Annotated in this window: 87 protein-coding genes and 5 pseudogenes; 68 read left to right on the top strand and 24 right to left on the bottom strand. The window is 38.2% G+C overall.

Annotation, left to right across the window (positions count from 1 at the left end; all coding sequences use genetic code 11):
* Positions 1-180, bottom strand: a pseudogene (locus G580_RS0104015) (IS256 family transposase); the annotation flags it as partial.
* Between the two features lie 208 nt (positions 181-388).
* Between G580_RS0104015 and G580_RS11760 the strand changes: the two are divergent.
* The 5 genes and pseudogenes from G580_RS11760 to G580_RS0103990 form a co-directional block, all read left to right on the top strand.
* Positions 389-640 (top strand): annotated as a pseudogene (locus tag G580_RS11760) (dTDP-4-dehydrorhamnose 3,5-epimerase family protein); the annotation flags it as partial.
* A 57-nt stretch (positions 641-697) separates the two neighbouring features.
* Positions 698-3,184 carry a DNA methyltransferase gene (locus tag G580_RS0104005; protein WP_038041503.1) on the top strand — a complete coding sequence of 829 codons (2,487 nt, stop codon included), beginning with the start codon at positions 698-700 and terminating at the stop codon, positions 3,182-3,184.
* 120 nt (positions 3,185-3,304) lie between these two features.
* The gene (locus G580_RS11680; protein ID WP_211211356.1) at positions 3,305-5,242 is read left to right on the top strand and encodes a DEAD/DEAH box helicase family protein; all 1,938 of its coding nucleotides are present in this window, start codon (positions 3,305-3,307) and stop codon (positions 5,240-5,242) included.
* A gap of 14 nt (positions 5,243-5,256) precedes the next feature.
* Positions 5,257-6,324 (top strand): hypothetical protein, encoded by a 1,068-nt coding sequence (locus G580_RS11675; protein ID WP_211211355.1) that lies wholly within the window; start codon positions 5,257-5,259, stop codon positions 6,322-6,324.
* A 70-nt stretch (positions 6,325-6,394) separates the two neighbouring features.
* On the top strand, positions 6,395-7,210 hold the full coding sequence (locus G580_RS0103990; RefSeq protein ID WP_028841136.1) for a DUF169 domain-containing protein: 816 nt from the start codon (positions 6,395-6,397) through the stop codon (positions 7,208-7,210).
* 251 nt (positions 7,211-7,461) lie between these two features.
* Here the strand turns inward: G580_RS0103990 and G580_RS09900 are convergent, their stop codons facing one another.
* Positions 7,462-7,881, bottom strand: a complete 420-nt coding sequence (locus tag G580_RS09900) for a helix-turn-helix domain-containing protein (protein WP_051173069.1) — start codon at positions 7,879-7,881, stop codon at positions 7,462-7,464.
* A 229-nt stretch (positions 7,882-8,110) separates the two neighbouring features.
* Here G580_RS09900 and G580_RS11960 point away from each other — a divergent pair, with 229 nt between their 5' ends.
* The 6 genes from G580_RS11960 (at position 8,111) to G580_RS0103945 (ending at position 10,665) form a co-directional block, all read left to right on the top strand.
* The gene (locus tag G580_RS11960; protein WP_425425814.1) at positions 8,111-8,377 is read left to right on the top strand and encodes a sugar phosphate nucleotidyltransferase; all 267 of its coding nucleotides are present in this window, start codon (positions 8,111-8,113) and stop codon (positions 8,375-8,377) included.
* 167 nt (positions 8,378-8,544) lie between these two features.
* A complete protein-coding gene (locus G580_RS11610; protein WP_028841135.1) occupies positions 8,545-8,790 on the top strand; it encodes a Wzz/FepE/Etk N-terminal domain-containing protein in 246 nt (81 codons plus the stop codon).
* Positions 8,791-8,869: 79 nt separating this feature from the next.
* A complete protein-coding gene (locus G580_RS11670; RefSeq protein WP_211211352.1) occupies positions 8,870-9,019 on the top strand; it encodes a hypothetical protein in 150 nt (49 codons plus the stop codon).
* The gene (locus G580_RS11605; RefSeq protein WP_028841134.1) at positions 8,995-9,288 is read left to right on the top strand and encodes a hypothetical protein; all 294 of its coding nucleotides are present in this window, start codon (positions 8,995-8,997) and stop codon (positions 9,286-9,288) included. Before G580_RS11670 ends, G580_RS11605 begins: the two co-directional genes overlap by 25 nt.
* A 59-nt stretch (positions 9,289-9,347) precedes the next feature.
* Entirely contained in the window at positions 9,348-9,548 is a 201-nt protein-coding gene (locus G580_RS11665; protein WP_028841133.1) for a hypothetical protein, read from the top strand.
* A gap of 46 nt (positions 9,549-9,594) precedes the next feature.
* The gene (locus G580_RS0103945; protein WP_028841132.1) at positions 9,595-10,665 is read left to right on the top strand and encodes an MraY family glycosyltransferase; all 1,071 of its coding nucleotides are present in this window, start codon (positions 9,595-9,597) and stop codon (positions 10,663-10,665) included.
* A gap of 35 nt (positions 10,666-10,700) precedes the next feature.
* Here the strand turns inward: G580_RS0103945 and waaF are convergent, their stop codons facing one another.
* Positions 10,701-11,666, bottom strand: coding sequence for a lipopolysaccharide heptosyltransferase II (waaF, locus tag G580_RS09890; RefSeq protein ID WP_051173068.1), 966 nt, complete (start codon positions 11,664-11,666; stop codon positions 10,701-10,703).
* Positions 11,647-12,819: a tRNA pseudouridine(13) synthase TruD gene (truD, locus tag G580_RS0103935; RefSeq protein ID WP_245542837.1), complete on the bottom strand. Its 1,173-nt coding sequence runs from the start codon at positions 12,817-12,819 to the stop codon at positions 11,647-11,649. Before truD ends, waaF begins: the two co-directional genes overlap by 20 nt.
* Before the next feature lie 141 nt (positions 12,820-12,960).
* Between truD and secA the strand changes: the two genes are divergently transcribed.
* Positions 12,961-15,717 (top strand): preprotein translocase subunit SecA, encoded by a 2,757-nt coding sequence (gene secA / locus G580_RS09885; RefSeq protein WP_038041502.1) that lies wholly within the window; start codon positions 12,961-12,963, stop codon positions 15,715-15,717.
* Complete coding sequence (locus tag G580_RS0103925) at positions 15,704-15,946, top strand: hypothetical protein (protein WP_028841130.1); 243 nt, start codon at positions 15,704-15,706, stop codon at positions 15,944-15,946. The genes secA and G580_RS0103925 overlap by 14 nt, the downstream gene beginning before the upstream one ends.
* 65 nt (positions 15,947-16,011) lie before the next feature.
* On the opposite strand, the gene G580_RS10975 is transcribed toward G580_RS0103925, so the two are convergent.
* From G580_RS10975 to G580_RS0103895, 6 genes are all read right to left on the bottom strand, one after another.
* A complete protein-coding gene (locus G580_RS10975; protein ID WP_051173065.1) occupies positions 16,012-16,794 on the bottom strand; it encodes an outer membrane protein assembly factor BamD in 783 nt (260 codons plus the stop codon).
* 5 nt (positions 16,795-16,799) lie between these two features.
* Positions 16,800-17,123, bottom strand: a complete 324-nt coding sequence (gene trxA, locus G580_RS0103915) for a thioredoxin (RefSeq protein WP_028841129.1) — start codon at positions 17,121-17,123, stop codon at positions 16,800-16,802.
* A gap of 67 nt (positions 17,124-17,190) precedes the next feature.
* On the bottom strand, positions 17,191-17,880 hold the full coding sequence (locus G580_RS09875; RefSeq protein ID WP_051173063.1) for a MotA/TolQ/ExbB proton channel family protein: 690 nt from the start codon (positions 17,878-17,880) through the stop codon (positions 17,191-17,193).
* Positions 17,881-18,708 carry a 1,4-dihydroxy-6-naphtoate synthase gene (locus G580_RS09870; protein WP_051173061.1) on the bottom strand — a complete coding sequence of 276 codons (828 nt, stop codon included), beginning with the start codon at positions 18,706-18,708 and terminating at the stop codon, positions 17,881-17,883.
* The gene (locus G580_RS0103900; RefSeq protein WP_028841128.1) at positions 18,690-19,310 is read right to left on the bottom strand and encodes a phosphorylase family protein; all 621 of its coding nucleotides are present in this window, start codon (positions 19,308-19,310) and stop codon (positions 18,690-18,692) included. The genes G580_RS09870 and G580_RS0103900 overlap by 19 nt, the downstream gene beginning before the upstream one ends.
* On the bottom strand, positions 19,310-19,597 hold the full coding sequence (locus G580_RS0103895; RefSeq protein WP_022855414.1) for a hypothetical protein: 288 nt from the start codon (positions 19,595-19,597) through the stop codon (positions 19,310-19,312). The genes G580_RS0103900 and G580_RS0103895 overlap by 1 nt, the downstream gene beginning before the upstream one ends.
* A gap of 104 nt (positions 19,598-19,701) precedes the next feature.
* Here G580_RS0103895 and G580_RS0103890 point away from each other — a divergent pair, with 104 nt between their 5' ends.
* Positions 19,702-20,427, top strand: coding sequence for a DUF72 domain-containing protein (locus tag G580_RS0103890; protein WP_038041500.1), 726 nt, complete (start codon positions 19,702-19,704; stop codon positions 20,425-20,427).
* Here G580_RS0103890 and G580_RS09865 read toward each other — a convergent pair.
* From G580_RS09865 to smpB, 4 genes are read right to left on the bottom strand one after another with little or no spacing between them, the layout of a single operon-like run.
* Positions 20,424-21,587 carry an HD domain-containing phosphohydrolase gene (locus G580_RS09865; RefSeq protein WP_051173056.1) on the bottom strand — a complete coding sequence of 388 codons (1,164 nt, stop codon included), beginning with the start codon at positions 21,585-21,587 and terminating at the stop codon, positions 20,424-20,426. The genes G580_RS0103890 and G580_RS09865 overlap by 4 nt on opposite strands.
* A complete protein-coding gene (gene mobA, locus G580_RS0103880) occupies positions 21,569-22,201 on the bottom strand; it encodes a molybdenum cofactor guanylyltransferase (RefSeq protein WP_028841126.1) in 633 nt (210 codons plus the stop codon). The genes G580_RS09865 and mobA overlap by 19 nt, the downstream gene beginning before the upstream one ends.
* A 4-nt stretch (positions 22,202-22,205) precedes the next feature.
* Positions 22,206-25,211: an AAA family ATPase gene (locus G580_RS0103875; protein ID WP_028841125.1), complete on the bottom strand. Its 3,006-nt coding sequence runs from the start codon at positions 25,209-25,211 to the stop codon at positions 22,206-22,208.
* 2 nt (positions 25,212-25,213) lie between these two features.
* A complete protein-coding gene (gene smpB, locus G580_RS0103870) occupies positions 25,214-25,663 on the bottom strand; it encodes an SsrA-binding protein SmpB (RefSeq protein WP_038041498.1) in 450 nt (149 codons plus the stop codon).
* 117 nt (positions 25,664-25,780) lie between these two features.
* Between smpB and ppsA the strand changes: the two genes are divergently transcribed.
* The 25 genes from ppsA (at position 25,781) to rbr (ending at position 50,570) form a co-directional block, all read left to right on the top strand.
* Positions 25,781-28,243, top strand: coding sequence for a phosphoenolpyruvate synthase (ppsA, locus tag G580_RS0103865; protein ID WP_028841123.1), 2,463 nt, complete (start codon positions 25,781-25,783; stop codon positions 28,241-28,243).
* Positions 28,240-29,079, top strand: a complete 840-nt coding sequence (locus G580_RS0103860; protein WP_028841122.1) for a hypothetical protein — start codon at positions 28,240-28,242, stop codon at positions 29,077-29,079. The genes ppsA and G580_RS0103860 overlap by 4 nt, the downstream gene beginning before the upstream one ends.
* A 2-nt stretch (positions 29,080-29,081) precedes the next feature.
* Positions 29,082-29,411 (top strand): FtsB family cell division protein, encoded by a 330-nt coding sequence (locus tag G580_RS0103855; protein WP_028841121.1) that lies wholly within the window; start codon positions 29,082-29,084, stop codon positions 29,409-29,411.
* 14 nt (positions 29,412-29,425) lie between these two features.
* Positions 29,426-29,902 (top strand): 6,7-dimethyl-8-ribityllumazine synthase, encoded by a 477-nt coding sequence (ribH, locus tag G580_RS0103850; RefSeq protein WP_028841120.1) that lies wholly within the window; start codon positions 29,426-29,428, stop codon positions 29,900-29,902.
* Positions 29,903-29,913: 11 nt separating this feature from the next.
* Positions 29,914-31,083, top strand: coding sequence for a phosphoglycerate kinase (locus tag G580_RS11755; protein ID WP_028841119.1), 1,170 nt, complete (start codon positions 29,914-29,916; stop codon positions 31,081-31,083).
* Positions 31,084-31,107: 24 nt separating this feature from the next.
* Complete coding sequence (gene tpiA / locus G580_RS11750) at positions 31,108-31,869, top strand: triose-phosphate isomerase (protein WP_028841118.1); 762 nt, start codon at positions 31,108-31,110, stop codon at positions 31,867-31,869.
* A 30-nt stretch (positions 31,870-31,899) separates the two neighbouring features.
* On the top strand, positions 31,900-32,349 hold the full coding sequence (locus G580_RS0103835; RefSeq protein WP_051173054.1) for a CoA-binding protein: 450 nt from the start codon (positions 31,900-31,902) through the stop codon (positions 32,347-32,349).
* Positions 32,350-33,051, top strand: coding sequence for a hypothetical protein (locus G580_RS0103830; RefSeq protein ID WP_028841116.1), 702 nt, complete (start codon positions 32,350-32,352; stop codon positions 33,049-33,051).
* A gap of 118 nt (positions 33,052-33,169) precedes the next feature.
* On the top strand, positions 33,170-33,598 hold the full coding sequence (locus G580_RS0103825) for a 4Fe-4S dicluster domain-containing protein (protein WP_028841115.1): 429 nt from the start codon (positions 33,170-33,172) through the stop codon (positions 33,596-33,598).
* A gap of 1 nt (position 33,599) precedes the next feature.
* Positions 33,600-33,953: an NADH-quinone oxidoreductase subunit A gene (locus tag G580_RS0103820; protein ID WP_028841114.1), complete on the top strand. Its 354-nt coding sequence runs from the start codon at positions 33,600-33,602 to the stop codon at positions 33,951-33,953.
* Entirely contained in the window at positions 33,944-34,459 is a 516-nt protein-coding gene (locus G580_RS0103815; protein ID WP_028841113.1) for an NADH-quinone oxidoreductase subunit B, read from the top strand. The genes G580_RS0103820 and G580_RS0103815 overlap by 10 nt, the downstream gene beginning before the upstream one ends.
* 3 nt (positions 34,460-34,462) lie before the next feature.
* Positions 34,463-34,975 (top strand): NADH-quinone oxidoreductase subunit C, encoded by a 513-nt coding sequence (locus G580_RS09860; protein ID WP_038041495.1) that lies wholly within the window; start codon positions 34,463-34,465, stop codon positions 34,973-34,975.
* Positions 34,976-34,978: 3 nt separating this feature from the next.
* Entirely contained in the window at positions 34,979-36,208 is a 1,230-nt protein-coding gene (locus tag G580_RS0103805; RefSeq protein WP_028841112.1) for an NADH-quinone oxidoreductase subunit D, read from the top strand.
* Positions 36,209-36,217: 9 nt separating this feature from the next.
* Positions 36,218-37,198, top strand: coding sequence for an NADH-quinone oxidoreductase subunit NuoH (gene nuoH / locus G580_RS0103800; RefSeq protein ID WP_051173052.1), 981 nt, complete (start codon positions 36,218-36,220; stop codon positions 37,196-37,198).
* 13 nt (positions 37,199-37,211) lie between these two features.
* Positions 37,212-37,763 carry a NuoI/complex I 23 kDa subunit family protein gene (locus G580_RS09855; protein WP_156874780.1) on the top strand — a complete coding sequence of 184 codons (552 nt, stop codon included), beginning with the start codon at positions 37,212-37,214 and terminating at the stop codon, positions 37,761-37,763.
* Positions 37,764-37,765: 2 nt separating this feature from the next.
* Complete coding sequence (locus G580_RS09850; protein WP_051173048.1) at positions 37,766-38,308, top strand: NADH-quinone oxidoreductase subunit J family protein; 543 nt, start codon at positions 37,766-37,768, stop codon at positions 38,306-38,308.
* Positions 38,309-38,315: 7 nt separating this feature from the next.
* Positions 38,316-38,618, top strand: coding sequence for an NADH-quinone oxidoreductase subunit NuoK (gene nuoK, locus G580_RS0103785; protein ID WP_028841110.1), 303 nt, complete (start codon positions 38,316-38,318; stop codon positions 38,616-38,618).
* Between the two features lie 5 nt (positions 38,619-38,623).
* The gene (gene nuoL / locus G580_RS0103780) at positions 38,624-40,576 is read left to right on the top strand and encodes an NADH-quinone oxidoreductase subunit L (protein ID WP_051173045.1); all 1,953 of its coding nucleotides are present in this window, start codon (positions 38,624-38,626) and stop codon (positions 40,574-40,576) included.
* A gap of 16 nt (positions 40,577-40,592) precedes the next feature.
* Complete coding sequence (locus G580_RS0103775) at positions 40,593-42,062, top strand: NADH-quinone oxidoreductase subunit M (protein ID WP_028841108.1); 1,470 nt, start codon at positions 40,593-40,595, stop codon at positions 42,060-42,062.
* Positions 42,063-42,075: 13 nt separating this feature from the next.
* Positions 42,076-43,524 (top strand): NADH-quinone oxidoreductase subunit N, encoded by a 1,449-nt coding sequence (locus G580_RS0103770; protein ID WP_028841107.1) that lies wholly within the window; start codon positions 42,076-42,078, stop codon positions 43,522-43,524.
* A gap of 198 nt (positions 43,525-43,722) precedes the next feature.
* Positions 43,723-45,363 (top strand): flagellar hook-length control protein FliK, encoded by a 1,641-nt coding sequence (locus G580_RS0103760; RefSeq protein WP_028841106.1) that lies wholly within the window; start codon positions 43,723-43,725, stop codon positions 45,361-45,363.
* Positions 45,364-45,378: 15 nt separating this feature from the next.
* Entirely contained in the window at positions 45,379-46,059 is a 681-nt protein-coding gene (locus tag G580_RS0103755) for a flagellar hook assembly protein FlgD (protein WP_028841105.1), read from the top strand.
* Positions 46,060-46,062: 3 nt separating this feature from the next.
* A complete protein-coding gene (locus G580_RS0103750; RefSeq protein WP_028841104.1) occupies positions 46,063-47,466 on the top strand; it encodes a flagellar hook protein FlgE in 1,404 nt (467 codons plus the stop codon).
* Between the two features lie 33 nt (positions 47,467-47,499).
* Positions 47,500-49,776, top strand: coding sequence for a flagellar hook-basal body complex protein (locus G580_RS10970; protein ID WP_028841103.1), 2,277 nt, complete (start codon positions 47,500-47,502; stop codon positions 49,774-49,776).
* A gap of 218 nt (positions 49,777-49,994) precedes the next feature.
* A complete protein-coding gene (gene rbr / locus G580_RS0103740) occupies positions 49,995-50,570 on the top strand; it encodes a rubrerythrin (protein WP_028841102.1) in 576 nt (191 codons plus the stop codon).
* Between the two features lie 50 nt (positions 50,571-50,620).
* Here rbr and G580_RS0103735 read toward each other — a convergent pair whose 3' ends face one another.
* The 3 genes from G580_RS0103735 to G580_RS0103725 all read right to left on the bottom strand — a co-directional run bounded on the left by G580_RS0103735 (position 50,621) and on the right by G580_RS0103725 (position 53,590).
* Entirely contained in the window at positions 50,621-52,390 is a 1,770-nt protein-coding gene (locus G580_RS0103735) for a TonB-dependent receptor (protein WP_028841101.1), read from the bottom strand.
* Positions 52,391-52,662: 272 nt separating this feature from the next.
* Complete coding sequence (locus G580_RS09840; RefSeq protein ID WP_038041493.1) at positions 52,663-52,896, bottom strand: helix-turn-helix domain-containing protein; 234 nt, start codon at positions 52,894-52,896, stop codon at positions 52,663-52,665.
* Between the two features lie 10 nt (positions 52,897-52,906).
* Positions 52,907-53,590 carry a peroxiredoxin gene (locus tag G580_RS0103725; RefSeq protein ID WP_028841100.1) on the bottom strand — a complete coding sequence of 228 codons (684 nt, stop codon included), beginning with the start codon at positions 53,588-53,590 and terminating at the stop codon, positions 52,907-52,909.
* Positions 53,591-53,795: 205 nt separating this feature from the next.
* On the opposite strand from G580_RS0103725, the gene G580_RS0103720 reads away from it, so the two are divergent.
* From G580_RS0103720 to xth, 10 genes are all read left to right on the top strand, one after another.
* Complete coding sequence (locus tag G580_RS0103720; RefSeq protein WP_028841099.1) at positions 53,796-54,074, top strand: DUF2325 domain-containing protein; 279 nt, start codon at positions 53,796-53,798, stop codon at positions 54,072-54,074.
* A gap of 58 nt (positions 54,075-54,132) precedes the next feature.
* Positions 54,133-54,465, top strand: coding sequence for a FeoA family protein (locus tag G580_RS09835; protein WP_038041492.1), 333 nt, complete (start codon positions 54,133-54,135; stop codon positions 54,463-54,465).
* A 20-nt stretch (positions 54,466-54,485) separates the two neighbouring features.
* A complete protein-coding gene (locus G580_RS09830; RefSeq protein WP_051173044.1) occupies positions 54,486-55,244 on the top strand; it encodes a GGDEF domain-containing protein in 759 nt (252 codons plus the stop codon).
* 5 nt (positions 55,245-55,249) lie between these two features.
* A complete protein-coding gene (locus tag G580_RS09825) occupies positions 55,250-55,924 on the top strand; it encodes an HD-GYP domain-containing protein (protein ID WP_038041490.1) in 675 nt (224 codons plus the stop codon).
* Between the two features lie 16 nt (positions 55,925-55,940).
* A complete protein-coding gene (locus tag G580_RS0103700; protein ID WP_028841098.1) occupies positions 55,941-56,171 on the top strand; it encodes a FeoA family protein in 231 nt (76 codons plus the stop codon).
* Positions 56,168-56,275, top strand: coding sequence for a FeoB small GTPase domain-containing protein (locus G580_RS11250; protein ID WP_083960793.1), 108 nt, complete (start codon positions 56,168-56,170; stop codon positions 56,273-56,275). The genes G580_RS0103700 and G580_RS11250 overlap by 4 nt, the downstream gene beginning before the upstream one ends.
* 10 nt (positions 56,276-56,285) lie before the next feature.
* Positions 56,286-57,929 carry a ferrous iron transport protein B gene (gene feoB, locus G580_RS09820; protein ID WP_051173042.1) on the top strand — a complete coding sequence of 548 codons (1,644 nt, stop codon included), beginning with the start codon at positions 56,286-56,288 and terminating at the stop codon, positions 57,927-57,929.
* Positions 57,930-58,029: 100 nt separating this feature from the next.
* Complete coding sequence (locus G580_RS09815; protein ID WP_038041488.1) at positions 58,030-59,181, top strand: carbohydrate porin; 1,152 nt, start codon at positions 58,030-58,032, stop codon at positions 59,179-59,181.
* A 244-nt stretch (positions 59,182-59,425) separates the two neighbouring features.
* Positions 59,426-59,596 (top strand): RCKP-type rubredoxin-like domain-containing protein, encoded by a 171-nt coding sequence (locus tag G580_RS11595; RefSeq protein ID WP_169357069.1) that lies wholly within the window; start codon positions 59,426-59,428, stop codon positions 59,594-59,596.
* Positions 59,556-60,410 (top strand): exodeoxyribonuclease III, encoded by an 855-nt coding sequence (gene xth, locus G580_RS0103680; RefSeq protein WP_169357067.1) that lies wholly within the window; start codon positions 59,556-59,558, stop codon positions 60,408-60,410. The genes G580_RS11595 and xth overlap by 41 nt, the downstream gene beginning before the upstream one ends.
* Here the strand turns inward: xth and G580_RS0103675 are convergent.
* Both G580_RS0103675 and G580_RS0103665 read right to left on the bottom strand, forming a co-directional pair.
* On the bottom strand, positions 60,407-60,607 hold the full coding sequence (locus tag G580_RS0103675; protein WP_028841096.1) for a hypothetical protein: 201 nt from the start codon (positions 60,605-60,607) through the stop codon (positions 60,407-60,409). The two genes, xth and G580_RS0103675, sit on opposite strands and share 4 nt — an antisense overlap.
* A 32-nt stretch (positions 60,608-60,639) precedes the next feature.
* A pseudogene (locus tag G580_RS0103665) lies at positions 60,640-62,910 on the bottom strand (ribonucleoside triphosphate reductase).
* A 313-nt stretch (positions 62,911-63,223) separates the two neighbouring features.
* On the opposite strand from G580_RS0103665, the gene ruvB reads away from it, so the two are divergent.
* The 12 genes from ruvB to tmk all read left to right on the top strand — a co-directional run bounded on the left by ruvB (position 63,224) and on the right by tmk (position 73,751).
* A complete protein-coding gene (gene ruvB / locus G580_RS0103655) occupies positions 63,224-64,222 on the top strand; it encodes a Holliday junction branch migration DNA helicase RuvB (RefSeq protein ID WP_051173041.1) in 999 nt (332 codons plus the stop codon).
* Positions 64,204-65,043 carry a 3-methyl-2-oxobutanoate hydroxymethyltransferase gene (panB, locus tag G580_RS0103650; protein WP_028841093.1) on the top strand — a complete coding sequence of 280 codons (840 nt, stop codon included), beginning with the start codon at positions 64,204-64,206 and terminating at the stop codon, positions 65,041-65,043. The genes ruvB and panB overlap by 19 nt, the downstream gene beginning before the upstream one ends.
* Positions 65,044-65,114: 71 nt before the next feature.
* Complete coding sequence (rpmI, locus tag G580_RS0103645; protein ID WP_028841092.1) at positions 65,115-65,321, top strand: 50S ribosomal protein L35; 207 nt, start codon at positions 65,115-65,117, stop codon at positions 65,319-65,321.
* A gap of 34 nt (positions 65,322-65,355) precedes the next feature.
* Entirely contained in the window at positions 65,356-65,712 is a 357-nt protein-coding gene (rplT, locus tag G580_RS0103640) for a 50S ribosomal protein L20 (RefSeq protein ID WP_028841091.1), read from the top strand.
* The gene (gene pheS / locus G580_RS0103635) at positions 65,712-66,725 is read left to right on the top strand and encodes a phenylalanine--tRNA ligase subunit alpha (RefSeq protein WP_028841090.1); all 1,014 of its coding nucleotides are present in this window, start codon (positions 65,712-65,714) and stop codon (positions 66,723-66,725) included. Before rplT ends, pheS begins: the two co-directional genes overlap by 1 nt.
* A 38-nt stretch (positions 66,726-66,763) precedes the next feature.
* Positions 66,764-69,166 (top strand): phenylalanine--tRNA ligase subunit beta, encoded by a 2,403-nt coding sequence (gene pheT, locus G580_RS0103630; RefSeq protein ID WP_028841089.1) that lies wholly within the window; start codon positions 66,764-66,766, stop codon positions 69,164-69,166.
* Entirely contained in the window at positions 69,163-69,456 is a 294-nt protein-coding gene (locus G580_RS0103625) for an HU family DNA-binding protein (RefSeq protein WP_022855461.1), read from the top strand. Before pheT ends, G580_RS0103625 begins: the two co-directional genes overlap by 4 nt.
* Positions 69,446-69,802 carry a MerR family transcriptional regulator gene (locus tag G580_RS10965; RefSeq protein WP_051173040.1) on the top strand — a complete coding sequence of 119 codons (357 nt, stop codon included), beginning with the start codon at positions 69,446-69,448 and terminating at the stop codon, positions 69,800-69,802. The genes G580_RS0103625 and G580_RS10965 overlap by 11 nt, the downstream gene beginning before the upstream one ends.
* 321 nt (positions 69,803-70,123) lie before the next feature.
* Complete coding sequence (locus G580_RS0103610) at positions 70,124-71,554, top strand: RtcB family protein (protein ID WP_028841087.1); 1,431 nt, start codon at positions 70,124-70,126, stop codon at positions 71,552-71,554.
* A gap of 36 nt (positions 71,555-71,590) precedes the next feature.
* Positions 71,591-71,938, top strand: a complete 348-nt coding sequence (locus G580_RS09800) for an alanine-zipper protein (RefSeq protein WP_038041483.1) — start codon at positions 71,591-71,593, stop codon at positions 71,936-71,938.
* 4 nt (positions 71,939-71,942) lie between these two features.
* Positions 71,943-72,566 (top strand): Smr/MutS family protein, encoded by a 624-nt coding sequence (locus tag G580_RS10960; protein WP_051173039.1) that lies wholly within the window; start codon positions 71,943-71,945, stop codon positions 72,564-72,566.
* 6 nt (positions 72,567-72,572) lie between these two features.
* The gene (gene tmk / locus G580_RS10955) at positions 72,573-73,751 is read left to right on the top strand and encodes a dTMP kinase (RefSeq protein ID WP_051173037.1); all 1,179 of its coding nucleotides are present in this window, start codon (positions 72,573-72,575) and stop codon (positions 73,749-73,751) included.
* On the opposite strand, the gene G580_RS0103590 is transcribed toward tmk, so the two are convergent.
* From G580_RS0103590 to G580_RS09790, 3 genes are read right to left on the bottom strand one after another with little or no spacing between them, the layout of a single operon-like run.
* Complete coding sequence (locus tag G580_RS0103590) at positions 73,719-74,705, bottom strand: KpsF/GutQ family sugar-phosphate isomerase (protein WP_028841085.1); 987 nt, start codon at positions 74,703-74,705, stop codon at positions 73,719-73,721. The two genes, tmk and G580_RS0103590, sit on opposite strands and share 33 nt — an antisense overlap.
* A 22-nt stretch (positions 74,706-74,727) precedes the next feature.
* Positions 74,728-75,105 (bottom strand): hypothetical protein, encoded by a 378-nt coding sequence (locus tag G580_RS0103585; protein WP_028841084.1) that lies wholly within the window; start codon positions 75,103-75,105, stop codon positions 74,728-74,730.
* A gap of 41 nt (positions 75,106-75,146) precedes the next feature.
* Complete coding sequence (locus tag G580_RS09790) at positions 75,147-76,760, bottom strand: C40 family peptidase (RefSeq protein WP_156874779.1); 1,614 nt, start codon at positions 76,758-76,760, stop codon at positions 75,147-75,149.
* A 186-nt stretch (positions 76,761-76,946) separates the two neighbouring features.
* On the opposite strand from G580_RS09790, the gene G580_RS0103570 reads away from it, so the two are divergent.
* The 6 genes from G580_RS0103570 to G580_RS0103545 are packed head-to-tail and all read left to right on the top strand — an operon-like array spanning position 76,947 to position 81,565.
* Positions 76,947-77,756, top strand: a complete 810-nt coding sequence (locus G580_RS0103570) for a YkgJ family cysteine cluster protein (protein WP_028841083.1) — start codon at positions 76,947-76,949, stop codon at positions 77,754-77,756.
* A 1-nt stretch (position 77,757) separates the two neighbouring features.
* Positions 77,758-78,534 (top strand): dihydroorotate dehydrogenase electron transfer subunit, encoded by a 777-nt coding sequence (locus G580_RS0103565; RefSeq protein WP_028841082.1) that lies wholly within the window; start codon positions 77,758-77,760, stop codon positions 78,532-78,534.
* Positions 78,521-79,393, top strand: coding sequence for a dihydroorotate dehydrogenase (locus G580_RS0103560; RefSeq protein ID WP_028841081.1), 873 nt, complete (start codon positions 78,521-78,523; stop codon positions 79,391-79,393). Before G580_RS0103565 ends, G580_RS0103560 begins: the two co-directional genes overlap by 14 nt.
* Positions 79,377-80,249 (top strand): Hsp33 family molecular chaperone HslO, encoded by an 873-nt coding sequence (gene hslO, locus G580_RS0103555; protein WP_038041478.1) that lies wholly within the window; start codon positions 79,377-79,379, stop codon positions 80,247-80,249. Before G580_RS0103560 ends, hslO begins: the two co-directional genes overlap by 17 nt.
* Entirely contained in the window at positions 80,239-80,511 is a 273-nt protein-coding gene (locus tag G580_RS09785; protein WP_038041476.1) for a lipopolysaccharide assembly protein LapA domain-containing protein, read from the top strand. The genes hslO and G580_RS09785 overlap by 11 nt, the downstream gene beginning before the upstream one ends.
* Complete coding sequence (locus G580_RS0103545) at positions 80,486-81,565, top strand: serine hydrolase domain-containing protein (RefSeq protein ID WP_028841079.1); 1,080 nt, start codon at positions 80,486-80,488, stop codon at positions 81,563-81,565. The genes G580_RS09785 and G580_RS0103545 overlap by 26 nt, the downstream gene beginning before the upstream one ends.
* Here the strand turns inward: G580_RS0103545 and proC are convergent.
* The gene (gene proC / locus G580_RS0103540) at positions 81,558-82,373 is read right to left on the bottom strand and encodes a pyrroline-5-carboxylate reductase (RefSeq protein WP_028841078.1); all 816 of its coding nucleotides are present in this window, start codon (positions 82,371-82,373) and stop codon (positions 81,558-81,560) included. The two genes, G580_RS0103545 and proC, sit on opposite strands and share 8 nt — an antisense overlap.
* Before the next feature lie 288 nt (positions 82,374-82,661).
* On the opposite strand from proC, the pseudogene G580_RS11745 reads away from it, so the two are divergent.
* Positions 82,662-83,504 (top strand): annotated as a pseudogene (locus tag G580_RS11745) (FAD-dependent oxidoreductase); the annotation flags it as partial.
* Here G580_RS11745 and G580_RS11955 read toward each other — a convergent pair.
* Positions 83,472-83,834 (bottom strand): annotated as a pseudogene (locus G580_RS11955) (transposase); the annotation flags it as partial. The pseudogenes G580_RS11745 and G580_RS11955 overlap by 33 nt on opposite strands.

Below are 83,834 nucleotides of genomic sequence, written 5' to 3'. Positions count from 1 at the left end.
AAGTTGTCTTTCATAGTAACCATTAGCTTTATTATCAATACTATCTCTAAGGAATATTTCTCTTTCTTTTTTCATGAGAGCGTTTAAGAGGAGTGCAGCAGCCATTTTGATACCCTCTTTTGATTCAATTTTTGAGATTTCACTTAAAACTTTTTCTAAATCTAAGTCTAAGTTTTCCATTTTACAGACCTCCTGGTTAGTTTAGTCTTTTAGGTTTTATGTTATCATTAATTTAAAAAATATTAAAAATTTTTATTATGCCTCTAAAATATTTTATTAAAAGACACAATTTATATTCTACTCCCTTCACAGCTTCAAATCCTTTTACAAGATTTGTTGTGCAAGAGTATATAATAAATAATAGAGCAGATGGCAGGAGAAGTTGAAGATGGGGAAATTCAGAAAACTGACAATTTCACTTGAAGGGGTTTATATCTTTGAGCCCACTGTATTTGAGGATCACAGAGGCTTTTTTATGGAAACTTACAACAAGAAAGATTTTGAAGAAATAGGATTTTTCTTTGATTTTGTCTAAGATAATCACTTCTTTAGTATACAAGCTGGCGTACTGCGAGGGCTTCATTTCCAATTAAATCTTAAGGCACAAACTAAAGTTGTGAGATGTTTAAAGGGAGCTATAATATAGTAAGAAAAGTAAGAAATTAGAGATCAAAAATCAAAACTCAGAGGCATGATTATGACAAAGGAACAAAAGTTTTACAATGCTTTGAAAGAGATATTTGTGGGAGCGAAGGTAGAGGGTGAGTCTGGCTATATCAATTTAATGCGAATTAAATCAAGATACTATGAAAAGGGAGTATTCCCTAAATTGCAAGAGGATATTAAAAAGGCAGTAGAGCCTTTTCCTGAGTTTAAAGAGGAATTATTTGATAAACTATATACTTTCTTTCAACGGTATTTTTCGGAAAGTGGCTCAATTTACTTTAGATATACACCCATTCATCAGAATGTTTATGAAAAGGTTTATACCGATGATAAAGATGTAATTTTATTCTGGAAAACACACATGCTTTATTATGTTAAGACTGACAGGTTGTTTAAGAATCTTGAGGTTGAAGTAGGTGGATATAAGTTTTTCTTTGATGTTTCTACACTTGAGCATAAAAAAGCAAATGAAAAAAGGGATGTAATTTTTGATTTTAAAGAGAGAAGAAAAGACGGGGTCCTGGTGTTTAATGTTTATTATTCTGAAAGGGGCAGGACTACAAAGATAGAGGATATTTTAAAGGCTTTGAGAAAGGAAGGAGTTAAGATAGCTGAAGATATTCTTGAGAAAGCTTTTAGGGTATTTGAAAAACAAAGTGAAGTAGATTACTTTATAAACAAGAATGCCAAGGAATTTTTGAGAGAGCAATTCAATCTCTGGCTTTATCAGTATGTATTTTCAGGCGAAAGTGAATGGACTGAAAAGCGGATAAAGCAACTTCAGGTTTTAAAAGATATTGCGTTTAAGATTATTGATTTCATTTCACAGTTTGAAGATGAACTTGTGAAGATATGGAACAAGCCAAAGTTTGTTTTGAATTCTAACTATGTGATAACCCTTGACAGAATTGCTGAAAAGGACAAGGAGTTAAAACTTATCGAAAAGATATTGAAGCATAAAAATTTCAATGAACAAGTAAAGGAGTGGAAAGAGTTAGGGATTGTAGATGAAAGTTTTAAGGAAAATGAAATAATTGAAAAGGATTTAATGGGAAAGCGTTTGAAGGAAAAGCTTGACAAATTAAAAAATGATGGTATATTTATAAGTGATTTAATGGGAAAGCGTTTGAAGGAAAAGTACAAACATTTGCCAGTTGATACAAAATATTTTAAAGATTTAGAATTTGAGATTTTAGGTTTATTTGATGATTTAGACAATTCATTAGACGGCTGGTTAATAAAGAGTGAGAATTATCAGGCATTGAATAGTATTTTACCGAAGTTTAAAGAAAAGGTGCAGACGATTTATATTGATCCACCGTTTAATAAGGAACAGGATGCAGATTATTTTTATTCTGTTAAGTATAAAGATTCTTCCTGGGCAACGATGCTTGAGAATAGGTTAAGATTAGCAAGGGATTTATTGAATGAAAAAGGAAGTATTTTTGTCAGATGTGATTACAATGGAAATTGGATTGTTAGACCTTTGATGAATGAGATTTTTGGAGAAGAGAATTTTAGGAATGAGATAATTTTGAGAAAAACAGCGTATTTAGCAAAAAGAGAAGTGTCTAACCTCGAGCAGGAAACCGAGAGCTTAATGAATTTCTGCAAAAACCACGAAATGGTATTTTTCAACAGAATATGGATACAAAGAGAACCGCAATGGGTATTAATGCAACAAAAACCAAACCGTGGGCAGACAGGCAAACCTATTATAATTGGGAATCAAGTTTTTCATCCTAATGAAGGATACTGTTGGGCAAGAGGGAATGAAGTAGCAAACAGAATGTATAGAGAGGGACGCTTGCAAATTAGGGGAAACAAACTTTATATCTTATTAGACAAAAAGGCACCAGGAACGAATTGGACAGATATAATAGGTTATAGTATGAATTGGCAATTTCAAACCGAAAACTCCGAGATTCTTTTAAAACGGGTCATAGAATCCACATCCAACGAAGGAGATCTTGTTATGGACTTTTTCCTTGGCTCTGGCACAACCACAGCAGTGGCACATAAACTCAAAAGAAAGTGGATCGGTGTAGAGATGGGAGAGCATTTTTACACAGTTGTTTTACCAAGGATGAAAAAAGTTTTATTTTATGATAAGTCAGGTATATCAAAAGAAAAGGATGTTAAAAAAAAATACAATGAAAACAAAGCAGGTGGCTTTTTCAAATACTACGAACTTGAGCAATACGAAGATACATTAAGAAGAGTAAAATACGAAGATTCAGACCTGTTTGATAATCCCTATCAGGACCCTTACAACCAGTATGTATTTATGAAAGACCTGAAAATGCTTGAGGCACTGGAGATTGATTACGAAAACAACAAGGTTAAAGTGGACCTATCAAAACTTTATCCAAACATAGATGTTGCTGAAACCTTATCGAATTTGCTTGGCAAGTGGATAAAGAGAATAACTTCAGATTTTGTTGAATTTGAAGGTGGCGAGAAGATAGACTTGAAAAATCTTGATTATAAACTGATTAAGCCGTTGATATGGTGGTAGGATGAAAAGCTTAGAAGAAAGTATTACAGTATTAAGAAGTTGCAAGAATGAACTCGAGGCGAGATTTAAAGTGAAAAGCCTCAGTGTTTTTGATTCTTATACTAAGGGAGAACAAATTCAATGGCTAAATTTCTCTTACAAAATATTTTAGACAATATAAGTCTATCTACTCTTCCTTATAGCTGGAATTCTTTTGATTTAAAAAGTTTTTCCAGAGATAAGCAATTATGGGACTTTCAGCAAAAGGCCATTGAGAATGCTTTGAAGGTCTTGTGGAAGTACTATGAAGATTTTGTGGATTTTCAAGATGGAGAAAAGCTTGAGGTCAATCAGGAAAGAAAAAAAAGATTGTTTGATTGGTATAAAGACAATGGATTAGAAGAAGATTTGGATATAAAGTTAGATAAACGCAGCAGAAAGATCTTTAATTTGCTTTCTGAATATTACATTTTTCAAGATGGGAAAGTTCCTTACTGGAATTATATAAATAGAATGTGTTTTTGGATGGCAACAGGCAGTGGTAAGACACTGGTTATCATTAAACTTATACAGATACTGAAACAGCTTATGGAGAGGGGTGAAATCCCTGAACACGATATTTTATTCTTAACTCACAGAGACGATTTGATTGAGCAGTTTAAAAGGATGGTAAACGAGGTAAATTATGCGAGTGCAGAAAATATTGAACTGCGGGAATTAAAAGAATATCCTGAAGTGAAAAGACAGAAGCCTTTATTTGGAACAACGGTATTTTTTTACAGGTCTGATAACATTGGAGATGAACAAAAGGAAAAGATAGTTGACTTTAGAAATTACGATAACGGTGGAAGGTGGTATATATTTCTGGATGAGGCACATAAAGGGGATAAAGAAGACTCTAAAAGACAGCATATATATTCAATTCTTTCAAGGAATGGTTTTTTATTTAACTTTTCTGCTACCTTTACTGATCCGAGGGATGTTATCACCACTGTATTTGAGTTTAACCTTTCTTCATTCATTGAGGCTGGTTATGGGAAACATATCAGCATATTGAAGCAGGAAATAAGGGCATTTAAAGAAGATGAAGATTACAGTGGAGATGAAAAACAAAAGATAGTTTTAAAATCTTTGATTCTTCTCACTTATGTAAAAAGGTTTTATGAGGCGATAAGTCAAATAGACCCAAGACTTTACCACAAGCCACTACTTTTAACACTCGTCAACTCTGTTAATAAGGAAGATGCAGATTTGAAACTCTTCTTCAGAGAGCTTGAGAGAATCGGGAAGGCAAAATTAGATGATAAAGTTTTTACAGATGCCATAGAGGAACTGTGTGATGAATTGAGACAGGAGCCTGAATTTGTTTTTGAGGATGGGAAAAAGTTAAAGATAGACGAAGAAATATTTAAAAGTATTACCCTTAAAGATGTTTTGAGATATGTTTACAATACTGATAGTCCAGGTGAGATTGAAATCTCCTTCAGACCGTCAGATAAAAAGCAGGTAGCTTTTAAGCTTACCACATCTGATAAACATTTTGCTTTAAGCAAAACAGGGGACATCCCAAACTGGCTAAAAGAGGAGTTAGATAGGTTTAATGTTAACCATCAATTTGAGGAAGAGGGATTTTTTGAGAGGATAAACCGAGATGACTCACCCATTAATATTTTAATGGGCTCCCGTGCATTTTATGAAGGATGGGATTCTAACAGACCAAATATTATAAATTTTGTCAATATCGGCACAGGAACAGATGCCAGAAAATTTATTCTGCAATCCATTGGAAGGGGTATAAGGATTGAGCCGATTGTCAATAAAAGACGAAGATTAATAGAACTATATAACAGCAAAGAAATAGATAATAATCTCTTTCAGAAATTAAAAGATTTTTGCCTTCCTTTAGAGACATTGTTTATTTTCGGCACAAATAGAAACGCCTTGCTTACAGTTATCAGCGAACTCAAGCAGGAAAAAAAAGAAAAAGGTAAGCAGATTTCCCTTTTTGTAAACAAATCTGTCCTAAAACAGCCCCTTTTAATACCTGTTTATAAACTGGCAGATTATCAAGTCTCTTGACAATTTTAAAAAGTATGTTATATTTACTTTTAATACCTGTTTATAAACTGGCAGATTATCCCATTATGAAGAGACGAGAGTCAGCTAAATTTGAGATTTCAAAAATGGAATTTGAAATTCTTAAGAGGTATTGTGAATATATAAGCGATGATAGGATTTTTCTTATGAATTATGAGGCTACTCCAGAGAAGATTCAACTATTAAGAGAAACTTTATATACTCCTGAACAGCACTATAAATATGAAGAGAAGAGTTTTAAAAATATTCACATACTGGTCCAGAGACTTTTTGATTACTTCAGTGTAGTTCCGAAAGAATTGAAAGAATTTAAGGAGTTAGGGGAAGAGATTAGGCATTTTAAAAACATAAGGGTTTATCTTAAAAATATTGATGAAATAATAAAAGATATTGAAACTGTTAAAGACTATCCTCTAAAGGTAAAAGAACTGCAAGAACAATATGGGAAAATCCCGGCAGAGGAATACGATAGAAAGAGAGAGGAAATGAAAAGTGAAATAGTTTTTGAAAGCAATCATAAAAAAATCAAGATTAAATATGTTGCCAATCATTATTACCTACCTCTTATTTTGTCTGGTGAAGAAAAGATAGATTACATACAACATATAATTAAAACTCCGAGTGAAGTAAAATTTATAAACGATTTAGATCAGTACTTAAAAGACCCAGGAAATAAGTTTAATAAATTTGATTGGTGGCTTTTTAGTAAACTAGATGAATCCCTTGATGAAGTGTACATTCCTTACTATAATCCAGATACAAATAGAATCAGCGAGTTTAAGCCTGATTTTATTTTTTGGTTAAAAAAGGATGATAGTTACTTTATTGTCTTCATTGACCCAAAAGGGACAAAACATACAGATTATATGCACAAGGTGGATGGATATAGAATGATTTTTGAAAATGGTGATGGCAGTAAAAAGGTTTTTAAGAGTGGAGATTTAAAAGTGATTGTCTATTTATTTTTGCGAACCGATGATATAAATAGACTTCCCAAAAATGGGTACAGAAATTATTGGTTTGATAATATTGACAAAGTTTTGCAAGCCATCAGTTGTTTTTGATTAGACAGTAACCTGACTTTGACAGTTTAGCAGTTTGATATAATTAAAAATAATTCAATGGAAGACAAAAATGGAGAGTAAAATAGCTAAAGCTTTAAAAATGCAACTAAATCCCATTGCTATAATATGGTCAGATAAAAAACCGGAAGGTGCTTTGCAGTTTAAAGAAGGCAAATGGGGATGTGTGATGTGGCTATTTGCAAATGCAGCAAAAGGAAAAACTGCGGTTTTTGATAGAAAAACCTATGGATGCTGGGGTGGAGGAGTTGGTTTAGGCTTTGGAAACAGATATCTTGATTTTCCAGGTGGTGAGGATTGTTTTTTCTATTTTCTCTCATCAGGTAATAAAAACTGGCAAACAGGTGTTGCTGTTTCAGAAAATATAAAACCCTTTGTTACAAATGATTTTCTTGAAGATTTTCTTGAAGGTGAAAGATATCTAAAAAATCCAGAAAATGTGAAAAAATTTGTAGAACAATTACCTATGATGGAAGTTCCAACAGAATATGTGGTTTTTAAACCTTTAAATGATGTAAACGATGAAGAAAAACCAGTTGTGGTTGTTTTTCCCGTTAATCCCCATCAGCTTTCAGCTCTGGTTATTCTTGCAAATTATAAAAGAAAAAGCTTTGAAAATGTAATTATTCCTTGGGCAGCAGGATGTCAGACAATTGGTATTTACGCTTACAGGGAAAGACAATCAATGCCTCAGAAAGCAGTAGTTGGATTGACTGATATTTCTGCAAGAAAACATGTTAGAAATCAGCTTGGAGACAACATATTTACATTTGCTATTCCATATGAGATGTTTTTAGAAATGGAGTGTAATGTTGAGGGCAGCTTCCTTCAAAGACCTGTATGGCAGAGTCTTTCTGAATTCATATAAAACTAAATAAGTTGCATTTAGAACAGCATCTATCCTGCTATTGATGTTTTCTTTTTTATCTCTGTTAAATCCAGTTAAAAACTTTACAAATAGAAAAGTAATATATGTTTGTAAAGTGTTGATAATACTATGTTTGGGTTAGTAAACTGGATTCTGGAATTTTTTTTAAATCTGTTAAAAATTTATAAAATTCCAGAAAAATGGTTTACAATTTTACAAAAGAGAAGTTTTGTTTATAAATGTTTAAAAGGTTATTTTTGATTTGCGATAGATTTTTTGGTGGATTCTTGCTCTTTTTCTAAAAGCCATTCCCTGAATTCAGGAAAGCATTTTTCAAATTGGATTTCAAGCCAAACTTTTTCTGAAGCTTTAGACCAAAAATCTTTTAAAAATTGAATAATATTGAGCAGTGAAGTGTCTTTGATATCTACGATTTCTCCTTTTTTCAAAAACATTTCACCCTCGCCCGTGAGAAGCCAGTTGAGGTTTATATCAAATTTGATTACAATTTTTTGTAAATTTTCTGTCCCTGGTTCACTTCTCCCACTTAAATAATGTTGTAAGGTAGGATAAGGAATACCTGTTTTCCTTGAGAATTCTCTTAAATTTAAGCCTAAATATTCAATCAAGAATTTTAATCGCTCCGAAAAATTTAAAAATTTTTTGTTCATTTTTGAAAAAAATTGTTTATTGTATAGAAGATAAACCGTTAGGAACAGGTGGCGCTATAAAAAAGCTTAAGTTATACCAGTTCAGAAGATATTTTAATAATGAAGGGAGACACATTTTTCCCTATTAACTTAAAAAATTTTTATAAATTTCATAAATCTAAAAGTGCTACATTAACTATAGCCTTAAAAGAAATTAACAACCCGAGTTGATATGGTTGTGTTGAAATAGATAATAATTATAAAAATAATAGGTTTTATTGAAAAAAGAATAAATAAAGACAAATCTCTAATTAACGGAGGTATTTATCTTTTAAAGAAAGGTTTGTTTTTTAATCTTAATTTCCCAAAAGAGTTCTCATTTGAAAAAGATTTTGTAGAAAAGTATTTTAATAGCTATCCATTTTATGGTTTTAAATCTGATGCGTATTTCATTGATATAGGTATACCAGAAGACTATGAGAAGGCTAAAAATGAGCTTAAAACATTATCGTTTTGATAAAAGCTGGGCTTTATTTTTAGACAGAGCTGGTTTATTAACAAAAATAGAAGGCAATTATGTAAAAAGTGTAAAGAATTGAAATTAGCTCAAGATTTTAAATTTTTCGAGTTTGTTGAATTTTCGAAAGAATTTATTATAAAAATTTTTCGTAGGAGGTTTAAAGAATGAATGAAAAAGCTGTCAAAAACTCATACGATGACGAGATTAATCTATATGAGCTGTTATTTGTTTTAAAGAAAAGAGTAAAACTTATCGCAGGCATTGTTTTTGTCGGTGTTTTGCTTGCAACTATTGGAGTATTTTTAAAGCCAAATATATATCAAGCAAGGGCTACGGTGTGGGTTGATTTGTTTTTTACACCTGCATTAAATACAGAATTTGCAGACAATTTATTCAAAGGAGTCCAATAAGGTATCTTTTATTTTACCAGTCCAAACAAATCGTATAGAGATAAACAACTTAGCAATTTCTATTTTAAACAGCTTCGAGATGAAAAGTAGAATTTTAGAGAGTATAAAAAATAACAAAGGAAAAGAAGAAAGTATAAATCTTGAGGCTAAGATCGATCCAAAAACTCAATCTATTACAATCACAGCTGAGCATAAAGATAAAAAATGGCAGAGGCTATTGTTAAAATAGCGGTTGAGGAGCTTGAGAGTGAGTTGAAAAAAGTATCAAAAAACTATAAAAGGATGTTAACAAAAGATTCAAACAATCTTAAGGATATAAACTTTTTTGTTTTAAATGTTATAGAAAAGCCTTTTGTGCTTGACAGCCCTGTAAAACCAAGAAGAGAGTTGATTATAGCTGTGTCTTTTGTGAGTGCACTTTTTGTTGGGATGTTTTTAGCTTTCATTCTTGAATGGTGGGATAACGCAAAGAGAACGAGAGCTAAGGGAAATAATTAATTATTAAAGATTCAAGGAAGGTGAAATATAAACTCAGTTATTCTTGCTGAAGGTCTTGGATGAGGCTTTATCCGGTGACTCAGGTTATCAATAAACATCTTCTTCCTATCTATTATAAGCTTAATAAGCTTAGCCAAAGGGTACAAACTCAGGAATACCTCAGGATTGTCTGTCCTGCCAAAATACCACGGTTTTTTGAGATGAGTAATGGTAAACTATGTAAAACCCCTGAGATAGAAATAACGCACTGGAAAGATTAGATGAAACAAAGATTGATTTATTTTGATTTTTAGCTAAAATTTACCCATGCCTTATCTTATTCTTTCTTTTTTTGTAAGTTTTTTGCTTAGTCTTATTTTTATAAGGGTTTGTGTCGGGGTTGACCCTACCTGTGGTGTTCAGAAGTTTCATTGTCGGCCTGTGTCAAGGGTTGGTGGGGTTGCCATTTATTTGAGCCTTGTCTCTTTAGGCTTTGCCTTTTTTTATAGTAACAAAGACTTTGCCTTAGACTACTTAAAAGTCCTGATATGTGCCTTTCCTGTTTTTATCGCAGGTTTACTTGAAGACTTGACTAAAAAGGTCTCTCCTAAAGTTAGACTTTTTGCCGGTTTTATTTCTGGGGCCTTGGTTATCGTCTTGTTATCTACCTCTGTTCCAAGGGTTGACCTTCCTTTTTTTGACGAGCTTTTAAAAATAGCTTTTGTAAGCTATGTTTTTACCGTTTTTGCTGTAGCAGGGGTTGCCCATAGTTTTAACATCATAGATGGGTTTAACGGGCTTGCCTCAGGGGTTGCCTTGATGAATTTTTTGGCTTATGCTTATGTTTCTTTTCTACACAACGATTTTTTTCTCCTCTATCTTAGCTTAGGCTTTTTTGCAGCCACCTTAGGGTTTTTTCTCTGGAACTATCCTTTTGGGTTGATTTTTCTTGGGGATTGCGGGGCTTATCTTCTTGGGTTTGCTAATGCCTTGCTTGCTGTTCTTATGGTTGATCGATATCTTGAGGTTTCCCCCTGGTTCCCTTTCCTTCTCTGTGCTTACCCTGTCTGGGAAACCCTTTTTTCTGCGTATAGAAAAAAATTTTTAAGAGGGTCTTCTCCTTTTCAGCCAGATCCTCTTCATTTTCATATGTTGATTTATAAAAGGGTAACCCAAATCTTTTTAGGAGATGAATCCGAAAGATTACTTAAAAACGCCCAAACAGCCACTCTTATCTGGATTATCCATTTTATTTGCTATCTACCAGCCATCTTTTTCTGGAAACATACCCTGGTTCTCATTTTGTTTTTTCTGTTTTTTGTTTTTCTATACCTTTGGGTTTACTTTAAAATCGTCAAGTTTAAGTTTCAACCTTTGTTTAAAAATCGCTCTAAGTAAACCAAAAACCGCGTAATCAAAACTTGTATTCAAAACTAAATTTTTATGCCAAAAACTTTATCTGAGGCTTTAAGCACCTCATCTACTGAGATAGATCTTAAACACTCATAGTGGTTATACGGGCAGGTTCTTTTAAAACAGGGACTGCAAGGCATTTTATGGTGTAATACGATAGCCTTTGGGTTTAGAGGCCCTGTTTTTTGGGGATCTGTTGAGCCAAAGATGGCAACTTGAGGTATCCTTAAGGCTGCAGCAAGGTGCATAAGCCCTGAGTCGTTAGAAACCACCGCTTTAGCTAACACAAACATGCCTGCAACTGCTATTAAGTCAGTTTTGCCACAAAGGTTGTATACTCCTTGCAAATCTTTCTTGATAAACTCACCTACCTCTTTTTCTTTTTCTCCACCTGCAATTACCACAACAAACCCTTGTTTAACCAGCCTTGAGGCAAGACTCTTATAATATTCCTTAGGCCACATCTTGGCTTGCCCATAGGCTGCACCAGGTGCAAGGATCACAAAGGGATTTTCTCCTGTAGGTTTTAAGAGGGTTTTTGCTTTTTCGATAGCCTCTTCTCCCAGAGGTAAGACAAGGTCTTTATACTCACAAGGAAGACCCAAGGTTTTTAAAAGGTATAGATAGTAGTCCCTTTGATGGAGCTTTTGTTTAGGTGGTTTTATGGCCTTAGTTAGTAAAAAACTTCTTAAGTCCTTGGCATAACCCCATCTTTCTTTAAGCCCTGCCCTAAAAAACAACCAGGCTGAGGAAAAAGAGTTGGTTAAAAGAAGCCCTGTTTCGTTTTTAAAGGGTTTTAGAGTTTCAAGGTTTTGCGAGGTGTTACCTTTTTCATAAGGTAGAAGGCTTACGTTTGGGAAGAACTTAAAAAGGTTTACAAGAGGTTGTGGACCAAAAAGATAGATTTTGGTCTTTTGACTGAGGTTGTAGTAAACAGGGGTTGCCATCAGGGCATCCCCTAACCAGTTAGGAATGCGTACAACCATAAAAAAGCCTCTTCACCACCAGGGTTGCATAAGAACCTTTTTCTAAAAAGAAGATAAACTTAACCTCCTGATCACTTATCTTTTCCCAGACTAAGTTCTCTGGAAAGAGAACCGCCGGACGGGGATAGGTTTTAAAAACCATACCTTTGATAAAACTTCTCAGTTGAGTTAGATCTGTAAATTCCTCCTCTTGACAGACCTTGTCATAAAATCTTGTGAGATCAAGAGGGGAGTGGTTTAACTCAAGGCGCAGTTTAGGAGAGGGAAGGGGAAGTTTTAAGTTTTTGAGAGTTTTCCATTGCTCCTCATTAACCTCGCGGTAAAAGAAAAACTCCCCTAACAGATAGGAGGCTTTAAAGTGGTTTAGGCCTAACTCTTGCAATATCTCTTTTAATATCTCGTTCCAGAGATAGCTCTGGTAGGCATTACCTAAGAAAAACAGGTATTCCCGGTCTACCAGGTTTAAAGCCCTTTTAAAGGTTCGTTTAGAGGGTTTATGCTCTGACAAAAATTTAAGCAAGTTTTTTTCCCAGGATAGATGGGCAAACTCTATACACCTTTTAAAATCTCTCCAGTGTTTTTTTAGGCAGTCTCTAAGTTTTCTAGTTTTTTCTATCTCTGAGGGGCTTGCCTCAGCAAGCATAAGATAAAGTGCCCTTTCGTAGTTTCCTTTGATGATCTCTTTTGCAGCAAACTCCTTAGAGGATTTGACTGAACCAAATCTCTGGTCGTCAAAATAGTTGGCTATCCCATAGGTCTGGATAAGTTTAACTTCTTGGTCTAATCTCTTAGGGTCAATCGGGAAGTTTTTTACCCTTATCTCAAAGCGATTCCCTAAGAGAAGGTCTTTGGACATGGGTTTGTTGGTTTGGCCTAAATAAGTCAGTTCAAATTCCCTGGTTTTTATGTCTTTTTTGGGACCGTTTTTGATGGTTATAAACTGCTGGGCTATGGCTTTTTTATCCTTTAGCCCTCCAAACCCTATAGAATCCATCGGAATTCTGATGAGCTTGGCTATTTTTCCTAAGGCATCCCAGGTAGAAACGTTGTATTTTTTTAGCAAGTATAAAGAATATTCCCCTTTCCCCTCTGGGAAGATTTCTGCAACCTCTGATACGATAAAATCTTCGATGTTTTCTTTTATTTTTATCATGGCTTCTCTCGAGATAACTTTCTTCAATATAGCATATAAGTGCGGGTTTAGTAAGGTGGTTGTTTTATGCTTAAAAGGTATTAAATTTAAAACACGATACTTATACACGAACATAAATTTGCAGGGAGGAAAGATAAGCCGATGATTACCAAGCTTTTGTCCAAGATTGTTGGGACAAAAAACGAAAGAGAGTTAAAGAAGATAAGGCCTATCGTTGAAAAGATAAACAGCTTAGAACCTGAAATCAGAAAACTTTCTGACGAGGCACTTTCTCAAAAAACCATAGAGTTTAAACAGAGATTAGAAAACGGGGCAAGTTTAGACGACCTTTTGCCTGAGGCCTTTGCGGTGGTGAGAGAGGCTGCAAGAAGGGTTTTAGGGATGAGACACTTTGATGTGCAGCTTATCGGAGGTGTGGTTTTACATCAGGGTAAAATTGCTGAGATGAAAACAGGAGAAGGAAAAACCCTGGTTGCCACCCTTCCTGCATATCTTAATGCCTTAACAGGAAAAGGCGTTCACATCGTTACTGTAAACGACTATCTTGCTAAAAGAGACGCTGAGTGGATGGGTCCAATCTACAGATTTTTGGGGTTAACTGTAGGATATTTACAGAACCAGATGGATGATGAAGAACGGAAAAAAGCCTATCAGTGCGACATTACCTATGGAACTAACAGCGAGTTTGGTTTTGACTACCTGAGAGACAACATGAAGTATTCTTTAGACGATATGGTGCAAAGAGGTCATCATTATGCCATCATAGACGAGGTAGACTCAATCCTTATAGACGAGGCAAGAACCCCTCTTATCATCTCAGGACCTTCTGAAGAATCTACCGATATCTATTATTTTGTAGACGAAATCGTAAGAAAACTGAAAAAGGACATACATTTTACGATAGATGAAAAGACCAAAAATGCTACCCTGACTGAAGAGGGGATTGCTGAGTGTGAAAAGCTTTTGGGAATAAAGAATCTTTACAACCCTCGCTATGTAAAGTTAGTTCATCACATCAATCAAGCCTTAAGGGCTCATCATCTGTTTAAAAGAGACGTAGACTATGTGGTGAAGGACGGAAAGATTATCATCGTAGATGAGTTTACCGGAAGGCTTATGCCAGGAAGAAGATGGAGTGAGGGCCTTCATCAGGCCATAGAAGCCAAAGAGCGGGTAAGGATAGAAGCAGAAAACCAGACTTTGGCGATGATAACCATCCAGAACTACTTCAGGATGTATGAAAAACTTGCAGGAATGACCGGAACCGCTGAAACTGAGGCTGCAGAGTTTAAACAGATCTACAACCTTGACGTGGTGGTTATCCCCACCAACAAACCGATGATAAGGATTGACTATCCAGATGTGGTTTTCAGGACGCAGAAGGAAAAGTTTGAAAAGGTGGTAGAAGAGATAGAAGAGGCTTACAAGCAAGGAAGACCGGTGCTGGTTGGTACTACCAGCATAGAGAAAAGCGAGCTTTTATCTAAGATGCTGAAGAAAAAGAAGATTCCTCATCAGGTGCTTAATGCCAAACATCATGAAAAAGAGGCGGCTATCATCGCTCAGGCAGGAAGATCTTATGCGGTTACCATCGCAACCAACATGGCTGGTAGAGGGGTAGACATCCTTTTAGGAGGTAATCCTGAAGGGCTTGCTAAGGCTCAGCTTGAGGCCGAAGGATATGATCTTTCTGAGATAGACGAAAGAGCCTGGAACGAAGTTCTGGCCATGGCAAAACAGGGCTTAGACCCAACAGAAAAGTATAAAGATTACTGGGCTAAGGTGCTTTATGAGAAGTATCTTGAGTGCCAGAAAGACGCAGAAAAGGTAAAAGCAGTTGGTGGGCTTTATATCGTAGGTACCGAAAGGCATGAATCAAGAAGGGTTGACAACCAGTTAAGAGGTAGGTCAGGAAGACAGGGAGACCCAGGAGCATCCAAGTTTTTCTTATCGCTTGAAGATGACCTTTTAAGGCTTTTTGGTTCAGATAAACTAAAAGGCCTTATGGAAAAAATAGGTCTTCCTGAAGGGGAGGCTTTAGAGCATCCTTGGTTATCAAGGGCTATAGAACAGTCTCAGAAAAAGGTAGAAGCCTATCATTTTGAGATCAGAAAGCATCTCCTTGAGTACGACGATGTTATGAATCAGCAAAGAGAAACCATCTATGCCCAGAGAAAAGAGGTTTTGAAAAGTGATTCTGTAAAAGGCTGGATGGTCTCTATGATAGAGGAGACGTTGCAGGAGCTGGTAGAGGAGACCTTTTTAGAAAGAAAGGAGCTTACTCAGGAAGAATTGCAAGGCCTGACAGAAAGAATAAAAGAGGTCTTTGCCTTTAACGTAGCCTTTGCCGAAGGTAAACACTCTAAGGATAAGGTCTTAGAGTTTTTAAAGAACACCCTGTTAGAGGTTTACGAAAATAAAGAAAAGGTGATAGGTCCTGATAACATGCGGGCTATCGAGAAGTATTTCTTACTAAACACCATCGATACTCTCTGGAGAGAACATCTGCTTATGCTTGACCACCTCAGAGATAGCGTAGGCTTAAGAGGTTATGGACAGAAAAACCCGCTACAGGAATATAAAAAAGAGGCCTTTCATCTGTTTGTAGAACTTATGAGAAAAATCAGAGAAACCACTCTTTCCTATCTTTTCAGGGTTGAGATAAAAGAGGCAAAAGAGATAGAGGAGGTCCTTGAGTTAGAGGAAGAAGTAGATACTCAAAAGTTAGAATACAAAAGAGAAGACGTGTTTGAGGAAAAAGAGACCTCTGAAAAACCTCAGCCGGTTAAAGTACACAAGATCGGAAGGAATGATCCTTGCCCCTGCGGGAGTGGTAAAAAGTATAAGAAGTGTTGTGGTAAAAACTTAGAAGAGGGGGTTAAAGATGAAATGTCCTAAGTGTAGTTATGTGTTTTCTGAGGAGTATACCCAGTGTTTACGATGTGGAAACAGTATGACCCTTATCCTCGAAGTTTTAGGCAACTTCCCTCGCCCTGCTAACGAGCCTTTCTTATCGGTTGAAGACTTTGAAGAAAAGCCAACTATCGAGGAAGAGGTTTCTGGAGTAGAAGAAACCACCACAGAAAAAAAAGCATCCAAGGAAATCGAGTTCAACTTACCTGAATAAAGAGCTAAAAATTAACCAATAGACAGTAAGGTACCTATCCTCGAGAGGGAAATGAGTAATAAATTTTAAGGGAATCTGTCTCCCCAGAAGTCTTTTTTGGTTCCTTCTGCAAGTTCTTTGGTTTCAAGCAGAGCCTTTTGATAATAAAGAGGTGCAACCTTTTGGGCTTGTTGATAGATGTTGGTCCCAGAAAAGTTGTTCAGGATATAAAGCACACGGTTGTAAGCTGCACGATAGTACCCAAGTTTGTAGTAAAACTGAGCTACATAAAATTCATGGGTAGCTAACTGTTCTCGGAGTTCCTTAATCCTTTTAGCAGCCTCAGCCCTGTAAGGGCTCTTGGGATAGTTTTGCAGTAATCTTTCATAGGTCTCTATCGCCTTTTTGGCATAAGATTGATCGCGGTCATAACTTAGCTTAAGCTTATAGTAGCATGTTCCTATTTGGAAAATCACATAGGGAATGGCCTCGTTGTTAGGATAAAATTTTTCAAAAGATTCATAAAGAGAGAGAGCCTCTAAATATTCACCTGCCCAGAACTTGGAGTCAGCCATCCTGAGCTCAGCCAGGATGGCCTGAGGACTCCCAGGATACATATCGCTTATTTTTTTATAGTACTCATAGGCAAGATCATAACTTCCTCTGTTAAAAAACCTTTCAGCCTCTCTTAAAAGGGTAGCTAAGTCTTCTTCCTCTTCTTTATCTGCTTTCTTAGAAACTTCTTTTTCTAACCTTGAGGTAAGCTGTGAGCCGATTTTAGAAACAGTTCCACAACCATAAAGACCAAAAAACAACACAAAAACTAAAAAATAGCAAAGGATAAGGGTTAGGTTGGGGTTTTTATCCATATCCCTTAAGCTAACGCCTTGTTTAAGGCGTTTACTATGGTGTTTTTAGAAACCGCACCTACGATTACCTCTACAGGCTCCCCATTTTTAAAGATGATAAGGGTAGGGATGGCTCTTATACCATATTTTCCTGGAGTAACTGGGTTTTCGTCCACGTTTAATTTCATTACCTTAACTTTACCTTCGAACTCTTCGGCCAACTCGTCTATGATGAGTGCAATAACCCTGCAAGGACCACACCAGGCAGCCCAAAAATCTACCAGCACAGGAATAGGAGATTTAAGAACCTCGGTTTCAAAAGTCTCATCAGTTACCTTTGGTGCCCCCATGTTACCCTCCTTTTAGTATTTTAGTAAATAAATACACTACCTCAAAAACCTAAAACTGCAAGAACCCTCAACTCAAAAATCCTCTTTTTAATCCCAAGAAAAACTTTTTTAGTACAACCTCCAGTTCCTTGTTGACCCTTTCGTTTTTTAACAAAAAGTAGTTATAAGCCATCACAGCCGGGATAGCACAGAAAAGTCCCATGGCGGTGTTGATAAGAGCCTCTGCAATGCCAGGAGCAACGGTAGCTAAGCTTGCACTTCCTTTTAATCCGATGTCATGAAAAGCCTTCATGATGCCCCATACTGTCCCAAAAAGTCCTATAAAGGGAGCCACATTGCCAGTAGTTGCAAGAAAACCTAAACCATACCTTAGGTTTAAAAGCATCCGTTCCTTTTCTAATAAAATTAAATCTTCAAGCTCTTTTTCAGCAAAGGTGATTTTTAACTTCTCATCAGAGATTTTAGGTTGATTGTTGCGAAAATAATAATCATAGATTTCTCCAAAGCTTGCTACCAACCTTTTTATACTCTTTGAAATCATGTTCTGGTCTAAGGATTTGACCATTTTGATCAAGCTAACAAAGTCTCTGGTGTTTTCGAGGTTTCTGTTAAAGTCTGAAAGTTCGTTGATAAAAGCTCTATATCTGAAGTAGTTGGCAAAGATATAATACCAGCTCTGGACGCTAAAAAAGACCAGTACCAAAAGTACAGCCTTACCAACGTATCCTGTTTGCCAAAAAAGCTTCCAGAATTCCATTTAGCCTCTCCAGATTAATTCGTTGATGCCTTTTTCTATTTTTAAGAAGTTTTTTAAATACGTCAACCCTTTTAAAGAGTTTTCTTTAAAATCAAAGCTGTGTTCTGTGACATAGGTTTCTACATGAAGTTTTATGACCTTTTCGTCAAGCTCCTGGGAGTAAAACTTTAATAAGGTTAAAACCTCTTCCCAGTTTTTTTGAGCCCAAAGAAGGCTTTCTCTAAAGGCATTGACAAGTGTTTGCTTTATCTCAGAAGGAAGGTCTTTTTTGATAAAAAACCCTCCCAGAGGCACCGGAGCTTCAGTTTGTTTTTCCCAGTAATTTCCAAGGTCGCATATCTTGTAAAGGCCATATCTTTGATAAACAAACCTGCCTTCGTGTATCAAAACCCCAAGTTCGGTTTTGTTTTCTAAAAGATAAGGGATAATCTGGTCATACCGAAGAAACATTTTTTTTATTTCTCCCTGGTAAAAAAACTGAAAAAGCAGATGGGCGGTGGTGTGCTCTCCTGGTATCGCCACAGTAAGCTTAGGGAAATCTTCCAAATCATAAGGTTTTAACCCCACAACCAAAGGTCCAATTCCAAAACCCAGGGCTGCTCCCACAGGCATAAGGTCATACCTTTTATAAAGCTTATCCCAGATGGCAAAAGAGGTTTTGATAACAGAGATTTCTCCGGCTAACCCTAACTGATTCAGGGTTTCTATGTCTTCAAACCGAAAGGTTAGGTTAAGATCAGGGTTTATTTTTTTTAAGATAAGCCCAGACAAGATAAACACATCGTTTGGGCAGGGAGAAAGGGCTATCTCTAAAGATTTTTCAGGCATAAAACCACCTCTCTTAAAACTTTAGAAGCAAACTGAAAATCCCAGGGTTTCTCAGGACTTTCTAAGAGATTGCTTATCACCCTAATCTCTAAGAGGTCAACCTTAAATGTTTCTGCAGCCTTAGCTACCCCAAAGCCTTCCATGTTTTCAGCAACCACGTTAAACTCTTTTCTAAAAAAAAGGCTTCTTTCAGGGTCATAAGAGGTAGCACAAACCGTAGCCATAGGACCAACTATAGGCCTAAATCCTTTAGTCTTAAGTAAGTTTTCTACCCTTTCGATTAAAACGGGATTAAACTCTATTTCTCTCCTTACTTTAAGTTTATCTGGTAGGCCTTCATAACGGTCTTTATGGCGCCTTCCAAAGTCAACCCATACCTCTTTTGAGGCAATGACTATGTCTCCTTCCTTTAATCCGGTATCAGGATACCCTCCCGCCCATCCGATAAGAACAAACCTTTGGTTGGGTAGTCTTTGAAAAAGAAGCATAGAGGAGAGAGAGGCTTCAACCAACCCTATGCCTGTTAAACCATATTTTACGTCTAAACCAGAAAGGGAGGAAGCTTCAAACTCTGAAGGGATAAGGAAAAAAGATTCTTTCATCACAGCCCCTTTACCTCAAGTTCTTCTAACTCAAGGCTATCGTCAAGATAAACCACCTCAGCCTTTATCCCTAAGTCCATCAGTTCCTCCACAAAAAAATCCACTTCATTGCATCTGATAAGATTCCCCTCAGAATAAAAGGGAAGAAAAATCCTCACCTGAGGCGGGTTTATTTCTAAAGCCTCTACCTCTATTTTAACCCCTTCAGGCAATCCTTTAAACCGTTCTTTGAATAGTTTTTTGGTAAAAAGCTTTAAATCTTTAAGACTTTTAAAACCCTTTTTCATCCTGCGATGTCTGTTGCTGGTTGATTGTAAAATTCAAAAAACATTTTACCTTTAAAAACAAAAACTATCAATCAAAGAGGCAATATAAAATTAAGACCTATAGAATGAAATGCTACGTAGGGACTTCAGGTTGGAGCTATTATTCTTTCAAAGGAATTTTATATCCTTTAGAATCAAAACCTAAGGATTGGCTTTCTGTCTATGCTAATCATTTTAACACCGTAGAGATTAACGCAACGTTTTACAGGCTTCCTTCTGTTAAAACCTTAGAAAAATGGTATCAAGAAACCCCTGCTGATTTTGTCTTTTCAGTGAAAGCTCCCAAGGTTATTACCCATGTAAAACGGTTAAAAGACATCTCCGAAGACCTAACAGAGTTTTTGAAAAGGGTAAGTGCCTTAAAGGAAAAGGCTAAAGTTCTTTTGTTTCAGCTTCCTCCTTCTTTAAGGTTTGATAAGGATTTGATAGAAAGTTTTTTAGAGGTGCTACCTTCAGATTATCAGATAGTTATCGAAATAAGAAACCAGTCCTTTCATAACGAAGTATTTATAGAGTTACTTAAGACAAAAGGGGTGTGCCTTTGTTTTTCTGACTGTGGGGATAGGTATCCTTCGTGGTATGAGGTGCAAACCGCTGATTTTTTGTATCTGAGGCTACATGGAAGAAAGCAGCTTTATGTTTCTAAGTATGAAGAGGAGGAGTTCCAGGGTTTGGCTGAAAATTTAAAGAAGTTTGAAGTAAAAGAGATTTGGGCTTACTTTGACAACACAGCTTTAGGACATGCGGTTTCAGACGCTTTAACCTTCAAAAGGTTTTTGTCATCGATTTAATATTCTTCCTCTTCTTCAAGTTTCTTGTAAAGTTTAAAAAGATGAGGTATTTCTTCATCCTGAAACAATACTTTAATCTCTACAAGTTCTGGCTTGATTTTAAGGAAGATATCTACCAGTTCTGGATCAAATCGCGTTCCCTTTTCGTTTTTGATCACCTGAAAGGCTAAATCATAGGGTAAGGCTTTTCGGTAGGGTCTATCTGAGGTAAGGGCATCAAACACGTCGGCGATGGCAACGATCCTGGCAAAAAGAGGGATTTTATTACCCTTCAGACCAAAGGGATAGCCTCTGCCGTCCCATCTTTCGTGATGGTAAAGGGCAATTTTCTGGGCAGCTTTCAGGTATTTTAAGTTAGAACCTTCTAAGATCTGGGCTCCAATTACCGTATGGAGTTTCATTATTTCCCATTCTTTTTGAGTAAGAGGTCCAGGTTTAAGTAAGATTTTATCTGGGATACCTAATTTTCCTATGTCATGAAGTGGAGAGGCATACTGAAGAATTTCTATCTGGTCTTTGGAAAGGTTTAGGGCATCTGCAATTTTTGTACAGTAAAAACTTATCCTGTGGATATGAGCCCCGGTATGTTCGTCTCTGTATTCAGCTGCCTTGGCAAGTCTTTGGATGATTTCTAATGAAAGCTTTCTTATCTCTTCCTGGGCTTCGCTTAGGCCTAAATAGATTTTTTGTAGTTCTCTGGTTTTTTGGATGACTTCTTTTTCAAGGTTATGCTGGTAGTTTTTGAGAAACTCCCGGTATTTTTTGTTTTTGCTTAAGGTTTTAATTCTTACAAAAAGTTCTGGGATAAAGATCGGTTTGGTTAAGAGGTCGTCTGCCCCTGCGGCAAGACAGTTAATCCTGGTTTCTAAGTCGTTTACTCCTGTGATGATGATCACCCCTATGTCAAAGGTTTTATAATCGTTTTTTATGATTTTGCAAAGGGAGAGCCCGTCTAACCCTCCTGGGAGCAAGTAATCTATAAGTGCAATGTCTGGGTCTATATTCTCAAGTTTAGCCAAAAACTCCTGGCCGTTCTTGGCAGAAAAAACCTGAAATCCCTCTAAACTTAGTACCTCAGAAAGAGAAGTCCTTATCTGATCGTCATCGTCTACCAGAAAAACTCTGATGTTTTTGGGGTCCTCTATCTCAGGTAAAAACATTTCTCCGCTTCCTTGATGTCTTCCAAAGTGTTAAGATTAAAAAAATTCCTGGGGTTTATATAAGAGTCCTCTAAGGTTAAAACCCTTCCCTTATTCATAAGATAATTGAAAAGCCTAAAAAGGCTATACTTAGGAGAAATTTTTATAAAAATTTCTATCTCTTCGTTTAACCATCCAGGATAAACACCTGGAAAGGGTTTGATTTTGTCTTCTCCCTTAGAAAGGATCACAAAACCATGGCAAAAGACCTTCGAGAGGGAGATTAACCGGTTGAGAAACTCAGGCTCTACCAGAGGCTGGTCTATCGCTAAGAAAAGGACAGCCTCATCTTTAAACTCAGAAACCCCTGACCATATACCAGAAATAGGTCCTTCTATCTCAGGATGTTTGTCCAAGATAAAATCGATCGTTTGTAGAGGAACGTTTAGCCTTTGTAAAACCTCTGATATTTTTTGGGCTTGGCCTGTGTTTTTTACTGAAAAATATACAGGCAGACTAATCTTTTTAGCGAGGTTAAACACCCAGTAGGCTAAAGGTTTCCCTAAAAAGGTTTTTAGAGGTTTATCTCCTCCTATCCTTTCTCCTTTTCCTCCGGCTAATACCACTACTTTCATAAAGTTATTTCTTTATCAACCTGATTTTACTCCCAAGGCTACTATCCTTTACCACCTCTAAGATCACGGGAAAAACCTCTTTCATGTATTCAAGATGGGAGATAACCCCGATAATCCTTCCACTTTTTTCAGATAGACCAAGCAGGATGTTTATCACTTTTTCTAAGGTTTTTTCATCCAAGCTACCAAACCCTTCGTCTATAAACAGAGACTCAAAAGGCTTGGTTTTAAAAAGATAGGTGATAACGTCTGAAGTCCCAAGAGCAAGGGCAAGGGTAGCTATAAAAGCCTCACCTCCTGAAAGGGTTTTTACCTCCCTCTTGGTTCCTGTATAAACGTCAAATACCTCGATCGAGACGTTTTTCTGCAAAAACATGTCTTCTACAAAGGTATACCTTCCAAAGGAAAACTCCTTTAGATATTGGTTAGCCCTTTGAAAAATAGTCCTTGCAAAAGTAGAAACTACAAAGGAATGGAAAGAGATGCCTTTAGGGTTTTTCCCTGAAATAAGCTCCCAGAGTTTACTTAAAAAACCAAATTTTTTTTCTAACCTTTCTCTTTCTTTCCCTAACTCTTGATATTCTTTGAGATAACCCTCAAGTTGCTCTAACTTTTGAGAGGCTATCCCTATTTCCTGATTTAGGCGTGTAAAGGTAAGTTCTAACTTTTCTTTTTTTTGGGTCAAATCCTCTAAACTTTGACTGATTACCTTAAGTTGGGCTTCTATCTTTTCTAAGTTTGTTAGTCCTAAACTTTCAAGCTTTTGGGTTAAATTCTCCTTTTCTGCTTCAAGTCTTTCTTTTCTCTGGTAGAAAATTTTTATTTCAGCTTCTAAGGTCTGGATTTTTTCTATCTCAAGTTTTAGTTCCTCAAACTCGTACCACCACTTTATATTTTTTTGCCTCCTTAGTGGTAACAGTTTAAAAACCTTGATTTTGTAGTCTTGCAAAAGATGTTGTAGAAATTCTTTCTGGTTTTTTAAGTCCTGTTCTATCTCGGTTTTTTGGTTGGTAAGGCTTTTTATCTGTTTTTCTAAATCATTTTTCTGGTTTTCAAACTCAGCTATCCTTTTTTCTTCGGTAGCGATCTTTTCTTTTAAATTTTCTAAGTTTATCTCTTCTGTAAGTAGAGCTTTTAAACTATTTGTTAATTCTTCCAGGCGTCCTTTTGATAGCAAAAGATTTTTTCTTTGAGTTTCTAAGGCTGAAAAGAGTTCTTGTTCTTTTCTTTCTTTTTGAGAAAGGGCATTTTTTAGTTCTTTGATCTTGCCTTTAAGGGTTTTAATGATCGTAGGGTTTTTTTGATACTGGGAAACAAGCTCTGAATAGGCACTATTTTGTGTTTCTATTTGGGCTAATTTTTCTTTTAATTCTTCTTCCTGATAGAGGGATAGCTCGGTTTGTAAGGTTTCTATCCTTACCTCAAGGGTTTGAAACTGAGTTTTGTAGTATTCAAAATCCCTTTTTTTCTCTGTTAAAACCGCTTCAAGGTTTTTAAGCTCTTCAGTAAAGTTTTTATCGGTGATCGGAGAGGGATGGAAGGTTGACCCACAAACAGGGCAGGGTTTCCCCTCTTCTAAAGCTTTAGCAACCGTTAAAGCAAGGTTTTTAACCTCAAACTCCTGTTTTTGTTTTTCTAACCTATCTATTTCAGCAGAAAGCTTAGCTACTTTGCTTTCTAACTCAGGTTTTTGGCTTAAAAAACTGTTTAGTTGGGCAAACTTTTCTAAAAGCTGTCTAAGTTGTCTTTCTTCGTTAAGCCAGCCCTGGATTTTTAATAAAAGGTTTAATTTTTCTAAGGTTTCCTCTAAAATTTGTTTAAGTTTTTTGATTTCTTCCTTGATTGAAAAAACCTCCTCGTCTTTGGACTGAACCTCCTTAGAAACCTGATCGACAGATGTTTCTAACGCTGTTTTTTCGTTAAGCTTTTCTTCTAACTGTTTCAACTCTTTTACTTTTAACTTCAGCTCCTCTATTTCTGGGATTTGATTTGAAAGACTGGTGAACCTTTGAGAAAGGTTATCTAAACCTTGAGAGAGTTTTATTTTTTTAGCAGAAAGGTCTTTGATTTTAAGGCTGATCTGCTGTATTTCCTGCTTTAATTTTTTAAAGTCCTCATAAAAAGGCAGGTATTCCTTGATGATGTTTAAAAGCCTTAACCTGTTTGCTTTTTGTTTTATCTCATTTTCTAAGGCAAAAAGATTTTCTAACTCCTGTAAAACCTCGCGAAAGGTTTTTAACTCAGATAAGAGGGTCTGTTTGGTTGATATTTCCTGAGTTAGATTTTCTCTTTCCTTAGCGAGGTTTTCAACCTTAGCCTCTAAGGTTGAAAGACTTTTTTTGGTTTCTTTTATTTGAGCTTCGAGTTCTTTTAGTTCGTTAATGTTAGCCAGTTTTTTGATCTGGTTTTCTCGGTCTAAGTTTGACTTGAGCTGGTTTTGCAGGTCTTTTAGACTAAGTTTAAAAAATTCCTCTAACTCGGCAAACAAAAAGGTGTCAAAAATGAGCTTAAAAAGTTCTTCTCTTTCCTTTTTGTCTGAAAGAAGTATTTTACGATACTCTCCTTGAGGTATAAGAAACACCTTTTTAAACTGCTCGGCATTAAGTCCTATCAAAGACTGTATTTTACCATTGACCTCTTTTTCTTTGTCAGAAAAAAATTTTCCCTCTATCCATAGACTTAATTTTTTACCTTTATTATCCTTGAAAGGAAGCCTTCTTATGATTCGGTATTCTTTTCCGTCTAAGAAAAACTTAAACTCTATTTCCGGTAGAAGGTTAGACTGGTGTTGGACAAGGTGAGAAACAAGGGCCTTGGGGTCTCTTTTTTCTATGGTAGTGGTTCCGTAAAGAGCATAAACGATGGCATCAAAAAGCGTGGTTTTACCTGCACCTATCTCTCCTGAGATCAAAAACAACCTGCTCTCACTTAGCTTCTTAAACTCCTCTTCACTGATTTTAACGTCTAAATAAGGACCAAACCCTTTTATGGAAAGAAATAAAGGACGCATTCTTATTTTATCTTATATTTCCTTGAAAGTTCTCGTTCGAGGTCTCTTTTTTTGATGTCTTCTCTACGGTCATAGACTTTTTTACCTTTAGCCAAGGCAAGTTCTACTTTAGCTAATCCTCTTTCGTTAAAATAGACTTTGGTAGGAATAAGGGTATATCCCTTTTCTTGCACCTTTCCTGCCAACCTTTTGATTTCCGATTTTTTTAGCAAAAGTTTTCTTGTGCGGGTGGGATCAAGGTTTTGGGCTTCTCTGCTGTGTGGATAGGGACTTATGTGCATGTTATAGAGAAATACCTCTCCGTTGACAATCCTGGCAAAACTGTCGTTAAGATTAGCCCTGCCTAATCTTAATGATTTGACTTCACATCCATAAAGCTGGATCCCAGCTTCATAGGTTTCTTCGATGTTATATAGATGATAGGCCTTTTTGTTGGTGCACACTACTTTCATATGTTTTACTAAAATAACACAGATAGTTTGCCTTGACAAGAGAAATAATTTTGCTAATATCCTTTTTAAAAGGTTGGTAAAAGTTGTTAAAGATCAATTTTTTAATGGAGGTTTGTCATGAGTGATCAAAAACCTTTGATTCTATGGTTTGATCAGATTTCCAAAGACGATGTACCTTTGGTTGGCGGTAAAAACGCCTCTTTGGGAGAGATGTATTCTAAACTTACAGAAAAAGGAATTAAGGTGCCTTATGGTTTTGCGGTAACTGCAGAGGCCTATCGATATTTTATAAAAGAAAACCATTTAGACGATAAGATAAAAGAAATTTTAAAAGGGCTTGATACTCATGACGTATTAGATCTACAAAAAAGAGGTAAGAAGATCAGGACCCTTCTTCTTAAGGCTAAAATGCCAGAGAAACTTGAGACTGCTATAAGAGATGCCTATGCTGAGCTTGAGAAAAGATATGGCAAGAATACCGATGTAGCTGTCAGGTCTTCTGCTACCGCTGAAGATTTGCCAGATGCCTCGTTTGCCGGACAACAAGAGACCTTTCTTAACATCAGAGGGGTAGATAACGTAGTAAAGTATGTCCAGAAATGCTTTTCTTCTCTTTTTACTGACAGAGCCATTTCTTACAGAGAAGATAAAGGGTTTGATCATTTTTCTGTTTACATCTCAGTAGCCATACAAAAGATGGTAAGAAGTGATGTGGCTTGTTCAGGGGTTATGTTTACCTTAGATACAGAAAGCGGCTTTAGAGATGTGGTCTACATCACAGGCACCTGGGGTTTGGGAGAAGCCTTGGTTCAGGGTAAGGTCACCCCTGATGAATACTATGTTTTTAAGCCTACCTTGAAACAGGGTTTTCGTCCTATACTTTCTAAAAAGTTAGGTTCCAAACACCTTAAGATGGTTTATGGAGAGGACCCGAAACATCCGGTTAAAACAGTTAAAACCACTAAAGACGAAAGATTAAGCTTTGTCCTTTCTGACGAAGAAATTTTGACCCTTGCGAAATGGGCGATGATCATCGAAGATCACTACGGAAGGCCTATGGATATAGAATGGGCTAAAGACGGAGACGGTAAAACTGTAGGTACAGGAGAGATTTTTATCGTTCAGGCAAGACCTGAAACAGTGCACGCCATCAAGGAGTATAAATATTATGAAGTCTATAAACTTAAAGAAGAAGGGAAGGTTATCTGCACCGGTAAGGCTGTAGGTAGCAAGATAGGTCAGGGGAAAGCTCGAGTGATCCTCAGCTTAAACGACATCGCGAGTTTTAAACCAGGGGAGATCTTGGTAACTGAGATGACAGACCCTGATTGGGAACCTATCATGAAAAAGGCCTCTGCCATTATTACTGATAGAGGCGGAAGAACTTGTCATGCAGCCATAGTTTCTCGAGAACTGGGAATACCTTGTATTGTGGGTACAGAAAAGGCTACTCAACTTATCAACACCGGAGACAAAATTACCGTTGATTGTTCTCAAGGAGAGATAGGGAGGGTTTTAGAAGGGTTGGTAGACTATGAAGTTGAAAGGATAGACCTTGAGAATCTCCCTGAAACTAAGACCAAAATCATGATGAACGTAGGTATCCCTGAACAAGCCTTTGCTCAGGGACAGTTGCCAAACGAGGGGGTAGGCCTTGCTCGTATAGAGTTTATCATCGGGTCTCATATAGGGATCCATCCTCTGGCGTTGCTTAACTATGAAAAGTTGAAAGAAGAGGCTAAAAAGGATAAGGAAATCGAAAAGGTAGTAGCTGTTATCGAAGAAAGAGCCTATAACTATAACAATAAGGCAGATTTTTATGTAGATAAACTGGCTCAAGGTATTGCCATGATAGGTGCTGCCTTTTATCCTAAAGATGTTATCGTTAGACTTTCAGATTTTAAGACCAATGAATATGCTAACTTAGTGGGAGGTTATCTCTATGAGCCGGTAGAACATAACCCGATGTTAGGTTGGAGAGGGGCTTCAAGGTATTATGATCCTAAGTTTGAACATGCCTTTGCCTTAGAGTGCAAGGCTATCAAAAAGGCCAGAGACGAAATGGGGCTTACTAACATCAAGGTTATGGTGCCTTTCTGCAGGACGGTAGAAGAGGGGAAAAAGGTAATTGAGGTGATGGAAAAATATGGGCTTAAACAAGGGGAAAACGGATTGGAGATATACGTGATGGCTGAAATACCAAGCAACGTTATCTTAGCTGAAGAATTTGCCAAGATTTTTGACGGTTTTTCCATAGGGTCTAACGACCTGACTCAGCTTACCTTAGGGTTAGACAGAGACTCAGAGCTGGTCTCTCACATCTATGACGAAAGAAACCCAGCCATCAAAATTTTGATAAAACAACTTATTGAAACTGCCCATAAGTTCGGAAGAAAGGTTGGAATCTGTGGACAGGCACCCAGTGATTTTCCTGATTTTGCTGCGTTTTTGGTAGAATGTGGGATAGATTCTATGAGCCTTTCCCCAGATACCGTAATTAAAACCAGACTTTTGGTGGCTGAAAAAGAAAAAGAGTTAAAAAAGAATGAGAAAGAAAAGGAGTTAAAAAAGAAAAAGTGAAAATTTTAAGACTTGTCTTTCTCTGGTTCTTTGGCTTTTATGGTTTGGCCTGCGCAGAAATAAACATAGGTATATTACTCTTAAAACTTGAGGCACCCTCAGAGTATACCTATCTAAAAGAAGCTTTGCAAAACCAAATTTATCACAGACTGTGGGTGCCTTCTAAGGTGAAAACCGTGTGGTTAGAAGATGGACGAATTTTATCTGGATTAGACTATCTCCTTTCCTCAGAGGTAAAGGTCGAGAAAGAACAGGTAGCACTAAAACTAAAACTTGATAGTTTAAGCTCGAGTCCTAAAGAGGTTTGGGCTAAAGAAGAAAAAGTACCAAGAGATCAATTGTTTTCTAAGATAGCCGTTTACTGCGAAGAGATAAAAAGGGTTTTGCTTGAGGGTAGTCCTCAGCCTCAAGCTTTTACTCCTTTTTCTGGACCTTCTCAATCTCAGGTTAGTAGTCCTGCGGAAGTAAATAATCCTTTGCCCAAGGACCAGCCAGACACAAAAGATTATAACGTTCAGGTAGTAAAAGAAAAGAGATCGTTTCTTAGCAAGTTAAACCCTTTTGAAAAGTTGTCAGACTGGATGTCTAATCTTTTTGCTAAAGAAAGTGAGTTTAAGATAAGCATTTCTATTCCTCCCCCACCACCTCCTCCTGGGGTGGTGGTTTCTCAGCAACCTTTGGGGGTAAACCCTCAGATGTTTTTAAAAAATCCTCAGAAAGAGGCGTATACCGTTAATCCGGCTTTTTCCAAACCTCAACCTCAAATTCAACCTCAACCTCAATCCTTGATCCAACCACAGGTCCAACCACAGCCATCACTTTGGCAATGGTTTTAGCGATGAGGAAAAAAGGTCCTCAAATTTATATCAAACCTTATGCTAAGAAAAAAAAGAGCAGGTTTAAGAAGGTTTTTTTTACCTTACTGTTGGTGCTTTTAGGCCTTACATGTTCTGTTTTTTTGACGCTAAACTTTTTAATCAAAAAGGAGATGGAAGAGGTAGAAAAACTCAAAAGGGAAAATGTATATTATGAAGGTGAAATCAAAAGGTTAACCTCTTCTGATGAGCCTTATGAAGAAATCTTAAGGACTAAATATGGTTATATAAAAGAAGGAGAAAGGATTATCATCTATTCTTCTTCTCAAGCAAAGGAAGGGAAAAAACCTTAATCAAGGGGGATTTTATGAACTATAGAGTTTTAGAGGGGTTTTTTGAGGGAGAAGACATTAAGGTAGGGATAGTGATCAGCCGTTTTAACGTGTTTATTACCCAGAAACTTTTAGAAGGTGCATTAGATGTGCTAAGAAGACACAGGGTTAAAGAAGAAAATATCTATGTAGCCTGGGTGCCAGGGGCTTTTGAGATTCCTCTTGTGGCTAAAAAGCTTGCAAAGACCCAGAGGTTTGACGCAGTCCTTTGTTTAGGGGCTATCATAAGAGGAGCTACCCCTCATTTTGAATACGTAGCGGCAGAGGCTTCTAAAGGTATAGCTCATGTGATGTTAGAAACAGAAATCCCTATCATCTTTGGTATCCTTACCACAGACACGATAGAGCAGGCGATAGAAAGAGCCGGAACCAAAGCCGGTAATAAAGGAGCTGAGGCTGCTCTAAGTGCCCTTGAGATGATAAGCCTTTTAAAAAAGATAAACCAGGTTTAAGGGGAAGGACCATGCTTAAAACCCTAAGGGATTTTGACCTTAAAGGCAAAAAGGTTTTTATAAGGGTGGATTTTAACGTGCCTTTAGAAAAAGGCAGGATTTTAGATGACACCCGAATAGTAGAAAGTCTTTCTACCATTACCCATGTATTACATTCCTATGGTAAAGTTATCCTTTGTTCTCATTTAGGAAGACCTAAAGGTAAGAGGGTTGCCGAATTTTCTCTAAGGCCTGTTTATGAATATTTGAAAACAGTTTTTAAAGACAGAGAGGTCAAGTTTTTAGAGGATTTTTTGAGTCCTGAGGCAGAAAAAGAGCTCGAAAACCTGAAAGAAGGGGAGATTTTGCTTTTAGAAAACATAAGATTTTACGAGGGAGAAACTAAAAACGACCCTGATTTTGCCAAGGCTTTAGCCAGGTTTGCAGACATCTATATCAACGATGCTTTTTCTGTCTCCCACAGGGCACATGCCTCTGTAGTAGGAGTCCCTCTCTTGGTTAAGGACAAGGGAATAGGGTTACAGATGGAAAAGGAGCTGAAATACCTTTCGAAGATTGTGGGAAAGCCTGAAAGGCCTTTTTATGCGGTAGTAGGAGGAAGTAAGGTTTCCACCAAAATAGGGGTTTTAAAGACTTTACTTAACAAGCTTGACAAGCTTATCATCGGTGGGGCTATGGCCAATACCTTTCTTGCAGCCAAAGGGTATTCTGTAGGAGATTCTTTTGTAGAAGAAGAATATATAGAGGTGGCAAAGGAGATCCTCAAGGAAGCCAAGGAAAAGGAGGTTAAAATTTATTTACCGGTAGATGTGGTGGTTGAAAACAACGGTCAGGTTTTAGCTAAGGGCTTAAGGGAGATCGTTAAAGAAGATAAGGTGTTTGACATAGGAAAGGAGACGGTAAAACTTTTCTGCAGAAGCCTTGATGGAGCTAAAACTGTAGTCTGGAACGGGCCCTTAGGTTATTTCGAAAAACCACCTTTTGACTATGGAACTGTCGAGATAGCCAGAAAGATTGCCTCCCTTACCTGTACTACCATTGCAGGGGGAGGAGATACCCTTTCTGCCATAAAGCATGCCTGCGTAGAAACGGGATTCTCCTATGTTTCTACCGCTGGTGGGGCTTTTTTAGAGTATTTAGAAGGAAAAGACCTGCCAGGAATTTTAGCTTTAACGAAATAACCTGAAAAAAAGGGAGTTAGGTTTATGAAAAAGGTTCTTTTAGCTGGAAACTGGAAGATGCATAAAACTTTGGCTGAAGTAAAGGCCTATTTTGAGAAGTTTCTTAAAGACTTAGAAACAATAAACCTTTCAGCCAAAGAAATAATGATAGCCCCACCTTTTACAGCATTAGCTTACTCAAGGAAACTGACTGATGGTTCACCTATCAAGTTAGGTGCTCAAAATGCCTGCTGGGAGGAAAAAGGTGCTTTTACCGGAGAAATATCCCCTTTGATGCTTAAGGAGTTAGGGGTTGAGTATGTAATAGTAGGTCATTCAGAAAGAAGACATATTTTCGGAGAAACCAATGAGCTGGTAGGAAAAAGAGCAGAAGGTGTTTTTCGTTTTGGGCTGACCCCTGTTCTTTGTGTAGGAGAAACTCTCGAAGAAAGACAGCAGAATAAAACCTTAGAGGTTATAAAATCGCAATTAGAGGCAGGTTTAATCGGGATTAAAGAGGTTTGGGAAAGGGATCTGGTGATAGCTTATGAACCAGTTTGGGCTATAGGAACAGGAATTACCGCAACCCCTGAACAGGCTGAAGAAGTCCATGGTTTTATCAGAGATTTTCTTTCAGGTCTTTACGGAAAAGAGAAGGCAGAAACCATAAGAATACTTTACGGAGGAAGTGTAACCCCTGAAAACATAGGAAGCCTTATCAAACAACCTAACATTGATGGGGTATTGGTAGGTGGGGCTTCTTTAGACCCTGATAAGTTTTTAAAAATTTGTGCTGTAGCCCTTTAAGGAGCCTTTTACAGAGGGGGAGAAAAAGACATGACAGAACAGTGTAGTTTACCTGATTATACCGACCTTTCTTACGAGATTTTAGAAATACCTAAGAAATACAAAAAATTAGCCATAGTAGGGGCAAGTCATAATCCAGATCGACCAAGCTATCAGGTGATGGAATATCTGCTAAAAGAAGGCTTTGAAGTGGTCCCTATAAACCCGGTAAGGGAAGAAATCCTTGGAAAAAAGGTATACCCTTCTCTATCTCAACTTCCTGAGGAGCTCTATCCTGAGGTAGTGATTATTTTTAGAAAACCTGAGATGGTTTTGCCGATAGTAGAAGAGGCATTGGCTTTAAACCCTAAGGTAATCTGGATGCAAGAGGGGGTGGTGAACGAAGAGGCCAAAAAACTTGCTGAATCCCACGGGATAAAGGTAGTGATGAATAAATGTTTTAAAAAAGTCCATATAATAGGCAAAAAAAAAGGCCAGTAGATGACAGAAGGCTTACGCGAGGTAGAAGTATACACAGACTTAGAGCAATTCAGGAAAGTTTTTACCAAAAACAAACAGGAGGTTTTAAAGTATAATCTTTCAGAGTTTGTAGCACTTTTAGCAACCGTTCCTCTACCCAAGCTTTTTTCTGGTTTGTTTTTAGAGTTTATAGTTAAACTTTCTGAAGCCCTCTACTGGAAAAGTTGTTTATTGTTAAACACACCTTCTAAGGAAGAACCTCAACCCTTTGAGGAATTTTATCCCGAGGAAGAAGTTCTAAGAAAAAGACATTTTTATTACTATAACCTTATCCCCTTAGACCGGGTTCTTGAAGATAAAGTCTTTTTGCCTAAAAGTTCAGAGGTTCAATTGTCTTCAGATGAAATGTCAAACAGTCCAGAAAGTCAACAGGCTTTCAATCTTCTTTTACAGGCTCTTCTCAGGGTGCTTCAACGGGAAACTCTTAAAACAGAAGTCTTAGAAAGGCTGCCACAGGTTTCGATAGAAGATTACATAGATGAGGTTTATCAGTTTTTACAACAAAATCCTTCTTTTTATTTTAAAGATTTCCTAAAAACCAGAGATCTTGATGTGTTAAGAATGGTTTGTTATTTTCTGGCTCTTCTTTTCATGTGTTTCTATGAACAGTGTAGACTGGTGCAAAATAGCGAGTATGAAGACATCTTGGTAATTAAGGTTTAAGGTTAAAAGTTTTTTAAGATATGTGAAATATTTAACAAGTGGTTTAAAAAGGGATAGCAGAGATTAGAGATTTAAGGATAAAGCTAACAAGTTATTCTTGGTTAAAGAGAGGTTATAGATGAAATATAAGATAAAGCATTATCCTGAACGTTGTTCTGGTTGTGGGGAATGTGTTAAGGCATGTGCAGAAAATCATGAAGGGTTAAGTAATTGTGCTGTTTATGAGGTAGATGGCAAGTTTTATTATTTTTCTTGTCTTCAGTGTAAAAGGCCTCAATGTGCGTCGGTGTGTCCTGTAGGTGCCATAGAAAGAGAAGGAGAGGTGGTAAGGCTTTATCCAGAGCTTTGTGTGGGATGTAGAAACTGTGAGGAGGCTTGCCCGTTTGGTATCCCTAAGTTTAACAAAAAAACAGGCAGGATTAACAAATGTGACCTTTGTTTAGAAAGGGTAAAGGCAGGCCTTTTACCTTATTGTGTAGAGGCTTGTCCTAATCAGGCTTTAGAGGTAGTTAAAGAAACGCCTAAACCTAAGGAGGAAGAAAAATAAGATGAGTGGGTATCAGGGGATTTTTTTGTTTGGTTTTTTACTTTTTCTTCTTGGGATTTTATTGGTGATAGCTAACAATTTTTTGGCTTTAAAAAGGTTTAACTCTGCTAAGTTTAAGCCTTATGAATGTGGTATAGATGTTTCCTGGGATGCAAGAATACCCCTTAAGGTGAAATTTTACCTGATAGCTGTGATTTTTTTGGTGTTTGATGTTGAGTTGGTTTTTCTTTATCCCTGGGCAGTAGTTTTTGAAGACCTTGGTTGGTTTGGTTTTGTAGAAATAGCGGTTTTTGTGTTTTTGTTGTTGGTAGCCTATGTCTATGCCTGGAGAGAAGGAGCTTTAAAATGGGAGTAGAAAAATCTACCATAGAGATAGCACCTGGAGTAAGACAGGTCCCAGGAGCCCCTGTGGTTGTTACTACCATAGATAAGGTGGTAAACTGGGCGAGAGCAGGTTCTTTGTGGCCTCTTACCTTTGGGCTTGCCTGCTGTGCGATAGAGATGATGGCAACTGGTGCCAGTCACTATGACCTTGACCGATATGGGATCATCTTTAGAGCCACCCCTCGTCAGGCAGACCTTTTGATAGTGGCAGGTACGGTAACCAAAAAGATGGCTCCGATAGTAAGAAGGGTATATGACCAGATGCCAGAGCCTAAGTATGTGATCGCCATGGGAAGTTGTGCTTGCTCTGGTGGAATCTTTAAAACCTATGCGGTAGCTCAGGGAGTAGACCAGTTTTTACCGGTAGACATCTATCTCCCTGGATGCCCTCCTCGTCCTGAAGCCTTGATCTATGCTTTATTGCAACTCCAGGAAAAAATAAAAAAAGAGACTAAAAGATGGGGTTACTGGAGATAGTGTATGGCACTTTATGAAGAGTTAAAGACTAAGTTTCCAGAGATAGTGAAAGAAGGTTTTCAGGAGGTTGACGGAGAAGTGGTGGTTTGTAATAGAGAAGGTTTTTTAGACCTTATAACCTGGCTTAAACAAGAAAAAGGTTTTATCCATCTGATCGACCTTTGTGGGGTTGATTACTTAGGATACAAACCTAAGACCTTTGAGGAAAGGTTTGAGGTGGTTTATCATGTTTATAATTTAGATGAAAAAAAACTTTTAAGGTTAAAGGTTAGGGTTCCAGAAGAGGATCCCTGGCAGTATTCTATCACCTCTCTGTGGAAAGAGGCTAACTGGTTTGAGAGAGAGTGTTTTGATATGTTTGGGATAGTTTTTAAAGGTCATCCTGACTTAAGAAGGGTGCTTATGCCTGAAGACTGGAAGGGGTATCCTTTAAGAAAGGATTATCCTCTTTTCTCAGAGGAAGAGGATTGGGAACCATACAAGGTTTTGTTAGAAAAGTATAAGAGGAGAGGCTAAAGGATGTCTTTAGTTTTAGAGGTTAATAAAAAACAGAAAGGCAAAGACAGCTGGGAGGAGCCTTTTTACCTGAACATGGGTCCTCAGCACCCTTCTACTCACGGGGTTTTACGTCTTTTCCTTGAGTTAGAGGGAGAAACCATCGTTAACTGCGACCCTATCATCGGTTATCTTCATAGAGGAATAGAAAAACTTGCAGAAAATCTTAACTACAACCAGACCATCGTTTTGAGTGACCGGTTAGACTATATTTCTTCTGCGGCAAACAACGTAGCCTTTGCCCTTGCGTTTGAAAAACTTCTCAGACTTGAGGTGCCAAGAAGGGCTAAACTGATAAGGACGATCGTTTCAGAGATGGCAAGGATATGTAGTCATTTGCTCTGGCTTGCAACCCATGCACTTGATATAGGTGCGATGACGGTTTTTCTTTACTGTTTTAGGGACAGAGAATGGTTGTTAAACATCTATGAAAGGATTTGTGGGGCAAGGCTCACCCATAGTTACGTTAGGGTGGGTGGGGTAAGAAGAGATTTTGAGCCTGAGGTTATAGAGGAACTCTATCGGTTTGTAGAGGAGTTTCCTAAAAGGATTACCGACTACGAGACCTTAATCGATACCAACCGTATCTGGCTTAAACGAACCAAGAACATAGCGGTGGTTTCTACTGAAGAGGCTTTTAACTTAGGACTTACCGGTCCCTGTTTAAGGGGGTCAGGGGTTTCCTATGACGTAAGAAAGTTTAGACCTTATGATGCTTACTCTGAGGTAGAGTTTGAGGTTCCTATAGGACAAAATGGAGATACCTATGATCGTTATAGAGTAAGGATGATAGAGCTTCGTCAGTCTAACTGGATTATTAAACAATGTTTAGACAGACTTTCTGAAACTGAAGGAGAGGCAGTGTTAGCTGAAAATTCTCCTGACCTTCTTATGCCAGAAAAGGTGAGAGAGGTTTCTGCCCAACCCCATCCCAAGCTTGGGGTTATGTTTAAACCAAAAGAAAAAGAAATCGTCCCTGTAGGGGAGGCCTTTGCTTCTATAGAATCTCCTAAGGGTGAACTTTCGGTTTATGTGGTAAGTGATGGTTCAAGTAGACCCTGGAGGCTTAGGATCAGGACTCCCTCTTTTGTACATATCTCTGCCATTTCTCATATGACAAAAGGGCATATGATTGCTGATCTGGTAGCCATTATAGGGACCCTTGACATAGTTTTAGGGGATTCTGACAGGTAAGGAGGATATATGGAAGACCTTTGGTCCAATCTGTTTTGGTTTTTGGCAGGAACGGTGATCCTGCTTATAGTAAGCCTTTTACACGTAGCTTATCTTACTTACGCAGAAAGAAAGATCATTGCCAGGATGCAACAAAGGCTTGGACCTAACAGAGTAGGACCAAGAGGGCTTTTACAACCCATAGCTGACATGTTAAAGCTGCTTACCAAGGAAGATATCATTCCTGCTCAGGTAGATAGGCCTGTATTTTATATCGCCCCTTTTATCTCTCTGGTTTGTGCTGGAACAGGGATAGCGTTGGTGCCTCTTTGGGAAAATTTTGTGATAAGCAACATAAACGTAGGTCTTTTGTTTATTTTGGCTTTAAGCTCTTTAAGTGCCTATGGAGTTATACTATCAGGATGGGCTTCTAACTCAAGGTATGCCTTTTTAGGAGGGCTTAGGGCCAGTGCTCAGGTGATAAGCTATGAGATAGCGATGAGCCTTGCCCTTTTAAGCGTGGTTTTGATGGCAGGGTCCCTTAACCTTGGAGATATCGTAAGAGCTCAGATAAACTCACCTTTTAAGGTTTATCTTATTCCTCAGCTGATTGGCTTTTTTGTTTTTATCGTTTCAGCGGTAGCTGAGTGTAATCGCACTCCCTTTGATTTGCCTGAGGCAGAGACAGAGCTTGTTGCAGGGTATTTTGTAGAATATTCAGGTATGAGGTTTGCACTTTTTTATCTGGCAGAATATTTTGGAATGCTTGTGATGAGTGCCCTTGCAGTTACTTGTTTTTTAGGTGGTTGGGCAGGGCCTTTTGAGGTCCCTTATGTTCCCTTTTTCTGGTTTGTGGTAAAAGTTTATGCCTTACTTTTCTTTTACATCTGGATAAGGGCTACCCTTCCGAGATATCGTTATGACCAGCTTATGGACCTTGGATGGAAGGTGCTTATCCCTCTTGGTTTGATAAATCTGTTTTTAACAGCCTTGATAAAACTGATTTTTTAGGAGGATTTCGAAGGTGAAGAGTCTTGTTGAAAAGGTTTTTTTGATAGAGATCCTAAGGGGATTAGCCTTGACCCTTAAAAAATTACTGTTTGAGAAGCCTGTTACCATCGAATGCTACGACAAGGTAATTCCTCAATCTTATCCAGGTTTTAGAGGAAGACATGCTTTGGTTAGAAGTGAACTTACCCAGGGACCTATCTGTGTGGCTTGCCACAGATGTGAACGGGTTTGCCCTTCAAAATGTATCTACATCAAAACTGTAGAGATAGAGGAGGAAGGAAAGAGGAAAAGGCAATTAGCTCAGTATGCTATAGATGCTTCAAGGTGCGTGTATTGTGGTTATTGTGTAGAGGTTTGTCCGGTTAATGCCTTGGTGCTTACAGAGTTTTATCAGTATGTAGGCGAAAACAGAGAAGACCTTTATTTTGACCAGGAAAGATTGCTTAAAAACTGGGATGAGTTTATCGCTAAAGCTGAAAGGCCTTACTTTAATCCATTCTGGAAACCTAAGGGTATCCCAGAGGAGTTATTTTCTATAGTAAAAAGAAAGGCTAAAGGGGTTTAAGCATGGGATTGGGTATAGAGCTTAACAGCCTTATTTTTGGGTATTTAGCTTTTGCGATGGTGGTTTCAAGTGTGCTTGCGGTTTTATCGAAAAATCCAGTACACACCATACTTCTCGTTTTGGTAATGGTGGTGCATCAGGCTTTTTTGCTTTTAACCCTTGGCTCTGAGTTTTTGATGGCTGTACAGCTGATTGTATACGCAGGGGCGGTGCTGGTCTTATTTTTGTTTGTGGTTTATCTGATAAACCTGAGAAAGGAGACAAAACACAGCTTCTTTGTTAAACGTTTTTGCCTCTGTAGTTTAGTTTTTTTGCTGTTTTTAGGGTTCATGGGTGTTAATCTTTACTTGATATATGGAGCCAAAAAGTTTGAGCAAGCAGTACTACCCTTTAATCCTTTGGAAAAAGACAACCTTTGGTGGATAGCCCATTATCTTTTTAACTATTATCTTTTGCCTTTTGAGATCATAGGAGTGATATTGCTGGTAGCGGTTTTAGGGGCGGTCTTTTTGGTAAGAAAAGTTAAAACTACAGAGGAGGCTTAGGAAAAAGATGGTACCTTTTGAGGCATATTTAATCCTATCATTGGTCCTTTTTCTGATAGGACTTTTTGGTTTCTTGATGAGGCGAAATTTGATAGTAGTTTTGGTTTCCATAGAGATTATGCTTAACGCCATCATCATCCTTTTTGCCGCACTTTCTTATTTTAAAAAAGACATAACTGGTTATGTGATGGTATTTTTTATCATAGCGATGGCTGCGGCTGAGGCTGCGATCGGATTGACTTTAGCTATATTGATTTACAAAAAACTTAAAACCGTTTATACCGAAGAAATAAACCATTACAAGGGGTAGTTTTTATGGCAGAACATCCTTATGAGTTGATTACCCATTTTAACCTCTGGGTTTTTCTTATACCTTTTATACCCCTTTTAGGTAGTCTTTTTACCCTTATCTTTGGTAAAAGATATTTAAGGGAAAAGGCACATCAGATTCCAGTGTTAGCTATTTTCATAAGTTTTCTGATCTCTTTAAAGATTTTGTTTGAGGTCCTTTCAGGAAAGATTTTTGATTTTGACCTTTATACCTGGATTTTTGCTTTAAACTTGAAGGTAGGGTTAGGTTTTTTAGTTGACCCTCTTTCTATATTAATGACCACGATGGTGCTTTCGTTATCCTTTCTTATCCATGTTTACTCTATCGGCTATATGTATGGAGACCCTGGATATTATCGTTTTTTTTCTTACATCTCTCTTTTCACGTTTAGCATGCTGATGCTGGTTCTTTCTAACAATGTGGTTCAGCTTTATTTAGGGTGGGAGGCAGTAGGGCTTTGTTCTTACCTTTTGATCGGTTTCTGGTATGAGAAAAAGAGTGCAGCCAACGCAGCCAAAAAAGCCTTTATCGTTAACAGGGTAGGTGATTTTGGTTTTGCCCTGGGGGTGTTTGCCCTGTTTTATTATACAGGAGCTCTTTATTACCAGGAGGTCTTTTCTAAGCTCCCTCTTTTGTCTGAAAAATATATAGACTTTTTAGGTTTAGAAATCCATGTTCCTTTTTTGATTGCCTTTTTACTTTTTTGTGGGGCTATGGGTAAAAGCGCACAGGTTCCGCTTCATACCTGGCTTCCTGATGCGATGGAAGGTCCAACCCCTGTTTCTGCGCTAATCCATGCGGCTACGATGGTTACCGCAGGGGTTTTCATGGTAGCAAGGCTCCATGGCCTTTTTGAGCTTTCTTCTTATGCCATGGCTATGGTAGCTTTGGTGGGGGCTTTAACCTGCTTTATGGCAGCAACCATCGCCCCTACCAGGTTTGATATCAAAAGGATCATCGCTTACTCTACCATGTCTCAATTAGGATATATGTTTATGGCCTGTGGAGTAGGGGCCTTTGCTGCAGGTATTTTTCACCTCTTTACCCATGCCTATTTTAAAGCTCTGCTTTTCCTCGGTGCTGGTAGCGTGATCCATGCGGTTCATACCAACGACATAAGGCAGATGGGTGGATTAAGAAAGTATATGCCCTATACATTTGTTACCTTTATGATAGGTGCATTAGCCTTGGCTGGTTTCCCAGGGCTTTCCGGATTTTTTAGTAAAGACGAAATACTTGCGATGGCCTATTTCTCTCAATATCCCTGGGGTAAGTTGGTTTGGGTTACAGGGCTTTTGGTGGCGTTTTTAACAGCTTTTTATACCTTCAGGTTAGTGTTTCGGGTGTTCTTTGGAGAATATAAAGGGAGAAAGAATTTTCATCCTCATGAGTCTCCAAGGACGATGGTTATTCCTCTTTGTTTGATAAGCATAGGGGCTGTTTTTGCAGGTTGGTTAGGAATTCCCCATTCCTTAGGAGGAAACCCTGTATTTTTAAACTTTTTAGAGTCGGTTCTTGGACATCCAAAGACCCTGCCCATGGAACACCAGACTGAGTATCTTTTGATGGGACTTTCTGTTATGGCAGCCTTTTTGGGTATCCTTTTAGCCTGGATAGTCTATCTTAAAAGACCAAACCTTCAGTTTTGGTTATCCCAAAACCTTCCTTCGGTATATCGCTTTTTATATGCCAAGTGGTATTTTGATGAGGTGTATGATTTACTTTTTGTACGTTCTACCTTATGGACAGCTAAATGGATGGTTACTAAGGTATCAGACGGTATTTTGATAGAAGGGGTTATCAACGGCACAGCCAAACTTATAAGTCTTGCAGGCTCAGGCTTACGGACGGTACATTCAGGAATTGTTAACCATTACAATACTTTTATCCTGGTAGGTCTTATTCTTTATTTTATTTTGTATTTTTGCCTAAGATAGAAGCGGAGGAAGGTTTATGGAGTTTTTACAAAACAATCTACTTTCATGGATCTTATGGCTTCCTTTGTTAGGGATTTTACCCATTCTTTTCTTAGGAAAAAGGTTTGAAGATACAGCCAAATGTATAGCACTTTTTACGATGTTGATAGACTTTGGTTTGTCGGTTTTACTTCTATTTTCCTTTGATTTTCAAAACCCTGGGTTTCAGTTTGTAGAAAAAAGACTCTGGATAGATTCTTTAAATAGTTACTATTTCCTTGGGGTCGACGGTATAAGCATCCTTTTTATACCTCTTACTACCCTTACCACCTTACTTTGTATCACCATTTCCTGGCATTCTATCAAGGAAAAGGTAAGGGAGTTTTATTTAGCTCTCCTTTTTACCAACATAGCAATTGTAGGTAGCCTTTGTGCACTTGACCTGCTTCTTTTTTACGTATTTTGGGAGGCAATGCTTATTCCGATGTATCTTATCATCGGTATCTGGGGAGGACCAAGAAGGATCTATTCAACCCTTAAGTTCTTTCTTTATACCTTTTTTGGGTCAGTTTTTATGCTGATTGCCATCGTTTATCTTTTCTTTAAGTTTGGAACCTTTGATTACACAAAGCTCTTAGGGGTTCCTCTTGGGGGGTTGGCTGAGAAACTTTTGTTTTTAGGTTTTGCCCTTGCCTTTGCGATAAAAATTCCTATGTGGCCTGTTCATACCTGGTTACCTGATGCTCACACTGAAGCTCCAACCGCTGGGTCTGTTATTTTAGCCGGTATTTTGATCAAGCTTGGGGCATACGGTTTTCTCAGGTTTGGGTTGCCCTTGTTTCCTCATGCAGCTCAGGAGTTTGCTCCGTTATTACTTTTACTTTCGGTGATAGCTATCATCTACGGTGGGTTAGCCTGTCTCTATCAGGATGACTTAAAAAGGCTTATTGCCTATAGCTCGGTTAGCCATATGGGTTTTGTAACCCTGGGAATTTTTGCCTTTAACCCTATAGCTATGAAAGGGGCTATTTTGCAGATGATTAATCATGGAATCGTAACCGGTGCTTTGTTTATGTGTGTAGGCATAGTTTATGACCGTACTCATAGCCGTGCGATAAACTATTATGGAGGGCTTGCCTCTGTCATGCCTGTTTATGCTGCCTTTTTTATGATTTTTACGTTAGCCTCGATCGGCCTTCCAGGGACCAATGGTTTTATCGGGGAGTTTCTGATCCTTTTAGGAGTTTTCTTTACTAACAAACTCTTGGTTGTGTTCGCTGCCTTAGGTCTTATCATCGGGGCAGGTTATATGCTCTGGCTTTACCAACGGGTATTTTTTGAAAGGGTAAATCCTAATATCGAAGGGTTAGCACCTTTAAGGGTTAACGAATTTTTATCTTTGCTGCCTATGTTGGTTTTGGTGTTCTTTATAGGGCTTTATCCTAAACCCTTCTTAGACTACATGACCACCTCCATCGAACATTTACTTAATAACCTAAGGTTTTAGGAGGCTTAAAGTTATGACCATAGAGCTTAACTTTGGGGTAATACTTTCAGAAATTCTTCTTTTGCTGGTAGGTTGTTTTATTTTTCTTTTTGATAGATTTTTTAAAAATAAAGGATATGCCTTTTGGTTAACCCTTCTATCTCTTTTGATAGCAAGTGGTCTTCTTTTAATCTCTCCTTTTGGGGGGTTTACGTTAAGTTATCAAAACGATTTTTTCTCGATAGTCTTTAAGTTTATCGTTTTGTTTGGGATCTTTTTGATTGCTATCCTTTCTAAGAACTATCTTACCTATCATTCACAGCTTAACTATGGGGAGTATTATGGGTTTTTAATCCTTTCTCTGATAGGTGCTTTTTTGATGCTTTCTTCTATGGATTTGATTACCATGTATCTTTCGATGGAGCTGATGAGTTTCCCTGTATACCTTTTGATAGCGTTAAACTTTGCCCAACAGCGTAAATCTTTAGAAGGTTCTTTTAAATACTTCCTGGCTGGAGCTATGGGTTCGGTATTTTTGCTTTTGGGTATGGGGTTGGTTTATAGTGCTACCGGGTCTTTATTTTTTATGCAGATTGCCCAAAGTCTGTTTGGTAAGGCAGAGTTAACCTATGTTCTTTTAGGATTTTTGTTTGTTTTGGCAGGTTTTTCGGTGAAGATATCCTTTGTACCTTTTCATATGTGGGCTCCTGATGCTTATGAAAGCGCACCCTTGCCTATAACCTCCTTTATCGCCTCCATAATTAAGTTTGTGGTTATAGCCTGTCTGATAAAGTTGCTTATGGTAGCTTTTATTCCTTTAAAAGCCAAGATAGGGCAAATACTTATTCCTGTGGTTTTGTTGACCATTCTTATCGGAAATGTGCTTGCTATCAAGCAAGACCATCTGATAAGAATGCTTGCCTTTTCCTCTATTGCACATGCAGGTTATGCTGGTTTAGGCTTGATTACCGGGGACCTGATAGGCTATAGCTTTACGATTTTTTACCTTTTGGTGTATCTTATCATGACCATAGGAATGTTTAGTATAGCGGTGTTTTTGGCCAATTACCAAAAGGATCTTCTTTATATACCTAAACTGTCGGGCTTGAGCCAAATCTCCCCTGGGCTTAGTTTTTTAACCTTGATTTTTATGTTTTCTTTAGCAGGGGTTCCTCCGACAGCAGGTTTTATGGGAAAATTTTATCTTTTTATCGGTTTGGTTAAGTCAGGATATATCTGGGTGGCTATCTTAGCTGTTCTTTTTTCAGTGATAGGGGCTTACCCCTATCTTAGGGTTTTAAAGTTTATCTACATGGAAAAGACCGAGGAAACCTTTTCCTACCGTTGGGAACCTGGGGTTTGGTTTCCTGTTAGTATAACCGCTTTTCTCACCCTTTTGATCGGTATCTACCCCAAACCCTGGGTAGACATGGTTTACAGAACCCTTTATCTTTATCTTACCTTTCTTTTTTATCCTTATTAAGCACCACCCTCAGGAAATCTTTTCCCTTCTCTCTACCAAGAAACAGGGCTAATTTTTCCTGCCCTGATATAGCTCCTTTTCTCCTCCCCTTGACTAACCTCTTATTTTTCTTTAGGTTTGCCATATCCTAGTCTTTTATAGTTTAGGCATAATTTTTGATTTTTTAAATAAATAAAAAACGCCTACAGGGGAGCTAAGATGAAGGTAAATTTAAATTCAAATAATTTTTCCTGTGGCAACCTTCTTTTATCTAATGGGGGGATTTCAGGAGAGATTAATCAGGAATTTAACTTTCTACAGGTTATCCTTCTTTATTTGCTTTCTAATGGAGATTCTTCTTCTCAGCTGTTGAGTTCTCAGGGCATAAACGCAGACCAAGTTCAAGGTTTAATACAGACTAAAGGAACACAAACTGAGGGTTTGTCTCAGACTAAGATTCTTTCAAAAGACCAAGCTCATGATGAGGACTTGCAAGGTGTGTGGGGTTTTTTGTTTTGGGGATATTTAGTGGATAAGACCGGGATTAATTTAGAAGGTTTTGCTCAATCCATATCTAAGGAAGGATTAACAGAGGTTTCTGGGTTAACTCTAAACCAAAAGGCCTTGGGAGAACTTTTGGATAAATTTTTAGGTAATCCCTCAGAAAAACTTAGGGTTTATGAAGAATTGAACAAACTTTTATCTTTACCTGACCTTAAAAGTGATTTTTTAGCCTGGCTAAACCACAAGATAGAAACTGGCTTTCAGCTTAACGAAGATATGACGTCTCTTTGGGCTTATTCGTTTTTTAAGATAAAAGGAGATCTTTCTGTTGGGGATGGGGAGCAAAAGTTAAAACAAGAACAAAATTTTCAAACAGTTTTAGAGGAAAAGGATGGTTTATCTTTTCAGAACTTGATACAAAAACTTGAAGAAAAGATAAAGACTGAGGTTTTTTCTGATAAAAATTTTTTGGGTTTAAAACTAAAGTTGTTAGGACTTGTAAAACAGGGTGAGACTAATTTAAAGGAAAGTTTTTTAACTAATAACCAGGTTTTCGATAGCTTGTTTGACAAGTTGGGGGAGAGATTGCCTGAGAAAGAGACGATTTTAGGTGAGAGAATTGCAGGGGTAAAGGACTTAAGATTAACTGAAGCCCCATTTGCAGTGGTTAAGGGATTATCTGCTAAGTCTTTTAGTTCTCAAGAAGTTTCAGATAAAAGTGCCGAGGTGTTTGAAAAATATTTTGAAAGAGTTAAAGAAAAAGGGTCCTTTTTAGCGGAGGGTATTGCTTTATTAAAAGAGAAACAAGGATTTTCTCAAGAAGGACAGGGAGAGTTAACTCGGTTCCAATTTTTTTACCATCAAGTGTCTCACCTAAGGTCTAACGACCAGCACCTGGTAAATATAGAGACTGTAAAGTTTTTAGAAGGAGATAAGATGTCTCCTCAGTTTTTTGAGTTTGTTAAGAGGTTTTCGGCAGAGGTCCTTCCAGAAGGAGAAAAGAAAGCTTATGTAAGGCTTGAACCTCCACATTTAGGAGGTCTGGATTTAGAAATTAAGGTTAAAGAAAAAGAGGTAATCATAGTAGCCAGGGTGGAGAAAGAAGAAGCCTTTCGGGAACTTCAAAATAACGTTGAAGCCATAAGAGAAAGTTTAAAAGAACTTGGGCTTTCTCTTAAAGATTTCCAGACCCAGCTCAACTGGGGTTACCAGGGTTTTGCAGGGAGATCTGGAGAGAAAAGAGAGGGGTCTAATGGTTTAAAAAGCAGTTTAGCAGAACAAAACCAGGATCCTAATGTTTTAGACTCTAATGAGGGGTTCAAAAATCTGAAGGGAAAGCATTATTTTATCGTTTAAGGAGGAAAAAAGGTTATGGCTACCACCCCGGTTAATGCCAATAGTTCTACCATTAGTTCAGTAAACAGCTCTTCTCAGAATACCCAGAGAACACCTAAAAAAGTTTTACAAAAAGATGATTTTATGAAGCTTTTTGTTACTCAGCTTAAGTATCAAGACCCTATGAAACCTCTTGAAAACAACGATATGGCTATTCAACTTGCTTTGTTCAATCAGGTAGACCAACTTTTTAACATCAACGATACTTTAAAAAGTCTGGTTGACCTTGGTAAGAACCTTAATCTTACCTATGTCTCAAGCTTGGTAGATAAAAAGGTAAAGGTAGATTCAAACATAGGCAGGGTAGAGCAAGGTCAGTTTCTGGGTGGTGAGTTTAAGGTTGAAGGGTTTGTCACCGGAGGAGAAATCGTTATAAGAGATTCTAAAGGTAATCTGGTAAAAAAGATACCCCTTACAGACCTTAAAGAAGGTATTCACAAAATAGAATGGGATGGAAAGGATCAGGCAGGAAATCCTGTACATGAGGGTAATTATACCTTTTCTGTCCTTCTTTTTGATGGTAAAACGATTAATTCGGTAAAACCAACGATGGTAGCTAAAGTTACAGGATCTAAGTTAGGGGAAGAAAACAGGCTTGTGATAAACGGAGTCCAGGAAATTAAGCTTTCTGACATCAAAGAATTGATAGGAGGTTAAGAAATGGGACTTTTTGGTGCCATGTATATAGGATATAGTGGGGTGTTAACCACTTCTATGGGAATGAACGTTTCTGCAGACAACATCTCTAACCTTAACACTACCGGGTTTAAAGGAAGTAGGTATGAGTTTGCAAATGCCCTGGTAGAAGCTTATGCAGAAACCTTTAGAAGAGAAAAAGGGTTGGGAAGTAACGTAAAGGCTATAAGAACGCTTTTTAACCAAGGGGCTATCGTAACCACCGATTCTCCTACTGACCTTGCCATCTCTGGTAAGGGTTTCTTTGTGGTCTCAGACCAAAAGGGAAATATTTTTTTTACTCGGGATGGACAGTTTTTTGTCAACCAGGTAGACGAACAACATTTGGCCTTACAAAATAGTATGGGACTTTATCTTTTGGGTTCAACTCCAGATTCAACTTCAGCCGACTTGACCAGTCTTAAACCCTATCTTATCCCTAAGGTCATGCCTCCTAAAAGCACATCGAACATAGACCTTCAGCTTATCTTTGATAGCACCAAACCTGTTGAACCTATAAACGATCCACTTTGGCAAAGTTATGATGCAACCTCTTCTAACATAATAGAAAATCAGAAGTTTGACTATGTCTTTGATTTTTATGGTTATGATTCCTTTGGGAATAAGACTAACTTTAAGCTTTATGTAGACCGCACTTCAAATCTTAATGAATATGAGCTTTTGTTTGCCCTGGAAGATCCAGCCTTAGATGGAAGAGGTTCAGGAAAATATCAAGGGGCATTTTTGTATGGAAGGCTATCTTTTGGAGGTAACGGAGATATAGTGGGGGCTAATTTTTGGGAGATAACCAACCCTTCTTCCTTTGACCCCACAATTGACCCACCGATGGATTTAACCGCTCTTGGTAGGCCACAGTTTCAGGTAAACATAGGAGGTGCTACCCAAACCATAACTTTAAACCTTGGTTTCAGGGTAGAACCAGACGGCAGTATCACTAGATCTGCCAATCCTAGTAAACTTCAGGCTAACCCTTTTGCTCAGCTGTACTTTAACCAAGATGGTTATCCAGTAGGGGTATTTGACAAGATAGAGGTGATTACCGAAGAAGGTAAGGTGGTTGCCTGGTATACCAACAACAAAAACATAGAGGTTTCAAAGATCTTTTTAGCAGATTTTTCTGGTTATGAAGAAAATTTGATTAAGGTAGGTAATGGACTTTTTATGGCAAGAGAAGGGGCTCAGCCTTTTATCTTTTCTCCCGGGGTTTTTGAAAGAGGAAGGCTTCTTTCTGGAGCCCTCGAAAATTCAAACGTAGATTTAGCTTCTGAGATGGTGAGTTTAATTACCTTGCAAAGGGCTTTTCAGAGTAATACCAGGGTGATAACCACCGCAGACCAGATGTTAGAAGATTTTTTAAGTAAACGTTAAAAAATCCGATAAAAATATAGAGGGGGTGTTAATATGGGTTTGACCGATGCCTTGTTTACAGGAACAAGCGGTTTGAGGGCCCTTGGACATGGTATGAGCGTAATCGGAGACAATGTTTCTAATTTAAATACTACCGCGTTTAAAGGTGCCAGGATCTCTTTTAGCGATGTTATGGCTCAAAGTATCAATACCGGGGCTGGCTCAGGACAACTTGGAAGAGGAGCAAGTATTCAGGCACTTTATTCTCTTTTTAATCAAGGGTCTTTTGAATCAACAGCCAACCCAACTGATATGGCTATAGCCGGATCAGGGTTTTTTATCGTAAAAGACCCTAAAAGTACAGGAAACGTGTTTTACACCAGAGACGGACAGTTTGTGATAGATAAAACAGGATATTTAGTTAATGCAGGTGGGTTAAGGGTGCAAGGATGGAGGATAGATGAGGTAACCGGAGACATAACCGGTGCTATCACCGACATTCAAATAGACCGCTCTTCTCCTCCGGTTAAGACTTCTAAAATAGATGTTATCACAAACTTGGATGCAAGAGAGGAAACAAGAACCAAGCTTATTTTTTTAAGCGGAAATCTATACGACGACCCTTCAGACGGAAACTATACTTATTTTCCTAACGCAGGCTATTATGAGGTAGTAATAAGGGACATAGATGGTAAAGACAATAAGATAGGAATAAAACTTGGGTATAACGCAGCCACCCAAAAATGGGCTTGTGAAATCTATAACTTGGAAACAAACCAGACTATAATCAGTTTTACAGACAGCACCTCAACCAGAGTCTCTTTTGAACTTCCTTCTACCAAAGAGCTAATAAGTTTTGACTGGAGTGGAGTTACCCATGTAAACGGTGCTAACGACATTAAGATGCCAGGAAGAACAGGAAGGATAGAATTGTCAGGTGATGTAGATCCAGATACCTGGGAATATATAGACTTTATTGCTCCTACTGATCCTCAGGTAATAGATGCTAACGGAACTCAAAGGAAGCTACGTGTGTATATAAGGTATGACAGTACCGATGGCAGGTGGGACTACAGGGTTTTTGAAAACCCTGCTGCAACCCCTGCAATTAATCCTGATGACCCTATTCAAGAGACAGGAACCCTCCTTGTAAAAGGTGACAACTCTGATGAAACGAACATTTTCTTCTTTCTTGATGGAACCACTCAAAGGATCAATTTAGACTGGTCTAACTTAGGGTATGGTGGTGGTACACCAACTGTCACAGTGTTTACTTTACAAGAAACAGATTCTCTTCTTTCTTACTGGGATGCAAGGCAGGATGTTCCTATACCTTCTACCGCCTATTCTTACAGAACAACCCTTACAGTTTATGATTCTCTTGGTACTCCGCATGAGATTACGGTTTATTATAACCCTACCACCAAAGATAACGTTTACGAGTTTTTGGTGGCCTGTAACCCTAACGAAGATGTGAGAGATTTTACCAAAGACACCCTTCCTATGCAGTGGCAGTATGAAGAAGGAACGATTACTCAACAACTTCAAATACCTTCAGGTAATGTGCGGGCTAAGAGTTTAAAAGGGGTATTGATGTATGGTAGGCTTGAGTTTGATAACCAAGGAAACGTTAAGAAGTTTTATGAAACTTACAGAGTGGATGCAAACACCGGGGCTTTAGTTCAGGTGGTAGATATTACTGGTAATCCTGTTCCAGATCCGGTGGATAAGTTTTCAGCCCTTGGTTCACACGGTTACCCCCTTATGATAGCCGACTTTTTGGGCATAGATTTCCCATATGATATTTACCCACCAAACTCGCAAGATCAAGGTCTTGTAAGAAATGACCTTCAGCAAATAGAGCTAAACTTTGGATACTTTTTTAAAGACTCCTGGCGGTCTGAATCTGTAAGGACTACACAGTATGCAACCTCTAATGCCACCATTTTTTATGACCAAGATGGTTTTGGTCCAGGTGCCCTGGAAAGTATAACCGTAGATAACCAAGGTATTATCACCGGTAATTACTCTAACGGAAGGGTTATTCCTCTCTGGATGGTAGCTTTAGCAAACTTTAACGCCCCTGAAAGACTTCAAAAAGTAGGAGGTAACCTTTTTAAAGAAACCACCCACTCAGGGCCTCCTGTGACAGGTAAACCAGGTAGCAATGGCCTCGGAACGATAGCTCCTAACTCGATAGAACAGTCTAACGTAGACCTGGGAGAACAGTTTGTAAAAATGATCATCTTTCAGAGAGGTTTTCAGGCTGATTCCCGTATCATCACCGTTTCAGATACCATGCTCGAAGAATTGATAAACCTTAAGAGGTAACCTTTATTTATCCCTGGGAAGGCTAATCAACCCTTCCCAGGGTATCTTCCCCTTTTCCTAATCTACCTCTTACATCTCCTAAATAAAAGTTATCTACCGGTTAGGTGAAGACTCAAAGATTATAAAAATAATTTAAAAAAATTACAAAGATGTCTTGACTTTTAGAGAAAATAATTTATAATAATTTTCAAATAAAAAAAATGATAAGGAGGTTAGGTATGAAAAGTCTAAAGGGCACCCAGACAGAAAAAAACATCTTAACTGCCTTTGCCGGAGAGTCTCAGGCGCGTAACCGTTATACCTTTTACAGCTCTATAGCTAAAAAAGAGGGATTTGATCAGATTTCCTTTATCTTTGAGGAGACAGCTAATCAGGAAAAGGAACATGCAAAAAGGCTCTATAAGTTTTTAGAAGGAGGAGAGGTAGAGATTACCGCTAAGTTTCCTGCAGGAAAACTGGGGAACACCCTTGAAAATCTGCTTCATGCTGCAAGCGGAGAAAACTATGAGTATAAAGTCATGTATCCTACCTTTGCTAAGATTGCAAGAGAAGAGGGTTTTGAAGAAATCGCCAAGGTATTTGAAGCCATAGCCATAGCTGAGCAATTTCATGAAAAAAGATACCTTGCTTTAGCCAACAACCTGAAGGAAGGAACGGTTTTCAAGAAAAAAATAGAAGTCATTTGGAGATGCAGAAACTGTGGTTATATTCACAAAGGACTTGAAGCACCTGAAAAGTGTCCTTCTTGCGACCACCCAAGAGCTTACTTTGAGTTAGTTTGTGAAAACTGGTAAAAAGTCTTTTAAATGATTTAAAGGGGCCTTAAGGCCCCTTTTTAAACAAATTATCTTTTAAATTCTATCCTTAACCCAAAGGTTTGAGGCCAGGCCTTAACACCTCTTATTTCTTCATACTCTTCGTCAAGAAGGTTTTTTCCCCATAAACTAAGGCCAACCCCGTTTTTCAACTGTTTTTTCAATTCCAGGTTTAAAAGGTATATCTCATTAGCTTTATAAGGTTTTCTCAGGTTGGCGCTAACGATTAGATCTATTTCCCAGGGAAGTTTTGCATAAACCCCACCTACTAAATTGTGCCTTAGATAAGACCCCTGGTATCTGGCTGAACTTAGATTTTTGGCTACCTGGTTTAAGTAGGTATAGCTTAGAAACGGTTTAATTCTGTTTAATGCTATGTTTAAGTCTATGGTAACTCCCAAGGTTTTTAGTTCTTCTATGTTTTGAGCTTGCGTTATCGTTCCTGCCTTTATCCAGTCTATGATGTCTTTACCCGTTCTATAAAAAAGCGTTCCTGAAAGAGAAATGTGTGAGGTCTTATAATCAATCCCTATTTCTGAGTTATAGGCCTTTTCGTTAGAAAGACCTGGGTTACCTTTAGTATAAGGCGAATCATAGTATAGCTCTGTAAAGCTTGGAGCTCTATAGGAAAAACTAAAAGAGGCCCTGATTTTTAGCTTAGGGTTGATCAGATAGGCAAGCCCTAAGTAATAAGAAAAGAGGTCTTCGTTCTTTGCCAGGCTGTCATATCGAACCCCAAGGCTTGGGAAAAATTTATCGCTTATCTTCGGATATATCCAAAAATATGTCCCTAACCCTTGTCTAACATGGTCTCCTAATCTCGAACTATCAAGGGTTTCATAAGAAGCCTCAACTCCAACCACATAGTCAGCAAGTCTTTTTTCTACCCTTAAAGGTAAGTTTGCCCTTAACACCTGAGATTTGTGCTGGTTTTTATAAAAGTCTGGATTATTGCGATCAAGAAGATAAGTATCATAATGGATTCTGTAGATTAGTGCAGGCTCAAAAAACCAGGAATTTCCATAAAAATTCTTTTTGGCTAAAAAAAGATGGGTCCTTGTTTCTTCCCACTCTGTGTTGTATTTAGTGGTATAAAAATTTCTTGCCCCAAAGTCCTTTTCCTGAAAACCATAAAAAATTAACTTACTTTGGTCTTTTACGTAGGTATTAAAGGTTCTTATGTCAAAATCTCTGTTCCAGATAAAACCATTTGATTTCTGCTGAGAAAGGTTGATCCCTATCGGGGTTTTTCCTAACACAAAACCTAAGCTACCTTTCAGTTCCCATAGGTCATAGCTTCCGTATCCTCCTGATAAAAAAACTCCCTTTTCTGGCTTTTTAAGGTTAAAGTTCAGGGCTCCACCAAAACCACCAGGACCATAAAGGGCACTTGCCCCTCCTGCTAACAACTCTACAGAAGAAAGCTCCTCTTGGGTAAAAGGAAGATTCATAAGATGATGCCCTGTTTGAGGGTCAGAAAGTCTTATACCCTCAAAAACTACCAGATTTTGCTCAAACGTAGAACCTCTTATAGAAAGGTCCTGCTGCACACCAAACTCTCCTCTTTCTCTAAATTGCAAATTAGAAAACCTCTCAGGCCCGATCTTTAACTCCCAACCCTCTTTTAATACCTTTACCTCTTGAGAGACACGTTCAACCGTTTCAACACTTGCCGGGGCTGTAACCTTTACCTCTTCAAGAAAAACTGAGGTAATCTTTTCGCTGTTTTCAGCCTCTGCATTTGTGTTAAATAAAAACCACAAAACCCCTCCTAATCCTAAAATCCTGCCTATCCTCATCTTTACCCTCCATGCGAAAGGGAATTTTTGTCTTTAGGTAAAAGGGTTAATTTTCGTTAACCAAAAATTTTATAAAGGTTAACATAAAAACATAAAAATTCAACTTCTTAGGGTTGAATTTAAAAGGAGTAAAAATACATTTTGGGAAAGGTTAGAAGTTAACTTTCCTTAAGAAAAATTTTGGGGTTAAATTAGACCCTAAACGTGAAAAAGTTTAAACAGGAGAAAGGGGAAAATTCCCTTTCTCCTGTTTTTATAAAAATAAAAGAGCTTTAGCTTAAAGCTGCACGTCCTTTTTCTGTAAGACTGTATTTTTCCCCTTCTGATGAGGTAATAAATCCAGCCTCTGTAAGTTCTCTTAGCGAACTTCTTACTTGGAAAAGCGGTCTTTTGGTTATTTCTGCTATTTCAACAGGGGCAAGAGCCCCTTTTTCTTCTAACAACTTTAACAGTCCAAGAGCCTTTTCACTAAGCCTTCCGTCAGGACTTACACAACCTGTAGACATGTTTTCCCCTCTAACTCAGTTTTTTCTTGCAGAAATACCAGTCAATGTATTCATAACCTTGTTTTGCCCTGTTTACTGCCTCTTCATAGGAGGTTGGAGGGGGTACTATTACCTTTGTGTTTTCCTCAGTAAACTCCCAAACCTGAGGCTCAGGCACCCAGTTGGCAGGAGTGGCTACCCCATGCTTGTCAGCCGTTTGTAAGGCATCAATCAACCTTAAAATTTCTCTCATGTTTCTTCCTGCAGAAAGGGGATAGTAAATGATAGCCCTTATCTTACCGTTAGGGTCTATGATAAAAACAGCCCTTACGGTAGCCGTGGAACTTTCCCCTGGGTGTAACATCCCATAAAGCTTGGCCACCCTTCCGTCAGCATCAGCTACTATAGGAAAGGGAATCTCTATACCGGTTTTTTCTTTAAGGTTCATGGCCCAGGCTATGTGAGAGAACACACTGTCTATACTTAAACCTAAAAGCTGGACGTTTCTCTTGGCAAACTCTTCGTTCATCTGAGCAAAGGCTAAGAACTCGGTAGAACAAACTGGAGTAAAGTCTGCCGGATGGGAAAAGAACACTACCCACTGTCCTTTAAAATCTTCAGGAAACTTTATAGGCCCCATCGTAGTCATAGCCTCAAAACCTGGGGCCTGGTCTCCAATCTTTGGCATACTGATTACTTCTTTTACCTCTTCCATAACCCACCTCCTGTAATTATTTTTAATTAAAATCAATTTTTTAATAAAATATAATGCAGGATAATCTTTTGTCAAGGAGAAAAACAAAAATTGAAAAACAAAAAAGGACTTGATAAGATAAAAAAATATGTATAAATTGAGATTTAATTTCAATTGCAATTTTAAAAAGCAGGATGGGTAAAAACAAACAGATAGGAGGGCAGGTATGACAGTTGCGGTTGTAGGAGGACACGATAGGTTTAAACCTCAGTTAGAAGAATATGCTAAAGAAAACAAGCTGAAACTCAGGTTTGTCAACAGATGGTCTCCTCAAGCCTCTTATATCTTCTCATCCGCCGATTACATAATCATAATAACAGGATGTGTATCTCATGAACTTGTTAAGCTGGCTAAAAGTTGCGGCAAGAAAAAATGTATCTTTTGCCGGTCCAAAGGGCTTTGTAGGATCAAAAAACTTATTAACCAGTTGAAGGTGGATGCCTAATTTTTTGTATATTTATTGAAAATGAAATGCAGAATAAATTAAATAAGGGAGGTCAGACATGGTTGAGGGTTTGAAAGAAAAGGGATTAATCCCTTTAGCTCTTCTTAGAGAAGGTGAGCTTGGCAAAATCTATTCTCTTTCTTCAGATTTAAAGGTTGGTTCTTGGTATGCCTGTAGAGGTTGCGGCGGTGTTGAGTGTTGTCTTAAAGGTAAAAAAGATGTTGTTAACCAAAAGATTGGGTCTATGGGTCTTAAACCCGGGCAGGTAGTAGAGGTAAAACAAAACAGACCGGGTAATCCTATTCTTCTTAGGGTAGAAGAAACTTTTATCGCGCTAAGTCGAAAACTGGCGATGAAAATAATGGTTCTTAAAACAAACCATAAATCATAGTTTAAAGGAGGGAGGCAGGGATGAGTATACGAAAATGTCAAAAATTTACCGTTTATCCCCTGTCTAACTTTCCATTAGGAGAATTGGCTGAGGTGATATGTATTTTTTCCTTTGACTTAAGCCTGAGATTAAAAAGCATTGGCGTTCAGGAGGGAACTTTGGTAGAAATTATCCATCAGGATCCTTCTGGAGATAGGGTAGTAGTCAGGTTTAACGAAAGTAGAGTGGCTTTAGATAAAGCATTCCTAAAGCATATCTTGGTTAGACCATTGAAAACCTCCTATGAGATGTTGAGAGATTTTGCAAGGGTTGACCAGTTGACAGGTCTTCTAACAAGACAGTTTGCTGAAAATCTCTTAAAGAAAGAGTTAGCCAACCCACCGTATTGCTTGGTTTTGGCTGATATAGATGATTTTAAAAGATTCAACGACACCTTTGGGCACCAGGCAGGAGATAAGGTTTTAAAGGACATTGCTCAAGTTATCAAAAGGAACTTAAGAAAAACAGACTTGGCTGTTAGATGGGGTGGAGAGGAGTTTGTTTTATTTTTGAAGAACACAACCGTTGAGATAGGACAATTGATAGCAGAACGTATAAGAAGGGCTGTGGCTGATCATATAGTCTGGTGGCAAGGACAGACCTTAGGAGTTACTCTAAGTCTCGGGGTTTGTGGAGCCCCTCCGGTTAGACCTTTAGAACTACTCTTTGAGATGACTGATAAGGCCCTTTATCAGGCCAAAAAATCTGGAAAAAATTTGGTTTTTCTATGTGAGGAGTAGGGAAGATGTTGGCCAAACAATGCCTTTATGACCCTGAAATCGTAGAATTATGTTGTCAGATAGAAAAATGTCAGCCTTTGATGGTTACTGTTCATCAAATCTGCGAAGTCTTGACCAATCTTATGGAAAGTAAAGACCTGTATACCAAATACCACTCAGAAAAAGTAGCGGTGTTAAGCTACATGGTTGCTTTAGCCTTAGGGCTTCCTCCTAAACTGGCAGACCTTATTCACATAGCAGGACATCTCCATGATATCGGAAAGTTTGCTCTACCTGATGAAATCTTGAAAAAACCAGGTCCTTTAACACAGCAGGAGTGGAAGATAGTTAAGAAACATCCAGTGATTGGGGCAGATTATCTTAAGGATATCAGAATTTTTCAAGGTAAAGGAGGGGTTATAGAGATGGTGCTTTATCATCATGAAAGATGGGATGGAAAGGGTTATCCCGTAGGTCTTAAAGAACGGGAAATACCTCTTGGAGCAAGGATAATAGCTGTAGCTGATGCCTTTTCTGCGATGACAGACAAGCGCCCCTACAGAAATCCTTTAAGTTTTGAAGAGGCTTTGGAGGAACTTAAAAAAGGCTCAGGTTCTCAGTTTGACCCAGAAATAGTAGACATTTTTCTTAGCATGGAACAAAGAATAAGGGATTGGTTAGGGTTGATAAACAAATCCTAAAAGGAGGTGAAAAACGATGCCAAAACTTTCTAAGGTTAATTTAGGGAAGAGAGTTAAGGTAGTTTCTGTTGAAGGCCCCCCATCGGTAAAACAACGCCTAAAGGAAATGGGTATAACCCCTGGGGTTGAGCTTCAAATAGTTAGGATTGCTCCTCTTGCTGACCCTGTAGACGTAGAAGTGCGAGGATATCATCTTTCTATCAGAAAAAAAGAGGCAGAGTTGATCGAGGTGGAGGTGATAGCATGAAAGAAATAAAGATAGCAGTGGTTGGTAATCCTAACACAGGTAAATCAAGTTTGATAAACGCCATTGCCAAGGCTAATCTTCAAGTTGGCAACTGGCCTCTTTGAAAAGGCAATCGTGCCAACTAAGCTCCCTTATGGAGAGGAGTTAGAGGATTTAGTAAAAACGATTTTATCCCGTATAAAAGTGGTAAAACCGGATTTAGATAGGGTAAGTTTGGCTGTGGTTTTTAAGTTGTTAGAAGGAGAAGAGGAGCTTTTAAGAAAGTTGGATGTTGAGCTTGATAAAAGAGAAAAAGAAAACATCCTCAAGCACATTAAGACAGTCCACGAGGTAGATTTTAGCGATTACTTGCTTGATGTCAGGTATGGTTTAGCAACCGGGATTGCCAAAATGGTACTTCAACGCCCAGAAATCAGACGAGAGACCCTTACAGAAAAGATAGACAAGATAGTTTTAAACAGGATTTTAGGGATACCTCTTTTTCTTTTGGTGATGTGGTTTTCTTTTAAGGTTGCGTTTGATGTAGCTAACCCTTACATAGATTTTTTGGACAAAGCTGTAAATGAGGTCTTTAGAAGATGGATAGAGGCAGGGCTTTCCTTTGTAGGGGTAACAGATTGGTTAAATTCTCTTATAGTGGATGGGATTTGGGTAGGAGTAGGGACTGTGTTGTCTTTTGTTCCTATAATCGGGATGATCATGTTTATGATAACCTTTCTTGAAGCTACCGGTTATATGGCAAGGGCGGCTTTTCTTATGGATAGAATCATGAGATACTTTGGGCTTCAGGGAAAAGCTTTTATCCCTCTTCTTATGGGGTTTGGTTGTAATGTTTCGTCTGTATATGCTTGTAGAACTTTAGAACAGGAGCATGAGAGAAAACTTACGATGTTTATAGTTCCTTTTATGTCTTGTGGAGCAAGACTGCCAGTTTATGCTTTGTTTGTGGCAGCTTTTTTTGCAACTCACTCAGCAGCGGTGCTTCTTTTCCTCTATCTGTTGGGTATAGCTGTAGCTCTTAGCCTTGCTGTTATTCTTCACAAAACCTATTTTAAAGGAGTTAGCGGACCTTTTATCATGGAACTACCGCCTTATCGTATCCCTACTTTTAAAAATCTTGCCATTCACACCTGGCTTAAGCTAAAACATTTTGTGATCAAAGCAGGGACTTTGGTTTTGGCCTTTAATGTTCTCATATGGATGGCACTAAACCTTCCCTGGAAGCCTGAAAAACCTGAAGACTCAATCTTAGGCAAAACAGGACATCTGATAGCCCCTATTTTTAAACCCTTAGGTTTTGGAGATTGGGCAAGTAGTGCCAGTCTTTTGGCAGGGTTCCCTGCCAAAGAGGTTATAGTTTCAACGATGGCACAAATTTATGGAGGAGATGTTGAAGATAATCCTCAAGAGGAACTTTCTTTTAAAGAAGACCTTAAAGAATTGATTTTGCTTTTTGCTGAAAAAACAAAAGAAGTAGGGGGCAATCTGGTCTCTACTTTTAGGATCGTTACCCTCACGGCAGAGGTATCAGAAGAAGGTACAGGTATTTTATCTGAACTTCAAAATAGGTTTACCCCTGCTTCAGCTCTTTCTTTTATGGTTTTTGTACTCCTATATTTTCCATGCATGGTTTATGCAGCAACAGTGAGGATAGAAGCAGGATCTTTTAAGTTTGTTTGTCAGATAATTTTGGTTACCTTTATCGTTGCCTGGATAGTCTCTTTTGTAGTTTATCATCTTGCAAGGTTAATTTTATAAAAATTATTTTTAATTATTTTTATAATAAAGGTGGCCCAATTTGAAAAGTTGTGTTAAAATTATAAAAACATGTAGTTAAACCTAAAACAGGGGGGAAATTATGGTAAGAAAGGTTTTTACGACCTTATCCTTAGGCCTTTTGGTTTTCGGAGTTCCTGTTAAGGTTAAAGCCTATGAGGTAAACGAAAAACTCTCTATCGAGGCAAACTTGACAGGGGTTTACCAAGGGTTAGATAAGAGAAAAGGGGATTTTAAGGACGAGGAAAAGGGGTCTGTGGTTCTTGACGCAAGGGTTACGTTTAAACCTACAGAAAAGGACGAGTTTTCAGTAAGAGGTAGTTTTGCCAAAGGAAATGGATTAAAAAAGGTTAGTCCTTTTACCCTCTCTCCTAATTCAGATGATCTCAGGGATGATCTTCACAACATCAACAACCGTTCAAGAGACCATTTGCAAGAACTTTGGTACGCAAGAACCTTTGATCTGCCAGGCAACTCAACCCTTAAAACAACCTTGGGAATCATAGACGCAACCGCTTTCATCGACCAAAACCGGTTCGCAAACGATGAATTGACACAGTTTATGAATGAGGCCTTTGTAAACAACCCGTTGGCTAACCTTATAAGTTATGACTATGGAGTAGCTGTAGAGTGGTCTAAAGGGCCTTTTAGCTTAGCCTTAGTAGGGATGCAAAGTAAAACCGACGAGAATGAGGACTCAAGGTTTGACAAGAAAACTTATAATTACTATGCTGCCCAGGTAGGGTATAAATTAGAAACCTCTTTTGGAGAAGGAAATTATAGAGTTTTTGCCTTTACTACCAACAAGCGTTTCCCTGATTGGGAAGCAGAAAAGAAAAAAGCTTTAAAGGGCTGGGGTGTGTCTATAGACCAGGATATAATCAAAGATACCCTTGGGGTTTTTGCCAGAGCTGGTTTTCAGGATGATGACGCAGAAATAGACTACAAAAGCATGTATTCCTTAGGGTTGAACTATAAGTTTAAACCCTTTGGTGTAAAAACCGTTGAATTAGGGTTAGGCTACACTTACCTTAAAGCTCCCTCAAAAAATGAAGAACTAAAGCATACACAAGCTGTAGAAGCCTATCTTTCTGTTCCTATATACGAAAAAGAAAAACTCTTTGCCTCACATCTCACCTTTGACTGGCAATGGATGAAAGATAGGCTTAAGGACGAGGAAAACCCAGAAAATAAAGGTCATATCTTTGGGGTAAGGCTAAATCTGGCTTTTTAAGCCTGGTAAAACAAAAATAAAGGGATGACCCTTCAAGGGTCATTCCCTTTAAAATATTAACCATACTCGAGATAAAGTCAAACAAAGTCAAATAAAGTAAATAAAAAATCTCCCTCAGATAAAAACAGGTAGAAAATTTCGTATTAAGGGTCTTGAAATTTTTCTAAGATGAGTATTAATAAAAGTTAAGTTTTATATCATTTTGAGGAGCAAAAACTAACATAAAGATTGCAGGAGGTGAAATATGGGGTTGTGGAAATGTAGTAACTGCGGAGAGACAAAAGAATCAAGGTGTAAGCCTAAAAAATGTCCTAAATGTGGAGAGATGAACACGATGGTTAAAGAAGGGGCAGAAGCGAGTTCATCCTCTTCTTGTGAACCTAAGAAAAGAGGTTGTAAGAAAAAAGCTGGGTAATCTATTAAACATGGTAGTTGCTACCTGGAATGTTAATTCTATAAAAGTTAGAAAAGATCAGGTTTTAGAATTTTTAAGGGAGGTCGGTCCAGACCTCCTTGCTCTACAAGAAACCAAATTAAAGACCGAAGATTTTCCTTTTCAACCCTATCAAGAAATAGGTTATCGTGTGGTTCATTCTGGTGGGAAGGGAAGAAATGGGGTAGCTTTACTTTCTAAGGTGGCTCCAAAGAGTATAAAACGAGGCTTCGAAAATACTTCAGAGCCTGATAGCTTCCCTGATTCAGAAGAAAGGCTTATTGGAATAGAGGTTGAGGGTTTTGGTTTTGCTTCTCTTTTGGTTTTTTCAGTGTATATACCAAACGGAGGCCAGCCTGAGTCAGATTACTATTACTACAAAATAAGTTTTTTATGGCAGCTCAAAGAGTTCTTCGAGAAAAACTTTTCTCCTGAGGACCCTATCATTCTTATGGGAGATTTTAACGTAGCCCCAGAAAAAGAGGATGTTTTTGATTCAGTTTTGTTAGAAGGGCATATCTGTTTTACCGAAAAAGAACGAAAGGCTTTTTTTGACCTTCTTTCTTTTGGTTTTTATGATACCTTGCGAGAAAAGCATCCTAAGGACAAGGGGATTTTTACCTGGTGGGATTATCAGTTTGGGGCTTTTAAAAAAAATCATGGAATGCGTCTTGACCATATTCTTATCACCAAGCCTTTATTAGAAAGATTAGAAGAAGTTTATGTAGAAAAAAGATTCCGAGCCAAACCTAAGCCATCAGACCATGCCCCGGTAATAGCTAAATTTTTAGTCTAAAGAGTTTCCCAGTTAAGGCAAGAAGGACAAACCCAGGTTACCCCACTTCTGGTAAACATTCTCTGATTTTCTATAAAGCAACTCTGACAGATGGTAAGCCCACAGTGGGTACAGAAATAGCAGAAGGGTTGGGAATTTCCGCAAAAATCACAGACCCCAGCCCCAACCTTTTTCTTTAAGCTTTTTTCCTTTACCAAAGGGAGGTAACACTCCCTTTTTTGGTCTTCCATTAGTGGTTTTCTACAGGAGAAAACTTTACTTTAAAAGAACCGTCAAGCCTTGCAGTCTTTCTTTCGTTAAACTCTTGCTGTTTACCTTTATTCCAGTTCTGTACTGGTCTAAAATATCCAACCACTCTGCTATAAACCTCACAAGGCACCACTTTTACCTTTTGAGTCTTTTCTTCTTTCATCCTAAACCTCCTTGGGTGTGAGTTTTAACCTGCAGCTGCATTAGCAAAATTTTTAGCCAGACTAATCGGAAGCTCCATCTCTACCCCAAACCTGTTTAAGTCAGCCTCAGAATGAGGATAGGGGCAAAAGTCATGTCTCCCAGGTAGATAGCCATGTACAGGACAGACAGAAAAGGTGGGTGTGATAGAAAAATAGGGAAGCCTAAAGGTTTCTACCACGGTTTTTACCAGGTCCTTTACCACGTTGGTATCATGGATTTCTTCTCCGATAAAAAGATGAACGACCGTTCCTCCGGTAAAAAGTATCTGTAGGTCATCTTGATGGGTAAGTATCTCAAAAATATCGTCTGTATAGTTAACAGGAAGATGGCAAGAGTTGGTGTAATAAGGGGTTTCTTCAGTACCTGCGGTTTTGATCCTGGGGAATTTTTTCTTGTCAATTTTTGCCAGTCTGTAGCTTGTTCCTTCTGCAGGGGTGGCCTCAAGGTTGTAGAGATTTCCTGTTTCTTCCTGAAAAAGACTTATCTTTTCTCTCATAAATCTTAGAACTTTTATCGCAAATTGTTTACCCTCAGGATCATAGATGGGTTTCCCTAAAAAGTTTACGCACATCTCATTCAACCCTACAAGTCCTATGGTAGAAAAATGGTTAGCCCAGTAAGCACCTTTCGCCTCTTTTACCGAGCTTAAGTAGACCTTACAATAGGGATAAAGTCCTTTTTCGGTAAAATCCTCGATCACTTTTCTTTTGATTTCAAGGGATACCTTAGCAAGTTCCATCAACCTTTCTAACCTTTCAAAAAGATCCTCTTCACAGGTAGCAAGATATCCAAGCCTTGGCATGTTGATGGTAACCACTCCTACGCTTCCGGTAAGTGGGTTAGCCCCAAACAAACCTCCTCCTCTTTTCCTCAGTTCTCTCTTGTCAAGACGAAGCCTACAACACATGCTGAAGGCATCCTCTGGGTCCATGTCTGAGTTGACAAAGTTTGCAAAATAAGGTATCCCGTATTTTCTGGTCATCTCCCAAAGAGGTTCATACTCAGGATTATCCCAGTCAAAATCCTTAGTGATGTTATAAGTAGGGATGGGGAAGGTAAAAATCCTTCCCTTAGCATCTCCTGCCATCATTAACTCACAAAAAGCCCTGTTTATCATAGACATTTCTTTGTGAAACTCTTCGTAAACACTTTCTTGAGGTTTCCCTCCGATGATAATGCTCATGTTGGCAAAAAGCTTAGAGGGTTTTAAGTCAAAAGTGAGGTTGGTAAAGGGTGTTTGGAACCCAACCCTCGTCGGAACGTTCAAGTTAAACAAAAACTCCTGCATACATTGTTTTACTTCAGGATAGGTTAGTTTGTCATACCTTACAAAAGGGGCAAGGAGGGTATCAAAGTTAGAAAAGGCTTGAGCCCCAGCCCCTTCTCCTTGAAGGGTATAAAAGAAGTTTACTATTTGTCCAAGGGCAGACCTAAAATGCTTGGGAGGGGCACTTTCAACCTTCCCACTAACCCCTCCAAACCCTCTTAAAAGAAGGTCATATAAATCCCAACCCATGCAGTAGGCTGAAAGACAACCAAGGTCATGTATATGAAAATCTCCTTCTCTATGAGCTTCAGCTATTTCCTTAGGATAAAGCTTTTCTAACCAATAACGGGCAACGATAGAAGAACTTACATGAAAATTGAGCCCTTGAAGGCTAAAACTCATGTTAGAGTTTTCCTTTACCCTCCAGTCTTCATTGCCTATATACTCCTCTATAAGGTTAATACCGTCAACTAAGGCTTGTCCGATTTCTCTTACCTGACGCCTCTTTTCACGATAAAGAATATAAGCTTTGGCTACCTCAGGGAACCCTCTTTCCATCAAAGTTCTTTCTATGATGTCCTGGATGGTTTCCACATGAGGAATGTCTCCCTTTTTAAAATAATTTCTGTAAAGAAAGATAGACACAGCATCAGCTATTTTTTCAGCATCAGCCTTGGTTCCTATTTGGGTAGCCTTCATAGCCTTATGGATAGCGTTTATGATCCTAAAACGAGAAAAAGGAACAACCTTACCAGTTCTTTTTCTGACTAACGGTTCCATCAAAAACCTCCTTAGGTTAATACAATATATAGTATTTTTTCTTTAAAAACACCACAATATTTAGTTATTTTTTAAAATTACAGCTTCTATCCTGTTTGTCAAGTTATCTGGGATAAAATGTGATTTTAAATTTAAATATCACACTTAAGTTTAATCTGTTTGTTTATGAAGTTTTACAAATTAAAAAATTGGTGGCTTATTTTTAGGGATAAGATGTTATCTGGTCTTATAGAAAGAGCAGGGTTTAAAATTTTTATAAAGAAAGGTTTTTGATACTATTTTGACATCCCATTTGTGGTATAATAAAGTTTATATGGTTTCATACAGGCCGGCAAGTCTTGAAGAGTTTATAGGTCAAAAGAGAATAAAAGAGGAGCTAAAAATATACATTCCTTCTATAAAAGGCAGGCAAGAAGTTTTTCCTCATACGTTTTTTGTAGGTGCACCAGGTCTTGGGAAAACAACCTTAGCAAGGATTATAGCCTTTGAGTTAAGAAGGGACCTTAAGATTACCTCAGGTCCTGTGCTTGATAAAACAGGCACCTTAGCCGCAGTCCTTACTAATCTTAAGGAGGGAGACATACTTTTTATAGACGAGATACATCGCATGCCTAAGGTATGTCAAGAGGTGCTTTATGCAGCCATGGAAGACTTTGCTTTAGACATCGTAATCGGTAAAGGTCAGGTGGCAAAAACGATAAGATTAAGCCTTCCTAAGTTTACCCTTATTGCTGCAACCAATAAACCTAATCTTTGCTTAGCACCTTTAAGAGACAGGTTTCAGCTTATTTTTAAACTTAATTTTTATACTGATGAAGAATTAAAAGAGATTATCGTTAAAGTAGGTAAGACCTATGGGCTTTACATAGATGAAAAGCCAGCCTTAAGTTTAGCCAAGGCTTCAAAGGGCATCCCCAGGCAGGCTTTAAACCTGTTAAGAAGGCTGAAAGATTTTGCCTGGTTAACTCGTAGCCAGCCAAAAGAACATATAAAGGTAGACGAAGGCTTGATAAAAGAGTTTTTACAGCTTTTAGACATAGACGAATGGGGCCTTACCCCTGAGGACAGAAAGTGCCTTTTAACGTTGTATAAAGAGTTTAAGGGAGGGCCGGTGGGGTTGGGAGCTCTTGCCCTTTCGTCAGGTATAAGTGTTGAAGAGTTAGAAAGTATCTATGAACCGGCTCTCATCAGGTTAGGTATGCTTGCTCGCACAAGAAAAGGAAGGGTGCTTACCCAAAAAGGCTATCTTTATCTTAAAGAAAGGTTTGGTATAAATCCCTTGGAGGAAGGTTTATGTCTCTTTTCAAAATAAGCCCTTATGGTCTTAGGGAAAAAAAGGGAAAAGAGGTTATCGTGGCTTCAACCGCTTATGATTATACCTCTGCTCAGATTGCTGAGGCTGCAGGAGTAGATTTTATTCTTGTTGGTGATTCGGCGGCGATGGTGATGTTAGGACATGAAGATACCTTCTCTATCGGGATGGAAGAGATGCTCCTTTTTTGCAGGGCAGTAAGTAAAGGTGCTCCTGATACGATAAGGATAGGTGATTTGCCTTTTCTAAGCTATCAGGTCTCAAAAGAACAGGCAGTTTATAACGCAGGATTGATGATCAAGGAAGGAAGATGTCATGGGGTTAAGGTAGAGGGTGGAGAAGAAGTAGCTGAGGTGGTTGAAGCTATCGTCAGGGCGGGGATACCTGTGCTTGGACATATAGGTCTTACCCCTCAAAGGGCGGCTGAGTTAGGTGGCCTTAAGGTTCAGGGTAAAACCATAGAAAGTGCCAGAAAGTTGATAAAGGATGCCCAGGTTTTAGAGGAGGTAGGGGTTTTTGCTATAGTCATAGAATGTGTGCCTGCAGAGCTTTCTAAGGTGATAACCGAAAAAGTAAACGTTCCTACCATAGGGATAGGTGCAGGTCCCTTTGTAGACGGACAAATTTTGGTTTTTCATGATGTAGTAGGGCTTTTTAAAGGGTTTAGGCCTAAGTTTGTTAAGGCCTATTTTGATGGTTTTGAGGCCTTTAAAAAAGCCTTAGATCAATACATAAAAGAATGTAGAGAAAAGGCTTTCCCTTCTGAAAAAGAAAGTTTTACCCTTTCTCAAGAGGTTCTTAAAGAATTGTTAAAAGATTAAGGGGTTGTTTTTATAAAAAATTGGTGTAAAGTTTTCAAATTATAAAAAATTTTAGAAGGGAGTGTTGTCTTATGGCTAAGGTTAAGATGAAGACCAACCGTTCAGCTGCCAAAAGGTTTAAGGTTACGGCTAATGGCAAGATAATGCATAAAAAAGCCGGTAAAAGTCACCTTCTTAGGAAAAAGAACAGAAAGACTAAAAGGCATCTAAAACAATACAAAGAGGTTTTTGCTGGTTTTTATGATCACATCGCCAAGGCTATTGCAGACAAGTTTTAGTTTTAATCTTTAAAATTACAGGAGGTAAAGGTTTATGCCAAGGGCTAAAGGTGGTGTTAAGACCAGGAGAAGACATAAAAAACTTTTAAAATTAGCCAAAGGCTACTGGGGTCAGAGGAAAAACGTCTACAGAAGAGCTAAAGAGACTGTAGAAAGGGCTCTGGTTTATGCTTACAGGGATAGACGCCAAAAGAAAAGAGATTTTAGAAGGCTTTGGCAGATAAGGATTAATGCTGCTGTAAGACCTTATGGGTTAAACTACAGCAAGTTTATGGGAGGTCTTAAGAAGGCAGGAGTTGACCTTAACAGGAAGGTTCTTGCCTATCTTGCGGTAACTGAGCCTGAAACCTTTGCGAAGCTGGTGGAAGTGGCTAAAGCTCAGTGGCAATGATGGTAATCGAGGAACTGGAACAACTTAAACAAGAAGCTTTAAAAAACGTTGAAACCCTTTCTACTCTTGAAGAGCTCAACGCCTTCCGTCTAAAATATTTAGGAAAAAAGGGGGTCCTTACCAGCTATCTTAAAAGGCTTAAGGACCTCTCTTTAGAAGAAAAGAAACAAGTTGGAACTATATTAAACGAACTTAAAGACCAGCTGGAAGCGCTTTTAGTCAAAAAAGAGCAGGAAATTCTTTTTAATCAGGAAGACGTCCTTACAGGTTTAGACCTTACCCTTCCTGGAAGAAGGCCTGTAGTAGGAGGTCTTCATCCATTAACTCAGGTTATTCAGGAAATCTGTGAGGTTTTTGGGCGTTTAGGTTTTGATGTGGTGCAGGGGCCTGAGGTAGAGACCGAATATTATAACTTTACCGCCTTAAACATCCCAGAATGGCATCCAGCAAGGGACATGCAGGCAACCTTTTATCTCAAAAACGGAACTATACTTAGGACTCACACCTCCCCTATTCAAATAAGGACTATGCTTGAGAGAAAACCTCCTTTAAGGATCATCGCCCCTGGTAAGGTCTATAGATGCGATGACGATGTGAGACATTCCCCGATGTTTCATCAAATAGAAGGCTTGATGGTAGACAAAGAGGTGAGTTTTTCTGACCTTAAAGGAGTGCTTACTTATTTTGCCAAAGAGGTTTTTGGAGAAAAGACAAAGGTTAGGTTTAGGCCAAGCTATTTCCCCTTTACTGAACCAAGTGTAGAGATGGACATAAGTTGTGTGATATGCCATGGAAAGGGATGTAGGGTTTGTAGTGGTACGGGTTGGTTAGAAATCTTAGGGGCTGGGATGGTGCATCCTGAGGTGTTTAAGTCGGTTAATTATGATGTTTCTATATGGCAAGGTTTTGCCTTTGGACTTGGTATAGAAAGGATAGCGATGATAAAATATGAAATAGATGACATCAGGCTGTTTTTTGATAACCATCTATATTTCCTTGAAAGTTTTAAGTAAAGACCTTTAAATCTTTAGCCTAAGACAGGAGAGACCTTATGAAAGTTCCCGTCAGCTGGCTTTCAGAGTTCATAGACCTTCAAAAGTCTCCAGAAGAGATTGCTGAAATTTTTACGATGGGTGGTATCGAGGTTGAAGCAGTAGAAGATCCCTATCAACGTTTGGGAGAGATAATTTCGGTAAAAATCATAGAGATTTTATCTCCAGAAGACCTTAAGGAAGTAGCTCTTTGTAAAGTTACCGACGGAAAAGAGGTCTTTACAGTCTTTACCACGGCTAAAGATCAGGTAAAACCAGGACTTATTTTAGCCTTAGCCAAACCTGGGAGTAATACCTTTTCCGGAGAGAAGGTAGAAGTAAAGAGGGTAAAAAAATATCAATCTGAGGGGATGTTTCTTTCTCCTTATGAAGCTGGGACAGGCCCTGAAAAGGAGGTTTTGCTGGTTTTACCAGAGGGGTCTCCGTTAGGAAGGTCTGTCTATGAAATTTTAGGAATAAAGGAGGCTGTGTTAGAACTTGCGGTAACTCCTAACAGAGGAGATGTGCTTTCTGTGTTGGGTGCAGCAAGAGAACTTCATTTGTTAACCTCCTGGGAGTTAAAACCTTTTCTTTTTGAGGACTACTTAAAAGGTGGCAAATTTTTTAAAGGTGAGATCAAGATTTTAGAGCCTGAGGGTTGTTTTAGGTATATAGGGAGAACCTTTGAAAACGTTCAAATAGGAGAAAGTCCTTTTTATATTCAAAAGAGACTATGGAAATGTGGTTTAAGACCGATCAACAACGTGGTAGATATCACCAATTATGTGCTTTTAGAATTAGGACAGCCTTTACATGCTTTTGATTGGGACAAGATAGATGGACATGCGATAATCGTTCGTAGAGCCTATCCTCAGGAAAAATTAACGATGCTTGATGGGATAGAGAGAGTTTTTACAGAGGAAGATTTGGTGATAGCCGATGCAGAAAAAGCCCTTGTGCTTGCGGGTATCATGGGAGGAGAGGAGTCAGGGGTTTCTGAAGAAACAAAAAATCTTTTTTTAGAGGCTGCCTGGTTTAATCCTAAATGGATAAGGATGAGTTCTCAGAGACACAAGGTTTCAACTGAAAGCTCCTACAGGTTTGAAAGAAACATAGATCCTGAGGGTATACCTTTAGCGGTGTTAAGGGCTACTCAGATGATCTTAGAGACAGCCAAGGCCGAGCGTTTTTCTGAGATGGTAGACCTTTATCCTAAGCCTTATGTATATCCTCAAATCGTGTTATCACAAAAAAAGGTAACCAAATATTTAGGGTTTTCTCTTCCTGTAGAGGAAATAAAAGGTATTCTTTCGAAGGTGGGTGAGGTAAGGTCTATAGGAGATAGTTTTGAAGTAAAACCTTTTTCCTACAGACAGGATTTAAGTATACCAGAAGACTTGATTGAAGAGATCGCCAGGGTATATGGGTACGAAAAAATACCTACCAATTTTCCTAAAGCAGACCTTTGGGCTAAAGGAAAGGCCCCATTTCTCAGGTTAGAGGAAAAGGTAAAAGAAATTTTTAGGGCTTTTGGGTTTTTTGAGGTGATCAACTATAGTTTTATAGACCCAAAGGATTTAGAGAGGCTTTATCTTGATCCTAAAGATCTTAGGTCTAAACCTTTAGAGATAGCTAATCCTCTTGCCTCTAACCAGTCTGTGATGAGAACTACTTTAATCCCTGGGCTTCTCAGGACTGCTTGTTTTAACTTTTTTAGAGAGGTTAATTCTCTTGCTATCTTTGAAACAGGAAAGGTCTTTATACCTAATCAAGAACTCCTCCCAGATGAGCCTTTATACCTGGGATTTTTATTGATGGGACAAAAGAATACCGAGAACTGGCATGGTCAACCAGAAAAATTTGATATTTATGACCTTAAAGGTGTTTTGGAGGAGTTTTTTGAGATCCTAACCCTTGAAGTAGCGTTTAAGCCATATTCTGAAGAGCCTTTTTTAAAACGCGGTCTTTCTTTTGACCTTTATCTTGGAGAAGAAAAAATCGGTTTTGCAGGAGAAGTAAAAACCTTTATATTAAAGAGTTTTGACCTTAAGACCAATGTTTTGGTAGGAGAGATATTCTTAGAAAAGATTTCAAAAATTCTTCCTTCTTTAAGTACTATCAAAAAGGTTAAAAAGCCTCCCAAGTTTCCTTCTACCGATAGAGATGTAACCTGTGTGCTTGATAGGGATTTTGAGGTGGGAGAGATATTAGCTTTTATTAAAAATTTATCTATTCCTTACTTAGAGAAGGTCAGCTGTGTGAAGGTTTATGAAGGCCCACCTATTCCAGAAGGTCAAAAAAGCGTAAGTTTGAGGTTTTGGTATAGAGCTGAAGATAGAACCTTAACCGATGAAGAGGTCAATCACATTCAAGATGAGGTAGCTAAAAAGATTTTTGATAAATTTAACGCTAAACCACGATGAAAAAGACGATAACCAAAAAAGAAGTAATAAAGGTTTTGGCTGAAAAGACTGGTCTTTCTAAGAGGACCTTAGGTAGGATTGTGGAAGAAATCTTAGAAGAAATAAAACTTGGGTTAGAAAGAGGGGAAGAGGTTCAGATAGTAAGGTTTGGAAGTTTTATTCCTTATAAAACCAAGGAGAAAATAGGGAGGAACTTAAAAACTGGGGAGGTCGTCAAGATACCTTCGTTTAAAAAGGTAAGGTTTAAGATAGCTCCTCAGTTTAAAGCTGAACTTCAAGATGAAACCTAAAAAGCCTTTAGAAACCCTTTATGTTCCTCTTTCTGAGGTTGCTCAACTTTTAAATATAAAACCTCATGTGCTTTATTACTGGGAAAAAAAGATCCCCCAGCTTAAACCTTATCGAATTTCTAACAGAAAGTTTTACAAAAAAGACCAACTTGAACTTCTTTTTAAGGTAAAAAAACTGATAGAAGAAGGGTATACCTTAGAAGGGGTTAAAAAGTTTTTGAACCTTTATAAACTTGAACAACCAGCCCTTTTCAGTCCAAAAGAGGTCCTTACAAAAGAAAAAGCCCTGAGAAAGCTTATCAGGGAAGTAATCAAAGAACTTAAAGAAATCTACAAGTCTTTATAAATTTGTTGCAATATTTATTTTCCTCAAACTCCCTATCCTTGACCAACTTGAGCACACTTGTCAAAATTAGCTGATTAAAAGGGATAATTTTTCGAGGAACTTCATTTGGAACTCCTTTTTAGTAATCATCTTTCCCTTTCTGTTCCCTTAAAATTGGTTATTAGAGAAGGAATTTTAGCTTCAGGGACAGAATTTTGATCTAACCATTCTTATTTCAGGGACATTTTTGATCGAATGCGTTGTCTTGACTTTTACACCTGTAAGTTTTAAAATAAAAATATGTAAAATTTGACACCAAAATTTTTTTGGTAATTTGGGAGTATGGAGCTTAAGAAGCTAAAAAGAGTTTCAGAATATGAGTGGGAAATTCCCCTTCAGGGTGACATGAAAGTCCCTGGTAAAATTTTTGCCAGTCAAAGGTTAGTTGAAGAAATGGATGAAAAGGTTTATGAGCAGGTCTGTAACGTAGCAAGTCTTCCTGGTATCGTGAAGGCTTCTATTGCCATGCCAGATGCTCATTGGGGATATGGGTTCCCTATCGGAGGAGTCGCTGCCTTTGACCCTGAAGAAGGAGGTATCATCTCTGTCGGTGGGGTGGGATACGATATCTCCTGTGGGGTTAGAACCCTTCTTACTCCCTTAGAAAAAAACGAAGTAATTCCTTACTTAGAAACCTTGGTAAAGATGCTTTTTGAAACCGTTCCTTCAGGGGTAGGTTCTGAGGGAACCATCAAGCTTTCTCCCTCTCAATTAGATGAGGTTTTAGTTGAAGGGGCTAAGTGGGCGGTAAAAAAAGGATATGGGATTCCAGAAGATTTGGAGTATATAGAGGAAAAGGGCTGTATGCCTGGAGCTGACCCAGACTTTGTGTCTATGGAAGCTAAAAAAAGACAACACAGACAAATCGGAACCTTAGGCTCAGGGAACCATTATTTGGAAATTCAGTATGTCTCAGAGATTTATAACCAAGAGGTAGCTGAGGTCTTTGGTCTTTTTAAAAACCAGGTGGTGGTTACCTTTCATTGTGGCTCTCGGGCTTTGGGACATCAAATCGCTACCGATTATCTTCCTGTTTTAGCAAAGGCTGCAAGAAAATATGGTATCCCTATCAAAGAAAAAGAGTTGGTTTGTGCCCCTATCAATTCTCCTGAAGGAGAAAGCTATTTTAAAGCCATGGTTTGCGGGATAAACTGTGCTTTAGCAAACCGCCAGGTGATCACCTATTTAGTAAGAGAGGTTTTTCAGGAGATATTTCCAGGGATATTCCTCAAAGTACTTTATGATGTTAGTCATAATACCTGTAAAGTAGAACATCACTTAATAAACGGTAAACTAAAAAAACTTTATGTCCATCGTAAAGGATCTACGAGAGCTTGGGGTCCCGGAAGAAAAGAGTTGCCTAAGGACTATCAAAAGGTAGGTCAGCCTGTTATCATCGGTGGTTCTATGGGAACAGCCTCTTACATTTTGGTCGGCACTGAAGAGGGAGAGGAAAAAGCCTTTGGTTCTGCCTGTCACGGAGCAGGAAGGACGATGAGTAGAAATCAAGCTATTAAAACTTTTAGGGCAGACCAAATAATAGAAAATCTAAGGAAAAAGGGCATCATAGTAATGGCTAAGTCTAAAAAAGGGTTGTGTGAAGAGGCCCCAGAGGCTTACAAAGATGTTAACGAGGTCATCGAGGCTACCTGCAAGGCAGGCCTTACCAAAAAGGTAGCCAAGTTAATACCTATAGGTTGTATTAAGGGCTAAAGATCTAAAAAACTCGTTTAAAGGAGGAGGTAGGCGATGAAAAAGAAATGGGTTAAGTTTTTAGGTATCGTTTCTGCTGGGTTGTTAGCTTTTGGTTGTAGCTGTCCTATCGAAGCTCCAGAAAAGGCAGTAGCTCAACCTGCACCACAACCTCCAGCTTGTCCAGAGTGTGTAAAGAAGGTAGAGGATGAGTTAAAAGCTTTAAAGCTTCAGGTAGAAAGTCTTAAGTCTCAGGTAGACAACCTTAAGGTTGATGCAGCCGAGGCCAAGCAAGCTTCTCAAAAAGCAATAGAAGCGGCAAACAAAGCTGAAGAGGCTGCTCAAAAGGCAGAGGCAGCTGCTAAAAAATGCGAAAGAGTTTTTGAAAAAGGATTAAAAAAGTAAGGTTATGCAGCGTCCTTTTGAAGCCCTCGGGGAATACTTGGGTATAAGTATTCCCCGAAAAAAGTTAGAATTAAAAGACCCTTTATCTTTAGAAAAACCTTCTTTTTGCGAAGAAAAGGACTGGTCTGAGGTAGTTAAAAGGGCCAAACCTCTTAAGGAAAAAAACTTTTTCTGGTTTTTTACCCCTAAAAAGCCGTTTTGGGACCTTAAAAAGGATTGGCCTCCTAAGAGGATAGACCTTAAGGTTTGGCTTACTTCAGAATACATAGAAGGTGGTTTTTCTAAGACTTACAAAAGTTTGGTTTATGAATTAAGAGAAGGAAGGTTTTCTGTTAAAAAAACTTTAAACTTAAGAGGGATGTTGGTAGAAGAGGCAAAAATAGCTCTCGAAGACTTCTTAAGAGAGGCCATCTTAAACAGTGATAACTGTGTTCTTATCATCCATGGAAGAGGCCTTTCTTCTAAAAAAGAGCCGGTGCTTAAAACTAAAGTTAAAGAATGGCTTGAAAAAGGCCCTTTTAGAAAATATGTGATGGCTTTTTGCTCTGCCAGACCTTGTGATGGTGGTTTAGGGGCAACCTACATCCTTCTATCTTCAAAGCCTATCAAAAAGTCTAAAAAGTCGTAGTGTTTCATGTTTTTACAAGGTCCAAGGTCAAAACTTTTAATCACCGGTGATCCTGGAGTAGGCAAAACTACTTTAGTCGAAAAGTTGACTAAATATTTATCAGAAATAAACTTTCTGTTTAAAATAAGAGGGTTTTTTACCAAAGAAATCAGAGAAAACGGCAAAAGAAAAGGTTTTAAAATCATCGACCCTTTTCTTTCTAGAGAATTTCTCCTTGCCAAAAGAAAAGACCTTGTTGCCCCTTCAGAGACTATAAATACCTTACCTACCATAGGAAATTATGCGGTGTTTTTAGAGGGGTTAGAAAAACTTCTGGAAGAGTATAAGAAGGATTTAGTAGATGGGGTTCAGGTTTTTTGGGTTATAGACGAAGTAGGTAAGATGGAGGCTTTATCGAAAAGTTTTTGTGATTTTATAGAAAACCTGTTAGGTTCTTCTTGTTTTTTACTTGCAACCGTAGGCAAAGGGGAAACTCCTTTTCTAAAAAAGGTTTTTTCCTTTGAACCAGCTTTAAGGTGTGAAGTAACCCCTGACAACCGGGATTTTTTGGAAGAAAGGCTAAAAATAGAGTTTAAAAGAAAGGGCAAGTTAATAGTTTTTGAGGGGATAGATGGGGCAGGTAAAACCACCGTTAGTAAGTTTTTGGTAAAGGCTTTAAAGGATCAGGGAAATTCAGTTTTTTGGGGGTGCGAACCAACTCCTCAAGGCCCTTATGGTAAAGTTTTGCGCGAAAAGCTGCAACAAGGAGAGGCCCATCCGTTAGAGATTAAAAACCTATTTTTGAAAGACCGAGAATGGAACGTAAAAAATTTTATTTTACCTAAGCTTAAGGAAGGGGCCTGGATAGTTTTAGACAGATATTATCTTTCTACTCTATCCTATCAAGGAGCTCAAGGGTTTGACTTAAAAAGCCTTTTTATAGAAAACGAGACCATCGCCCCTTTACCAGACTTAGTCGTTTACTTAGACCTCACGATAGATGAGGCCTTAAAAAGGCTTAACTCTACCAGAGACAACCTTACGTTTTTTGAAAAAACCGAGTTTTTAACCAAAGTAAGAGAAAACTACTTAAAAATCCTTCCTTGGTTTAATCACGTAAAATTAGAGGCCACAAAACCTTTAGAGGAAAACCTGAATTATTTAATAGAATTATTACAACGTAAATTTAAAAGTTCCCTTACCTAACACGTCGTGAAGATGTAAAATCCCGGTAAGTTTTCCGTCAAAGTCTACAACCGGTAAAACTGTGATTAGATGTTTTTCCATCATTTCTAAGGCTTCATAAGCCAGGGCATTTTCTTGTATGGTTTTAGGGTGCTTAGTCATCACCTCTTCTACTTTAAGAGAGTCTATGGAGCCGTATCTAAGAAAGATCCTTCTTAAGTCTCCGTCGGTAATGATCCCTGTGAGAGCATTAAATTGGTTTACGATTAGAACGCATCCCAACCTTTTTTGATCTATTTCTTTTATAGCTTCCTTTAAAAAGGTGCCTTGTAAGACCTTAGGGATGTTTTCACCGGTAAGCATTATTTCTTTAACCTTAACCTTAAGCCTTTCTCCCAACGATCCACCTGGGTGGTTTTTTCTGAAATCTTCAGACCCTAATCCTTTGATTTCAAACAGGCAAATGGCCAGGGCATCCCCTAAGGCCAAACAAGCAGTGGTGCTGGTGGTAGGGGCTAAGTTAAACGGACAAGCCTCTTTGGGTACCCTTCCGTTAATCACCACGTCTGAAAGCTGGGCTAACCGGCTGCCTAAATTTCCTGTAATACTGATGATTTTTATGTTTCTTTTTTTTAGTATGGCAACCAACTCACAAACCTCAAGGGTATTTCCTGAATAAGAAAGGGCAAGGACCACATCTTCAGGGGTTACCATCCCAAGGTCTCCATGTAAAGCCTCTACAGGATGAAGAAAGAAAGCCGGAGTTCCGGTAGAAGAAAGGGTAGCCGCAATTTTCCTTCCTATAAGACCACTTTTCCCTACCCCTGTAACTACTACCCTTCCTTTATTCTGTAAGATGATTTCTATAGCTTTTGCAAAGGAGTTGTCCAGATTCTTTATGACCTCGTCAATCCCTAACTTCTCTGTTTCTAACACACTTTTAGCTTTTTCTAAAATCTCCTTTTCTTTTAACATGCCTAAACCTCAGAAGAATGGTTTAATGAAAAACAGGAGGGTTTATTGGGACTTCAAAAAGTATTTTTTGTTCTTCGATCCCTACCATTATCGAAAGAAGTTCTAAAACTTTGTTTATCATCTTGGTAATCATCTCCTCTCGGTAGAAAAGAGCACTCAGTTTTTGTTCTATTTCTCCTGAGGGATCTGAAGAAAAATCCCTTTTTGAGAGGTGTTTATAAAACTGGTAAAAAACCTTTCGCATATGGACCCGTTCTTTTATGTTTTTCAAGATCTCTTCAGGTTCAAACGACCTTTGGGTAGCCACAAGGTCTTGAAAATATTTTATGTCTTCTTCTTGAAATTGCCAAAAAAGGTCTATCCAATCTTCAAGACTGATTAATTTGTCTTGATTCTCCATGAATTTTAATGTAAAACAAATCCTTAAAAATGCAACCTGGTTTAAGACCCTACATCTTCAGAAAAAGTGGAAAGGTTAAACAAGACAGAGTTTTTAAGTACCCTTTTGGCCCCAACGAACCTAGTTTTGAAATAGTTGCTATCTAAGGAATCTACAGCAAGCCCTCTTTTAGTAGAAGAAAAATGCATGAAACGGTTGTTTCCTATATAAATACCCACATGGTTTATACTCTCAGGCCGTCTGTTTTTAGCAAAGAATAGTAAATCTCCGGGAATAAGTTCATCCTTAGACACTGAAACCCCTATCCAAAACTGTTCTCTTGAGGTTCTCGGAAGGTCTATCCCCAAACTTTCAAACACCTTTTTTACAAACATCGAACAGTCCATATATCCGTTGCCATTACCTCCTAACTTATAACGATAATCCTCATATTGTTTGGCTATCTCAATAAACTTGTCTTGCAATCGTTTTTCATCCTCAAGGTCTAAAAAAGATCTGTTTAGAAAGAAATCAGAAAAGCTGTGAGTCCTTGTTTTTTCTTGAAAGGCAACCGCAGGGTTTTCTAACATAAAAGGTTGATCATCATAGGTAGGAATCCTTAAGGCCTGTCCCACAAAGATTACGTTGTCTTCAAGGTTGTTTAGTTTTTTGATATCCTCGATAGGTATACCATACCTCAAGGAGATGTTGTACAAAGTTTCTCCTTCTTTAACCTTATGCCAGATAAACCCTACACCTGAAGGAGCTTCTATCTTGGGTAGGTTAACTTTTTCTTGGACTAAAACCCTTTTTTCTTTTACCTTAATTACCTTGCCTACGCTTAATTTAGTATGATTTAGATGGTTAATTCTTTTTAGTTCTTCTACCGAGACCCCAAACTTTTTAGCAATACTGTAAAGAGTGTCTCCCCTTTTTACCTTATAGGTTATCCATTGAATTTTTTCTTTTTGTTCTACCATCTTAGGAGTACCAGAGACAACCTCTGTTGAGATAACCTTGGGTGAATCGGCTTTTGAGGAGGAGATAGTCTGTGGTGTTTGTAAATTGAGTTTATGTGGTTGTAAATCCACTTTTTGTAAGGCTTCTTGTTGAGAACTCTCTACAGGTTTTTGTTCTGAAAATTCCGCAGGTTTGTTAGAAGGTATTTTTACTATCAAGGTTTGACCTACCCTTAAAGAATTACCTGAGAGCTGATTTATTCTTTTAAGGTCTTCTACCGAGATCCCAAACTTTTTGGCGATGCTAAAAAGGGTATCCCCTTTTTTTACTACATAAACTGAAGGACTTTCGGGTAAGGAAGTTTGTACTAAATTATTCTTTGAGGAAGTAGAGGTTTTTGCCTCTGAGTTAGTTTTAGTAGAAACGATCTTTATGGTTTGTCCAGGTTTTAATTGAGGGGTTTTAAGCTGGTTTAATTTTTTTAGTTCTTCTACCGAGACCCCAAACTTTTTAGCAATACCGTAAAGGGTGTCTCCTTTTTGGACTTTATAGGTAATGGGTTTGTTAGAAGTTTTAACAGCTTTTACCGAGGCTGACTTTTTAGTTTTTAAGGATTTTTTAGAGGTAGTTTTGGCTTTTGCGTCAGTTTGATAGGCACCAAAAAGAAAAAAACAACAAACAATCCATAATATGGCTAAAAAAGGATTCCGAAACATTTTAGATTTATTCTGTTTTGACATGGCAAAGATTTTTTAAAAAAACTTTATACAAAAAAATAACAAAAAATTGGCAAAAGTCAAGTAAAATTTTAAAAAAAGTTCTTTTTAAAGATTTTTTAGGTTTTAAAAGCGTAAAAAATTATTTTTTTTATCTTTTTTAAGCTTTTTTAGGTTCGGGAAGAGTTGTATTTTAACAAAATCTGTTTAAAATTAAAAATCAAATGGTTAGGAGGTTCTAAAATTAACGTCTTCTTAGATTTTGAGGTTGCTACCAAATTAGAATTATTGCAAAAACTTTATGAACACTTAGAAAACACCTATCAAGCCTGGGATCTTTTTTGTAAACCAGGTTGTAACCTCTGTTGCACAGACCGTATTTATACTACTTCTTTAGAGGCTTACTATCTGTTAGAAAGGGTTAGTCCTGAGGTTTTAACCAGGGTCTCATATCTTCAGAGTTATCCAAGGCCAAAGATTACCCATAACCAGACCCTTCTTTGCTATCTTCAAGGTACAGAGCCTCCTTTAGAGGATTATCCCCCTCAGTTGTCTACATGTCCTTTTTTAGACGAAAAAGGACTTTGTATGGTTTATCCTTATCGTCCGCTTATGTGCAGGATAATGGCTTCAACCAAAAGCTGTGAACAGGGAGAGGCATCTTTACCTCCTTTTTTGTTTTATGTTGGGACCATTGCTTTACAGTTAGCTGAAAACATAGACATTGGTGGGCTTTATGGCAATCTTTTTGATCTTTTAAAGTTTTTAAAGGATTATAAGAGTGAACAAGTAGAAGAAGTGCCTCCTTATCTTCTTTCTAACGTAGATGTAGACGAGTTGCCCGTCCTCCCTGAGGAAAAAGAACTTAGATCCTGGGTAGGTACATTTTACCGAACCCCTATAACAGAAGAAAAAAGTTTTAGAGATGTATTACAAGAACTAAGAGAAAAATTTAGAGAAAAAAAATCTCTTTCTTTTTTAGAGGAAATTTTTTAACATGTATCAAGGCGAGGTTATAAAAAACCTTCCTCTTTCTCACAACGTTTATCTTTTGAGGGTAAAAACAGATTTAGATATAATATTTAGTTTTAACCCAGGTCAATTTGTCAAGATCAAGATTAACGAAAGGATTGACCCTCTTATTCCCAGGCCTTTTACCATTCATGATGTAAAAAAGAATAGTTTTTATGTGCTTTATCAGGTGGTAGGAAAAGGTACCAAAGCTTTATCTTTGGTTCAACCAGGAAGTAAGATCGAGTTTTTAGGCCCCCTTGGGAAACCCTTTCCTAAACTTGAGAACTATGTGATCTGTGCAGGAGGCATAGGAATAGCAGGGTTTATCTATCTTTTAGAAAGCATAAAAAGAAAAATCCATACCTATGAGCTACCCAAGAAAATTTTTTATGGGGCTCGTACAGCAGAAGACCTGGTTTGTTATCCTTTTTTAGAAGATATCGAAACAGAGGTAGAAATAGCCACAGAAGACGGGTCACAGGGTTATAAAGGGTTGATTACCGAACCTTTGAGGAAGTATTTAGAAAAGAATAAGGTAGACGTGCTTGCCTGTGGTCCTTTACCTATGTTAAAAGCCATAGCTCAAATAGCCCAGCATTTTGGAGTAAAGGCCTATCTTACGATGGAAACCTTTCTTTCTTGTGGTACAGGTTTTTGTAAAGGCTGTGTAATTCCACTTAAAAACGGAAATTATGTACACCTTTGTATAGAGGGCCCTACTCTTTTAGCAGAGGAGATTGACTTTGATGCCATTTCTTAAACTCAGGAATCTCGAACTTAAAACACCTCTTATGCTGGCTTCAGGTACCTGGGGCCTTGGAGAAAACTTAGACCTGTATCTTACTAAAGAAGAGATTAAATCTAACATAGGAGCTTTTGTTTCTAAAGGAATCTCTCGTTTACCTAAGAAAGGTAACCCTCCTCCTCGTCTTTATGAAACCCCTTGTGGATTGATCAATTCCATAGGACTTGAAAACCCAGGTTTAGAGGTCTTTAAAAGAGACTATCTCCCTAAGCTTTTCTGTTATGGGGTGCCACTTATCATTAACCTTCACGGAGAGGAAGTAGAAGACTTTGTAGCCCTTGTTGAAGGTTTTAAGGAAGAAAATGTGGATGGTATAGAGCTTAACATCTCATGCCCTAACGTTAAGAAGGGTGGTATAGCCTTTTCTTCTGACCCAAAGGGAGTTAAAACCCTGGTAAAAGAGGTTAGAAAGGTTTGGGAAAAATTTTTAGCAGTAAAACTTTCTCCTGTAGGTCCAGTTTATGAAATAGCCGAGATCTGTGAAAAAGAGGGGGTAGATGCCTTAGTGGTAGCCAATACCTATCCTGCTTTAGGGGTGATAGATTTAGCACCTTTAAAGGTTATCAAAGGAGGGCTCTCAGGTCCTGCTATAAAACCTTTAACCCTAAGGTTGGTATACGAACTTGCCCAAAAGGTTAAACTCCCTATCATAGGTAGCGGAGGTATCCTTTCTGGAAAGGATGCTTTAGAATACTTGGTGTGCGGGGCAAAAGCCTTTCAAATAGGGGTTGCCAACTTGATAGATCCCACCTCTCCTGTGAAGATAATTCAAGAGATGGAGGAGATAAAAAAGAAACATGGCTTATTTGGTTAGAGGTTTACCTGTAGATAAAAATTTTAGGGCCTATGCTGTTTGTTGTAAAGAGATTGTAGAGGAAGCCCGTCGTTTGCAGGGTTTGAGCCCTGTGGCTTCAGCTGCGTTGGGAAGGGCTTTAGCAGGGGTAGCTTTGCTTTCTTCTGACCTAAAGATAGGTAAGGTCCTTTTGCAGATCAAGGGAGATGGTCCACTCGGTGAGATTTTAGCAGAAGGTGATTATCAGGGATTTTTAAGGGGAACGGTACAAAATCCTCACGTTTATATAGACCCTATCAACCGGAAACTTCCTGTTGGGCTTGCAGTCGGAAAAAAAGGTTTTATCTCTGTGGTAAAAGATTTAGGTTTGAAAGAACCTTATCATGGGTCTGTAGATCTGATTTCAGGAGAGATTGCCGAAGACTTGGCTTATTATTTAAACGTTTCTGAACAAATACCATCTGCCGTAAGTCTGGGGGTTTTAGTTGATAAAGACGGAACCATCCTTGCTGCAGGAGGTTTTTGGGTACAAAAACTGCCAGAGGCAACCGAGTCTGAATTAGAGGAAATAGAGGCTAAACTTAAAAATTTCCCTCCTGTTACTTCAGTTTTATCCTCAGGAAAAACGCCAGAAGAAATCTTACAGATGATTTTCCCAAAACTTCAAATATTAGAAAAAAGGCCTTTAGCCTGGAGATGTACTTGTTCTGAAAAAAGGGTAGAAGAGGCTTTGATAGCCATGGGAAGAGGAGAGCTTGAGGGTTTTTTAAAAGAAGGAAAGCCTGTTTCTGTGACCTGTGAATTTTGTAAGCAAACTTACGAGATTTCTTTAGATAGGGTCAAAGAGCTTTTGAAGGAGGTTATGGATGTTTCTTAGGTTGATACTCTGGTTGGTTTTGATATTGTTGTTGGTTTTCTTTGTAGTCTTTAACATAGACCCAAAGGTTAATCTACATCTTTTCCCTGGGGTAACTTTGGAAAACATCCCTTTAGCCTTAGTCATCATCATAAGTTTTATTTTAGGGGTGCTTTTTGGGATAACGGTTTCGATTTCCCAGATGATAAAACTAAAACTTGAGATAAGAAAACTTCAGAAAAAGGTTGAAGAAAAACATGAAAATCCTGAACAGACTATTTGAGCTTTTAAACGAAGGGGTAAAAAAAGAGGTCTTCCCTGGTGCAGTAGCAGGGGTTTATTTTCAACAGAGACGATACATAGTTGGGGCTGGTTATCAGGCTTTAATCCCATATATCGAACCTATAGAGGAAAACACCATCTTTGACCTTGCCTCCCTTACCAAGCCTTTGGCTCTGGTGTTAGGATTTTTAGATTTTTTAGCTAAAAACCCTAAGGCATTAGACCTCTATTCTCCTGTAAAAAATTACCTGGACCTTAAGCCTCCTCTTTCTGAAATTCCAGTTTATCGTCTTTTTAACCATACCTCAGGCCTCAAAGCATGGCATCCTTTTTATCAGGAAATTTTAGAAAAAAATCCAGAAAAGCCTTTGGAATATATAGTAAGAAAGATAGAAGAAACACCCTTAGAGTATATCCCAGGAGAAAAAAGCCTTTACTCAGACCTTGGTTACTTTATTTTAACCCATCTCTTAGAAAGTCTATCTGGAGAGCCCTTAGAAAAAATTTTTGAACAAGCTAAGAAAAGAATTTCTTTAGGAAAAAAGTCTTTTATTGGTTTTAATCCTCTAAAAAAAGGAATAGACCAGGAATATATGGCTCCTACCTCTGTTTGCCCCTGGGTAAAAAAACTATTGAGAGGGGTTGTTGAAGATGAAAACACCAGGGCTTTGGGTGGGGTTTCTGGAGTAGCAGGGCTTTTTGGTAACATCTATGGTGTCCTTGATGTTTTAGAATTTTTGCTAAATGTTTACCAGAAAGGAAACTCTCTCTTTACTGATTTATTAAAAACTTTTATATTTCATCGAGAAAAAGATTCTGAATACGCCTTAGGTTTTATGTTGCCCAACCCTAAGGAAAAAGAGCTTTTAAAGGCTAAAATTTCTTCAAATACCTTGAGACACACCGGTTTTACCGGGACCTCGTTTTTGATAGACTTTGACCAGGGAATTATCATCGTCCTTTTGTCAAACAGGGTACACCCTACTCGGGATAACCTAAAAATAAGGGATTTTAGGCACTATTTTCATCAACAGGTTATAGAAGCCCTTAACTGAAAGCTTCGCTTAGTTCTTTACTTCTTAAGTAAGCCTTATATATGGCCTCAATCACTGTTCCAGGGAAACCTTTTTGGTAAAACACCTCTAAAGCGGTTATGGTAGTTCCGGCAGGAGAGGTTACCATGGCTTTGATTTCATAGGGATTCTTTTTTAGTTTTTTCATCATTTCTACCGAGCCTAAAACCGTTGCCAGGGCAAGCTTTTCTGCCAAAGGTCTTGGCAAACCTGCTCTTACCCCCCCGTCTATCAAAGACTCTATAAACAAAGCTACATAAGCAGGCCCACTTCCTGAAAGAGCGGTTACCGCATCGATCAAGTCTTCTACTACCACCACCGTTTCTCCTATGGCAGAAAAAAGTTTTTCTGCCGAGGTTAAGTCCTCTTCAGTAGCAAAGCTTCCCTTGGTTAAAGCACTTATGCTTTTATGCACGATGGCACAGGTATTAGGCATAACCCTGATTAGTCTTGTCCCTTGAGGTAATAATTTTTCGTAAAAACTGATCGGAAGTCCCGCGGCGATGGTAATCAAAAGATGCTTTTCTATATCGATATGTTCTTTTATCTCTTCCAAAATTTTTTTCATTATCTGTGGTTTTACCGCTAAAATTATCTTATTGCAAGCTTTCAAAACCTTTTCATTTTGGTCTACAGTGTGGACTTTATAGGTAGAGCTTAGGTATTCTCTTCTTTCTAAAACAGGCTCAGAAACAAAAATGTTTTCTGGACTAAAAAGCCCTTTGTCTAACAATCCTTTGATAATAGCCTCTGCCATCATCCCACCGCCGATAAAACCTATGGTAGCCATCTATCCTTCCTCCGAATTTTAATCTCTTGGTTTCCAATCTATTATAAACATAAAAACCCTTCTGTAAAGATAAAATCGTAAAAGAGTTAAACCTATTCAAGGTATAGCTTTTATTGATAAAAATTAATTATATCAAAACACATTTTATTTGCTTTTTAAATATAATTTTTTATTACTTATTGCAAATAAAACGTATATTTTATATTGAAAAAATCTATTTGACTTAGTATTGAAATTGTAATAAAAACTTAACTTAAAAATAATACTATTATTAAAAGGAGGGGTAAAATGCCTAAGGTAGGTGTATATGTATGTCATTGTGGAGAAAACATTAAGGGTGCGGTTAATATCCAGGAAGTAGTAGAGTTTGCTAAGACCTTACCTGATGTAGTGGTTGTGAGGGACTATCAGTTTATGTGTTCTGACCCTGGGCAAGAGTTGATCAAGAATGATATTAAAGAAGGGCTGGTTGACAGGGTTGTGGTTGCTGCTTGTACTCCAAGGACTCATGAGGCTATCTTTAGGGTAGCTGTTGAGTCAACTGGTTTGAACAAATATTTTTGTGAGATGGCTAACATAAGAGACCAGGATAGCTGGGCTCATTGGCATGATAAAGAGGGGGCTACCAAAAAGGCTAAAAGGCTTGTTGCCAGTGCGGTGGCTAAGGTAAGATTGGCAGAGCCTTTAGAAGATCGCTTTCAGGATGCAGAAAAGTCGGTTTTGGTGGTAGGAGGTGGGATCGCAGGTATCTTTGCTGCTTTAGACCTGGCAACGATAGGTTTAAAGGTTTATCTGGTAGAAAAACAGCCTTCTATCGGTGGGGTTATGGCCAAGCTTGACAAGACCTTTCCTACGATGGACTGTTCAGCTTGTATCTTAACCCCAAAGATGGTTGAGGTTGCCCAGCATCCTAACATCGAACTTATCACCTATGCCGAGGTAGAAGATGTTAAGGGTTATGTAGGAAACTTTGAGGTTACCATCAGGAAAAAAGCCAGATATGTAGACTGGGATAAGTGCACAGGTTGTGGTCACTGTATGAACATTTGTCCTTCCAAGGCTCCAAACGAGTTTAACCTTGGTTTGGATAAAAGACCAGCCATTTACATAGAGTTTCCACAGGCAGTGCCCCTTCTTTTTCAAAAGTCCCTTTATATAAGCTGGATACTTCTTCTCATAACTCTTACATAATTCCTCAAATCTATTTAAGGCCCTCTCATACTCCTCTATCCTCTTTATAATGCTTAACTCCTCATAAAATTTTTTAGCATCCTGCTTAGACATGTTCCTGTTGATGTTCCTTTGCATGTGTACAAAACAAAGCTGATGATCTGTCTCAGGAAAGAGGGCTTTTATGGCTTGAGTAAGGCCAGGAAAATCATCACTCACTATTACCATAACCCTCTTAACTCCCCTCTTTATCAAATCATTAAGTATCTGGAGCCAGTCCTCCTTCGTCTC

Origin of the sequence: Thermodesulfobacterium hveragerdense DSM 12571 (assembly GCF_000423845.1) — a bacterium.
GTDB classification, from domain to species: Bacteria; Desulfobacterota; Thermodesulfobacteria; order Thermodesulfobacteriales; family Thermodesulfobacteriaceae; genus Thermodesulfobacterium; species Thermodesulfobacterium hveragerdense.
Note: the sequence above shows the minus strand (reverse complement) of the source record. Positions and strands in the feature narration are given on the sequence as shown.

Coding starts and splice junctions, on each gene's coding strand:
- G580_RS09865 (WP_051173056.1), bottom strand. CDS start 21,587: ATGTTTTTACCTGAGATAGAGGACCCCAAAAACATCAGAGTTTTTCTG.
- G580_RS09875 (WP_051173063.1), bottom strand. CDS start 17,880: ATGGAATTCTGGAAGCTTTTTTGGCAAACAGGATACGTTGGTAAGGCT.
- ppsA (WP_028841123.1), top strand. CDS start 25,781: ATGAGTGATCAAAAACCTTTGATTCTATGGTTTGATCAGATTTCCAAA.
- G580_RS0103815 (WP_028841113.1), top strand. CDS start 33,944: ATGGGAGTAGAAAAATCTACCATAGAGATAGCACCTGGAGTAAGACAG.
- G580_RS0103720 (WP_028841099.1), top strand. CDS start 53,796: ATGACAGTTGCGGTTGTAGGAGGACACGATAGGTTTAAACCTCAGTTA.
- G580_RS09815 (WP_038041488.1), top strand. CDS start 58,030: ATGGTAAGAAAGGTTTTTACGACCTTATCCTTAGGCCTTTTGGTTTTC.
- G580_RS11755 (WP_028841119.1), top strand. CDS start 29,914: ATGCTTAAAACCCTAAGGGATTTTGACCTTAAAGGCAAAAAGGTTTTT.
- G580_RS10975 (WP_051173065.1), bottom strand. CDS start 16,794: ATGGATAAAAACCCCAACCTAACCCTTATCCTTTGCTATTTTTTAGTT.
- tmk (WP_051173037.1), top strand. CDS start 72,573: ATGTTTTTACAAGGTCCAAGGTCAAAACTTTTAATCACCGGTGATCCT.
- G580_RS0103585 (WP_028841084.1), bottom strand. CDS start 75,105: ATGGAGAATCAAGACAAATTAATCAGTCTTGAAGATTGGATAGACCTT.
- G580_RS0103565 (WP_028841082.1), top strand. CDS start 77,758: ATGTATCAAGGCGAGGTTATAAAAAACCTTCCTCTTTCTCACAACGTT.
- G580_RS0104005 (WP_038041503.1), top strand. CDS start 698: ATGACAAAGGAACAAAAGTTTTACAATGCTTTGAAAGAGATATTTGTG.
- G580_RS0103625 (WP_022855461.1), top strand. CDS start 69,163: ATGAAAAAGACGATAACCAAAAAAGAAGTAATAAAGGTTTTGGCTGAA.
- G580_RS0103820 (WP_028841114.1), top strand. CDS start 33,600: ATGAGTGGGTATCAGGGGATTTTTTTGTTTGGTTTTTTACTTTTTCTT.
- nuoL (WP_051173045.1), top strand. CDS start 38,624: ATGGCAGAACATCCTTATGAGTTGATTACCCATTTTAACCTCTGGGTT.
- G580_RS0103760 (WP_028841106.1), top strand. CDS start 43,723: ATGAAGGTAAATTTAAATTCAAATAATTTTTCCTGTGGCAACCTTCTT.
- G580_RS11680 (WP_211211356.1), top strand. CDS start 3,305: ATGGCTAAATTTCTCTTACAAAATATTTTAGACAATATAAGTCTATCT.
- nuoK (WP_028841110.1), top strand. CDS start 38,316: ATGGTACCTTTTGAGGCATATTTAATCCTATCATTGGTCCTTTTTCTG.
- G580_RS0103545 (WP_028841079.1), top strand. CDS start 80,486: ATGAAAATCCTGAACAGACTATTTGAGCTTTTAAACGAAGGGGTAAAA.
- ruvB (WP_051173041.1), top strand. CDS start 63,224: ATGGTTTCATACAGGCCGGCAAGTCTTGAAGAGTTTATAGGTCAAAAG.
- G580_RS0103770 (WP_028841107.1), top strand. CDS start 42,076: ATGACCATAGAGCTTAACTTTGGGGTAATACTTTCAGAAATTCTTCTT.
- ribH (WP_028841120.1), top strand. CDS start 29,426: ATGAACTATAGAGTTTTAGAGGGGTTTTTTGAGGGAGAAGACATTAAG.
- G580_RS11595 (WP_169357069.1), top strand. CDS start 59,426: ATGGGGTTGTGGAAATGTAGTAACTGCGGAGAGACAAAAGAATCAAGG.
- pheS (WP_028841090.1), top strand. CDS start 65,712: ATGGTAATCGAGGAACTGGAACAACTTAAACAAGAAGCTTTAAAAAAC.
- G580_RS10965 (WP_051173040.1), top strand. CDS start 69,446: ATGAAACCTAAAAAGCCTTTAGAAACCCTTTATGTTCCTCTTTCTGAG.
- G580_RS0103700 (WP_028841098.1), top strand. CDS start 55,941: ATGCCAAAACTTTCTAAGGTTAATTTAGGGAAGAGAGTTAAGGTAGTT.
- trxA (WP_028841129.1), bottom strand. CDS start 17,123: ATGGGGGCACCAAAGGTAACTGATGAGACTTTTGAAACCGAGGTTCTT.
- G580_RS0103875 (WP_028841125.1), bottom strand. CDS start 25,211: ATGCGTCCTTTATTTCTTTCCATAAAAGGGTTTGGTCCTTATTTAGAC.
- G580_RS0103750 (WP_028841104.1), top strand. CDS start 46,063: ATGGGACTTTTTGGTGCCATGTATATAGGATATAGTGGGGTGTTAACC.
- G580_RS0103805 (WP_028841112.1), top strand. CDS start 34,979: ATGTCTTTAGTTTTAGAGGTTAATAAAAAACAGAAAGGCAAAGACAGC.
- G580_RS0103900 (WP_028841128.1), bottom strand. CDS start 19,310: ATGAAAGAATCTTTTTTCCTTATCCCTTCAGAGTTTGAAGCTTCCTCC.
- G580_RS0103725 (WP_028841100.1), bottom strand. CDS start 53,590: ATGGAAGAGGTAAAAGAAGTAATCAGTATGCCAAAGATTGGAGACCAG.
- tpiA (WP_028841118.1), top strand. CDS start 31,108: ATGAAAAAGGTTCTTTTAGCTGGAAACTGGAAGATGCATAAAACTTTG.
- waaF (WP_051173068.1), bottom strand. CDS start 11,666: ATGGTTGTACGCATTCCTAACTGGTTAGGGGATGCCCTGATGGCAACC.
- G580_RS0103830 (WP_028841116.1), top strand. CDS start 32,350: ATGACAGAAGGCTTACGCGAGGTAGAAGTATACACAGACTTAGAGCAA.
- G580_RS0103755 (WP_028841105.1), top strand. CDS start 45,379: ATGGCTACCACCCCGGTTAATGCCAATAGTTCTACCATTAGTTCAGTA.
- G580_RS0103835 (WP_051173054.1), top strand. CDS start 31,900: ATGACAGAACAGTGTAGTTTACCTGATTATACCGACCTTTCTTACGAG.
- G580_RS0103990 (WP_028841136.1), top strand. CDS start 6,395: ATGGAGAGTAAAATAGCTAAAGCTTTAAAAATGCAACTAAATCCCATT.
- G580_RS0103775 (WP_028841108.1), top strand. CDS start 40,593: ATGGAGTTTTTACAAAACAATCTACTTTCATGGATCTTATGGCTTCCT.
- G580_RS09900 (WP_051173069.1), bottom strand. CDS start 7,881: ATGAACAAAAAATTTTTAAATTTTTCGGAGCGATTAAAATTCTTGATT.
- panB (WP_028841093.1), top strand. CDS start 64,204: ATGTCTCTTTTCAAAATAAGCCCTTATGGTCTTAGGGAAAAAAAGGGA.
- rbr (WP_028841102.1), top strand. CDS start 49,995: ATGAAAAGTCTAAAGGGCACCCAGACAGAAAAAAACATCTTAACTGCC.
- mobA (WP_028841126.1), bottom strand. CDS start 22,201: ATGAAAGTAGTGGTATTAGCCGGAGGAAAAGGAGAAAGGATAGGAGGA.
- G580_RS09870 (WP_051173061.1), bottom strand. CDS start 18,708: ATGCCTGAAAAATCTTTAGAGATAGCCCTTTCTCCCTGCCCAAACGAT.
- G580_RS0103855 (WP_028841121.1), top strand. CDS start 29,082: ATGAGGAAAAAAGGTCCTCAAATTTATATCAAACCTTATGCTAAGAAA.
- nuoH (WP_051173052.1), top strand. CDS start 36,218: ATGGAAGACCTTTGGTCCAATCTGTTTTGGTTTTTGGCAGGAACGGTG.
- proC (WP_028841078.1), bottom strand. CDS start 82,373: ATGGCTACCATAGGTTTTATCGGCGGTGGGATGATGGCAGAGGCTATT.
- G580_RS0103890 (WP_038041500.1), top strand. CDS start 19,702: ATGAAATGCTACGTAGGGACTTCAGGTTGGAGCTATTATTCTTTCAAA.
- G580_RS11665 (WP_028841133.1), top strand. CDS start 9,348: ATGAGGCTTTATCCGGTGACTCAGGTTATCAATAAACATCTTCTTCCT.
- G580_RS09860 (WP_038041495.1), top strand. CDS start 34,463: ATGGCACTTTATGAAGAGTTAAAGACTAAGTTTCCAGAGATAGTGAAA.
- smpB (WP_038041498.1), bottom strand. CDS start 25,663: ATGAAAGTAGTGTGCACCAACAAAAAGGCCTATCATCTATATAACATC.
- G580_RS11610 (WP_028841135.1), top strand. CDS start 8,545: ATGAATGAAAAAGCTGTCAAAAACTCATACGATGACGAGATTAATCTA.
- G580_RS09835 (WP_038041492.1), top strand. CDS start 54,133: ATGGTTGAGGGTTTGAAAGAAAAGGGATTAATCCCTTTAGCTCTTCTT.
- G580_RS09840 (WP_038041493.1), bottom strand. CDS start 52,896: ATGTCTACAGGTTGTGTAAGTCCTGACGGAAGGCTTAGTGAAAAGGCT.
- G580_RS0103560 (WP_028841081.1), top strand. CDS start 78,521: ATGCCATTTCTTAAACTCAGGAATCTCGAACTTAAAACACCTCTTATG.
- G580_RS09850 (WP_051173048.1), top strand. CDS start 37,766: ATGGGATTGGGTATAGAGCTTAACAGCCTTATTTTTGGGTATTTAGCT.
- G580_RS09785 (WP_038041476.1), top strand. CDS start 80,239: ATGTTTCTTAGGTTGATACTCTGGTTGGTTTTGATATTGTTGTTGGTT.
- G580_RS09800 (WP_038041483.1), top strand. CDS start 71,591: ATGAAAAAGAAATGGGTTAAGTTTTTAGGTATCGTTTCTGCTGGGTTG.
- rpmI (WP_028841092.1), top strand. CDS start 65,115: ATGGCTAAGGTTAAGATGAAGACCAACCGTTCAGCTGCCAAAAGGTTT.
- pheT (WP_028841089.1), top strand. CDS start 66,764: ATGAAAGTTCCCGTCAGCTGGCTTTCAGAGTTCATAGACCTTCAAAAG.
- rplT (WP_028841091.1), top strand. CDS start 65,356: ATGCCAAGGGCTAAAGGTGGTGTTAAGACCAGGAGAAGACATAAAAAA.
- G580_RS09830 (WP_051173044.1), top strand. CDS start 54,486: ATGAGTATACGAAAATGTCAAAAATTTACCGTTTATCCCCTGTCTAAC.
- G580_RS11605 (WP_028841134.1), top strand. CDS start 8,995: ATGGCAGAGGCTATTGTTAAAATAGCGGTTGAGGAGCTTGAGAGTGAG.
- hslO (WP_038041478.1), top strand. CDS start 79,377: ATGGCTTATTTGGTTAGAGGTTTACCTGTAGATAAAAATTTTAGGGCC.
- G580_RS0103895 (WP_022855414.1), bottom strand. CDS start 19,597: ATGAAAAAGGGTTTTAAAAGTCTTAAAGATTTAAAGCTTTTTACCAAA.
- G580_RS10970 (WP_028841103.1), top strand. CDS start 47,500: ATGGGTTTGACCGATGCCTTGTTTACAGGAACAAGCGGTTTGAGGGCC.
- G580_RS0103825 (WP_028841115.1), top strand. CDS start 33,170: ATGAAATATAAGATAAAGCATTATCCTGAACGTTGTTCTGGTTGTGGG.
- truD (WP_245542837.1), bottom strand. CDS start 12,819: ATGATAAAAATAAAAGAAAACATCGAAGATTTTATCGTATCAGAGGTT.
- G580_RS0103590 (WP_028841085.1), bottom strand. CDS start 74,705: ATGTTAAAAGAAAAGGAGATTTTAGAAAAAGCTAAAAGTGTGTTAGAA.
- secA (WP_038041502.1), top strand. CDS start 12,961: ATGATTACCAAGCTTTTGTCCAAGATTGTTGGGACAAAAAACGAAAGA.
- G580_RS0103610 (WP_028841087.1), top strand. CDS start 70,124: ATGGAGCTTAAGAAGCTAAAAAGAGTTTCAGAATATGAGTGGGAAATT.
- G580_RS0103945 (WP_028841132.1), top strand. CDS start 9,595: ATGCCTTATCTTATTCTTTCTTTTTTTGTAAGTTTTTTGCTTAGTCTT.
- G580_RS0103925 (WP_028841130.1), top strand. CDS start 15,704: ATGAAATGTCCTAAGTGTAGTTATGTGTTTTCTGAGGAGTATACCCAG.
- G580_RS09790 (WP_156874779.1), bottom strand. CDS start 76,760: ATGTTTCGGAATCCTTTTTTAGCCATATTATGGATTGTTTGTTGTTTT.
- G580_RS11675 (WP_211211355.1), top strand. CDS start 5,257: ATGTTATATTTACTTTTAATACCTGTTTATAAACTGGCAGATTATCCC.
- G580_RS11670 (WP_211211352.1), top strand. CDS start 8,870: ATGAAAAGTAGAATTTTAGAGAGTATAAAAAATAACAAAGGAAAAGAA.
- G580_RS09825 (WP_038041490.1), top strand. CDS start 55,250: ATGTTGGCCAAACAATGCCTTTATGACCCTGAAATCGTAGAATTATGT.
- G580_RS0103735 (WP_028841101.1), bottom strand. CDS start 52,390: ATGAGGATAGGCAGGATTTTAGGATTAGGAGGGGTTTTGTGGTTTTTA.
- G580_RS11250 (WP_083960793.1), top strand. CDS start 56,168: ATGAAAGAAATAAAGATAGCAGTGGTTGGTAATCCTAACACAGGTAAA.
- G580_RS10960 (WP_051173039.1), top strand. CDS start 71,943: ATGCAGCGTCCTTTTGAAGCCCTCGGGGAATACTTGGGTATAAGTATT.